This window comes from Azospirillum sp. ST 5-10, assembly GCF_051225715.1.
GTDB lineage: Bacteria > Pseudomonadota > Alphaproteobacteria > Azospirillales > Azospirillaceae > Azospirillum.
On the sequence record NZ_JBPJSP010000027.1, the window covers coordinates 1 to 95,392 of the forward strand.

Annotated in this window: 87 protein-coding genes and 1 rRNA gene; 60 read left to right on the top strand and 28 right to left on the bottom strand. The window is 73.8% G+C overall.

Annotated features, from left to right (window positions below):
* The first annotated feature begins 194 nt into the window (after positions 1-194).
* From ACSBPG_RS23985 to sigJ, 5 genes are all read left to right on the top strand, one after another.
* Positions 195-758 (top strand): hypothetical protein, encoded by a 564-nt coding sequence (locus ACSBPG_RS23985; RefSeq protein WP_435539754.1) that lies wholly within the window; start codon positions 195-197, stop codon positions 756-758.
* Positions 759-997: 239 nt separating this feature from the next.
* Positions 998-2,704, top strand: coding sequence for a catalase (locus tag ACSBPG_RS23990; RefSeq protein WP_435539755.1), 1,707 nt, complete (start codon positions 998-1,000; stop codon positions 2,702-2,704).
* Positions 2,705-2,857: 153 nt separating this feature from the next.
* The gene (locus tag ACSBPG_RS23995; protein WP_435539756.1) at positions 2,858-4,060 is read left to right on the top strand and encodes an alpha/beta hydrolase family protein; all 1,203 of its coding nucleotides are present in this window, start codon (positions 2,858-2,860) and stop codon (positions 4,058-4,060) included.
* A 20-nt stretch (positions 4,061-4,080) separates the two neighbouring features.
* Positions 4,081-4,605: a carboxymuconolactone decarboxylase family protein gene (locus ACSBPG_RS24000; protein WP_435539757.1), complete on the top strand. Its 525-nt coding sequence runs from the start codon at positions 4,081-4,083 to the stop codon at positions 4,603-4,605.
* Positions 4,602-5,486 (top strand): RNA polymerase sigma factor SigJ, encoded by an 885-nt coding sequence (sigJ, locus tag ACSBPG_RS24005; RefSeq protein ID WP_435539758.1) that lies wholly within the window; start codon positions 4,602-4,604, stop codon positions 5,484-5,486. The genes ACSBPG_RS24000 and sigJ overlap by 4 nt, the downstream gene beginning before the upstream one ends.
* A 70-nt stretch (positions 5,487-5,556) precedes the next feature.
* Here the strand turns inward: sigJ and ACSBPG_RS24010 are convergent, their stop codons facing one another.
* The 7 genes from ACSBPG_RS24010 to ACSBPG_RS24040 all read right to left on the bottom strand — a co-directional run bounded on the left by ACSBPG_RS24010 (position 5,557) and on the right by ACSBPG_RS24040 (position 12,137).
* Positions 5,557-7,053: a CoA-acylating methylmalonate-semialdehyde dehydrogenase gene (locus ACSBPG_RS24010; protein ID WP_435539759.1), complete on the bottom strand. Its 1,497-nt coding sequence runs from the start codon at positions 7,051-7,053 to the stop codon at positions 5,557-5,559.
* 164 nt (positions 7,054-7,217) lie between these two features.
* Positions 7,218-7,877 (bottom strand): fumarate hydratase C-terminal domain-containing protein, encoded by a 660-nt coding sequence (locus ACSBPG_RS24015; protein WP_435539760.1) that lies wholly within the window; start codon positions 7,875-7,877, stop codon positions 7,218-7,220.
* Complete coding sequence (locus ACSBPG_RS24020; RefSeq protein ID WP_435539761.1) at positions 7,874-8,812, bottom strand: fumarate hydratase; 939 nt, start codon at positions 8,810-8,812, stop codon at positions 7,874-7,876. Before ACSBPG_RS24020 ends, ACSBPG_RS24015 begins: the two co-directional genes overlap by 4 nt.
* 6 nt (positions 8,813-8,818) lie before the next feature.
* Positions 8,819-10,558 (bottom strand): L-aspartate oxidase, encoded by a 1,740-nt coding sequence (locus tag ACSBPG_RS24025; protein ID WP_435539762.1) that lies wholly within the window; start codon positions 10,556-10,558, stop codon positions 8,819-8,821.
* 7 nt (positions 10,559-10,565) lie between these two features.
* Positions 10,566-10,913, bottom strand: coding sequence for a hypothetical protein (locus tag ACSBPG_RS24030; RefSeq protein ID WP_435539763.1), 348 nt, complete (start codon positions 10,911-10,913; stop codon positions 10,566-10,568).
* Between the two features lie 157 nt (positions 10,914-11,070).
* On the bottom strand, positions 11,071-11,406 hold the full coding sequence (locus ACSBPG_RS24035) for a hypothetical protein (protein WP_435539764.1): 336 nt from the start codon (positions 11,404-11,406) through the stop codon (positions 11,071-11,073).
* Positions 11,403-12,137 carry a succinate dehydrogenase/fumarate reductase iron-sulfur subunit gene (locus ACSBPG_RS24040; RefSeq protein ID WP_435539765.1) on the bottom strand — a complete coding sequence of 245 codons (735 nt, stop codon included), beginning with the start codon at positions 12,135-12,137 and terminating at the stop codon, positions 11,403-11,405. Before ACSBPG_RS24040 ends, ACSBPG_RS24035 begins: the two co-directional genes overlap by 4 nt.
* Positions 12,138-12,282: 145 nt before the next feature.
* Here ACSBPG_RS24040 and ACSBPG_RS24045 point away from each other — a divergent pair, with 145 nt between their 5' ends.
* The 22 genes from ACSBPG_RS24045 (at position 12,283) to ACSBPG_RS24150 (ending at position 37,426) form a co-directional block, all read left to right on the top strand.
* Complete coding sequence (locus ACSBPG_RS24045; protein ID WP_435539766.1) at positions 12,283-13,071, top strand: GntR family transcriptional regulator; 789 nt, start codon at positions 12,283-12,285, stop codon at positions 13,069-13,071.
* A gap of 137 nt (positions 13,072-13,208) precedes the next feature.
* Positions 13,209-14,027 (top strand): GntR family transcriptional regulator, encoded by an 819-nt coding sequence (locus tag ACSBPG_RS24050; RefSeq protein ID WP_435539767.1) that lies wholly within the window; start codon positions 13,209-13,211, stop codon positions 14,025-14,027.
* 75 nt (positions 14,028-14,102) lie between these two features.
* A complete protein-coding gene (locus tag ACSBPG_RS24055) occupies positions 14,103-15,059 on the top strand; it encodes an LLM class flavin-dependent oxidoreductase (RefSeq protein ID WP_435539768.1) in 957 nt (318 codons plus the stop codon).
* Positions 15,060-15,097: 38 nt separating this feature from the next.
* Positions 15,098-16,069, top strand: a complete 972-nt coding sequence (locus ACSBPG_RS24060; protein ID WP_435539769.1) for a tripartite tricarboxylate transporter substrate binding protein — start codon at positions 15,098-15,100, stop codon at positions 16,067-16,069.
* Positions 16,070-16,277: 208 nt separating this feature from the next.
* Positions 16,278-17,357: a mandelate racemase/muconate lactonizing enzyme family protein gene (locus ACSBPG_RS24065; RefSeq protein WP_435539770.1), complete on the top strand. Its 1,080-nt coding sequence runs from the start codon at positions 16,278-16,280 to the stop codon at positions 17,355-17,357.
* A complete protein-coding gene (glmS, locus tag ACSBPG_RS24070) occupies positions 17,354-17,791 on the top strand; it encodes a methylaspartate mutase subunit S (protein WP_435539771.1) in 438 nt (145 codons plus the stop codon). Before ACSBPG_RS24065 ends, glmS begins: the two co-directional genes overlap by 4 nt.
* The gene (gene glmL, locus ACSBPG_RS24075) at positions 17,788-19,209 is read left to right on the top strand and encodes a methylaspartate mutase accessory protein GlmL (RefSeq protein WP_435539772.1); all 1,422 of its coding nucleotides are present in this window, start codon (positions 17,788-17,790) and stop codon (positions 19,207-19,209) included. Before glmS ends, glmL begins: the two co-directional genes overlap by 4 nt.
* Positions 19,184-20,683 carry a methylaspartate mutase subunit E gene (locus tag ACSBPG_RS24080; protein ID WP_435539773.1) on the top strand — a complete coding sequence of 500 codons (1,500 nt, stop codon included), beginning with the start codon at positions 19,184-19,186 and terminating at the stop codon, positions 20,681-20,683. The genes glmL and ACSBPG_RS24080 overlap by 26 nt, the downstream gene beginning before the upstream one ends.
* 10 nt (positions 20,684-20,693) lie before the next feature.
* A complete protein-coding gene (locus ACSBPG_RS24085) occupies positions 20,694-21,686 on the top strand; it encodes a quinone oxidoreductase family protein (protein WP_435539774.1) in 993 nt (330 codons plus the stop codon).
* Positions 21,687-21,848: 162 nt separating this feature from the next.
* Positions 21,849-23,567, top strand: a complete 1,719-nt coding sequence (gene xsc, locus ACSBPG_RS24090; RefSeq protein WP_435539775.1) for a sulfoacetaldehyde acetyltransferase — start codon at positions 21,849-21,851, stop codon at positions 23,565-23,567.
* A gap of 171 nt (positions 23,568-23,738) precedes the next feature.
* Positions 23,739-24,269, top strand: coding sequence for a tripartite tricarboxylate transporter TctB family protein (locus ACSBPG_RS24095; protein WP_435539776.1), 531 nt, complete (start codon positions 23,739-23,741; stop codon positions 24,267-24,269).
* A gap of 12 nt (positions 24,270-24,281) precedes the next feature.
* Complete coding sequence (locus tag ACSBPG_RS24100) at positions 24,282-25,853, top strand: tripartite tricarboxylate transporter permease (protein WP_435539777.1); 1,572 nt, start codon at positions 24,282-24,284, stop codon at positions 25,851-25,853.
* 4 nt (positions 25,854-25,857) lie between these two features.
* On the top strand, positions 25,858-27,276 hold the full coding sequence (gene sauS, locus ACSBPG_RS24105) for an acylating sulfoacetaldehyde dehydrogenase (protein ID WP_435539778.1): 1,419 nt from the start codon (positions 25,858-25,860) through the stop codon (positions 27,274-27,276).
* Positions 27,277-27,290: 14 nt separating this feature from the next.
* Positions 27,291-28,415, top strand: a complete 1,125-nt coding sequence (locus tag ACSBPG_RS24110) for a succinate--CoA ligase subunit beta (protein WP_435539779.1) — start codon at positions 27,291-27,293, stop codon at positions 28,413-28,415.
* The gene (locus ACSBPG_RS24115) at positions 28,412-29,293 is read left to right on the top strand and encodes a succinate--CoA ligase subunit alpha (protein WP_435539780.1); all 882 of its coding nucleotides are present in this window, start codon (positions 28,412-28,414) and stop codon (positions 29,291-29,293) included. Before ACSBPG_RS24110 ends, ACSBPG_RS24115 begins: the two co-directional genes overlap by 4 nt.
* 247 nt (positions 29,294-29,540) lie before the next feature.
* Entirely contained in the window at positions 29,541-32,507 is a 2,967-nt protein-coding gene (locus ACSBPG_RS24120) for a molybdopterin oxidoreductase family protein (RefSeq protein ID WP_435539781.1), read from the top strand.
* Positions 32,504-33,244 carry a 4Fe-4S dicluster domain-containing protein gene (locus ACSBPG_RS24125; protein ID WP_435539782.1) on the top strand — a complete coding sequence of 247 codons (741 nt, stop codon included), beginning with the start codon at positions 32,504-32,506 and terminating at the stop codon, positions 33,242-33,244. Before ACSBPG_RS24120 ends, ACSBPG_RS24125 begins: the two co-directional genes overlap by 4 nt.
* A gap of 14 nt (positions 33,245-33,258) precedes the next feature.
* Positions 33,259-34,215 carry a dimethyl sulfoxide reductase anchor subunit family protein gene (locus ACSBPG_RS24130; RefSeq protein WP_435539783.1) on the top strand — a complete coding sequence of 319 codons (957 nt, stop codon included), beginning with the start codon at positions 33,259-33,261 and terminating at the stop codon, positions 34,213-34,215.
* Positions 34,216-34,231: 16 nt separating this feature from the next.
* Complete coding sequence (locus ACSBPG_RS24135) at positions 34,232-34,915, top strand: CBS domain-containing protein (RefSeq protein ID WP_435539784.1); 684 nt, start codon at positions 34,232-34,234, stop codon at positions 34,913-34,915.
* A gap of 67 nt (positions 34,916-34,982) precedes the next feature.
* Complete coding sequence (locus tag ACSBPG_RS24140; RefSeq protein WP_435539785.1) at positions 34,983-36,137, top strand: thiolase family protein; 1,155 nt, start codon at positions 34,983-34,985, stop codon at positions 36,135-36,137.
* Between the two features lie 96 nt (positions 36,138-36,233).
* Positions 36,234-36,806 (top strand): sigma-70 family RNA polymerase sigma factor, encoded by a 573-nt coding sequence (locus ACSBPG_RS24145; RefSeq protein WP_435539786.1) that lies wholly within the window; start codon positions 36,234-36,236, stop codon positions 36,804-36,806.
* A complete protein-coding gene (locus tag ACSBPG_RS24150; protein WP_435539787.1) occupies positions 36,803-37,426 on the top strand; it encodes a ChrR family anti-sigma-E factor in 624 nt (207 codons plus the stop codon). Before ACSBPG_RS24145 ends, ACSBPG_RS24150 begins: the two co-directional genes overlap by 4 nt.
* Positions 37,427-37,613: 187 nt before the next feature.
* Here the strand turns inward: ACSBPG_RS24150 and ACSBPG_RS24155 are convergent, their stop codons facing one another.
* The 3 genes from ACSBPG_RS24155 to ACSBPG_RS24165 form a co-directional block, all read right to left on the bottom strand.
* Positions 37,614-37,919 carry an RcnB family protein gene (locus tag ACSBPG_RS24155; protein ID WP_435539788.1) on the bottom strand — a complete coding sequence of 102 codons (306 nt, stop codon included), beginning with the start codon at positions 37,917-37,919 and terminating at the stop codon, positions 37,614-37,616.
* Between the two features lie 99 nt (positions 37,920-38,018).
* Positions 38,019-41,093: an efflux RND transporter permease subunit gene (locus tag ACSBPG_RS24160; protein ID WP_435539789.1), complete on the bottom strand. Its 3,075-nt coding sequence runs from the start codon at positions 41,091-41,093 to the stop codon at positions 38,019-38,021.
* Entirely contained in the window at positions 41,090-42,217 is a 1,128-nt protein-coding gene (locus ACSBPG_RS24165) for an efflux RND transporter periplasmic adaptor subunit (protein ID WP_435539790.1), read from the bottom strand. The genes ACSBPG_RS24160 and ACSBPG_RS24165 overlap by 4 nt, the downstream gene beginning before the upstream one ends.
* 157 nt (positions 42,218-42,374) lie before the next feature.
* On the opposite strand from ACSBPG_RS24165, the gene ACSBPG_RS24170 reads away from it, so the two are divergent.
* The 6 genes from ACSBPG_RS24170 (at position 42,375) to ACSBPG_RS24195 (ending at position 47,874) form a co-directional block, all read left to right on the top strand.
* Positions 42,375-43,634 carry an Hsp70 family protein gene (locus tag ACSBPG_RS24170; protein WP_435539791.1) on the top strand — a complete coding sequence of 420 codons (1,260 nt, stop codon included), beginning with the start codon at positions 42,375-42,377 and terminating at the stop codon, positions 43,632-43,634.
* Between the two features lie 61 nt (positions 43,635-43,695).
* Positions 43,696-44,094 carry a DUF1622 domain-containing protein gene (locus ACSBPG_RS24175; protein WP_435539792.1) on the top strand — a complete coding sequence of 133 codons (399 nt, stop codon included), beginning with the start codon at positions 43,696-43,698 and terminating at the stop codon, positions 44,092-44,094.
* Between the two features lie 60 nt (positions 44,095-44,154).
* Positions 44,155-45,231, top strand: a complete 1,077-nt coding sequence (locus tag ACSBPG_RS24180; RefSeq protein WP_435539793.1) for a type III polyketide synthase — start codon at positions 44,155-44,157, stop codon at positions 45,229-45,231.
* Between the two features lie 10 nt (positions 45,232-45,241).
* A complete protein-coding gene (locus ACSBPG_RS24185; RefSeq protein ID WP_435539794.1) occupies positions 45,242-45,955 on the top strand; it encodes a methyltransferase domain-containing protein in 714 nt (237 codons plus the stop codon).
* Complete coding sequence (locus ACSBPG_RS24190; RefSeq protein WP_435539795.1) at positions 45,952-47,034, top strand: FAD-dependent monooxygenase; 1,083 nt, start codon at positions 45,952-45,954, stop codon at positions 47,032-47,034. Before ACSBPG_RS24185 ends, ACSBPG_RS24190 begins: the two co-directional genes overlap by 4 nt.
* A gap of 99 nt (positions 47,035-47,133) precedes the next feature.
* On the top strand, positions 47,134-47,874 hold the full coding sequence (locus ACSBPG_RS24195) for an SDR family oxidoreductase (protein WP_435539796.1): 741 nt from the start codon (positions 47,134-47,136) through the stop codon (positions 47,872-47,874).
* A gap of 42 nt (positions 47,875-47,916) precedes the next feature.
* On the opposite strand, the gene ACSBPG_RS24200 is transcribed toward ACSBPG_RS24195, so the two are convergent.
* Positions 47,917-48,924, bottom strand: a complete 1,008-nt coding sequence (locus ACSBPG_RS24200; protein WP_435539797.1) for an AraC family transcriptional regulator — start codon at positions 48,922-48,924, stop codon at positions 47,917-47,919.
* Between the two features lie 153 nt (positions 48,925-49,077).
* Positions 49,078-50,016 carry a LysR substrate-binding domain-containing protein gene (locus ACSBPG_RS24205; protein WP_435539798.1) on the bottom strand — a complete coding sequence of 313 codons (939 nt, stop codon included), beginning with the start codon at positions 50,014-50,016 and terminating at the stop codon, positions 49,078-49,080.
* Between the two features lie 99 nt (positions 50,017-50,115).
* On the opposite strand from ACSBPG_RS24205, the gene ACSBPG_RS24210 reads away from it, so the two are divergent.
* The 5 genes from ACSBPG_RS24210 to ACSBPG_RS24230 all read left to right on the top strand — a co-directional run bounded on the left by ACSBPG_RS24210 (position 50,116) and on the right by ACSBPG_RS24230 (position 56,485).
* Positions 50,116-51,342 (top strand): MFS transporter, encoded by a 1,227-nt coding sequence (locus ACSBPG_RS24210; protein WP_435539799.1) that lies wholly within the window; start codon positions 50,116-50,118, stop codon positions 51,340-51,342.
* Between the two features lie 64 nt (positions 51,343-51,406).
* Positions 51,407-52,285 (top strand): NAD(P)-dependent oxidoreductase, encoded by an 879-nt coding sequence (locus tag ACSBPG_RS24215; protein WP_435539800.1) that lies wholly within the window; start codon positions 51,407-51,409, stop codon positions 52,283-52,285.
* 101 nt (positions 52,286-52,386) lie between these two features.
* Positions 52,387-52,899 carry an RNA polymerase sigma factor gene (locus ACSBPG_RS24220; RefSeq protein WP_435539801.1) on the top strand — a complete coding sequence of 171 codons (513 nt, stop codon included), beginning with the start codon at positions 52,387-52,389 and terminating at the stop codon, positions 52,897-52,899.
* Between the two features lie 7 nt (positions 52,900-52,906).
* Positions 52,907-53,884: a FecR family protein gene (locus ACSBPG_RS24225; RefSeq protein ID WP_435539802.1), complete on the top strand. Its 978-nt coding sequence runs from the start codon at positions 52,907-52,909 to the stop codon at positions 53,882-53,884.
* A gap of 114 nt (positions 53,885-53,998) precedes the next feature.
* Positions 53,999-56,485, top strand: coding sequence for a TonB-dependent siderophore receptor (locus ACSBPG_RS24230; RefSeq protein ID WP_435539803.1), 2,487 nt, complete (start codon positions 53,999-54,001; stop codon positions 56,483-56,485).
* Between the two features lie 55 nt (positions 56,486-56,540).
* Here the strand turns inward: ACSBPG_RS24230 and ACSBPG_RS24235 are convergent, their stop codons facing one another.
* Together ACSBPG_RS24235 and ACSBPG_RS24240 are read right to left on the bottom strand one after the other, a co-directional pair.
* On the bottom strand, positions 56,541-57,497 hold the full coding sequence (locus ACSBPG_RS24235) for a calcium/sodium antiporter (protein ID WP_435539804.1): 957 nt from the start codon (positions 57,495-57,497) through the stop codon (positions 56,541-56,543).
* A gap of 139 nt (positions 57,498-57,636) precedes the next feature.
* Positions 57,637-58,389 (bottom strand): sulfite exporter TauE/SafE family protein, encoded by a 753-nt coding sequence (locus tag ACSBPG_RS24240; protein WP_435539805.1) that lies wholly within the window; start codon positions 58,387-58,389, stop codon positions 57,637-57,639.
* Between the two features lie 203 nt (positions 58,390-58,592).
* On the opposite strand from ACSBPG_RS24240, the gene ACSBPG_RS24245 reads away from it, so the two are divergent.
* The 10 genes from ACSBPG_RS24245 (at position 58,593) to ACSBPG_RS24290 (ending at position 71,750) form a co-directional block, all read left to right on the top strand.
* Positions 58,593-59,960 carry an aminotransferase class III-fold pyridoxal phosphate-dependent enzyme gene (locus tag ACSBPG_RS24245; protein WP_435539806.1) on the top strand — a complete coding sequence of 456 codons (1,368 nt, stop codon included), beginning with the start codon at positions 58,593-58,595 and terminating at the stop codon, positions 59,958-59,960.
* Between the two features lie 44 nt (positions 59,961-60,004).
* A complete protein-coding gene (gene tauA, locus ACSBPG_RS24250; protein WP_435539807.1) occupies positions 60,005-61,018 on the top strand; it encodes a taurine ABC transporter substrate-binding protein in 1,014 nt (337 codons plus the stop codon).
* A gap of 22 nt (positions 61,019-61,040) precedes the next feature.
* A complete protein-coding gene (locus tag ACSBPG_RS24255) occupies positions 61,041-61,877 on the top strand; it encodes a taurine ABC transporter ATP-binding protein (RefSeq protein ID WP_435539808.1) in 837 nt (278 codons plus the stop codon).
* Complete coding sequence (locus ACSBPG_RS24260) at positions 61,858-62,766, top strand: ABC transporter permease subunit (RefSeq protein WP_435539809.1); 909 nt, start codon at positions 61,858-61,860, stop codon at positions 62,764-62,766. The genes ACSBPG_RS24255 and ACSBPG_RS24260 overlap by 20 nt, the downstream gene beginning before the upstream one ends.
* Positions 62,767-63,209: 443 nt before the next feature.
* Positions 63,210-64,487, top strand: a complete 1,278-nt coding sequence (locus tag ACSBPG_RS24265; RefSeq protein WP_435539810.1) for a DUF6880 family protein — start codon at positions 63,210-63,212, stop codon at positions 64,485-64,487.
* A 402-nt stretch (positions 64,488-64,889) separates the two neighbouring features.
* Positions 64,890-66,473 carry an MFS transporter gene (locus tag ACSBPG_RS24270; protein WP_435539811.1) on the top strand — a complete coding sequence of 528 codons (1,584 nt, stop codon included), beginning with the start codon at positions 64,890-64,892 and terminating at the stop codon, positions 66,471-66,473.
* Positions 66,470-67,702, top strand: coding sequence for an alpha/beta fold hydrolase (locus ACSBPG_RS24275; RefSeq protein WP_435539812.1), 1,233 nt, complete (start codon positions 66,470-66,472; stop codon positions 67,700-67,702). Before ACSBPG_RS24270 ends, ACSBPG_RS24275 begins: the two co-directional genes overlap by 4 nt.
* Before the next feature lie 5 nt (positions 67,703-67,707).
* Entirely contained in the window at positions 67,708-68,337 is a 630-nt protein-coding gene (locus tag ACSBPG_RS24280; protein WP_435539813.1) for a histidine phosphatase family protein, read from the top strand.
* A complete protein-coding gene (locus ACSBPG_RS24285; protein WP_435539814.1) occupies positions 68,334-70,010 on the top strand; it encodes a methyl-accepting chemotaxis protein in 1,677 nt (558 codons plus the stop codon). Before ACSBPG_RS24280 ends, ACSBPG_RS24285 begins: the two co-directional genes overlap by 4 nt.
* Positions 70,011-70,277: 267 nt before the next feature.
* A complete protein-coding gene (locus ACSBPG_RS24290; protein WP_435539815.1) occupies positions 70,278-71,750 on the top strand; it encodes a PLP-dependent aminotransferase family protein in 1,473 nt (490 codons plus the stop codon).
* Between the two features lie 67 nt (positions 71,751-71,817).
* Here the strand turns inward: ACSBPG_RS24290 and ACSBPG_RS24295 are convergent, their stop codons facing one another.
* From ACSBPG_RS24295 to ACSBPG_RS24335, 9 genes are all read right to left on the bottom strand, one after another.
* Positions 71,818-72,645 carry a DUF2189 domain-containing protein gene (locus ACSBPG_RS24295; protein ID WP_435539816.1) on the bottom strand — a complete coding sequence of 276 codons (828 nt, stop codon included), beginning with the start codon at positions 72,643-72,645 and terminating at the stop codon, positions 71,818-71,820.
* 144 nt (positions 72,646-72,789) lie between these two features.
* The gene (locus tag ACSBPG_RS24300) at positions 72,790-72,984 is read right to left on the bottom strand and encodes a DUF2783 domain-containing protein (protein ID WP_435539817.1); all 195 of its coding nucleotides are present in this window, start codon (positions 72,982-72,984) and stop codon (positions 72,790-72,792) included.
* 14 nt (positions 72,985-72,998) lie between these two features.
* Positions 72,999-74,657: an FAD-dependent oxidoreductase gene (locus tag ACSBPG_RS24305; protein ID WP_435539818.1), complete on the bottom strand. Its 1,659-nt coding sequence runs from the start codon at positions 74,655-74,657 to the stop codon at positions 72,999-73,001.
* Between the two features lie 115 nt (positions 74,658-74,772).
* Positions 74,773-75,297 carry a MarR family winged helix-turn-helix transcriptional regulator gene (locus ACSBPG_RS24310; RefSeq protein WP_435539819.1) on the bottom strand — a complete coding sequence of 175 codons (525 nt, stop codon included), beginning with the start codon at positions 75,295-75,297 and terminating at the stop codon, positions 74,773-74,775.
* A 98-nt stretch (positions 75,298-75,395) separates the two neighbouring features.
* The gene (locus ACSBPG_RS24315) at positions 75,396-75,932 is read right to left on the bottom strand and encodes a VOC family protein (protein ID WP_435539820.1); all 537 of its coding nucleotides are present in this window, start codon (positions 75,930-75,932) and stop codon (positions 75,396-75,398) included.
* Positions 75,933-76,037: 105 nt separating this feature from the next.
* On the bottom strand, positions 76,038-76,919 hold the full coding sequence (locus tag ACSBPG_RS24320; protein ID WP_435539821.1) for a phosphotransferase: 882 nt from the start codon (positions 76,917-76,919) through the stop codon (positions 76,038-76,040).
* 7 nt (positions 76,920-76,926) lie between these two features.
* Positions 76,927-77,790 (bottom strand): DUF1194 domain-containing protein, encoded by an 864-nt coding sequence (locus tag ACSBPG_RS24325; RefSeq protein WP_435539822.1) that lies wholly within the window; start codon positions 77,788-77,790, stop codon positions 76,927-76,929.
* 17 nt (positions 77,791-77,807) lie between these two features.
* Positions 77,808-78,050 carry a hypothetical protein gene (locus ACSBPG_RS24330; RefSeq protein ID WP_435539823.1) on the bottom strand — a complete coding sequence of 81 codons (243 nt, stop codon included), beginning with the start codon at positions 78,048-78,050 and terminating at the stop codon, positions 77,808-77,810.
* Positions 78,044-78,814 (bottom strand): MBL fold metallo-hydrolase, encoded by a 771-nt coding sequence (locus tag ACSBPG_RS24335; RefSeq protein WP_435539824.1) that lies wholly within the window; start codon positions 78,812-78,814, stop codon positions 78,044-78,046. Before ACSBPG_RS24335 ends, ACSBPG_RS24330 begins: the two co-directional genes overlap by 7 nt.
* A gap of 117 nt (positions 78,815-78,931) precedes the next feature.
* On the opposite strand from ACSBPG_RS24335, the gene ACSBPG_RS24340 reads away from it, so the two are divergent.
* Together ACSBPG_RS24340 and ACSBPG_RS24345 are read left to right on the top strand one after the other, a co-directional pair.
* A complete protein-coding gene (locus ACSBPG_RS24340) occupies positions 78,932-79,726 on the top strand; it encodes a helix-turn-helix domain-containing protein (protein ID WP_435539825.1) in 795 nt (264 codons plus the stop codon).
* 111 nt (positions 79,727-79,837) lie between these two features.
* Positions 79,838-81,829, top strand: a complete 1,992-nt coding sequence (locus ACSBPG_RS24345) for a hybrid sensor histidine kinase/response regulator (protein WP_435539826.1) — start codon at positions 79,838-79,840, stop codon at positions 81,827-81,829.
* Positions 81,830-81,844: 15 nt separating this feature from the next.
* On the opposite strand, the gene ACSBPG_RS24350 is transcribed toward ACSBPG_RS24345, so the two are convergent.
* The gene (locus ACSBPG_RS24350; protein WP_435539827.1) at positions 81,845-82,051 is read right to left on the bottom strand and encodes a hypothetical protein; all 207 of its coding nucleotides are present in this window, start codon (positions 82,049-82,051) and stop codon (positions 81,845-81,847) included.
* Positions 82,052-82,300: 249 nt separating this feature from the next.
* Here ACSBPG_RS24350 and ACSBPG_RS24355 point away from each other — a divergent pair, with 249 nt between their 5' ends.
* From ACSBPG_RS24355 to ACSBPG_RS24390, 8 genes are all read left to right on the top strand, one after another.
* Positions 82,301-84,388 carry an ATP-binding protein gene (locus tag ACSBPG_RS24355; RefSeq protein ID WP_435539828.1) on the top strand — a complete coding sequence of 696 codons (2,088 nt, stop codon included), beginning with the start codon at positions 82,301-82,303 and terminating at the stop codon, positions 84,386-84,388.
* Between the two features lie 82 nt (positions 84,389-84,470).
* Positions 84,471-84,905: an aspartate 1-decarboxylase gene (panD, locus tag ACSBPG_RS24360; RefSeq protein WP_435539829.1), complete on the top strand. Its 435-nt coding sequence runs from the start codon at positions 84,471-84,473 to the stop codon at positions 84,903-84,905.
* Positions 84,898-85,890, top strand: a complete 993-nt coding sequence (locus ACSBPG_RS24365) for a zinc-binding dehydrogenase (protein ID WP_435539830.1) — start codon at positions 84,898-84,900, stop codon at positions 85,888-85,890. The genes panD and ACSBPG_RS24365 overlap by 8 nt, the downstream gene beginning before the upstream one ends.
* Positions 85,891-85,903: 13 nt before the next feature.
* A complete protein-coding gene (locus ACSBPG_RS24370) occupies positions 85,904-86,578 on the top strand; it encodes an energy-coupling factor ABC transporter ATP-binding protein (RefSeq protein WP_435539831.1) in 675 nt (224 codons plus the stop codon).
* Complete coding sequence (locus ACSBPG_RS24375; RefSeq protein ID WP_435539832.1) at positions 86,575-87,213, top strand: energy-coupling factor transporter transmembrane component T family protein; 639 nt, start codon at positions 86,575-86,577, stop codon at positions 87,211-87,213. Before ACSBPG_RS24370 ends, ACSBPG_RS24375 begins: the two co-directional genes overlap by 4 nt.
* Positions 87,210-87,764, top strand: a complete 555-nt coding sequence (locus tag ACSBPG_RS24380; protein WP_435539833.1) for a biotin transporter BioY — start codon at positions 87,210-87,212, stop codon at positions 87,762-87,764. The genes ACSBPG_RS24375 and ACSBPG_RS24380 overlap by 4 nt, the downstream gene beginning before the upstream one ends.
* Complete coding sequence (locus ACSBPG_RS24385) at positions 87,761-89,194, top strand: class I adenylate-forming enzyme family protein (RefSeq protein ID WP_435539834.1); 1,434 nt, start codon at positions 87,761-87,763, stop codon at positions 89,192-89,194. Before ACSBPG_RS24380 ends, ACSBPG_RS24385 begins: the two co-directional genes overlap by 4 nt.
* Positions 89,195-89,335: 141 nt before the next feature.
* Positions 89,336-89,791, top strand: coding sequence for a cupin domain-containing protein (locus ACSBPG_RS24390; protein ID WP_435539835.1), 456 nt, complete (start codon positions 89,336-89,338; stop codon positions 89,789-89,791).
* Between the two features lie 7 nt (positions 89,792-89,798).
* Here ACSBPG_RS24390 and ACSBPG_RS24395 read toward each other — a convergent pair whose 3' ends face one another.
* Positions 89,799-90,707 carry an IclR family transcriptional regulator gene (locus tag ACSBPG_RS24395; RefSeq protein ID WP_435539836.1) on the bottom strand — a complete coding sequence of 303 codons (909 nt, stop codon included), beginning with the start codon at positions 90,705-90,707 and terminating at the stop codon, positions 89,799-89,801.
* A gap of 198 nt (positions 90,708-90,905) precedes the next feature.
* Between ACSBPG_RS24395 and ACSBPG_RS24400 the strand changes: the two genes are divergently transcribed.
* Positions 90,906-91,451 carry a TetR/AcrR family transcriptional regulator gene (locus ACSBPG_RS24400; protein ID WP_435539837.1) on the top strand — a complete coding sequence of 182 codons (546 nt, stop codon included), beginning with the start codon at positions 90,906-90,908 and terminating at the stop codon, positions 91,449-91,451.
* Between the two features lie 67 nt (positions 91,452-91,518).
* Positions 91,519-93,018 carry an MFS transporter gene (locus ACSBPG_RS24405; protein WP_435539838.1) on the top strand — a complete coding sequence of 500 codons (1,500 nt, stop codon included), beginning with the start codon at positions 91,519-91,521 and terminating at the stop codon, positions 93,016-93,018.
* Between the two features lie 102 nt (positions 93,019-93,120).
* On the opposite strand, the gene nrfD is transcribed toward ACSBPG_RS24405, so the two are convergent.
* The 3 genes from nrfD to ACSBPG_RS24420 form a co-directional block, all read right to left on the bottom strand.
* Entirely contained in the window at positions 93,121-94,482 is a 1,362-nt protein-coding gene (gene nrfD, locus ACSBPG_RS24410) for an NrfD/PsrC family molybdoenzyme membrane anchor subunit (RefSeq protein WP_435539839.1), read from the bottom strand.
* Positions 94,483-94,569: 87 nt separating this feature from the next.
* The gene (locus ACSBPG_RS24415) at positions 94,570-94,950 is read right to left on the bottom strand and encodes a response regulator (RefSeq protein WP_435539840.1); all 381 of its coding nucleotides are present in this window, start codon (positions 94,948-94,950) and stop codon (positions 94,570-94,572) included.
* 352 nt (positions 94,951-95,302) lie between these two features.
* Positions 95,303-95,392: ribosomal RNA gene (locus tag ACSBPG_RS24420) — 23S ribosomal RNA — on the bottom strand; the annotation flags it as partial.

Genomic DNA, 95,392 nt, shown 5'->3' on the forward strand with positions numbered 1-95,392 from the left:
GAACGCGGCGACCCTCTCCCGGCCTTCAGGCCAACCATCCTATCAGGAGGTCGCCCGATGAGTGGAAGTCATACAAGGCGGCGTCCGCCCCGGGGCGCCGGGGCGCCGGGGTGGCGTGCAGGGACCGCATTTGGCGACGGGTGCCTGTCCTGCCATGTTGGAACGGTGCGGTTCCCGGGGATACGAAGGTGGCGATGCCGAACCCTCTTCCGGCGCGCCGTGGACGGGCGGCGTCGCCCGCCGCGCGGCGGCCGGCCGCGGCGCGCCGATGGTGGCGGCTGCTGCGGCCCCTCGCCAGCGTCGTCGCGGTCCTCTACTTCCTCGTCGACGCGGTGGCGCTGGCGGCGCTGCGGCCGGCCCTGGCCTGGCTCGGCCGCCAGCCGGTGGTGGTGCGCGTGCAGCGCCGGGTGGCGGCGCTCGGCCCCTACGCGACGCTCGCGGTGATCCTGGCGCCGCTGGCGATCCTCGAACCGGCGAAGCCGCTCGGCCTGTACCTCGTCGCCGACGGGCATGCCGTCGCCGGCGCGGTCGTCGTGGTCGCCGCGGAGGCGCTCAAGATCGCGACGGTGGAGCGCCTGTTCCGGGCGAACCGCGGCAAGCTGCTGACCATTCCATGGTTCGCGCGGTGCTACGCCGCGGTGACGGGATGGCTGGCGTGGCTGCGCGCCCTGCCGCCCTGGCGCCTCGCCGCCCGCGCCGCCGCCCGCGTCCGCACGCGGGTGCGGCGGGTGCTGGTCCGGCTGCGGCGGATGCGATGACCGCGGGCACGCCGCCCGCCTCGCCCTTCGGCATAGAGCCGCGCGATTCCGGGTAGGGCGGCGGGGCCTTCCTTGACTCCCGGTGATTGGAATTATTCTAGATCCTGATCATGGCCCGTCCGAACGGCCAGCGCCCGGTGACGGCCGCCGCTGCCGCCCGGTGTCCGCAAGGGGGGCGGACCGCGCGCCACGCCCGGCGGCGACGATCACTCCAAAGGACAATCCAAAGGGAGAGAACGATGGAACAGAAGCCGACCCCGTCGGACCGCGTCCTGACCAACCGCCAGGGTCACCCGGTCGCCAACAACCAGTCGCAGCGCACCGTCGGCCCGCGCGGCCCGGCGACCCTGGAGAACTACCAGTTCCTGGAGAAGATCAGCCACTTCGACCGCGAGCGCATCCCCGAGCGCGTGGTGCACGCCCGCGGCTTCGTCTGCTACGGCGAGTTCGAGGCGACGGGCAAGATCGGCGACGAGCCGGCCGCGACGTACACCCGCGCCAAGCTGTTCCAGACCGCGGGCAAGAAGACGCCGCTGGCGATCCGCTTCTCCACCGTCATCGGCGGCCGCGACTCCTCCGAGGTCGCGCGCGACCCCCGCGGCTTCGCCGTGAAGTTCTACACCGAGGACGGCAACTGGGACCTCGTGGGGAACAACCTGGCGATCTTCTTCATCCGCGACGCCATCAAGTTCCCCGACGTCATCCACTCCCTGAAGCCCGACCCGATCACCTTCCGGCAGGAGCCGAACCGCATCTTCGACTTCATGAGCCAGACGCCGGAATCCATGCACATGCTGACGCACCTGTTCAGCCCGCGCGGGATTCCCGCCAGCTACCGGCACATGGAGGGATTCGGCGTCAACACCTACAAGATGGTGAACGCCAAGGGCGACACGGTGCTGGTCAAGTACCACTTCCACCCCCGCTGCGGCGTCGCCAGCCTGACCGCCGAGGAGGCGGCCAAGGTGCAGGGCCAGGACCTCGGCTCGGCGTCCAAGGACCTCTACGAGGCGATCGAGCGGGGCGACCACCCGCAGTGGGACCTCTACGTCCAGATCATGGAGGACCACGACCACCCGGAGCTGGACTGGGACCCGCTGGACGACACCAAGATCTGGCCTGAGAAGGACTTCCCGCTGCGCCACGTCGGCGTCATGACCTTGAACCGCAACGTCGAGGACCACTTCAACGAGAACGAGCAGATCGCCATGGGCACCGGCGTGCTGGTGGAGGGGCTCGACTTCTCCGACGACAAGATGCTGGTCGGACGCACCTTCTCCTACTCCGACACGCAGCGCTACCGGGTCGGCCCCAACTACCTGCAGCTTCCGGTGAACCAGCCGAAGAACGCGCGGGTGGCGACCAACCAGATCGGCGGCCAGATGTCCTATCACCGCGACCTGGCGCCGGGGCAGAACCCGCACGTGAACTACGAGCCCTCGATCCACGACGGCCTGCGCGAGGCGCCCCACGAGGAACCGAACAACCCGCCGGAGGTCCGCGGCCGCCTCGTCCGCGCCGTGCTGGAGCGCCGCAACGACTACGCCCAGGCGCGCGGGCGCTACTGCACCATGATGGACTGGGAGCGCGACGACCTCGTCCTCAACATGGGCACCCTGCTCGGCCAGTGCGAACGCGACGTGCAGGAGCGCATGCTGTGGCACCTCTTCATGGTGCACGACGACTACGGCAAGCGGGTCGGAGAGAGGCTCGGCATGAGCGCCGACGACGTGCGCCACCTGCCGCCGCTGCCCAAGCAGGTGCTCACCGACGCCGAGCAGAAGCGCCTGCAAAATCTCGGCAGCAACGGCGATACGATCGACCCGACCGTGTGGGGCCAGTGGACCAGCTCGGTCCGGAACCACAAGGCGACGGCCGCCGACGTGCTGGGCGGCATGCGCAAGCCGCTGTCGAGCCAGCGCCCGCAGGGGCAGGCCGCGGAGTGACGCGCGTGGGGCCGGGCGGGGGGCCATGCTCCCCGCCCGGCAGCGTCGCCGTGTCCGATCCATGGGCAGCCGCGGCGTGACGGCGGCGGCGCGCTGGGCTAGGATGCGGACCGGTCGACAACCGGGAGGTCCGCCGTGGGAGAAGCGTCGCGCATGTCCCTCCGCCTGGGCGGGCTCGCCGATCCCGAACTGGAGTTCCAGTTCGTCCGCAGCCTGGCCGTCATGGCGACCGGCGGGGCGGCGCTGGGCGAGGTGCTGGCGCTGCGCCCGGCCATCGACGCGGGCGGGGTGCCCGCCTGGGTCGAATCCTTCGCGGCGCTGGGCGAACGGGTGGCGGCGCGCGGCCGCGCGGCGCTGGCCCAGGGACGGCGCGCGACCGCCCGCGGCGACCTGCTGCGCGCCTCCATGTATCTGCGCGCCGCCGAGTACTACGCCAACCCCTTCGCACCGCGGCACCGGGCGCTGGGGCTGGCCTCGCGCGACGCCTTCCGGGCGGCGCTGCCGCTGCTCGACCACCGGGCGGAGGTGGTGGGCATCCCCTGCGGCGGGATCGACCTGCCGGGCTATCTGCTGCGCCCGCGCGACGCGGCGGGACCTGGGCGCACCCTGGTGCTGGTCGGCGGCTTCGATTCCAGCGGCGAGGAGCTCTATTTCCAGGCCGCCGCCGAGGGGCTGGCGCGCGGCTGGACCGTGCTCATCGTCGAGGGGCCGGGCCAGACCGGCTGCCTGCGCGACCATCCCGCCGTCGGCTTCCGCCCCGATTTCGAGGTGCCGATCGGCGCCGCCCTCGATCATGCGCTGACCCGGCCGGAGGTGGACGGGGAGCGGATCGCCCTCTACGGCATCAGCTTCGGCGGCTATTTCGCCGCGCGCGCCGCCGCCCGTGACCGCCGCATCCGGGCGCTCGTCCTCAACTCGCCGATCCCCGACCTCTTCGCCTATTTCGCCGGCTTCCTGCCGCCGGCCCTGGTGGCCGAGCCCGAGGAGATCGGGCCGGAGGATTGCGACGCCATCCCCGACGAGGCGCTGCCGCCCGCCGCCAAGCAGGGCATCCGCACCGTCTGCTTCCGCTTCGCCGTGCCGCACGTGAAGGCGTTCATCGAGCGGCTGCGCGCCTTCCGCCTGGAGCCGGGCGACCTCGGCGCCATCCGCTGCCCCTCGCTGATCCTGGTGGGGGAGGGCGAGGGGCCGGAGCCGCGGCGCCAGTTCGAGGCCTTCCGCGCGGGCGCCGGCGGGCCGGTGACGCCGGTCGTCTTCGACGTGGCGAGCGGGGCCGAGGGGCATTGCCAGATCGGCAACCTGCCGCTGTCGGCCGCGGTGGTCTACGACTGGCTCGACACGGCGCTGGCGGGCTGACCGGCGGCGGGGGAGGGCGCATGGCTGCCATGCGTCACGCCCGGCACGGCGGCGCCGTCCTGGAGGCGTCGTTCACCCCAGGACAAGGGAACCGCACCATGGATCTCCGCATCGACATCGAGGCCGACGCCCCCGAGCTCTACGCCGCCCTGCGCGGCGTCACCCAGACGCTCGGCCGCTCGGCGCTGCCGCCGGCGCTCAAGCACCTGATCGACCTGCGGGTGTCGCAGATCAACGGCTGCTCCTACTGCATCGGCCTGCACACGGACTGGGCGCTCACGGGCGGCGAGCGCCGGGAACGGCTGGAGGCCCTGGCCCATTGGCCGGACTCGCCGCTGTTCGACGACGCCGAGCGCGCCGCCCTGGCCTGGGCCGAGGCGCTGACCCGCGGCGAGAAGGACCGCCTCGACGACCTCCACGCCGCGTTGACGGCGCGCTTCGACAAGGCCGGGGCGGCGGCGGTGACCATGGCGGTGGCGGCGATCAACGCCTGGAACCGGGTCGGCCTCGCCCGCCACCGCGAGACCGTCGCGGCGGCGGCATGAGGCAGGCCGCGGCGGAACCGGCGCCCGCCCGGGCCCTGGACCTCTTCGTCGCCGAGCGCCCGCGGCTGCGGGCGCTCGCCTACCGCATGCTGGGCTCGCTCAGCGACGCCGACGACGTGGTGCAGGACGCCTGGCTGCGCTGGATCGCCGTGGATCCGGCGACGGTCGCCGCGCCGGGCGGCTTCCTCGCCACGGTGACGGCGCGCCTGGCGCTCGACCGCCTGCGGGCGGCCCAGGCGCGCCGCGAGACCTATGTCGGGACGTGGCTGCCGGAGCCGGCGGTGGCGCCCGACGACGCGCCGGACGAGCCGGCCGGCTCGGTGCCGCTGGCGCTGCTCACCCTGCTGGAGCGGCTGACGCCGGAGCAGCGCGCCGTCTACGTCCTGCGCGAGGCGATGGAGCTGGACTACGCGTCCATCGCCGGCGTGGTCGGCCGCTCGGCCGAGGCCTGCCGGCAGACCATGCGGCGCGCCCGCGAGGCGCTGGCCGGCCCGCCGCGCTACGCCGCCGACGCGGGCGCGGCGCGCCGGCTCGCCGACGCCTTCCGCGAGGCCAGCACCGCCGGCGACCACGCGCGGCTCGCCGCCCTGCTGGCCGAGGACGCGGTGCTGCTGTCCGACGGCGGCGGCGTGGTGCGCAGCGCCCGCAACCCGATCCGCGGCGCCGACCGCATCGCCCGCTTCTTCGTCGGCCTGCGCCGCAAGAGCGGCCTCGCCCTGGAGCCGGCCGCGCTGCGGATCAACGGCGCCCCCGGCTTCGCCGTGCGCATCCGCGGGCGGAGTCACGGCGTGCTGGGCTTCGACGAGGAGGACGGGCGGATCGGGCAGCTCTACCTGATGGTGAACCCGCACAAGCTCGGCGGGATGGCGTGGTCCGGCTGACACGCCTCCTTCCCCCTCCTTCCCCCGCCGCGCAGGGGAGGGAGGGGGTGGGGGCAGCCGGGCCGGCGCCCTACCGCATCACCGGCATGACGAAGTCGGCGCCGGCGCGGATGCCGGTGGGCCAGCGCGACGTCACGGTCTTGAGGCGGGTGTAGAAGCGCACCCCCTCCGGCCCGTGGACGTGGTGGTCGCCGAACAGCGACTGCTTCCAGCCGCCGAAGCTGTGGAAGGCGAGCGGCACCGGGATGGCGACGTTGACGCCGACCATGCCGATCTGGACGCGCGACACGAAATCGCGCGCCGTGTCGCCGTCGCGGGTGAAGATCGCCGTGCCGTTGCCGAAGGCGTGGCGGTTGACGAGGTCGACCGCGTCCTCGTAGGTGCCAGCGCGCACCACCGACAGCACCGGGCCGAAGATCTCCTCCTGGTAGATGCGCATCTCCGGCGTCACCCGGTCGAACAGGCAGCCGCCGATGAAGTAGCCGTTCTCGTAGCCCTGGATGCTCAAGGACCGGCCGTCGACCACCAGCTCGGCGCCCTCCGCCACCCCGGCGTCGACGTAGCCGCGCACGCGGGCGAGGTGCTCGGCGGTCACCAGCGCCCCCATCTCCGCCTGCGGGTCGGTGCCGGGAAGCACCTTCAGGTTCTCCACCTTCGGCTTCAGCGCCGCCACCAGCCGGTCGCCGGTGTCGCCGACGGCCACCGCCACCGAGACCGCCATGCAGCGCTCGCCGGCCGAGCCGTAGGCGGCGCCCATCAGGGCGTCGACCGTCTGGTCGAGGTCGGCGTCGGGCATGACGACCAGGTGGTTCTTGGCCCCGCCCAGCGCCTGCACCCGCTTTCCGGTGGCCGTGGCCGTGGTGTAGACGTGGCGGGCGATCGGGGTGGAGCCGACGAAGCTGACGGCCTGCACGGTGGGATGGGCGAGCAGCGCCTCCACCGCCTCGCGGTCGCCGTGGACGACGTTGAAGACGCCGTCGGGCAGGCCGGCCTCGCTCAGCAGCTCGGCGAGGCGCACCGCGGTGGACGGGTCCTTCTCCGAGGGCTTGAGGATGAAGCTGTTGCCGCAGGCCAGCGCCACCGGGAACATCCACATCGGCACCATGGCCGGGAAGTTGAAGGGCGTGATGCCGACGCACACGCCGAGCGGCTGGCGCACGCCGAAGCTGTCGATGCCGGTGCCGACGTTCTCGCTGAACTCCCCCTTGAGGAGCTGCGGGATGCCGCAGGCGAACTCCACCACCTCCAGGCCGCGGGTGACCGAACCCTTGGCGTCGCTCAGCACCTTGCCGTGCTCGGCGGTCACCAGGGCGGCCAGCTCGTCCAGGTGCGCCTCGACCAGCTCGCGGAAGCGGAACATGACCCGCGCCCGGCGCGCCGGCGGGGTGGCGGCCCAGCCCGGGAACGCGGCCGCCGCCGCGGCGACCACCCGGTCGATCTCGCGGGCGTCGGCGAAGGGGACGCGGGCGGTGCGCTCGCCGGTCGCCGGGTTGAAGACGTCGCCGAAGCGCTCGCCGTCGCCCTCGTGGGCGCGGCCCTGGACGTGGTGCGGGATGATGCGGGTCATGACTCCTCCCTGTGCATTGATTCTTCTGAGCGGGTGGTCGCGTCGGCCCCCCCTCCCGGCCTCCCCCACTGCGCGGGGGGAGGTGATGGCCCTCCCCCGCGCAGTGGGGGAGGGTTGGGTGGGGGTGCGACGACGCCACGTCGCACGCATCAGCCTAGCACGCTTCAGATCACGTCGTCCGTCCGCCGCGTCGTCTCGCCGTAGCGGCTCAGCGCCGGCGGCTTCAGGCCGGCGTAGAGGCCGTCGACGCGGGTGTTGATCTCCCGCGTGGCGCGGTCGAACAGGCCGTTGCCCTGGAGGTCGCTCTCCACCAGGAAGGGGCCGAGGCGCTCCACCTCGAACACCCACATGGCCTGGGCGATGCCGAGCTCGTCCAGCCAGAAGACGTCGCGCACCCGCTTGATGCCGCGCCCCAGCAGGGCGCCGGTGCCGTAGCCGACGGTGGTCAGGTAGACCGCACCGTTGGGCACGAAGTGCGTGCGGTAGTCCTCCTCCGTCATGCCGCCCTTGCCGATGATGACCTTGCAGCCCGACTGCGGGAACCAGCGGCCCAGCCACTTGGCGAAGCGGAAGCTGGCGGTGGCGGTGACCGCCCCCACCCGGTACGACCCGTCGTCGCCGACCGCGGCGGCGGGGGAGCAGTGGAAGTTGACGTTCGACACCGACGCCAGCTCGACCGGCGGCGGCACGCCGTCGTCGAGGATGCGTTTGTAGAGCCCCTCGCGGCCGGTGTAGATGACGCCGTCGAGATGGACGACGGTGCCGAGCTCCAGCCCGGCGAGATCCTCGGCGGTGACCGGGACCTTGAGGCGGACCTCCTTCATTCCACGCCCTCCCGGCGGTGGTGGGGGGTGAACCAGCGGGGGTCGGTGCGGAACGCGACCGTCCCGTCGGGATGGAGGCGCGCCACGGCGCGCCGCGACGACAGGCAGAAGGTGTGCACGCTCATGGGCATGCCGCCGGTGTGGGTGTAGGCCGCCTCGATGTGGCAGTCGACGACCATGGAACGGCCGACGAACCCCATGGGCCCCATGCCGATGGCGTTGCCGAGCTCCTTCAGCTCCAGCTCGAGCCGGGCGATCTCGGGATCCGGGTTGCGGTCGCCGACGGTGCGCAGGCAGGCGGCCTGCTTGCCGATGGCCATGCAGGTGTCCTTGCTGCCGCCCAGCCCGATGCCGACGATGGCGGGCTGGCAGGCCAGCCCGCGCCGGCCGAACTGCATCATGGTGTCGAGGAAGAAGCGCTTGATGCCGTCCAGCCCGTCGCCGGGGAACAGCATGCGGTAGTCGGTGCCGAACAGCCCCCCCTTGTGCACGGTGGTGACGTCGATCCAGTCGCCGCCGGGCTCGAAGCTGTACTCGATCTCCGGGGCGAGGATGCCGACGTTGTTGTTGTGGTCGGCGCGGCTCAGCGGATGCACCCGGTTGGGGCGCAACGGGATGGCGCGGGTGGCCTGGGCGGTGGCGCGGCGCAGCGCGCGCTCCAGCGCCACGAAGCCGCCCTCCACCGCCGCCTCGTTGCCGCACTTGACGTAGTAGCGCGGCAGGCCGGTGTCGGCGCACATGGCGCGGCGGTCCTGCTCGGCCACCTCCCAGTTCTCCAGCATGGCCTGCAGCACGAAGCGGCTGAGCTCGTTCTCCTCCGCCTCCAGCATGGTGCGGATGCCGGCGCGGTAGTCGTCGGGGATGTCGATGGCGGCGCGGCGCATCAGCTCCTGCGCCACCTCCTCGATCATCTGTGCAGGGATCGCTCGGGTCATGGCCGGTCACTCCGCGGCGTGGGCTTCGGTCAGCAGCGTCTCGCCGGGGCGGACGCGGGTGAAGGCGACCGGGCGCTGCTCGACCGCCAGCCGGCCGCCCTCCAGCCGCACGCAGACGTTGGCCGAGGTCGCGAGGTCGCCGGTCCCGGGGAAGTCGGCGCGGAAGTGGGCGCCGCGGGAATCCTCCCGCGCCAGCGCGGAGACGGCGACCGCCTTGCTGACCAGGATCTGGCTCGACAGGTTGAGCCAGTCGTGCCAGGTGAGATTGAAGGTGCGGCCGACGTCGGGCACGCCGGTGGCCTGCAGCTCCTCCTCCAGCCCGTCGAGCGCGCCCAGCGCGCGGGTCAGGCCGGTGCGGTCGCGGACGATGCCGACGTCGTCCCACATCAGGTCGAGCAGGCGCTCGCGCAGGGCGTTGAGGTCGCCGGCCGGCCGGCGGAAGGGCAGCAGGCAGCGCGCCACCGCCGCGTCGACCGCGGCGCCGTCGGGCTCGGCGAGGCCGGGCCGCTCGTCGCGCACCCAGGCGCCCATGACGTCGCCGGCGATCCCGCCGAACACGGTGGAGTTGGCGACGCCGTTGCCGCCCAGCCGGTTGGCGCCGTGCACCCCGCCGGTGTCCTCGCCGGCGGCGAACAGGCCGGGCAGGGCGGTGCGGGTGTCCGGCTCGAACACCACGCCGCCCATCATGTAGTGGGCGGTCGGCGTCACCTCGACGAGGCCGGAGACGAGGTCGAAGCCGACGTCGCGGCAGCGGTCGACCATGCCCTTGAACTCGCGCCGCACCATGGCCGGGTCGAGGTGGCGCATGGTGATGTAGAGGCCGCCGTTCGGGCCGGTCCGCCCCTTGCGCATCTCCTCGTACATGCCGCGGCTGACGATGTCGCGGGTGGCGCGCTCGCCGCGCGGGTCGTGCTTGTGCATGAAGCGCTCGCCCGCCCCGTCCAGCAGGTGGCCGCCGGCGCCGCGCAGCCCCTCCTCGATGATGGTGCCGGTGATGCGGGTGTGGGCGCCCGCCACCAGGCCGGTGGGGTGGAACTGCACCAGCTCCATGTCGCGCAGGGTGAGGCCGGCGCGCAGCGCCATCGCCATGCCGTCGCAGGTCTTGTCGCCGGACGGCGTGTGGTAGCGGTACATGGTGGGCCCGCCGCCGGTCGCCAGCAGCACGGCGGCGGCCCGGACCAGCCGGAAGGCGCCGGAGCGCAGGTCGACCAGCAGCACCCCGGCGAGGCGGTCGCCGGCGCGCGCGGGGATGAGGGCGACGGCGCGGTGCTCCTCCAGCCGGGCGATGCCGCGCGCCCACACCTGCTCGGCCAGGCGGTTGATGATCTCGATGCCGGTCAGGCTGCCCTTGTGGACGGTGCGGTCGAAGGTCTGGCCGGCGAACGCCTTCTGGTGCAGGGAGCCGTCGGGGTTGCGGTCGAAGAAGCAGCCGAGCTCGTTCTCCAGCTCGCGGATGCGCTCCACCGCCCCGGTGACCAGCCGCCAGGCGAGCTCCTGGTGGTTCAGCCACTTGCCGCCCTCGATGGTGTCCATGAAGTGGCGCTCCAGCGAGTCCCGCGGGTCGAGCGCCACGTTGTAGCCGCCCTGCACCATGCGGGTGCAGCCGCACTTGCCGAGCAGCCCCTTGACCGCGACGGTGATGCGGGCGTCGGGCGCCGCCTTGTGGGCGTGGAGCGCCGCGAACAGGCCGGCGCCGCCCGAGCCGAGGATGAGGATGTCGGTGTCGAGCCGCTCGATCTCGGTCATGGCCGCCTCACGCCAGCAGGAGGAACAGGAGCCCCGCCGCCACGGCGGCCGCGAAGGCGAGCGCGATGCGCGTCTTCTGGGCGTCGCTCCACGGCAGCAGTTCGAGCGCCAGGATGCGCAGCCCGCCGGCGAGGTGCACCGTCAGCAGGACCACCAGCAGGCTCTCCGCCAGCTTCACCGCGGGCCGCGCGGTCCAGGAGAGAAAGCCGTCGAGCGCCGCGCGCTCGACGGCAAGGCCCAGCACGAGGAGGTGCAGGGGCAGGAAGAGCGCGAGGCCGAGACCGGACAGCCGGTGCGCCAGGAAGGCCCAGTAGGCCGGGTGGTTGCGCGGCGCGGCGATGGTGCGGATGGTCATGGGCAGAACTCCAACGGCAGGCCGGACGCGTGGTCGCGTCGGCCCCCCCTCCTAGCCTCCCCCCACTGCGCGGGGGGAGGAACAGAGCCCTCCCCCGCGCAGTGGGGGAGGGTTGGGTGGGGGACCGCCACGACCACGTCCGTCATCTCCCAGCTCCCTACACCACCGCCGCCACGGCGCGGGCGCCGAGCGCCAGCACCAGCAGGGCGAAGGCCAAGGCGGCGGCGTCGAGGCCGCGGCCCCGCCAGCCCGTCCATTCGCGGACGACGCCGCGCAGGCCGATGGCGCCGTGCACCGCCGCCGCCGCCACGAACAGGCCGTAGAAGCCGCCCCACAGCAGGCTGCCCTCGGTGCGGGCGAGGATCTCGTCGGCGCTCAGGCCGCCCCGCACCGCCACCAGGATGGTGGCGAGGTGGATCAGCACCAGCGGCGCCAGCACCATGGCGCTGAGGCGCTGCCAGGCGTAGAGCCGCAGCTCCCGGCGGGCGTTCACAGCTCCCCCCGGAGATAGGCGGTGAAGACCGAGCGCTTCAGCCCGGCGATGGCCTGGGAGGGGTTGAGGCCGCTCGGGCAGTGGCGCGCGCAATTGCCCTGGCTGTGGCAGGCGTGGCAGCCGGCGTCGGCCGCCGCCGCCGCGAGGTGCCCGCCGCGATCGGCGTCGCGCTCGTCGTTCACCAGGGTCCAGGCGCGGTTGAGCGCCGCCGGGCCGAGATAGGCGGGGTTCCACGCCACCACGTCGCAGGCGGCGTAGCACACCGCGCAGCCGATGCACTCGATCCCGGCCGACGCCGCCCGGCGCGCCGGGCTGTCGGGGTCGACGCGGTGGAAGCCCTCGGCCGGGGCCGGCGGCGGGGCGAAGCGGCCGTAGCCGTCCCGCCACTTGTCGAAGAACGGCGCCATGTCGGTCGCCAGGTCCTTCAGCACCGGCAGATTGCGCAAGGGGCGCAGCTCCAGCCGCCCCTCCCGCTGGACGCGCGCCACGTGGGTGCGGCAGGTCCAGCGCGGCGTCCCGTTGACCGTCATGGCGCAGCTCCCGCACATGCCGACGCGGCAGGCGAAGCGGTAGCTGAGAGTCGGGTCGGCGTGGCGCTGGATCCAGGTGACCACGTCCAGCACCGTCTGGCTGGCGTGGTGGGGCACCCGGTACTCCTGGAGCGCCCCGTCGTCGGCGCCGCGCCACACGGCGACCGTCAGTTCCGGCAGGGTTGGGGATGCGTCCGGCACCGTTCGTCCTCCCCGAAGGTCGTTCGCTCGGACCAGCTTAGTCCTATAGAGGACTTTGTCAACAGATTCGTTGGGCAAACCATCGTTTGCCGGCGCCGCCGCGCGGACTACACTGGAGGACGCGGGGGACGGACGGGAGCGGGGCATGGAACGGCAGAGGACCGACGCGGTGGTTCCCTTCGAGGGGCCGGCGGCACCGCGGCGGCGCCGCACGGGGGAGGGGGGCGGGCCGAAGTACGGGCAGGTCGCCAACCACATCCTCGCCCGCATCGAGGCGGGGGAATGGAAGCCGGGCGACCAGCTTCCCTCGGAGGCGGACCTGGCCCGCGCGCTCGGCGTCAGCCTCGGCACCGTGCAGAAGGCGCTGCAGCTCCTCGTCGAGGACCGGGTGGTGGTGCGCCGGCACGGGCGCGGCACCTTCGTCGGCGCCGGCCGGGCGCCGGAGGAGGCTCTGCGCCACTTCCGCTTCCTATCGGAGGGCGGCGACCGCCTGCTGCCGGTGTTCTCCCGCGTGCTGGCCATCGAGGAGACCGAGGAGCGCGGGCCGTGGAGCGACTTCCTCGCCGGCGAATCGCGGTTCGTCACCCTGAAGCGCCTGCTGGCGATCGGCGGCGAGTTCGAGGTCTACAGCGAGTTCCACCTGCCGGCCGGCCGGGTCGCCGGGCTGGCGGCGGTGCCGCCGGAGGAGCTCGACGGGGTGCTGCTGCGCGACTACCTCGCCGCCCGCTTCAACATGCCGACCCTGCGGGTGGAGCAGCGGCTGCGCTGCACGCTGCTGCCGCCGCGGGTGTGCAACCTGATCCACGTGACCCGCGGCTCGATGGGAATCGAGTGGCGGCTGCTGGGCTTCTCCTACCGCGACGCCCCGGCCATCTTCCAGCGCGCCTGGGTGCCGCCCACCGACCGTCCGCTGCAGATCCTGGAGGCGGTGTGACCCGTCCCGAGCGCCGGCGGCGGATCGGGCCGATCATTCAGCGGAACGAACAGTCTCGTTAACGAACAAAACGTCTTGACGCGGCGCAAGAGCCGGCGTAGAGTCCGATTGTCATGACATATAGAGGAGTGCGGACCATGTCCGCCATCGACCTCGACGGTCTCGACGATCTCGACCCCCACAGCCTGACGCCGCTTCACCGGCAGCTGGCGGAGCGTCTGGCCGGCGCCATCGCGGCGACGGCGGCCACCGCCGCCCTGCGGCTGCCGACCGAGGCGGAGTGCGGGCGGCGCTTCAGGGTGAGCCGGCTGACGGTGCGCCAGGCCATGGCGACCCTGGCGGCCGACGGGCTGGTGGAGCGGGTGCCGGGGCGCGGCACCTTCACCGTGCCGCGCCCGGTCGAACACAACCTGACGGCCGCCTCCTTCGAGGAGGACATGATCGAGAGCCAGCTCGCGGTCGAGCCGCGGCTGCTGAGCTGGCGCTCGGTCGCCGTGCCGGCGCGGGTGCGGGCCGCCCTCGACCTGGCCGACGGGGCCCCGGCGTGGCGGCTGGAACGGCTCCGCCTGCTCGACGGCGCCCCCCTCGGCATCGAGCTGCGCTACCTCGCCGACGCCGTCGGCGCACGGCTGGCGCTGCAGGCCCTGCAGGCGCGGCCGATCTACGCGCTGGTCCAGGAGATCACGGGCAAGCGCCTGCACCGCATCGACTTCTCCGTCGGCTGCCTGGCCGCCGGCGAGCGCGAGGCACGGCTGCTCGAGGTGCCGCGCGGCAGCCCGCTGCTGGAGCGCGAGCACACCTACTACACGGCGGCCGGCGAGCCGCTGGTGCACGGGATCACGGTGTTCCGCGGCGACCGCTACCGGTTCCGCTTCGAGACGGGCATGCCGCCGGCGCGCGGGCGGGTCGCCGAGAATCCGGATGAGGAAACGGCGCCCCTGCGCGGCGCCGTCTGACGGCCGAGACCAACAAGAAAGCGCGGCCGGACCCAACCACGGCCTCAAGGGGGCCTCGAGGGAGGAAGACGCGTCATGGCTGGAAAGCTGACGTTCGGCGTGCGCCTGACGGTGCAGGGCGAGATGGGGGCGGCCTCGTCGGGCTTCGCCTACGCCCTGGAGATGGCGCGGATCGCCGAGGATCTCGGCTACGATTCCGTGTGGATCCCCGACCACGTGGAGAACGCCCATCTCGACCGGTCGCGGCCGATCCTGGAGCACTGGACCACCATCACCGCGATCGGCGCCCTCACCAAGCGGGTGCGCCTGGGTGGCCATTCCCTCAACAACAACCTGCGCCACCCCGGCATGACGGCGAAGATCGCCGCGACCCTCGACCACGTCACCGGCGGCCGGGTCATCCTCGCTCCCGGCTCCGGCTGGTTCGAGGCGGAGGCGCGCGCCTACGGGCTGGAGTGGGGCAGCGCCGCCGACCGCTACGCCCGCATGCGCGAGGCGGTGGAGGTCATGCAGAAGCTCTTCACCGAGGAGGTCACCACCTACCGCGGCCGCTTCTACCGCTTCGAGGAGGCCTACTGCAATCCCAAGCCGGTGCAGTCGCCGTGGCCGCCCTTCTGGATCGCCGGCGATTCCCCGCGCACCCAGGAGATCGTCGAGGCCTTCGCCGACTGCTGGTTCATGTACTCCAAGGCGCCCGACCAGGTGGCCGGGCTGGTGGCGCCGATGCGCACCCGGCGCGGCGCGCAACGGCCGCTCGAGGTGGCGGTGTCGGCCGTCTACCTCTCCGGCGACGGCGAGGACGAGGTGATGCGCTGGGCGCGCATGTACGCCAAGGAGCGGGAGCACCGCTTCCCCGTCCCGCCCACCGTCGAGGACGTGCTCGACGCCAACCTGCTGGGCGACGAGGGACGGGTGCGCGAACGGCTCGACCAATGGATCGCGGCCGGGGTCGACCACGTCGTCATCCAGCCCATGCCGCCGGTCGACGGCATGCGCCGGTTCGGCGAGCGCATCCTGCCCGACTACGCCTGACAAACCGCACGACGAAACCGCACGACTGGGAGAACACCATGAGAACCCGCATCGTCTGTCTCGCCGCCGCCGCCGTGATGGCCGCCGCGCCGGCCCTGGCCCAGGACAAGTATCCCTCGCGTCCCGTCGACATGATCGTGCCGTGGGGGCCCGGCGGCGGCGCCGACGCCATGTCGCGCCAGGCGGCCCGCCTGCTCGAGCCGATCCTCGGCGTCGCCGTGCCGGTCACCAACATCTCCGGGGCGTCCGGCAACGCCGGCCTGACCCGCGTCGCCACCAACCCGGCCGACGGCTACACCGCCGGCGTGCTGATCGCCATCACCGTGTCGTCGTGGGCGACCGGGCTCGGCACCACCCGGCCCAAGGACTTCCAGGTGGTGGGCTTCATGCAGAACTCGCCCTCCATGCTGTTCGTGCCCAAGGACAGCCCGTTCAAGACCGCCAAGGAGCTGCTCGACCACGCCAAGGCCAACCCGGACAAGCTGCGGGTCGCCACTTCGGGCTACGGCTCCCAGGACGACATCACGCTGCGCTACCTCGCCTCGCAGGGCTACCCGATGAAGAACGTGCCCTTCGCCAAGCCGGCGGAGCGCTACGCCTCCACCGTCGGCGCCCACACCGACGCCATCTACGAGGAGCCGGGCGACGTCGCGCAGTTCGTCAAGGCGGGCAGCCTGCGGCCGCTGCTGATGTTCGAGGACGCCCGCCACCCCTCCTTCCCCGACGTCATGACGTCCAAGGAACTGGGCATGAGCATCAGCGACATGCCCAACTTCCGCACCATCGTCGTCAAGGCCGGCACGCCGCCGGAGGTCGTGGAGACGCTGCGCGGCGCCCTCGCCAAGGTGCTGCAGAGCGACGAGTGGAAGGCCTTCTGCGCCGACACCTACACCTGCGTCGACAAGGTGTACACGGCCGAGGAAAGCCAGGCGGCGGTGCAGAAGATGTACGACACCGTCGCCCGCTACCTGCAACAGTTCCCGCAGGTGAAGCAGCAGGCCGCGAACTGACGTCTCCGGTCCCTCCGCCGCCGGAGGCGGAGGAGGGAAGGGACCCGGCCGACGGCCGGGAGGGCGGGGGCAAGGTGCCGTCCGGCACGCGGCGCTCCCGCTCCGCCCGGTGCCGCGCCGTCCCGCCGGACCTTGCCCCCACCCGGCCGCCCGCGCGGCCCCCTCCCCCGGCGGCGCCGGGGGAGGGTCGGATTTCGGGAACGCCACCGTGCCCATCGCGCGCATCACCATCCACCGCCTGCGCCTGCCGCTGCGCCAGCCCTACAAGCTGGCCTTCGGTCCCGTCGCCGCCTACGACACCTTCCTCGCCGAGGTCGAGGACGACGACGGGCGCCGCGGCTGGGGCGAGGCGACGCCGCTCGCCGGCTACACCGAGGAGACGCCGGACCACGCCGCCCGCTTCCTCGCCGAGGCGCCGGCCGCGCTGAGCGGACTGGCGGCCGCCGATGCCCGGGCGCGGCTGGCCGGGCATGCCCACCGCCACCCCTTCAGCGTCACCGCCCTCGTCACCGCCCTGGAGATGCTGGAGGACCACCCGCTGCTGCGCGTCGCCGAAGCGGCCGAGGTGCCGCTGCTGGCGATCCTCAACGGCGCCGACGCGGAGGAGATCGAGGCCCGGCTCGGCGAGGGCTACCGCACCCTGAAGGTCAAGGTCGGCTTCGACGCCGACGCCGACGCCGCCCGGGTCGGCCGCATCCAGGAGACCGTCGCCGGCCGGGCGGCGCTGCGCCTCGACGCCAATCAGGGCTACGACCGGGCCGCCGCCGTCCGTTTCCTCGACGCCCTCGCCCCCCGCGGGATCGAGCTGGTGGAGCAGCTCTGCGCCGCCGGCGACTGGGAGTCGGCCCAGGCCGTCGCCGCCGCCGGCCGGACCCGCGGCATCCCCGTCATGCTGGACGAATCGATCTACGGCGCCGCCGACGTCGAGCGCGCCGCACGCCTCGGCGCGGCCACCCACGTCAAGCTGAAGCTCATGAAGTGCGGCGGCCTGTCGGCCTGCGCCACGCTCCTGGAGCGCATCCGCGCGCTGGGGCTGGTGCCGGTGCTGGGCAACGGCGTCGCCGCCGACGTCGGCTGCTGGATGGAGGCCTGCCTCGCCCGCACCCTGGTCGCCAACGCCGGCGAGATGAACGGCTTCCTGAAGCCGCGGGAGAGCGTGCTGCGCTCGCCGCTGCCGACCGCCGGGCCGGCCGTCCGCCTCGAGCCGGGATGGCGGCCGGAGCCGGATGCCGAGCGCCTGGCGCGCCACCGCGTGCCGCTCACGCAACAGGGAAAGGATGCCGCATGACGGGCAAGACCCTGGTGACCGGAGTGATCGGCTCCGACACCCACATCGTCGGCAACCGCATCCTCGGCATGGCGCTGGAGGACGCCGGCTACACGGTGGTGGCGCTGGGCGCCCTGACGCCGGCGGAGGAGTTCGTGCGCGCCGCCATCGAGACGGCCGCCGACGCCATCCTCGTCTCCTCGCTCTACGGCCAGGGGGAGCTGGACTGCCGCGGCTTCCGCGAGCGCTGCGTCGAGGCCGGCATCGGCGACGTGCTGCTCTACGTCGGCGGCAACCTCGTCGTCGGCAAGCAGCCCTGGGAGGAGGTGGAGCGCCGCTTCGTCGCCATGGGCTTCGACCGCGCCTTCCCGCCGGGCACCCGCACCGACGCGGTGATCGCCACCCTGGCGCGCGACTTCGCGGCCCGCGCCGAGGGCCTGCGGAGGGCGTCATGAGCCACGCCCTGCTGGTCGATTTCGGCAGCACCTACACCAAGCTGCGCGCCGTCGACCTGGCGGCGGGGCGGATCGTCGGCAGCGGCCAGGGCCCCTCCACGGTGACCACCGACATCACCGTGGGGCTGGGCGCCGCCCTCGCCGACCTGGAGCGCCGGCTGGGCGGGCTGCCGCGCTTCGAGCACCGGCTGGCCACCAGCAGCGCCGCCGGCGGGCTGCGCATGGCGACCGTCGGGCTGGTCCGCGAGCTGACCGCCGAGGCGGCCCGCCTGGCGGCGCTGGGGGCGGGGGCCAAGCTGGTGGGCACCTTCGCCTACAGCCTGACGGCCGGCGACGTCGCCGACCTGGAGGCGCTCGCCCCCGACATCCTGCTGCTGGCCGGCGGCACCGACGGCGGCAACCGTGCGGTGATTCTGGAGAACGCCGCGGCGCTCGCGCGCTCGGCCCTCGACTGCCCGATCGTCGTCGCCGGCAACCGGGTCGTCGCCGACGCGGTGCGCGACACCCTGGCCGGCGGCGGCAAGAGCGTGCTGGTCGCCGGCAACGTCATGCCGGAGTTCGGGCGCCTCGACCTGGAGCCGGCCCGCGCCGCCATCCGCCGCGTCTTCATCGAGCGCATCGTCCACGCCAAGGGCATGGACCGGGCGCAGGGCATGCTGGACGCCGTGCTGATGCCGACCCCGGCCGCCGTGCTGGAGGGCGCCCGGCTGCTGGCCGAAGGGCTGCCCGGCCGGCCCGGCCTGGGGCCGCTCCTGGTGGTCGACATCGGCGGCGCCACCACCGACGTCCATTCCGTGTGCAGCGGCGAGCCCTCGCGCTCCGGCGTTCTCGTGCAGGGGCTGCCGGAGCCCCACCTGAAGCGCACCGTCGAGGGCGACCTCGGCATGCGCCACAACGCCGCCTCCATCGCCGACGCGGTGGGGCTGGAGCGGCTGGCCGCCGATGCCGGCCTGGCCCCGGAGCGGGCGCGGAGCCTGCTCGCCCTCGTCACCGCCGACGTCGAGCGCGTGCCCGACGGGCCGGAGGAGGCCGCCTTCGACCGGGCGCTGGCGCGCGCCGCCATCGCCCTCGCCGTCGGCCGCCACGCCGGCACCGTCGAGACGGTCTACGCCGTGACCGGCCCGGTGACGGTGCAGCGCGGCAAGGACCTGACCCAGGTCGGCACGATCATCGGCACCGGCGGCGTCCTGGTGCACGGCGCCGACCCCGCCGGCGTGCTGCGCACGGCGCTCGCCGACCCCGCCAACCCGCTGTCCCTGCGGCCGCTGTCGCCCCGCCTCATGCTCGACCGCCACTACCTGCTGTACGCCTGCGGGCTGCTGCAGGGGGTGGCGCCGGAGGCGGCGCTGGCACTGGGGCTGCGCCATCTCGACCCGCTGGACGAGGACGACCATGCCCGGCACCGTTACGCCTCTTGAGACGCGTCAGGCGCCGCTCGGCGACGCCCGCATCGCCGACGACGACTTCGCCCGCCTGCGCCGGGAGAACCTGGCGCGCTGGCCGACCGGGGCGGCGGTCGACCTCGACGAGGCCGTCGCCTTCCACAAGGCCCTGCCGGCGCACAAGCGCCTGCCCGCGGTGATGCGCCGCGCCGCCGCCGAGCGGCGCTGCCTGACCCAGCCGCGCGGCGGCTTCGCCACGCTCGCCATGCAGCGCGAGCTGATGCGCACGCTCGACCGCGACGGGCTCGCCGACATCGTGCCGACGACGACCGACAGCTACACCCGCAACGAACAGTTCCCGCAGGCCCAGAAGGGGATCGAGGAGTCCGAGCGGCTCGGCCGCTCCATGCTCAACGGCCTGCCGCTGGTCAACTACGGGGTGGCGGCGGCGCGCACCCTGATCGAGGCCATCGACAAGCCGGCCATCGTCCTGTCGGGCACGGCGATGCCGAAACTGACGGGGGAGATCGGCTACGCCGCCGGCTTCACCGGCTATCTCGGCTCCGGCATCGCCTACACCGTCTCCTACACCAAGGAGGTGACGATCGAGGAGGGCATCCGGAACTACCAGTACCTGGACCGCCTCGCCGCCCTCTACCAGGAACGCGGCGTCGAGCTGCACCGCCGCCAGCCCGGCTTCCTCACCGGCACCATCATCCCGCCCTCGATCGCCATCGTCACCTGCGTGCTCGACCTCCTGCTGGCGGCCCGCCAGGGGGTGAAGCACTACGGGCTGGAGCTCGGCCAGTGCCTGCATCTGGTGCAGGACGCCGCGGCCATCCACGCCTGCCGCGAGCTGTGCCAGGAATACCTGGCCCGCCTCGGCTTCGCCGACGTCTTCACGCCGGTGACGTCCCTGCACTGGATGGGGGCGTGGCCGGCCGACGAGGCCCAGGCGGCGGCGCTGATCGCCTACGGCGGCACGCTCGCCGCCATCGGCGGCGCCGACAGCGTCACCACCAAGAGCACCCACGAGGCGCTGGGCATCCCGACGCCGCAGGCCAACGCCGAGGGGCTGCGCACCACGCGCATGGCGATCCACATGGCGCACGGCGTGCGCCTGGACGGGCTGCCCGCCTTCGAGCGGGAGGCCGAGCTGATCCGCCGCGAGGTGCGCGCCGTGGTCGACGCGGTGCTCAACATGGGCGACGGCGACGTCGCGGTCGGCACCGTGCGCGCCTTCGCCGCCGGGGTGCTGGACATCCCGTGGTCGCCCAACCGCCAGGTCAGGAGCCGCATCCTGCCAGCGCGCGACGCCGACGGCTGCATCCGCATCCTCGATCCCGGCGCCATGCCCTTCCCCGCGGACGTGCTGGAGGTCCACCGCGAGGCGCTGCGCCGGCGCGCCGAGCGCGACGGGCTGCCCTTCGACCACACCCTGGCGGTGGCCAGCGTCACCGAGCTCGCCGAACCCCTCGACCGGCTGGTGCCGGCGCGGCTGAGCGCCTGAGGGGACGGCCATGAAGGCGGTCACCATCGACGCCTACGGCGGCCCCGAGCAGCTCCGCCTCGCCGAGGTGCCGGCGCCGCTGCCCGGGCCGGGGGAGGTGCTGGTGCGCCTCGCCGTGGCCGGCATCAACTTCATCGACATCTACATGCGCAAGGGAATCTACCGGAATTCCCACGTCTACGGCGCGCGGCTGCCGATGACCCTGGGCATGGAGGGGGCGGGGACCGTGGTGACGGTCGGCGAGGGGGTCGGCGCCTTCCGCCCCGGCGACCGCGTCTCCTGGTGCATCGTCCGCGGCAGCTACGCCGAGTTCGCCACCGTGCCGGCCGACCGGCTGGTCGCGGTGCCCGACGGCGTGCCCCTGGAGGTGGCGGCGGCGCTGATGCTGCAAGGCTTCACCGCGCACTATCTCAGCCACTCCCTGTTCCCGCTGCAGCCCGGCCAGACGGCGCTCGTCCACGCCGCCTCGGGCGGCGTCGGCCAGCTGCTGGTGCAGCTCGCCCGCCGGCGCGGCGCCCGCGTCGCCGCCACCGTCGGCAGCCCGGAGAAGGCGGAGCGGGCGCTGGCGCTGGGCGCCGAGCGGGCGATCCTCTACCGCGAGGAGGATTTCCTGCCCGCCGTGCGGGAATGGACGGCGGGCGAGGGCGTGCACGTGGTCTACGACAGCGTCGGCCGGGACACCATCGCGCGGTCGCTGGCCGCCCTGCGCCGGCGCGGCACCTGCGTGCTGTTCGGCGCCAGCTCCGGCCCGGTTCCGGCGATCGAGCCGATCCAGCTCGCCGAGGCCGGGTCGGTCTTCTTCACCCGGCCGCATCTCGCCGACTACATCGCCACGCCCGACGAGTTGCGCGGCCGCGCCGGCGACCTGTTCGCCGCCTGGAGCGCCGGCCGGCTGACGGTGGCGGTCGACCGCGAGCTGCCCCTGGACGCGGCGGCCGAGGCGCACCGGCTGATGGAGGAGCGGCGGACCCAGGGCAAGCTGCTGCTGCGGATCGGCGGGTGAGGTGCCGCGGCGGTCCCCCTCCACCGCAAATGATACGTTTCGTCCCGATTGTTGAGACCAAACAACTTTCCGGGTTGCCAACCGACCTTCGCCGTGGCATTCTTGGAACGTTCCGTCTCGGATTATGAGACGACAGCACGAGAAACGGGGAGGAGGAGGACCATGACCGTCATGACGCCCAGCGAGGCCTTCGTGGAGACCCTCGTGGCGCACGGGGTGAAGCACGTGTTCGGCATCGTCGGTTCGGCCTACATGGACGCGCTCGACCTGTTCGAGCCGGCCGGCATCCGGTTCATCTCGGTGGCGCACGAGCAGGGGGCCGGGCACATGGCCGACGGCTACTCCCGCGTCTCCGGCCGGCAGGGGGTGTGCATCGCCCAGAACGGGCCGGGCATCACCAACTTCGTCACGGCGATCGCGGCGGCCTACTGGGCCCACTCGCCGGTGGTCTGCATCACCCCGGAAACCGGCTCGGCGACGCTCGGCCTGGGCGGCTTCCAGGAGACCGAGCAGCTTCCGTTCTTCGAGAAGATCACCAAGTACCAGGCGCACGTGAACCGGCCGGACCGGCTGGCCGAACTGACCGGCCGCGCCTTCGACCTGGCGCTGCTGGAGCGCGGGCCGACCCAGATCAACATCCCGCGCGACTACTTCTACGGCTCGGTCGACGTCACCATCCCGCAGCCCAACCGCGTCGAGCGCGGCGCCGGCGGGCCGGAGAGCCTCGACGCGGCGGCGGCCATGCTGGCCGAGGCGAAGTTCCCGGTGATCGTCGCCGGCGGCGGCGTCATCATGTCGGCCGGGCAGGAGCAGGCACGGGCGCTGGCGGAGTACCTGTCGGCCCCGGTGGTCACCAGCTATCTCCACAACGACGCCTTCCCGTCGCGCCACCCGCTGGCCTGCGGCCCGCTCGGCTACCAGGGCTCGAAGGCGGCGATGAAGCTGATCGCCCAGGCCGACGTGGTGCTGGCGCTGGGCACCCGGCTCGGACCGTTCGGCACCCTGCCGCAGCACGGCATCGACTACTGGCCGAAGAACGCCAGGATCATCCAGGTCGACGCCGACCACCGCATGCTCGGGCTGGTCAAGGCCATCTCGCTGGGCGTGCACGGCGACGCCCGCCAGGCGGCGGCCGCCATCCTGGAGCGTCTGCAGACCGGCAACCGCGCCATCGCCGCCCACGCCAACCGCGACGAGCGCATGGTCGAGGTGCAGCGCCAGAAGGAGGAGTGGGCGAGCGAGCTGAACGAATGGTCGTCGGCCGGCGGTTCCCCCATCGCGCCGCGCCGCGCCCTGCGCGAACTGGAGCTGGCGCTGCCCGACAACGCCATGGTGACCACCGACATCGGCAACATCTGCTCGGTCGCCAACAGCTATCTGCACTTCGAGAAGCCCAACAGCTTCTTCGCCGCCATGAGCTTCGGCAACTGCGGCTACGCCTTCCCGACGGCGATCGGCGCCAAGGTGGCGGCCCCCGACCGGCCGGCGGTGGCCTATGTCGGCGACGGCGCCTGGGGCATGAGCCTGCAGGAGACCCTCACCGCGGTGCGCGAGGACATCCCGGTCGTCGCCGTGGTCTTCAACAACGGCCAGTGGGGCGCCGAGAAGAAGAACCAGATCGACTTCTACGCCGACCGCTTCGTCGGCACCAACCTGAAGAACCCCAGCTTCGCCGAGATCGCCCGCGCCATGGGCGCCGAGGGCATCCGCGTCGACCATCCCGACCAGATCGGCGACGCCCTGCGCCGCGCCATCGCGTCCAACCGGCCGACCATCCTCGAGGTCATGGTGACCCAGGAGCTGGGCGAGCCGTTCCGCCGCGACGCCCTGAAGAAGCCGCAGCGCACGCTCGACAAGTACAAGGCCTTCTCGGTGGCGTGACGGCCGCGCGGCGCGGTCGCGTCGATCGCCCCTCCCGACCTCCCCCACTTCGCGGGGGGAGGGGATAAGCCCTCCCCCGCTTCGGTGGGGGAGGGTTGGGTGGGGGACCGACGGGATCGTCGAGCCGGGGAACGAAGAACAAGGCCCCCCAGGGCCCGGGAGGAGACGAGGATGGACACCTCCGTGCTGCGAAGGGTCGCGGCACCGGTGGGCCTGATCGCGGCCATGCTGGTGCTGCCCCGCTACATCTTCACCGACCCCGCCATGGCCGACGGGCTGCCGGCGGCGGTCGGTCCCGACGGCTGGCCGCGGGCGCTGATCATCGGCGTCCTGCTGTGCTCCGCCGCCTGGATCCTGCGCGAGCTCTGGATGGCCGCCCGGGTGCGGCCGGCGGCCGCGGCGCCGGAGGAGGCGGCCGAGCCCTACGACCACGTCATGGCGTGGACGGGCATGGGCATCGTCGTCGTCTACACCGCCGCCATCCCGGCCCTCGGCTTCCCGGTCGCGACCCTGCTGTTCCTCGGGGCGTGGTGCGTGCTGGGCGGCGTGCGCCGGCCGCTGACGGTGGGGCTGGTCGGCGTGCTCGGCACCGTCGTCCTGCTCTACGTCTTCGTCCGGCTGGCGCACATGCCGCTCGACCGCGGCGCCGGCGTCTTCGACGGCGTCACCATCGCGCTCTACCGCGCGATCGGCATCTACTGACGGAGGGCCGCCATGGAAGCCTTCGACCTGCTCGGCGCCGGCCTGCTCAACGCCCTGGAGCCGCACAATTTCCTGATCCTGGTGGGCGGCATGCTGGTGGGCACCGTCGCCGGGGCGTTGCCGGGGATCTCCTTCGTCAACGCCATGGCGATGTCGCTGCCCTTCACCTACCTGATGGCGCCGGCCACCGCCATGGCGTTCCTCGGCGGCATCTACGTCGGCGGGGTGTTCGGCGGCTCGATCTCGTCGATCCTCATCAACATCCCCGGCACGCCGGCCTCGCTGCCCGCCTGCTGGGAGGGCTACCCGCTGACCAAGCGCGGCCTGTCGCGCCGGGCGCTGCACGTGGCGCTGACCTCCTCGGCGATCGGCGGCATGGCGAGCGCCCTGCTGCTGACCTTCGCCTCGCCGCCCTTCGCCAGCTTCGCCCTGACCTTCGACCAGCCCGAGTTCTTCGCCGCCACCGTGCTCGGCCTCCTGTCGGTGGTCGCCATCGCCAAGGAATCGCCGGTCATCACCCTGCTGTCCCTGTTCCTCGGCATGCTGATCGGCACGGTGGGCGTCGACCCCATGTTCGGCATGCCGCGCTTCTCCTTCGGCCTGGCCGACGTGCAGAGCGGCATCAACTTCGTCGTCGTCATGATCGGCCTGTTCGCGGTGGGCGAGGTGGTCGACCTGATGGCCTCCAAGCAGAGCCTGAAGCCGAGCACGGACGGGCAGGGCGGCCACTTCTCCTGGCGGGAGCTGCCGCTGATCCGCGGCGCGGTGGCGCGCGCCACCTCGCTCGGCTGCATCATCGGCATGATCCCCGGGGCCGGCGCCACGGTGGCCGCGGTCATCGCCTACGGCATCGAGAAGCAGGCGTCGGCCCGCGGCAGCCGCTTCGGCACCGGCATGGAGGAGGGGCTGGCGGCGCCCGAGGCGGCCAAGAACGCCACCACCGGCGCGGCGATGATCCCGCTGCTGACCCTCGGCATCCCCGGCAGCGCCGCCACCGCCATCATGCTGGCCGCCCTGATGCTGCACGGCATCGCCCCGGGCCCGCTGCTGTTCGCCACGGACACCACGCTGGTCTACACCGTGTTCGCCAGCATGCTGCTGGCCAACCTCCTGATGATCGCCGCGGCGATCCTGGTGGCGCGCGGCTTCTCCACCTTGATGAAGACGCCCACCGCCATCCTCGGCGCCTTCATCGTGGTGCTGAGCCTGCTCGGCGCCTACGGCGTGCGCAACAACTTCTTCGACGTCTGGGTCTGCGTCGCCTTCGGCATCATCGGCTACGTCATGAAGCGCACCGGCTTCCCGTCGGCGCCGCTGGTGCTGGGCGTCATCCTGGGCCCGCTCGCCGAGCGCTACTTCCTGACCTCGCTCGCCAACTACGAGGACAACGTCCTCATCTTCATCGAGCGGCCGATCAGCGGGACCATCATGGCGCTGGCCGTCCTGTTCGTCCTGTGGTCGCTGTGGCCGGTGCTGCGGCCGCTGTTCCCCGGCCGCTCCCACGCCGCCCCCCACGCCGCCCCCCACGGCCCCGCCGCCGGCTCCGAAGCCGGACGGCACGCCGAGACGAACCCCGGGAGGTAGAGACATGGACACCCTGACCAAGAGCCCCTCGACCGAGGACACCGTCGTCGCGGCGATCGTCGCCCGCGCCCGCGCCGCCGCCGACGCCTTCGCCGACGCCGACCAGGACACCACCGACATGGCCGTGCGCGCCGTCGCCTGGGCCCTCTACAAGCCGGACAGCGCCAGGGCCCTGGCCGAGCTGGCGGTGGCCGACACCGGCCTCGGCAACGTCGCCGACAAGATCGTCAAGAACCAGCGCAAGACCTTCGGCACGCTGCGCGACCTGCTGCGCGTCCGCTCGGTCGGCGTGATCGAGGAGGACGCCGCCCGCGGCCTCGTCAAGTACGCCAAGCCGGTCGGCGTCGTCGGCGCCATCACCCCCTCGACCAACCCCGCCGCCACGCCGGTGAACAAGGCGATGATGGCGCTGAAGGGCCGCAACGCCATCGTCATGGCGCCTTCGCCGGCGGGCTGGACGACGACGGCGCGGGTGGTGGAGCTGATGCGCGAGGCGCTGGCCGGGGTCGGCCTGCCGGCCGACCTCGTCCAGGTGCTGCCGCAGCCGATCACCAAGGGGCTGACCGACGCCCTCATGCGCGCCGTCGACCTGATCGTCGCCACCGGCTCGCAGGCCAACATCCGCGCCGCCTACTCCAGCGGCACGCCGGCCATCGGCGTCGGCACCGGCAACGTCCCGGTGATCATCGACGAGACCGCCGACCTCGACGACGCCGCCGCCAAGATCACCGCCTCCAAGATCTTCGACAACTCCACGTCCTGCTCGTCGGAGAACTCGGTCACCATCCTCGACGCGGTCTACGAGGACGCCGTCGCCGCGCTGGAGCGCCAGGGCGGCTACCGCGCCACGCCGGAGGAGAAGGAGCGCATCCTCGGCACGCTGTGGGTCGCCGGCAAGCTGAACCGCCACCTCATCGCCCGCGACATGGCGACGCTCGCCGCCGCCTTCGACCTGCCCGAGGCGGCCCGCTCGGCAAAGTTCATCATGGTCGAGGACGACGGCGTCGGACGCGGCCATCCGCTGTCGAGCGAGAAGCTGTCGCTCGTGCTCACCCTCTACCGCGCCGCCGATTTCCGGGCCGCCAAGGAGCGCGTGCGGGCCGTTCTGGACCACCAGGGCCGCGGCCATTCCTGCGGCATCCACACGCGCGACCTCGACCGCGCGCGGGAGCTGGCGGAGGAGCTGGAGGTGGTGCGCGTGCTGGTCAACTTCGCCCACACCTTCGGCAACGGCGGCGGCTTCAACAGCGGCCTCAACTTCACGCTGTCCATGGGCTGCGGCACCTGGGGCAAGAACTCGATCACCGAGAACCTGAACTACCGCCACTTCCTCAACATCACCCACCTCGTGACGCCGATCCCCGAGGACAAGCCGAGCGAGGAGGAGCTGTTCGGGCCCTACTGGGCGCGCTACGGCCGCTGAACGGAGGCATCCCCATGAACTTCGAGGAACACGCGGGCAAGGCGGTGCTGCGCCGCCACGGACTGCCCGTCCCCGACGGGCGCCTCTGCACCGGCGCCAAGGAGGCGGCGGACGCCGCCCGCGCCATCGGCCCGGTGGTGGTCAAGGCGCAGGTGCCGGCGGGCAAGCGCGGCAAGGCGGGCGGCGTCAAGGTCGCCGACACGCCCGAAGCCGCCGCCGCGGCGGCCGACGCCATCCTGGGGATGGACATCGCCGGCCACCGGGTCGAGCGCCTGCTGGTCGAGGCCAAGGGCGCCATCGCGCGGGAGTTCTACGCCGCCGTGCTGTCCGACCCGGCGAGCCTGGGGCCGCTGGTGCTGTTCTCGGCCGTCGGCGGCATGGACATCGAGGAGGTCGCGGCGACGGATCCGGCGGCGCTGCGCCGCGCCACCCCCGACATCCGCGCCGGCTTCACCGCCGCCGACGCGCTGGCGCTGCTCGACGGGCTCGACCTCGGCGGGCCGGCCGAGCCGGTCGCCGAGCTGCTGGCTGGCCTGCACCGGGTGTGGTGCGCGACCGACGCCGAGCTGGTCGAGGTCAACCCGCTGGCCCGCCTCGCCGACGGACGGGTGGTGGCGCTCGACTGCAAGCTGGTGGTCGACGACGCCGCCCTCTACCGCCAGGCGGAGATCGCCCCCCTGGGCGCCGCCGAGCCGCTGACCGCGCTCGAGGCCCGCGGCCGTGCCGCCGGGCTCAAGTACATCGAGCTGGAGGGCAACGTCGGCGTGCTCGCCAACGGCGCCGGCCTCACCATGACCACGATGGACGTCATCCGCCGCCTCGGCGGCCGTCCCGCCAACTTCCTGGAGATCGGCGGCGAGGCCTACACCAAGGCCACCGACGCCCTGGCGCTGGTGCTGGCCAATCCCGGCGTGCGCAGCCTGGTCGTCAACTTCTGCGGCGCCTTCGCCCGCACCGACGTGATGGCCGGCGGCGTCGTCGAGGCCTGGAAGGCCCTGAAGCCCGACGTCCCCGTGTTCTTCTCGATCCACGGCACCGGCGAGGACGAGGCGGTCCGGCTGGTGCGCGAGGAGCTGGGGTTCGAACCCTTCGACCTGATGGAAGACGCCGTCCAAGCCGCGGTGGAGGCCGCCCGATGATCGTCCGCAAGACCGACCGCGTGCTCGTCCAGGGCATCACCGGCAAGCAGGGCACCTTCTGGACCGAGCAGATGCAGGCCTGCGGCACCAACGTCGTCGCCGGCGTCAACCCCAGGAAGGCCGGCACCAGCCATTGCGGCGTGCCGATCTTCGCCACCGCCGGGGACGCCATGCGGGCCGTCGGCTTCGACGTCGCGGTGATGTTCATCCCCCCGGCGATGGCGCTGGAGGCCGGCCGCGACGCGGTGCGCGCCGGCGCCCGGACGCTGGTGGTGCTGACCGAGCACATCCCCGCCCAGGACGTCATGCGCCTGCTGGCCGAGGCGCGGGACGCCGGCACCCGCATCGTCGGCCCCAACACCGCCGGCCTGGTGACGCCCGGCGAGGCCTTCGTCGGCATCATGCCGGCCTTCAACCCGCGGGTCTTCCGGCCCGGCCGGGTCGGCGTGATCTCGCGCTCGGGCAGTCTCGGCACGCTGATCTGCCTCAACCTGGTGCGCGCCGGGTTCGGCCAGTCGGCCTTCATCGGCATCGGCGGCGACCCGATGATCGGCACCACCACGGCCGACGCCGTGCGGGCCCTCGCCGCCGACCCCGGCACCGACGCGATCGTCCTGGTCGGCGAGATCGGCGGCACCATGGAGGAGGAGGCGGCCGAGCTGCTGGCGACGACGGACAAGCCGTGCGTGTCCTTCATCGCCGGCTACGCCGCTCCGGCCGGCAAGAAGATGGGCCACGCCGGCGCCATCGTCACCGGCACCCGCGGCTCCTACGCCTCCAAGCGCAGCGCCCTGGAGGCGGCGGGGGCGACGGTGGTCGACACGCCGGGGGACATCGGCGCGGCGCTGGCCGACGCCCTCTCCCGCGTGCGGGCCTGATCGTGGGCGGGCGCCTCCGCGCGGGAAACCCTCCCCCGGCTCCGCCGGGGGAGGGTGGCGCCAAAGGCGCCGGGTGGGGGCAAGGTTTCACCGGAGCGCCGCCCCCCATGTGCCGGCCACCCGGCTTGCCCGTCTCTCACCGGAACCTTGCCCCCACCCTCCCAGCCTCCGGCTGGGCCCCTCCCTCCCCCGGCAGGGCCGGGGGAGGGAATCCTGGCCGTTTCCGCGCACCAACCCGGAGACCAGCATGAGCCTCTTCGACCGAACGGAGCGACGCGCGATGGCCGGGACGGGGTACGACACGCCGTCCACCGCCGGGAGAAGCACCGCCCGGCGGGCGTACGCCGACCCGGCGGTGGACACCTCGCCGCCGGTCTCGGACGAGGTCAAGTACACGACCTGCTACATGTGCGCCTGCCGCTGCGGCATCAAGGTGCACCTGCAGGACGGGGCGCTGCGCTTCATCGAGGGCAACCGCCGCCACCCGGTCAACCGCGGCGTCATCTGCGCCAAGGGCTCGGCCGGGATCATGACCCAGCATTCCCCGGCCAAGCTGCGCAAGCCGCTGGTCCGGGTCGGCGAGCGCGGCGCCGGCGCCTTCCGCGAGGCGGAGTGGGAGGAGGCGCTGGGCCTCGTCGTCGAGCGCCTCAAGCGCATCCGCGCCAGCGACCCGAAGAAGCTCGCCTTCTTCACCGGCCGCGACCAGAGCCAGTCGCTGACCGGGCTGTGGGCCAGCAGCTTCGGCACGCCCAACTTCGCGGCCCACGGCGGCTTCTGCTCGGTCAACATGGCGGCGGCCGGCATGTACACCATGGGCGGCAGCTTCTGGGAGTTCGGCGAGCCGGACTGGGAGCGCACGCGCTACCTGCTGCTGTTCGGCGTCGCCGAGGACCACGATTCCAACCCGATCAAGATCGGGCTGGCGCACATGAAGAACCACGGCGCCAAGATCGTCTCCATCAACCCGGTGAAGACCGGCTACTCCGCCATCGCCGACGAGTGGGTCGGCATCCGGCCGGGCACCGACGGGCTGTTCGTGCTCGCCCTGGTGCACGAGCTGCTCAGGGCCGACCGGGTCGACCTCGACTACCTCGTGCGCTACACCAACGCGCCGTGGCTGGTGGTGCGCAACCCCGGCGGCGCCGACGACGGGCTGTTCGCCCGCGGCGCCGACGGACGGCCGCTCGCCTGGGACCGCGACGCCGGCGGCCCGGTGGACGCCACCGCGCCGGGCATCCGGCCGGCGCTGGTCGGCCCCTTCGTGCTGCCCGACGGCCGCGAGGTGCTGCCCGTGTTCCACCTGATGGCGGAGCGCTACCTCGACCCGCAGTATGCGCCGGAGGCGGTGGCCGCGCGCTGCGGCGTCCCCGCCGAGACGATCCGCCGCCTCGCCGCCGAGATCGCCCGCGTCGCCTTCCAGGAGACGGTGACGATCGAGCAGCCCTGGACCGACTGGGCCGGACGGCGCCACGAGCGCATGGTCGGGCGCCCCGTGGCGATGCACGCCATGCGCGGCATCTCCGCCCACACCAACGGCTTCCACACCTGCCGGGCGCTGCACCTGCTGCAGATCCTGCTGGGCACCATCGACGTGCCCGGCGGCTGGCGCTACAAGTCGCCCTATCCCAGGCCCTGCCCGCCCGGCCCGAAGCCGGCCGGCAAGCCCGGGGAGGTCCGGCCGGACACGCCGCTGCCCGGCGCCCCGCTCGGCTACCCGATGGGGCCGGAGGACCTGCTGGTGGAGGCCGACGGCACCCCCGTACGCATCGACAAGGCCTATTCCTGGGATGCGCCCCTGTCGGCGCACGGGCTGATGCAGATGGTCATCGCCAACGCCTGGAAGGGCGACCCGTACCCCATCGACACCCTGTTCCTCTACATGGCGAACATGGCCTGGAACTCGTCGATGAACACGGCGGCGACCCAGCGCATGCTGACCGACAAGGATCCGGCGACCGGCGAGTACCGCATCCCCTTCGTCGTCTACGCCGACGCGTACGATTCCGAGACGGTGGCGTACGCCGACGTGGTGCTGCCCGACACCACCTATCTCGAGCGCTGGGACTGCATCTCCCTGCTCGACCGGCCGATCGGCGGCGCCGACGGGCCGGCCGACGCCATCCGCCAGCCGGTGCTGGTCCCCGACCGCGACGTGCGGCCCTTCCAGGAGGTGCTGATCGACCTCGGCGCCCGTCTCGGCCTGCCGGCCTTCGCCCATGCCGACGGCTCGCCCCGCTATCCCGGCGGCTATCCCGACTACATCGTCAACCACGAGCGCAAGCCCGGCATCGGACCGCTGGCCGGCTGGCGCGACGCCGACGGCACCGCCGCCGGCAAGGGCGCGCCGAACCCCGGCCAGCTCGACCGCTACGTCGCCAACCAGTGCTTCTGGAAGCACGAGCTGCCACCGGAGCAGCACTACTTCAAGCACGCCAACCGGGCCTACCTGGAGGGCGCGGTGGCCATGGGCCTGCTCGACGCCGCCGAGCCCATCGTGCTGCAGCTCTACGTCGAGCCGCTGCAGCGCTTCCGCCTCGCCGCCGAGGGGCACGGGCCGGTGCAGCCCCCGGACAGCCGGCGCGAGCGCGTGCGCACCCACTTCGACCCGCTGCCCGTCTGGACGGCCCCCCTGGAGCCGCAGGGGCACACCGGCTTCCCGCTGCACGCCCTGACCCAGCGGCCGATGCCGATGTACCATTCCTGGGGCTCGCAGAACGCCTGGCTGCGGCAGATCTACGCCCGCAACCGCCTCTACGTGCACCGCGGCACGGGCGAGGCGCTCGGCCTCGCCGACGACGACTGGGTGTGGGTGGAGAGCCCGACCGGGCGGATCAAGGTGCAGGTGCGCCTGATGGAGGGGGTCAACCCCGACACGGTGTGGACCTGGAACGCCATCGGCAAGCGGCCCGGCGCCTGGAACCTCGCCGCCGACGCGCCGGAGGGGCGCCAGGGCTTCCTGCTCAACCACCTCATCGCCGAGAGCCTGCCGCCGGGCGCCGACGGCCACACCCAGGCCAACGCCGACCCGGTGACCGGGCAGGCGGCCTGGTACGACCTGATGGTGCGCATCGCCAAGACGGCGCCGGACGAGGAGTGCGGGGTGTGCGAGCCCAAATTCGCGCTGCAGCCCCGCCCGCCCGGCCTGGACGCGCCGCCGGACACGGTGCGCTACGGCGGCGCCTTCCGCCTGCTGCGACGAGGAGACCCGCGATGACCAGCCTGCCCGACCGCGCGCCCGGCCAGACCGCCCTCGGCCTCGTCGTCGACCTCGACACCTGCGTCGGCTGCCACGCCTGCGCGGTGGCCTGCAAGGAATGGAACACCGGCGGCCACATGGCGCCGCTGACCGACCTCGCGGCCTACGCCGCCAACCCCGACGGCGTCTGGTTCAACCGCATCCACAGCTACGAGGCGGGCGAGGGCTGCGACTCCCGCACCACCTACTTCCCCAAGTCCTGCCTGCACTGCGAGACGCCGGCCTGCGTCACCGTCTGCCCCACCGGCGCCTCCTACAAGCGGGCCGAGGACGGCATCGTCCTGGTCGACGAGGACCTGTGCATCGGCTGCAAGCTGTGCTCCTGGGCCTGCCCGTACGGGGCGCGCGAGTTCGACCAGGACGTCGGCGTCATGAAGAAGTGCACCTTGTGCATCGACCGCATCTACAACGACAACCTGCCCGCCGACGAGCGGGTGCCGGCCTGCGTCATGGTGTGCCCGACCAGCTCGCGCCATTTCGGCGACTTCGCGGACCCCGGCTCGACGGTGGCGCGGCTGACGCGCGAGCGCGGCGGCTACGACCTGATGCCCGATCTCGGCTACCGCCCCACCAACAAGTATCTGCCGCCGCGACCGCGGCCGGCGGTGGCGGCGGACGACGCCGTCACCGACGCCGGCGGCCACGGTGCGCTCGCCGGCCTGGTGCGCTGGGTCGACCGTGTGCTGACGCGCTGAAGCGAGGCCGAGCCATGCATCCCGCCTTCTCCATCATCGTCTTCACCACCGCGGCGGGCGCCGGCTACGGCCTGCTGGCGGTGCTCGGCCTGCTCGCCCCGGCCGGGCTGCTGCCCCAGGGGCGCGCCTTCGGCGTCGTCGCCCTGGCGCTGGCGCTCGGCCTGGTCGCCGTCGGCCTGCTCGCCTCGCTGGCCCATCTCGGCCGGCCGGAGCGGGCGTGGCGGGCGCTGTCGCAATGGCGCTCCTCCTGGCTGTCGCGCGAGGGCGTGGCGGCGCTGGCGACCTTCGTGCCGGCCGGCCTGTTCGGCCTCGCCTGGATGGCGGCGGGAGCGCCGGACGGCGGGACGGGCCGGCTCGCCGGCTGGTTGGCCGCGGCGATGGCGGCGGTCACCGTGGCGTGCACGGCGATGATCTACGCCTCCCTGCCCACCGTCCGGCAGTGGCACGACGCCCGCGTGCCGCCGCTCTATCTGGCGCTGTCGGCGATGACCGGGCTGATCCTCGCCGGCGCCCTGGCGGCCCTGTTCGGCGGCGCCACCGACGGGCTGGCGCTGGCGGCGGCGGTCAGCGTCGCCGTCGCCTGGGCGCTCAAGGAGAGCTACTGGCGCGCCGTCGCCGACGGGCGGCCCGGCGTCTCGGCCGAGGAGGCGACCGGGCTCGGCCGGCTCGGCCGCGTCCGCAGCCTGGAGGCGCCGCACACCGAGGCCAACTACCTGCTGAAGGAGATGGGTTTCGCCGTCGGCCGGCGCCACGCCGCGACATTGCGCACGGTCGCCCGGCTGGCCGGCTTCGCGGCACCGCTGGCGCTCACCGTGACGGCCTGGCTGGCCGGCGGCGGGCCGGTGGCGACGGCGGCGCTGCTGCTGGCGGTGCCGGCGGCGGCGCTGGGCGTGGTGGTGGAACGCTGGCTGTTCTTTGCCGAGGCGCGGCACACGGTGATCGTCTACTACCGCGACGCCGCGGCGGCCTGAGCGGGGAGGAGAGGACATGAAGGCGCGCGACGTCATGAGCACCGAGCTCTGCTGCGTGGCTCCGGACACGCCGGTGAGCGAGATCGCCGCCCTCCTGCTGGAGCGGCGGATCAGCGGCGTGCCGGTGGTCGACACCGCCGGCACCCTGGTCGGCGTGGTGTCGGAGGCCGACCTGATGTGGCACCGCGAGACCGACGTGACGCGCCGGCACGGCTGGCTGACCTCGCTGCTGGGCGGGGCGCGGATGATGGCCGCCGACTTCGTCAAGGCGTACGGCACGCGGGCCGGCGACGTGATGAGCAGCCCCGCCGTGTCGGTGGAGGAGGACGCGGCGCTGGCCGACATCCTCGCCCTCATGGACCGCCGCCGCATCAAGCGGGTCCCCGTGGTGCGCCGGGGCCGGGTGGTCGGCATGGTCAGCCGCTCCGACTTCCTGCGCGCGTTGGCGTCGCACCGGGTCGAGCCGCCGGCGGCCGGCGACGCGGCGATCCGCGCGCGCCTCGTCGAGCTGCTGGAGGCCCAGCCGTGGACCAGCCTCGCCACGGTCAACGTCGTCGTGCAGGACGGGGAGGTGCGCTACGCCGGGCTGGTCGGCTCCGACGTCGAGCGCACCGCCCTGCTGGTCGCCGCCCGCAGCATCCCCGGCGTGCGCGACGTCGAGGACGACCTGACGGTGCGCGACGGCACGGCGGTGGATTGAGCCTCCCCCGGAACGGCCGCGGCGGGGTAGGGTGGGGCCGAGCCCCCACCACCGATCGGACCCGCCCATGCCCCGCGCCGTCATCGTCGCCGCCCGCCGCACCCCGGTCGGCCGGATCGGCGGCGCCCTGCGCACGCTGCCGGTGGAGGCGCTGGCGGCGCCGGTGATCCGCGCCGTGGTGGCGGACGCCGGCATCGATCCGGCGGAGGTCGACGACGTCATCCTCGGCAACGCCGTCGGCCCCGGCGGCAACGTGGCGCGGCTGGCGGCGCTGGCGGCCGGCCTGCCGGTCGCCGTGCCGGGCGTCACCGTGGACCGCCAGTGCGGTTCCGGCCTCGAAGCGGTCAACCTGGCGGCCCGCCTGGTCGAGGCGGGGGCCGGCGAGGTCTACGTCGCCGGCGGCGTGGAGAGCACCAGCACCGCGCCCTGGCGGGTCGCCCGGCCGGACAGCCTGTACCGCACGCCGGTCTTCTACGACCGCGCCCGCTTCGCCCCCGACGCCGTCGGCGACCCCGAGATGGGCGTCGCGGCGGAAAACGTCGCCCGGGCGTACGGCATCTCCCGCGAGCGGCAGGACGCGTACGCGCTGGACAGCCACCGCAAGGCCGTGGCGGCGCAGGCGGCCGGCCGCTTCGCCCGGGAGATCGTCCCGCTGGCGCTGGCCGACGGCAGCGTGGTCGGGCGGGACGAGTGCCCCCGCCCGGACACCTCGGCGGCGGCGCTGGCCCGGCTGGCGCCGGTGTTCGCCCGCGACGGCACGGTGACCGCCGGCAACGCCTGCCCGGTCAACGACGGGGCGGCGGCGGTCGCCGTGGTGTCGGAGCGCTGGTTCGCCGCCCACGGCCGCGGGGCCGGGCTGGTGGTCGCCGACAGCGCGGCGGCGGGGGTCGATCCCAACCTGCTGGGCACCGGGCCGATCCCCGCCGTGCGCCGCCTGCTGGCCCGGCGGCCGGGCCTGCGCCTCGCCGACGTCGACCTGGTGGAGTTCAACGAGGCGTTCGCCGCCCAGGTCCTCGCCTGCCTCGACGCCCTGGAGATCCCGCAGGACCGGGTGTGCGTCGCCGGCGGCGCGCTGGCGCTCGGTCACCCGTTCGGCGCCTCGGGCGCCATCCTGGTGACCCGCCTGTTCAGCGAGATGACGGCCGGCCCGGCCCGGCGCGGCCTCGCCACCCTCGGCATCGGCGGCGGGCTCGGGCTGGCGACCCTGCTGGAGCGGACCTGACCGGCAGCGGCGGCGGAACGGGGCGGAGGCGATGTCGCTTGCCCGGGCCGGTCCGGGACCGTACCCTCGGCGGCGTCACAGAGGCGGCGGAGCGTCATGGAACCGACGGACAGCAGCGGCCCGCCGGCGTCGGTGCCGGCGGAATGGCTCCGGGCCGTGGCGCAGGGCCGCGACCGCGCGGCGTTCGTGGCGCTCTACCGGCACTTCGCGCCGCGGGTGAAGAGCTACGGCATGCGCGCGGGCCTCGACCCGGCCGCCGCGGAAGAGCTGGCGCAGGAGGTGATGCTGACGGTGTGGGAGCGGGCGGAGACCTACGATCCCGCCCTGGCCGCCGCCTCCACCTGGATCTTCGCCATCGCCCGCAACCGGCGGATCGACCGGCTGCGGCGCGAGGCCCGGCCGGAGTTCGACCCGCAGGACCCCGCCCTGGCGCCCGAGCCGCCGCCCGCCGCCGACGCCGCGGTCGCCGCGGCGCAGGAGGCGGCCCGTCTCGGCCGCGCCCTGAAAACCCTGCCGCTGCCGCAATCCGACGTCCTGCGCCTCGCGTATTTCGAGGACAAGTCGCACTCCGCCATCGCCGCCGAACGGGACATCCCGCTCGGCACCGTGAAGACGCGCGTGCGGGCGGCTCTGGCCCATCTCCGGCGTACCATAGAGGAGCAGGTGTGACCGGTCCTTCGCACCACCCCACCGACCATCATCTGCTGGCCTACGCATCGGGCGCGCTCGGCGAGGTGAAGGCGCTCCTGGTGGCGACGCACCTGGCCTACTGCCCGGCCTGCCGGCGCCGCGCCGCCGCCTTCGAGGAGACGTGCGGCCGCTGGCTGGACGAGCTGCCGGCGGCGGACCTCGCCGAGGGCGGCCTGGACGCGGTGCTCGCCCGCCTCGACGCGGCCCCCCGCCCGCCGCGCCGCGCCGCGCCGGCACCCCGGCACGACCCCGCCATCCCCGAACCGCTGCGCGGCCGCCTGGGCGGTCCGCTCGCGGGGTTCGCCTGGACGCCGGTGTCGCCCGGCGTCGACCTCTCGCAGTGGTCGGTCGCCCGCGACGGCACCAGCGTCTGCCTCTTGCGCATGGCGGCCGGACGGCCGGTCCCGCCGCACCGCCACAGCGACGAGGAGATGCTGCTGGTGCTGGAGGGCGCCTTCGCCGACGAGTACGGGCGCTTCCGGGTCGGCGACGTGGCGGTGTACGCGGCCGACACCGACCACCACGCCGTCGCCGACCCGGACGGTCCGTGCCTGTGCCTGTTCCTGCTCGACGGACCCATCGAGTTCCTCGAGGGCTAAGCAGCTTTGCCCGGATTCGCCACGGTTGCCCCCACCCTCCCCACGACTTCGCCGCGGGTCCTCTCCCTCCCCCGCTTCGCAAGGGAGGGCGACCAAACTCCCTCCCCTGCGAAGCGGGGGAGGGTCGGGGTGGGGGCAAACGTGGCGTGACCAACACCACTCTGCTTACCGGAGCCGGCGCCGGCGTTCAGCGGAAGGCGCCGTAGACCACCCGGACGATCACCCCGGTCCGGTCGAGCACGAGGACGGCGTCCCGCCCGTGGCGGATCCAGTGATGCCCGCGGGGCGGCGGATGGCGGTGGTGGAAGGCCGCCGGCACGGCGACGTGGCGGGGCGGCGGAGCGTGGTCGTGGCGGCCGCCCGGGCGGGCATCGTGCCGCTCCTGATGCGCGGCGTGCGGCGGGATCCCGTCGGGGCGCGGCGGCTGCGCCAGGGCGGGGGCCGCCGAGGCGATCAGCGCGGCGACGGTGACGGCAAGGATCGACGTACGCATGGTGCATCCTCCTGTGGGCGGCGACGTGCCGCACACAGGAGGATGCCGCCGGTTCTTTGCCGGTGGATGTCCGGGGAAGGCCATTTTTGTAACGGACCGTTACGGTCCGCCGGGCTCCGCCGCCGGCGGTGCCGCCGGAACCGGGCCATGGGAGCGCAGCAGGGGGTAGACCGCCGGCAGCAGCACCAGGGTCAGCAGCGTCGCGACGCCGATGCCGGCGAGGACGACGACGCCGATCACCGCCCGCGCCTCCGCGCCGGCGCCGCTGGACAGCACCAGCGGCACCGCGCCGGCGGCGGTGGACAGCGCCGTCATCAGCACCGGGCGCAGGCGCACGACCGCCGCCTCGATCGCCGCGGCGCGGGGGGCCATCCCCTCGTCCTCGAGCTGGGAGGCGAACTCCAGCATCAGGATGCCGTTCTTGGCGGCGATGCCGACCAGCATGATCAGGCCGATCTGGCTGTAGAGGTTGAGGCTCATCCCCGCCGCCAGCAAGCCGGCGAGCGCGCCGGTCACCGCCAGCGGCACCGTCAGCATGATGCCGGCGGGCAGGCGCAGGCTCTCGAACTGCGCCGTCAGCACCAGGAAGACGATCAGCAGCGCCAGGCCGAAGGTGAGGAACCCCTCGTCGCGCGCCTCCAGGAACTCCCGCGCCTCGCCGCGGGTGTCGAGGCGCGCCGCCCCGTCCGGCAGCTCGGCGCGGGCGGCCTCCTGCAGGAAGGCCAGCGCCTCGCCGAGGCTGTAGCCGGGCGCCAGCCCGGCGGAAATGGTGACCGCCCGCATGCGGTTGTAGCGGTTGAGCGAATCCGCCCCGGCCTCCTCGGTCAGGGTGACCAGGTTGGACAGCGGGATGGTCGCCCCGGTGGTGGCGGAGCGCACATACACGTTGGCGAGGTCGCGCGGCGTCGCCCGGTCCTCGCCGCGCAGCTGGAGCACCACCTCGTACTCCTCGCCGCGGTCGAGGAAGGTGGTGACGTTGCGCGAGCCGAACAGGGTCTGCAGGGTCGCGCCCACCGCCTCCACCGGCACGCCCAGCTCGGCCGCCCGCTCGCGGTCGATGGCCACGGCGATCTGCGGCCGGCGCTCCTCGTAGTCGGCGTCGACGCCGACCAGGCCGGGATTCTCCTCGGCCCGCTCCAGGATGCGGTCGCGCCACACCGCCAGGTCCTCGTAGGTCGGGCCGCCGATGACGAACTGCACCGGCCGGCTGCCGCCCTGGCGGCCCAGCGGCGGCCGGCCGCGGGCGAAGCCGGAGGTGCCGGGCAGCGACCGCACGAAGGCCGACAGCTCGTGCTCCAGCTCCTGCTGGCTCTTGTCCCGGTCCTTCCAGTCCGCCAAGCCGACGATGGCGCGCGGCTCGGCCCGCCAGCCGCCGAGCACGGCGAGGACGTTCTCGACCGTCCCCTCCTCGACGTACGCCAGCAGCCGGTCCTCCAGGACGTCGAGGTAGCCGGCGGAGTACGCGAACCCGGCGCCGAGCCCGGGATCGAGCATGACGTACAGGCCGCCGCGGTCCTCGGGCGGCACCAGCTCCTGGGGCAGGCCGCGGTAGAGGACGGCGGCGAGGGCGGCGGTCAGCGCGAATCCCGCCAGGGCCAGGGCGCGGCGGTCGACCACCGCCGTCACCAGGGCGCGGTAGCGCCGCTCCAGCGCCGCGAAGGCGCGGTCGACGCCGGCCTGGAAGCGGCCGGGCTCGGCGCGCCGGCGCAGCAGCCAGACCGAGAGCGCCGGCACCAGGGTCAGGGCGGCGAGGCTGGACACCGCCACCGTGCCGGCGATGGTCAGCGCGAACTCGACGAACAGGCGCCCGGTCTCGCCCCGCTGCAGGCCGATCGGCGCGAACACCGCCACCAGCACGGCGGTGGTCGCCACCACGGCGAAGAACACCTGCCGGCCGCCGCGCTCGGCCGCCTCGGCCGGCGCCTCGCCGCCCTCGATGCGCCGCCAGATGTTCTCCAGGACGACGATGGCGTCGTCGACCACCAGGCCGGTCGCCAGCACGAAGGCGAGCAGGGTCAGGATGTTGATGGAGAAGCCGAAGAGATGGACCACCGCCAGCCCGCCGACCAGCGACACCGGGATGGTCAGCGCCGGGATCAGGGTGGCGCGGCCGCTGCCCAGGAACAGCAGGATCACCGCCACCACCAGCACGACGGCGATGACGAGCGTGCTCAGCACCTCCTCGAGCGCGCTCTCCACGAACACCGAACTGTCGTAGCTGACGCCGATGCTGAGGCCGCCCGGCAGCTCGTCGACGATGCGGTCGAGCTCGGCGCGCACGGCGCGCGCCACCTCCAGCACGTTGGCGCGGCTCTGCACGACGATGCCGAGGCCGACGGTGGTGCGGCCGTTGGCGCGGTAGAGCACGTTCTGCTCCTCCGGCCCCACCTCCACCTGCGCCACCTCGCCCAGGCGCACGGTGGCGCCGTCCCGCATCGCCACAGGCAGGCGGGCGAACTGCCCGGGGTCGGCGTAGGAGCGCTGCATGCGCATGGTGAGGTTGCGGGTCGCCGATTCCAGGCGGCCGGCGGGCAGCTCCAGGTTCTCGCGCCGCAGGGCCTCCTCGACGTCGCCGGCGGTGACGCCGCGCGCCGCCATGGCGCCGCGGTCGAGCCACACCCTGAGCGCCGGCCGCTTCTCGCCGCCCAGGTTGACGCGGCCGACGCCGTCGATGGCGGTCAGCCGGTCGACCACCAGCCGCTCGACCAGGTCGGTCAGCGCCAGCGGGTCGAGGCTGTCGCTGCGCAGCGACAGCCACATCGCCTCGTCGGCGTTCTCGTCGACCTTGGCGACCTCCGGGGCGTCGATGCCCTCCGGCAGCTCGCGCAGCGCCCGGCTGACGCGGTCGCGCACGTCGTTGGCGGCGGCGTCGATGTCGCGCCCCAGCTCGAACTCCACCCGCACGTTGGAGCGGCCGTCGGAGCTGCTGGAGGAGATGCTCCTGATCGCCTCGATGCCGGCGAGGTGGTCCTCGATGACGCGGGAGACGCGGGCCTCGACCACCTCGGCCGAGGCGCCGGTGTAGGTGGTGCGCACGGTGACCACGGGCGGGTTGATGTCGGGCGCCTCGCGCACCGACAGCCGGTCGAGCGCCACCAGGCCGAACACCACCAGCAGCAGGTTGAGGACCAGCGCCCCGAGCGGCCGGCGGACCGCCAGTTCCGAGAGCGTCATCGCCGCACCGCGCGGCCGGGTTCGGTGCCCTTGTCCGCCCCCAGCAGGGTCGCCACCGGCGACTGCGACAGGGGCCGGGCGTCGAGCCGGTCGCCGTCCGACAGCTTGGCCGCCCCCTCGATCACCACCCGCTCGCCGGGCGCGACGCCGGAGACGATCTCGACGCGGCCCGTCTCGCGCTGCCCGATCTCCACGGCGCGGCGCTGCGCCCGGCCGTCGCCGTCGACGACGAACACGTAGGTGGAGGGGCCGACGGGGACGATGGCGGTGTCGGGCAGCACCACGGCCTCGCGCGTGCCCAGCAGCAGGTCGACCTCGATCAGCATGCCCGGCCGCAGGGCGGCGTCGGCGTTGGCGATGGTGGCGCGCACCACCGCCTGGCGGGTCAGCGGGTCGATCTGCGTGTCGACGTCCTTGACGCGGCCGGTGAAGACGCGCCCCGGGTAGGCGCGGCTGGCCGCCCGCACGGTCTGGCCGGGGGCGAGGCGGCCGAGATGGTCCTCGGGCACGCGGAAGTCGACGTCGACCTCGGACAGGTCGACCAGGGTGGCGATGGCGTCGCCGGGGCTGACGAAGGCGCCGGGGCTGATGCGGCGGAAGCTGAGCACGCCGGAGAAGGGGGCGGCGACCGTGCGGCGCTCCAGCCGCGCCTCGGCCAACGCCACCTGCGCCTGCGCCGAGGCGCGGGCGGCCAGTGCCTCGTCGAGCAGGGCGACCGAGGTGGCGCCGCGGGCCCGCAGCGCCCGCGCCCGCTCGTGGGCGCGCTCGGCCTGCACCAGCTCGGCGCGCGCCGAGGCCAGCTCGGCCTCCTGGATCTCGGCGTCGAGACGGGCCAGCACCTGGCCGCGCTCCACCCGGGCGCCGTCGTCGAAGGCGACCTCGCGCACCTCGCCCTGGGCCTGGGCGGTGATGATCACCGACTCCCGCGCCAACGCCGTGCCGACCGCCTCGATCCGCTCGGTGACCGTGCCGAGCGCCGCCGGTTCGACCGTCACCACCTCCGCGACGTCCCGGCGCGGCGGGGCGCCGGCCGTGTCGGCCGCCGGCCAAAGGTCCCGCCCGTAATGGCCGCCGAGGACGAGGGCGAGGGCGAGGATCAGGGCTGGGATCGTCCATCGCCGCATGGGGGTCCTCCTCCGGGGTGACCCTTATCTAGTACCGCGATCCATCTCTGTCAGTGCCGGCCGGCCGGAAGAACGGTCCGGCGCGGCGCGAGGAAAGATTGATCCCGCCGCCGATCCCCGCTATAGGCTCGCCCCCTTTGCACGCGGGGAGGACAGCATGGCGGCCTGCGGCCTCGACTTCGGCACGTCCAACACGACGCTCGGCGCCGCCGCGGCGGGCGCCGACGCCCGGCTGCTGCCGCTGGAGGGCGGCCACACGACCCTGCCGAGCGCCCTCTTCTTCGATTTCGAGAGCGGCGCCACCGTCTTCGGGCGGGCCGCCGTCGACGCCTACGTGGCGGGGGAGGAGGGGCGGCTCATGCGCTCCATCAAGTCGGCGCTCGGCACCGACCTGATCGACGCGGACACCCCGCTCAACGGCCGCCGCATCGCCTTCCGCACGGTGATCGCCACCTTCCTCGCCGAGGTGCGCCGGCGCGGCGAGGCCGCCGCCGGCGGCCCCCTGGAGACGGTGGTGCACGGCCGCCCGGTGCACTTCGTCGACGGCGACCCGGAGGCCGACGCCGCGGCCGAGGCGGCGCTGGCGGACATCGCCCGCGCCGTCGGCTTCGCCGAGGTCTCCTTCCAGTACGAGCCGATCGCCGCCGCCCTCGACTACGAGCGCCAGGTGGAGCGCGAGGAGCTGGCGCTGATCGCCGACATCGGCGGCGGCACCTCCGACTTCTCCATCGTCCGCCTCGGCCCGGAGCGCCGCGCCCGCACGGAGCGGGCCACCGACATCCTGGCCAACGACGGCATCCGCGTCGGCGGCACCGACTTCGACCGCGACCTGTCGATCGCCACGGTGATGCCGCACCTCGGCTACGGCAGCCCGATGAAGCGGTCCGGGCTGGTGGCGCCGAAGGGGCCGTTCCTCGACCTCGCCACCTGGGCCAAGATCAACTTCCTCTACACCGGCAAGGCGCTGGCCGAGCTGCAGCGCCTGCACCGCGACAGCGCCCGGCCGGACCTGATCGGCCGGCTGATCGACGTGGTGGAGCAGCGCCGCGGCCATGCCCTGGCGATGGACGTGGAGCGCGCCAAGATCGCCCTGTCCGGCGAGGGCCGCGCCGCCCTGCCGCTCGACTTCGCCGACCACGCCGGGACGGCGGAGCTGGCGGCGCGCGACCTGGTGGAAGCGACGCGGAGCCTCGCCGCCCGCATCGGCGAGCGCATCGACGCCTGCCTCGCCATGGCCGGGACGGCGCCCGGGCGCATCGACGCCGTCTTCCTGACCGGCGGCTCCACCCTGCTGCCGCACGTGCGCGCCGCCATCGTCGCGCCGCTGCCGCAGGCCCGCACCGTCGCCGGCGACACCTTCGGCTCGGTCGGGCAGGGGCTGACCCTGGAGGCGGCGCGCCGCTACGGCGCCGGCTGATCCGGGGAACTCCCGCCGCGCGGCGCCCGTTGGCCGATGGGAACGGACGCGGAGGAGCCCCATGGAGGACAGCCTGGCCCCGGCCGCCGAGGCCGCCTCGCCGGAATGGTTCGACGCCGCCCTGCACGCCATCTCCACCGTCATCGAGGGGGCGGGGGTGGCGGTGATCGTGCTGGGCGCCGCCGTCGCCCTGGTGGTCTTCGCGGTGCAGCTCGGCCGCGGGGTGGCGTGGGGCGAGGCCTACCACCTGCTGCGCACCAGCCTGGCGCGCGGCATCCTGCTGGGGCTGGAGTTCCTGGTCGCCGCCGACATCATCGGCACGGTCGCCGTCGAGCCGACCCTGAGCAACCTCGCCGTCCTCGCCCTCATCGTCGTCATCCGCACCTTCCTCAGCTTCTCGCTGGAGGTGGAGATCGAGGGGCGCTGGCCCTGGCGGAAGGCGGCGGCCAAGCGGTCGTGAGGGACCCTCGGCGGCCGCCGCGCGTTGCCTGCGGGTGAGACCCACCAGCCGGAGCCGGGCATGGCCGCCTACCTCAACCGCATCGGGACGGCCGTGCCATCCCACGACATCCACGCCGAATTCGTCGTCACCGCCCAGACCCTGCTGCCCGACCCGCGGGCCCGCCGCCTGTTCGCCCGCATGGCCGAACGCTGCGGCATCGAACGGCGCTGGTCGGTGTTCGAGGCGGCGGGCGACGGCGGCTTCGACCGCGGCGGCTTCTACGTCCGCGGCGCCTTCCCCGACACCGCCGCGCGCATGCGCCGCTACGAGGAGGAGGCGCCGGAGCTGGCGCTGGCGGCGGTGCGGGCGCTCGACCTCGGCGCCGCGGAGCGGGCCGGGATCACCCACCTGATCGTCGCGTCCTGCACCGGCTTCTACGCCCCCGGCCTCGACCTCCAGCTCGCCGAGCGGCTGGGCCTGGACCGCGGGGTGGAACGCACGATCGTCGGCTTCATGGGCTGCTACGCCGCGATGAACGCGCTCAAGCTGGCCCGTCACGTCGTCCGCTCCGAGCCGGCGGCGCGGGTGCTGGTGGTGAACCTGGAGCTGTGCACGCTCCACCTCCAGGAGAGCCCGGACCTGGAGACCGTGCTCAGCTTCCTGATCTTCGGCGACGGCTGCGCCGCCGCCCTGGTGAGCGGAGAGCCCGAGGGGATCGCGCTCGACGGCTTCCGCGCCGTGGTGATGCCCGAGGCGGCGGGGCAGATCACCTGGCGGATCGGCTCCCAGGGGTTCGACATGCACCTCTCCGGGGCGGTGCCCGGCACCCTGGCGGCCGGGCTGCCGGGGGCCTTGCCGGACATCCTGGGCGGGCGCGGGGTCGACGACGTCGAGCTGTGGGCCGTGCACCCCGGCGGCCGCTCGATCCTCGACGCGGTGGAGGAGGCGGCCGGGCTCGACCGCGAGCGGCTGGCCGACTCCCGCGCCGTGCTGCGCGACTTCGGCAACATGTCCTCGGCCACCGTCATGTTCGTGCTGAAGCGGATGCTCGACCGTTTCCGCGCCACCGGCATCGGCGGCAACGGTGCTGGCTGCGCGCTGGCCTTCGGGCCGGGGCTGACCGCCGAGACCATGACCTTCCGCATGGCCGCCTGAGGGCGCCGCCATGGCCTTCCTCGACCTGCCCCGGCGGCGGCTGGTGCCGGAGCTGATGGACACCGAGCCGGTGGCCTACGCCGAGTTCCGCACCTGCCTGCGCCACCTCGAGGCGATCAACCGCGCCACCGGCGCCTACCGGCCGACGCTGCGCTGGCTCGACCGGGTGGTGGCGCGCCACGGCCGGGGGACGCCGCTGCGGGTGCTCGACGCCGGCTCCGGCCACGGCGACATGCTGCGGCGCATCCACCGCTGGGCGGCCCGGCGCGGCGTCGCGGTGGAGCTGACCGGCGTCGACCTGAACCCGTGGTCGGCGCGTGCGGCGCGGGAGGCGGCGCCCGACGGGCCGGCCATCCGCTACCTCACCGCTGACCTCTTCGCCCTGCCGGAGGACGAGCGGCCCGACGTGATCGTCAGCTCGCTCTTCGCCCACCACCTGGACGACGGGCAGCTCGTCGCCTTCCTGCGCTGGATGGAGGGGCGGGCGCGCCTCGGCTGGTTCGTCAACGACCTGCACCGCCACGCCGTGCCGCTGGCGGCGGTGCGCGCGGCGGTGGCGGTGCTGCCGGTCAGCCGCCTCGTGGTGCACGACGCGCCGGTGTCGGTGGCACGCGCCTTCACCCGCGACGACTGGACCCGGCTGCTGGCCGGGGCCGGGCTGGGGGCGGCGGCGCGGGTGGCGTGGTTCGTTCCCTTCCGCCTGTGCGTCGGGCGCATCCGGTGACCGACCCAGTGGTGTCCGACGTGCTGGTGGCCGGCGGCGGCCCGGCGGGTGCGGCGGCGGCGGCCTGGCTGGCCGGCGCCGGCCGGCGCGTGCTGCTGGCCGAGCGCACCGCCGGGCCGCACCAGAAGGTGTGCGGCGAGTTCCTCAGCGGCGAGGCGGCGGCGCTGATGCGCGCGCTCGGCGTCGACCCGCCGGCTCTCGGCGCCCAGCCGGTGGAGCGGGTGCGCCTCGCCCATGGGCGGCGGGACGCCGCCGCGGCGCTGCCGTTCCCCGCCTTCGCGCTCGGCCGCGACGTCCTCGACGAGGCGCTGCTGGCGGCCGCCCGCGGCCACGGCGCCGAGGTCCGCCGCGGTCTCGCCGTGCGGCGCCTGGAGGCGGACGGAGCCGGCGTGCGCGCCCGCCTCGGCGACACGGAGGTCGCGGCGGCGGCGGCGGTCCTGGCGACCGGCAAGCACGACCTGCACGGCCACCGCCGGCCGGCCTCCTCCTGCATCGGCTTCAAGCAGTACTGGACGCTCGCCCCGGCGCAGCGGCGGGCGCTGGACGGCCATGTCGAGGTGCACCTGTTCGCCGGCGGCTACGCCGGGCTGCAGCCGGCCGCCGACGGCGGCGCCAACCTGTGCCTGGTGGTCGACGCCGCGGCTTACGCGCGCCTGGGCCGCGACTGGCGGGCCCTGGTCGGGCACGCGGCGGCCGGCTCGGCCCTGCTGGCGGTGCGCCTGTCCGGCGGGGAACCCCGCTGGCGCCGGCCGCTGGCGGTGGCCGGGCTGCCCTATGGCTGGGTGCACCGCGGCGCCGGGACGGGGCCGCACCGGGTCGGCGACCAGCTCGCGGTGATCCCCAGCTTCTGCGGCGACGGCATGGCGATCGCCCTGGATTCCGCCCGCCGCGCCGCCGCCGCCATCGCCGACGGCCGTGCCGCCGCGGACGGCGCGCCCTACGCCGGGCAGGTGGCGCTGGCGCAGGGCGCGGCGCGGCTGCAGGCGCTGCCCGGCCTGCCGGCGCTGGCGGTGGCCGCCGCCGGCGCGCGGCCCGGGCTGGTGCGCTGGCTCGCCCGGGGGACGCGCGTCGCCGCGTGACCGGCCGGTTGCGGACGATCGCGCGGATCTCGCGGACGCCCGCGCATTCTTCATCCGGGGCCGCCGGCGTACGGTCGGGGAAACCAACGGAGACCGGCCATGAACACCCCATCGGACCCCAAGGTCGTCGCCATCACCGGCGCCAGCAGCGGCATCGGCGAGGCGACGGCGCTCCGGCTCGCCCGGCACGGCGCCAAGGTCGTGCTCGCCGCCCGCCGCGAGGACCGCCTGGCGGCCCTCGCCGACCGCATCGAGCGGGACGGCGGTGCGGCGGCCTACGCGGCCACCGACGTGACGCGGCGCGACGACCTCGCCGCCCTCGTCGACCTCGCCCGCCGGCGCTTCGGCCGCCTCGACGTGCTCGTCAGCAACGCCGGCGTCATGCCGGTGTCCCCGCTGGACGAGCTGCGGGTGGCGGACTGGGAGGCGATGGTCGACGTCAACATCAAGGGCGTCCTCTACGGCATCGCCGCGGCGCTGCCGGTCTTCCGCGAGCAGGGAGCCGGGCATTTCGTCACCGTGGCGTCGACCGCCGGCCACAAGACCGTGCCCAACCAGGCCGTCTATTCCGGCACCAAGTTCGCCGTGCGCGCCATCTGCGAGGGCCTGCGGCAGGAGGCGGGCGAGCGTTTGCGGGTCACCGTCGTCTCGCCCGGCTTCGTCCGCACGAACTTCGCCGACGGCGTGACCAGCCCGACGGTGAAGGCCCAGCTCGAAGCGGCGCGCGACCGGATGGCGATGCCGCCCGATGCGGTCGCCCGCGCCATCGCCTACGCCATCGACCAGCCGCCTGACGTCGACGTCGGCGAGATCGTCGTCCGCCCGACGGCGCAGGCCTGAGCAAGATCGCCTCTGGCCGATCCGGCCAACGGCGATCTTGCTCTAAACATTTGTATCTAGAGCGGGATCGCTCCAGGTGGAAGCACCTGGAGCGATCCCGCTCCGGACGGCCTGCGCCGGACGGCCGGTCCCGGCGGTGCGCGCGCGGTAGTGCCGGGGGGCCACCCCGGCCACCCGCTTGAAGGCGGCGCTGAAGGCGCTCTCGGAGGCGTAGCCGAGCGACAGGGCCAGGGCGGACACCGGCGTCGTGCCGTCGCTGAGCGCGCGCTCGGCCAGTCGCACCCGCCAGTTCAGCAGATAGGCGAGGGGAGCGACCCCGGTCGCCGCCTTGAAGCGCTGGGAGAAGCTCGTCCGCGACATGCCGGCCTCGCGCGCCAGCTCGCCGAGCCGCCAGGGCCGGCCCGGCTCGCGGTGCATCAGGCGCACCGCCCGGGCAATGCGGGGGTCGCGCAGGGCGCCCACCCATCCCCCGCCGGGCGGTCCGCCGGCGGCGAGGTGGGCGCGCAGGACGTGGACGAGCACGAGCTGCGCCAGCCGTTCCGACGCCAGCACGGCGCCCGGCCGGTCGGCGGCGGCCTCCGTCACGAGCTGGTCGAGCAGCCAGCGCATGCTCGCCGCGTCCGGCGCGTCGCCGCGGACCCGGAGCACCGGCGGCAACAGCTCGGCGAGCAGGCCGCCGCGCTCGGCGTCCAGCACGACGTGGCCGCCGACGGCGAGGACGTCGCGTCCGTCGCCGACCGTGCCGACGTGGTCGCGGGCGCCGGCGAAGAGCCGGGCACCGTCGGCCGGCGGCACGGCCAGGTCGCCGGCGAGCGTGAAGGGCTGCCCGGCGGCCAGCATGACGACGTCGCCGGACGCCAGGAACAGGGGCGCGGCTCCTCCCTCGGTGGCGAGCCAGCAGCCGCCCGCGGCGACGGCGATGAACTTGACCGTCTGCGGCGGCGGAAAACGCAGCGCCCAGGCCCCGCCCGCCGCCAAGCGGCCCGGCCGGACGCAGCGGGCGCCCACCAGGGCCAGGATGTCGCTGAGGGGATCGCCGGTCGCGGCCACGATGCCGGATCGGGATCCGCACTCATCCACACGGACGGTCACTGCATCCTCCTGACCGGTTCGGCAACGCTCGGATGGGGGGTTCCCCCGCATCCAGGAAGAGATGGGTGAGAGTGGCGTCCTGCCCAAGCGCCAGCCCGGGATGCCGGCCGGTCAGCCGTGCGGCGTGGCGATGGCGTCCGGCAGCACGGCCCGCATGGATTCGACGAAGCGGCGCAGCCGCGCCGGCTGGAAGCGCGCCGGCGGGTAGACCAGGTGCACCGGCAACGGCGGCGCCCGCCACTGCGGCGCCAGGTGCAGCAGACGGCCGGCCGCCAGATCCTCCCCCAGCGCCCAAGTCGAGACGATGCCGGCGCCGACCCCCTGCACCGCGGCGCTGCGCAGGGCCCACAGCCCGTCGGTGGAGAGCCGCGGCCGGATGGGAAAGCGCACCGTCTCGCCAGTGACGATGTGGGTCAGCGTCACCTCGTCGCGATAGAAGGTCCGCAACGCCAGCCAGGGCAGCCGCGCCAGACCGGCCGGATGGGTCGGCGGCGGAGCACCGCCCAGGACCTCCGGCGCGGCCACGACGATGCGCGCCACCTCGCCCAGGCGGACCGCCACGACGGACGGATCGTGCACCTCGCCGACCCGGACGGCGCAGTCGATGCCGTCGGCGACGAAGTCCGGCATGCGGTCGTGCAGCAGCCACTCCACCGTCATGCGCGGATAGCGCCGCAGGTAGCCCGCCAGCGGACCGATGAGCTGCTGCTGGCCGAAGGCGTGCGGCGCCACCACCCGCAGCACGCCGGCCGGCTCGTCGTCGGCGCCGCGCACGTCGCTCTCCAGCGTCTGCCAGGCGGCGATCAGGTCCTTCGCCCGCTCGTAGCAGCGGGCGCCGTCGTCGCTCAGCTTCATGGCGTGGGTCGAGCGCTGCAGCAGCCGCACGCCCAGCGCCCGCTCCAGCGCCTGCAGCCGGCGGCTGACGGTGGGCTGCGTGCTGCCGAGCTGCGCCGCGGCCGCCGACAGGCTGCCGGCCTCGACGATGCGCACGAAGGTCTGCAGCAGGGCGATGCGGTCGGCGCCGGCGGCGGCGAAGGACTCCAGGCTCATACGTCAAGCGTATAACAATTCTGCGCCCGCGGCGACTACCATTCGCCCGATCCGGCGGCCATACTCCGTGCCGTTCCGGATTCCCAAGGATCTGCCGTCATGGACGCCATTCCCGTTACGCATGGAAGGCCGGCCGCCGCCGCGACGGACCTTTCCCTCCCGCTCGTCCTGCTGCTCGCCGTCGGGGCGGGCTCGGCGGTGGCGGCGATCTACTACAACCAGCCCATGCTGGGGGTGCTGGGGGCCGACCTCCACGCCGGCGACCGCGCCATGGGCTGGGTGCCGACCTTGACCCAGTTCGGCTACGCGCTGGGCCTGCTGCTGCTGGCGCCGCTGGGCGACCGTTACGACCGGCGCCGCATCATCGTGGCCAAGGCCGCGCTGCTGAGCGCCGGTCTGCTGCTGGCCGCCGTCACGTCGTCGCTGGGCCCGCTGCTGGCGGCGAGCCTGCTGGTGGGGCTGGCGGCCACCTTGGCCCAGGACATCGTGCCGGCCGCCGCCACCCTGGCGCCCGCCGAGCACCGCGGCCGGGTGGTCGGCACGGTGATGACCGGGCTGCTGCTGGGCATCCTGCTGTCGCGGGTGGTGAGCGGCGTCGGCGCCGAGGCCTTCGGCTGGCGCGCCGTGTTCGCCGCCGCCGCCGCCGGCACCGCCGTCCTGGCGGTGGCGTTGTGGCGGGGCCTGCCGCGCTTCGCGCCGACCACCGACATGAGCTACGGCGCCCTGCTGGGGTCGCTGGCGCTGCTGTGGACCCGCCACCGCGCCTTGCGCCGCGCGGCGCTCGCGCAGGGGCTGCTGGCCGTCGGCTTCAGCGCGTTCTGGTCGACCCTGGCGGTGATGCTGCACGGCGCCCCCTTCCACCTCGGCCCGGCCGTGGCGGGGGCGTTCGGCCTGGCCGGCGCCGCCGGCGCCCTGGCCGCGCCGGTGGCCGGCCGCCTCGCCGACCGCCGCGGCCCCGAACGGGTGGCCCGCCTGGGCGCCGGCCTGGTGGCGGTGTCGTTCGCGGCGATGGCGCTGGTGCCCTGGCTGCCGGCCGGCGCCCGCCTGTGGCTCATCGTCGCCGCCGTCATCGGCTTCGATCTCGGGTTCCAGGCGTCGCTGATCGCCCACCAGACCATCGTCTACGGCATCGACCCGGCGGCGCGCAGCCGGCTCAACGCCGTGCTGATGGTGGTCATGTTCATCGGCATGGCGGCCGGCGCGGGGATCGGCAGCCAGGCGCTGGCGGCCTCGGGCTGGACGGGCGTCGCCGCCGTCGCCACCGCCGCCGCGCTGGCCGCCCTGGCCGTGCGCCTGTGGCCGGGCGCCGGGCGCCCCGCCCGGTAGGCGCGCGGCGATGGCGCCGCACCCGACAAACCTCACCTTACCTCACCTTCAGGAGAGCGCAGAGATGGACGTCGGCTTTATCGGCATCGGCAGCATGGGCGCGGCGATGGCGCCGCACCTGGTCACGGCCGGCCACCGCCTGGCGGTGTGGAACCGCAGCCGGACGGCGGCGGAGGCGCTGCGGAACGTCACGGTCCTGGACGACCCGGCGAAGGCCTTCGACAACGACGCCGTGGTGACCATGCTGTCCGACGACGCGGCGGTGCGCGGCGTGATCCTCGACTCCGGGGCGCTGGCGCGCGCCCGCCCGGGCTGCGTCCACGTCATGATGGCGACGATCTCGCCGGCCCTCGCCGACGAGCTGCACGAGCGCCACCGCGCCGCCGGCCTCGGCTACGTGGCCGCCCCCGTGTTCGGCGTGCCGGCGGTGGCGGCGAAGGCCGAACTGAACATCGTCGTCGCCGGCGACGACGCCGCCGTTGCCACGGTCCAGCCGCTGCTCGACGCCATGGGCAGGGCGACGTGGCGCCTCGGCACGGACCCCAAGCGCGCCAACATCGCCAAGATCGCCGGCAACCTGATGATCGCGCTGGCCATCGAGGCGATGGGCGAGGCGACCGCGCTGACCGAGAGCTACGGCCTGAAGGCGGCCGACTTCCTCGACATCGTCACCAACACGCTGTTCGCCAGCCCGAGCTACCAGCGCTACGGCGGCTTCATCGCCGCCGGCCGCTACGAGCCGGGCTTCACGCTCACCCTCGGCCTCAAGGACGTCACCCTGGCGCTCGACGCCGCCGACGCCAAGCGCGCCGCGCTGCCCGCCGCCGAGGTCGTCCGCGAGACCATGCGCGCGGCGATCGAGCAGGGGTGGGCGGACAGGGACTGGTCGGTCCTGGCCAGGGCCGCCCACCGCCGCGCCGGACTCGACGACGGCGGCGCCTGACGGCCGCCCGGGCGAACCCCGCCGTCGCTATTGCGAATTATTCGCAAGTCGGCTAAGGCTGGCCGCTGCAGGCGGGGCGAACGGCAGGGGGCGCGACGGTGGTGGCTACGCTCGACGTCAACGGGCTGTTCCGGCGGTACCGCGACGACCTCATGCGCTACCTGTGCCGCCGCGTGCCCTGCCGCGAGGACGCCGCCGACCTGGTCCAGGAGTGCTTCATGCGGCTGATGCGCGGGGCGCCGGCGGCCGTGGAGGTCAAGGACGCCGGCGCCTATCTCTTCACCACGGCGGCCCGCCTGGCGATCGACCACCACCGCCACGGCCGGGTCGCCCGGCCGGCCGCCGACGGCGACGCGGTGCTGGCGGGCCTGCCCGCCCCGGCGCCCTCGCCGGAAACCGCCGCCGCCGACCGCGAGGAGCTGGCCCGCGCCATGGCGGCCATCGCGGCGCTGCCGGAACGCACCCGCCGCGCCTTCGAGATGCACCGCCTGGGCGGCCGCACCCAGACCGAGATCGCCCGCGAGCTGGGGGTGTCGGTGACCGTGGTGTGGCGTATGATCCACGACGGCTACGCCGCGCTGCGCCAGGCGCTGAACGAGGCTCCGGAGGCCTGATCCCCCCGTGTCCCACCATCCCGCGACACCGCCGGCCGGCGACGCGCTCTGGCAGGAGGCGATCGAGGCCGTGATCCGCGCCAAGGCGCTGCCGCACCCCGCCGACACCGAGCGGGAGGCGCGGCGCTGGTGCGCCCGCAGCCCGGCCCACGCCGCCGCCTGGGCCGAGGCGGAGCGGGTGTGGCGCGTCGCCGGAGCCCTGCCGCCCAGCCCCGGCGCCGCGCCGCGCGGCCGCCCGGCCCGGCGGCCGGGGCGGCGGGCGGTGCTCGCCGGGGCCGGCGCGCTGGCCGCCGGGGCCGGCGGCCTGCTGCTGGCGCCGCCGGTGCTGCATGGCCTGCGCGGCGACACGGTGACGGGCACCGCCGAACTCCGCGACCTCACCCTCGGCGACGGCAGCCGGGTGACGCTCGGCCCGGACAGCGTGGTGCGGATCGCCCGGGACGGCGGCGGCGGGCGGCTCGACATGCTGGACGGCATGGCCTACGTCGAGGCGCGCACGGACCCCGACCGGCCGCTCACCGCCGGCGCCGGCCGGCTGCGGGTGCAGACGGCCGACGCCGCCTTCGAGCTGCGGCACCAGGACGGCGCGGCGTCGGTGTCGATGATCCGCGGCCACGCCCTGGCCGAGATCGCCGCCGGCACCGACGCCGCCGCGGCCGCCGCCCCGCCGTCGCTCGGCCCCGGCGACTGGCTGGCGGCGGGCGAGGGCGGGGTGCGGCAGGGCCGCACGGTCCCCGACCAGGTCGCCGCCTGGCGCGACGGCATGCTGATGGTCGACCGCCGGCCGATCGCCGCCGTCGCCGGCGAGCTGGAGCGCTGGTACGCCGGCCGCATCCTCGTCCTCGACGCCGACTTCGGCCGCCGCCCGGTCAGCGGCGTCTTCGACCTGCGGCAGCCGGAGGCGGCCCTGCGCGCCGCCGTGCAGCCCTACGGCGGCCGCGTGCGGCGGCTCGCCGGCTGGCTGCTGCTGGTCGACGCGGGCTGAGCGACTTTTTTTGCCGCCGCTGTTGAAACCTGCCCCCCTCGTCCGTCCTGGACCTTGAGAATGCGTCGCACACGCAAACGCGACGCCGGACGATCGGAAGACCAAGGGGGCGGCATGGGGTTCGGACAGGGTGCGGTCGGCGGGGCATCCGCCGGCCGGGTGGTGGTGGCGGCGTGCCTGGGGGCGGTGCTGGCGGGCGGGCTGCTGCCGGCGGCCCGGGCGCAGGACGGGCCGCAGGACGGCCCCGCCGTCGCGACGGCGCGCCGGGTCGGCTTCGACATTCCGGCGGGGCCGCTGGCCGACGTGCTGGCCGCGCTCGGCCGCCAGGCGCGCCTGCAGATCGCCTACGCGCCCGACACCGTCGCCGGCCGGCAGAGCGCCGGCCTGCGCGCCACCGCCACGCCCGAGGAGGCGCTGCGGACGGTGCTGGCCGACACCGGCATCGCCTGGCGCTTCACCGGCCCGGCGTCGGTGACCCTGCTGCGGCCGACCGACGGGGCGATGACCCTCGACCCGGTGACGGTGGAAGGGCAGGGGGGCCCGCGTGGCGGCCGGGGCGCCGCCGACGACTACGTCGCCGGGGCCAGCGCCACCGGCACCAAGACCGACACGCCGCTGCTGGAGATCCCGCAGTCGGTGTCGGTGGTCACCGCCAAGGAACTGGAGCGGCGCGGCGCCGACGACCTCAACGACGCGCTCGCCTACACGCCGGGCGTGCGGGTGGTCGACTATCCCGGCGGCCCCGGGGCGCCCGACGTCTACATGCGCGGCTTCCGCGACAGCGGGCTGTTCAGCCTCTACCGCGACGGCCTGCGCGCCAGCTTCAACCCGTACGACACGACGGTCGAGCCCTACGGCCTGGACCGCATCGACGTGCTGAAGGGACCGTCGTCGGTCCTCTTCGGCCAGGCGACGCCGGGCGGCCTGGTCAACCTCACCACCAAGCGGCCGACCGAGACGCCGCTGCACGAGATCCAGCTCCAGGGCGGTAGCTTCGACCGCCGCCAGGCGGCGGCCGACCTCGGCGGGCCGCTCGACGGCGAGGGGCGCTGGCTGTACCGGCTGACCGCGCTCGGCCGCGATTCCGGGACCCAGATCGACCACGCGCCCGACGACCGCGTCTACGTCGCCCCGGCGCTCACCGTCCGGCCCACCGACCGCACCCGGCTGACGCTGCTGGCCAGCTATCTCGACCTGACCCTGAGCGGCGCCGAGCAGAGCATCCCGATGGTCGGCAGCCTCTACGACAACCCCAAGGGCCGGATCGGCACCGACGTCTATTTCGGCGAGCCCGGCCTGTCCGAGTGGAACGTCCGCAACGAGTCCATCGGCTACGAGGTCGAGCACGCCTTCTCCGACGACTGGAGCGTGCGTCAGAACGCCCGCTACCTGCACACCGACGCCGACTTCCGCTCCGCCTATCCCAACACCTGGCCGGTGTCGCTGGTGGACGGCCGATACTATCCCATCGGCATCCAGGAGCGCCCCAAGGAGACCCGCAGCATCCTGATCGACACCGCCGTCGAGGGCCGGGTCGCCACCGGGCCGGTCGCCCATGCGCTGCTCGCCGGCGTCGATTACGGCACCTACTGGGGCAAGGAATCGCGGCGGAACTCGCTGAACGAGGCCGTCATCGACATCTTCGATCCGGTCTACGGCGTCACCGACTTCGTGTTCGGCGATCCCTGGGTCGACGCCAAGAGCTCCGTCGACCAGGTCGGCGTCTACCTGCAGGACCAGCTCCGCTTCGGGCGCTGGGTGGTGACCCTGGGCGGCCGCCACGACTGGGTGAGGAACGAGGAGACCGACTATCTCGCCGGCACGAAGCAGTCGTCGAGCGACCACGAGTTCACCGGCCGCGCCGGCGTGGTCCACCTGTTCGACAACGGGCTGGCGCCCTACGCCAGCGTCGCCACCTCGTTCCAGCCCACCAGCGGCACCTACGCCCCCGAGCGCGGCGGCGGCATGTTCAAGCCGACCACCGGCACCCAGTACGAGGTCGGCCTGAAATACCAGCCGGCCGGCTGGACCAGCGTCGTCACGGTGTCCCTGTACCACCTGACGCAGCGCAACGTCGTCACCAACGACCCGCTCTACTCCGGCTTCTCCGTGCAGGAGGGCGAGGTGCGCAGCCGCGGCGTCGAGGTGGAGGGCAAGATGGACGTGACGGAGGAGCTGAGCCTGGTCGCCTCCTACGCCTTCACCGACGCGGAGATCACCGAGGACAACCCGGCCGCCGGCTCCGCCGCCAGCAATGTCGGCCTGACGCCGTCCGCGGTGCCGCGCCACACGGCGGCGCTGTGGGCCGACTACACCTTCGCCTCCGGCCCCCTGCGCGGGCTCGGCCTGGGGGCCGGCGTGCGCTACGTCGGCGGCTCCTACAACGCCTCGAACACGGTCAAGGTGTCCGACTACACCCTGTTCGACGCCGCGCTGCGCTACGACCTCGGTGCGCTGCGGCCGGACCTCGCCGGAGCCAGCATCGCCGTCAACGCCACCAACCTGACCGACACGGTGTACGAGACGCCGGGCTTCTACGAGGACACCGTGTTCTACGGCAACCGCCGCCAGATCCTCGCCACCCTGACCTACCGGTGGTGAGGGGGCCCGGTGGTGAGGGGGCCGGGCCGTCGCGCGGGCCGGAGCGCAGGCGTCGTCAGGCGATGCCGAGCGTCGCCCGGGCGCCGGGTGACACCTGCACCGCGACGTAGGCGAGGTAGGCGGCCAGGAAGGCCGCCCCCTCCCAGCGCGAGATGCGCCAGCCGGTGACGGCGAAGCCGACCAGCAGCAGGGCCGCCGCCAGCATCGCCCAGATGTCGAAGCCGGCGATCTCGGGCGGCACCGGGATCGGGCTCACCGCCGCGGTCACGCCGAGGATGCCGAGGATGTTGAAGATGTTGGAGCCGACGATGTTGCCGAAGGCGACGTCGCTCTGGCGGCGCAGCGCCGCCATGACGGAGGTCGCCAGCTCCGGCAGCGAGGTGCCCACCGCCACCAGGGTCAGGCCGATCACCGTCTCCGACACGCCGGCGGCGCGGGCCAGCACCATGGCGGCGCCCACCAGCAGGTCGGCGCCGAAGACCACCGCGGCGATGCCGGCGAGGGCGATGGCGCCGCCCAGCCAGACCGGCATGCCGGCGGCCGGCGCGTCGCCCGGCACGCCGGCGTCGGGCCGGCGCTCGCTGCGGTAGGTGTGAACGGTGTAGGCGAACAGCAGCACGAGGAAGAGCAGGCCGACCCAGCGGTCGACGACGCCCAGCAGCGCCACCGGCAGCAGCAGCATCGAGGCGCCCATCAGCACCGTGCCGTCGCGCCGGAACGCGTCCTTCGACGTCGCCATCGGCAGCAGCAGCGCCGCCATGCCGAGGATCAGCAGCACGTTGGCGATGTTGGAGCCGACCACGTTGCCGATGGCGATCCCCGGCGCCCCCAGCTGGGCGGCCCGCAGGCTGGTCACCAGCTCCGGCGTCGATGTCCCGAAGCCCACCAGGGTCAGGCCGATCAGCAGCGGCGAGACCCCCAGACGCGTCGCCACGCCGACGCTCCCCTTCACCAGGGCCTCGCCGCCCACCAGAAGCAGCACGAGGCCGGCCACGAGCTCGACGACGGTCACGCATCCCCTCCGCACGCAGTTTTCACGGCGCTATACGTAGGGGCGCCGTGATGCGGCGCAATGGGGCCACCGAGCGAAAGGGGGTGGGCGAAAGGGGGCGGGCGAACGGCGTCGGGCGAACGGCGTCGGGCGAACGGCGTCAGGCGAAGGACCGCCAGGCGAAGGACAGGCCGATGAGGATGAGGACGCCGGCGACCAGCTTGCGGAACCGCTCCTGGTCGATGCGGCGGCGCAGCCAGGTGCCGGCCGCCATGCCGGCGGCGGCCGGCGGCAGCGAGAGGGCCGAGGCGGCCAGCAGCGGCGCGTCGAGCACCCGGCTGGCGGCCAGCGCCACCAGCAGGCCCAGCATGCCGCTGAGGTAGAGCAGCGCCACGGCGGCGACGAACACGTCCTTCGTCAGCTTCAGGCTGAGCAGGTAGATGGCGATCGGCGGCCCGAAGAACGACGACAGGCCGCCCAGCCCGCCGGCGATGCAGCCCACCAGCGGCCCCGCCCAGCGCTCGGCCCGCGCCGGGACGGTCGGCACCACCTCCACCAGGATCGGCAGGGCGGCCAGGATCACCGCCACCCCCAGCACCGGGTTCAGCACGGCGGGATCGAGCGCCACCATGGCCCGTCCGGTCACCAGGATGGTCGCCACCAGCGCCGCCATCAGCGGCCAGAAGCGCCGCACCACCTGGCGCGCGTGCCCGCCCTGGAGCGACTGCCAGACGTTGGTGACGATCACCGGCACGACGATCAGCCCGACCGCCTGGTGCACCGGCATGACCAGCGCCATCACCGGCACCGACACCAGCGGCAGGCCGATGCCGAGCGCCCCCTTGACGAAGCCGCCGAGCGCCACCGCGACGGCGGCCAGCGCCAAGGTCGGCAACAGGGCGGCAGGGTCCATGGGTGAGCTCCGGCGGTTCGCGGGCCCCAGCTTGGCACGGCGCGTCCGCCGCCCGCCATCGGAATCCGGACTCCCGCCGCTCGGATTCCGAGACGCGGACGGCACGGATCCGACTTTGGACCCATGCTTTTCCCCGAACTGGATCTACCCGCCGCCGCCGCCTCCGTCACACTGGCCGGAACATGGAGGGGAGGTTACGACCCATGCCGTCCACCACGACCCTTGCCGGCCCCGCGACCAGGGCCGCCCAGCGCCCCGCCGCCGACGGGGTTTCCCTCGACCAGCACTGGATGCCCTTCACCGCCAACCGCGACTTCAAGCGCGACCCGAAGATGGTCGTGCGGGCCGAAGGGGTCCACTATTACGACCCCGCCGGGCGGCCGGTCCTCGACGGCTGCTCCGGCCTGTTCACCACGCCGGCCGGACACGGCCGCCGCGAGATCGCCGACGCCGTGCACCGCCAGCTCCTCGAGCTGGACTACACCTCCAGCTTCACCCGCGGCCATCCCGGCGCCTTCGCGCTGGCGGAGCGGCTGAGCCGGCTGCTGCCGCGCGGGCTCGACCGCGTGTTCTTCGTCAATTCCGGGTCGGAGGCGGTGGACACCGCCATGAAGATCGCGCTGGCCTACCACCGCGCCAGCGGCCAGGGGCAGCGCACCCTGTTCGTGTCGCGCGAGCGCGCCTACCACGGCGTCAATTTCGGCGGCGTGGCGCTCAGCGGCATGGTGCGCAACCGCCAGACCTTCGGCTTCGGCCTGCCGGCCGCCGTCCACATGCGCCACACCTGGCTGCCCGAGACCCGCTTCGTCAAGGGCATGCCGCCGGTCGGGGCGGAGCTCGCCGAGGACCTGCAGCGCGCCGTGGCGCTCTACGGCGCCGACACCATCGCCGCCTGCGTGGTCGAGCCGATCGCCGGCTCGACCGGCGTGCTGGTGCCGCCGCGCGGCTACCTGGAGCGGCTGCGCGAGATCTGCGACGCCCACGGCATCCTCCTGGTGTTCGACGAGGTGATCTGCGGCTTCGGGCGCACCGGCAAGCCGTTCGCCGCCGACAGCTTCGGCGTGGTGCCGGACGTCATCACCATGGCCAAGGCGATCACCAACGGCGCCCAGCCCATGGGGGCGGTGGCGGTGCGCCGCGCCATCCACGACACCATCGTCGAGGCGGCGGCGGACGACGGCGTGGAGTTCTTCCACGGCTACACCTGGTCGGCCCACCCCGCGGCCTGCGCGGCGTCGCTGGCGGCGCTCGATCTCTACGAGCGGGGCGGCCTGTTCGAGCAGGGCGCGCGCCTGTCGCCGGCGTTCCTGGAGATGCTGTTCGGCCTGGGGGACCTGCCGCTCGTCACCGACATCCGCGGCTACGGCCTGCTGGGCGGCATCGACCTCGCGGTCAAGGACGGCAAGCCTGGCCTGCGCGGCCACCGCGTCCAGAAGGCGCTGTTCGACGCCGGCCTGCACGTCAAGGCGACCGGCGACTGCCTGATCCTCGCCCCGGCCTTCGTCATGACCGAGGCGGAGGTCGAACGGATGGGGACCCTGCTGCGCCGGGTGCTGGGGGAGGCGTCCTGACGCGGCACGGAAGAGCACACGTCACCAACCAGGGAGAACGAGACATGCGGCGGTTCTTCAGCGGTGTTGCGGCGGGCCTGGTCCTCGCCATGGTGTCGGCCACCGGAGCCCGGGCGGCGGACAAGGAGGTCACCATCGCCTACCAGGACATGGTCGTTCCCTGGCGCGTCGCCATGGCCGACAAGCTCCTGGAGAAGGCGACGGGCTGGACCATCAACTGGCGGCAGTTCGGCGGCGGCGGCGACGTCATCAAGGCCATGGCGTCGGGCGACGTGCAGATCGGCGAGGCGGGGTCGAGCCCGGTCGCCGCGGCGCTGAGCCAGGGCCTGCCGCTGGAGCTGTTCTGGATCCTCGACGACATCGGTGCGGCCGAGGCGCTGATCGTGCGCAACGGCGCCGGCATCAAGACGCCGCAGGACCTCAAGGGCAAGAAGGTCGCCACCCCGTTCGTCTCGACCAGCCACTACCACCTGATGTTCGCCCTGGACCAGTTCGGCTTCAAGCCGGGCGACGTCCAGGTGCTCAACCTGCGCCCGGCCGAGATCGCCGCCGCCTGGCAGCGCGGCGACATCGACGGCGCCTTCATCTGGAACCCGGTGCTGGCCCAGGCCAAGCAGGACGGCACGGTGCTGGTCACCTCGGGCGACCTCAGCGACAAGGGCCGGCCGACCTTCGACGGCATCGTCGTGCAGAAGGACTTCGCCAAGGAGAACCCGGAGTTCATGAAGGCCTTCGTCAAGACGATCGCCGCCATCGACGAGCGCTACCGCTCCGAGAAGGACAAGTGGACGCCGGACTCCAAGGAGGTCGCCGCCATCGCCAAGCTGACCGGCATGAAGCCGGAGGACGTGCCCGACACGCTGGCCCTCTACCGCTTCGTCCCGGCCTCGGTCCAGGCCTCCGAGCGCTGGCTGGGCGGCGGCAAGGGCGGCGGGGCGGCCAAGGCGCTGGCCGACACCTCGGCCTTCCTCAAGGAGCAGAAGCGGCTGACCCAGCTCCTGCCGGACTACGGCGCCGGGGTGAACCCCGCCTTCGCCGAAGAGGCGGCCAAGCCGTAGGACCAGCAGAGGAGGGGCGCGCATGCTCCGCGCAAACGGAATCGCCGACGTCGCCGGCCCGCCGCCGGACGCGCGTCCCGCCGCCCCCGTCGGGCTCGACATCCGCGACCTCTCGGTCAGCTTCTCGCTCGGCAAGGGGCAGACGGTGCGGGCTCTCGACCACGTCAACCTGTCCATCGCCGAGGGCGACTTCGTGGTGGCGCTGGGGGCCTCGGGCTGCGGCAAGACGACCCTGCTCAACTGCCTCGCCGGCTTCCTCAGGCCGACCGAGGGGGAGATCCTGCTGCACGGGGAACGGGTCGCCGGGCCCGGCCGCGACCGCGGCGTGGTGTTCCAGAAGCACGCCCTGATGCCCTGGCTGAACGTCCTCGACAACACCGCCTTCGGCCTGCGGATGGCGGGGGTCGACAAGCGCACCCGCCACGCCGTGGCCATGGAGAAGCTGCGGCTGGTCGGGCTCGAGGCGTTCGCCCGGGCGCCGGTCTGGCGCCTGTCGGGGGGCATGCAGCAGCGCGTCGGCCTCGCCCGCGTGCTCGCCAACGACCCCGACATCATGCTGATGGACGAGCCGCTCGGGGCGCTCGACGCCTTCACCCGCGAGGCCATGCAGGAGCAGATCCTGCAGGTGTGGCACGCCACCGGCAAGATGGCCTTCTTCATCACCCACGAGGTGGAGGAGGCGCTGTTCATGGCGACCCGCCTGATCGTCATGTCGCCGCGGCCGGGCCGCATCGTCCACGAGTACGAGCCGCCCTTCAGCCGCCGCTACGTCGACGGCGCCGGCGCGCGCGCCATCAAGTCCTCGCCCGACTTCATCCGCCTGCGGGAGGATATCCTCGATGTCATCCACCGGCAGTGACGCCGCCGTCCCCGCCGCCACGCCCGGCGCGGCGTCCGGCGGGGCGCCCGCTGCGGCGCCCCGCCGCCGCCCGCCGCTGCGCCGCCTGCTCGGGCTGGAGCGGTCGGAGGAGATCGTCGCCGGCGACGGCGGCACGCTGCCGATCAGCCTGGTCTCCACCGTGCTGATCCTCGGCGCCTGGTGGATCGCCTCCCACCTCGCCTGGGTGCCGCCGATCTTCCTGCCGACGCCGGAGGCGGTGGTGCAGCGCTTCCTGGAGACGCTGAACGAGCCCTACGGCGAGACCACGCTGATCGGCCACACCCTGTGGAGCCTGGTCCGGGTGTTCAGCGCCTTCGCGCTGGCCTGCGCCACCGCCATCCCCGTCGGCATCGCCATGGGCATCAGCCGCGTCGTGCGCGGCCTGTTCGACCCGCCCATCGAGTTCTACCGGCCGCTGCCGCCGCTGGCCTATCTGCCGCTGATCGTCATCTGGTTCGGCATCGGCGAGCTGTCGAAGATCATCCTGATCTACCTCGCCATCTTCGCCCCGCTGGCGCTCAGCGCCCGGGCCGGCGTGCGCTCGGTGGCGGCGGAGCAGCTGCACGCGGCGCGCTCCCTGGGGGCGTCGCGCCGCCAGGCCATCCTCTTCGTCGTCCTGCCGGCGGCGCTGCCGGAGATCCTCACCGGCATGCGCATCGGCATGGGCTTCGGCTGGACCACCCTGGTGGCGGCGGAGATGGTGGCCGCCACCCAGGGCCTCGGCCAGATGGTGCTGAACGCGTCGAGCTTCCTGGTGACCGACGTGGTCATCATGGGCATCGTCGTCATCGGCGTCATCGCCCTGCTGATCGACTGCACCATGCGCTGGCTGGAACGCCGCCTGGTGCCCTGGAAGGGGCGGGTGTAGGGGGGAGGCTCGGCGCTCGAGGATTCGTCGACCTCCCCGCTTGGGCTTGCGGGGTCACACGTTCTGGCGCACGCCCCTCGAGCCGCTGAGCCGGCGAGGGAAAAAACCTATTCGAAAGGGGATTGGCGGGCTCACGCATCGCCCTGGGGGCGAGCCGCTTTGCCCCTCCCCCGGCTCCGCCGGGGGAGGGTCGGTGAAGGATCGGTGACGGGGGCCCGCGACGACCGAACCTACGGCACAAGCGTGCGCCTCCCATCCCGACGCCCTCGCCGGAGCGGAGGCCCATGAAGGCGCCGCCGCCCGCTCCGCCGCGTCCACGGTTGTGCAGAGCCGGAGGTTTTGCGAGCGTTGATCTTCGTTGCCGGCTCTGGCAAAACCAGGCATCCGCCCTCGCCGCCCACCGGCGCCCGGCCGCGCGGACCAGGAGTTGCACGGACAGCCCCATGACCGACCAGGACGAAGCCGCCCTCGCCAGCCACGACATCGCCGCGCGCCGCCTGGACGACGCCCTCGCCGCCGTCGCCGCGGACCACCGCCGCCACGACGGTCCGGACGCCGCCGGCCTGGCGCGCGCGCTCGACCGGCTGCGCCGCGCCATCCTCGGCGACCTGATGCCGCAGGCGCCGCGGCTGGCCGCCGAGCGGCTCGACCGGCTGCTGCGGCTCGACCGCGCCGTCTTCGCGCGCTGCGACGACACCGACGGGCTGGTGGCCGACGTCTTCCGCCAAGCGCTCGCCGACTGCGGGCGGACGTGGCTGGCGGTCCCGGGATGCCACCCGCACCGGCTCGCCGAACGCGTCTTCGACCTGTTCGCCGAGAACGACCACGGCGTGCGCGACGACCTCGTGCCGGCCTTCCGCGACGCCCTGGGGCCCGCCGGCCTCGACGCGCTGGAAGGCCTGATCCGCCACCGTCTCGGGGCGGTCCCGGGCGATCCCGCCGGCGCCTGCGAGGCGGAGCTCGTCCGCGCCCTGACCGAGATCGCCGACGCCCGCGGCGATCTCGACGGCTTCATCACCCTGCACGCGCAGGCCGGCACCGAGGACGGCGCCGTCCGGGACATCTGCGAGCGGTTGATGGCCGCCGGCCGGCTCGAGGAGGCGCTGGAGCGGGTCAGCCGCGCCGACGCCCCGGCGTGGCGGCGCGACGAGCTGGACCGGCTGCGGATCGCCGTGCTCGACCGGCTCGGCCGCCGGGACGAGGCGCAGGCGCTGCGCCGCGCCCTGTTCGCCCGCACCCTGTCGCCGACCCTGCTCGACGCCATCCTGGCCCGGCTGCCCGAGCCGGAGCGGGCGGCGGCGGTGGCCGAGGCCGTCGCGGCGGCGCGCCGCCACGCCGACATCCACCGCGCCCTCGAGCTGCTGGCCGGCCTCGACCTCGACGCCGCCGCGTCCCTGCTGCGCCAGCGGGTGCACGACGTCAATCCCCGCCTCTACCGGATGCTGCGGCCGCTGGCCGAGCGGCTGGCGGCGCGCCAGCCGCTGGCCGCCGTGCTGCTCCACCGGCGCCTCGCCGACGGCGTCCTCGACGCCGCCGACGGCGCGGCCTACGGGTTCGCCGTCGCCGACCTCGAAGCGGCCGACCGCCTGTCGGCGCGGGTGACGGACTGGGACGGTCATCCGCCGGCCGATGTCCACCGTCGCGACATCGCCGCCCGCCACCGCCAGAAGCGCGCCTTCTGGGAGCGCATGCGCGCGGCCGGGCTGGACTGGAGCGCCTGAGCGCGGACGACCGCCGCCACCGGGCAGAGCGACGCGCGAGGCCGGCACCACGCCCCGCGCCGGCGGTTGCAGAGTCGCGAGAACTTCATGTTCCAACCATTCACTCATAATTGATTAACGCACGAACAAATCACTTCATACTAGCGTATGTTTTTTGCAGAACGCACCTGTGATAAGCGTTCTGCGACGGTTTACCGAATCTTTGGAATTATAACCTTAGTGTGGCTCTCGTAATGCCTGTGACAGGCGCACGAATGGAGCCGGTTTGTGCCCGCTTTTCCACCATCACGGGCGTGCGTGACCCTTGCGGTCCTGGTGACGATCGGAACCGGTCTGGTCGCCTTTCTTGACTATGCGAAGTTTGTCGCGATTTTTATCCAAACCGGTGGCGATCCGGCCGCGTTGGAGTCCGTCCGCCTGCAACTGACGGTGTCGTTCGCGCTGGTCGCCGGCGGCGCCGCCCTCTTGGCCTGCGCCGCGCCGGCCGTGCTGGACGCGGCCGACCGCACGCCGCTGCGGCGCCTGGGCCTGGCGACCGCCGCCGCCGGAGCGTTCACCGTCGCGGCGCTGGCCGTCTTCGCGGCCGTCCCGGGCGCCACGGTTGGCCGGGAAACGGCCTACGACGCCGTCGTGGTGCTGCTGGTGTCGATGCTTGCCCTGTTCGAGGCGCTGCGCCTGCGCGGGCCCGGAGCGCCGGTCCGGCCGGCGGTGGTGCCGGGCGGCGGGGCGGCGGGCGGCGGGGCGGCGGATGGCGGCCTCGCCGGCGTCCGCGTCACCCTGTTCCTTTTCATGTTGGCGGAGGAGCTGTCGCGCTCCTTCCTGCCGCTCTATGTGCGGGAGCTTTACACGCCCGTCGCCGGCCTTTCGGAGACGCTGGTGATGGGGCTGCCGATCGCGCTGTTCATGCTGCTGGTGGCCGTCTTCACGCCGTTCGCCGGCGCCTGGGCCGACCGCTTCGGCTGCCGGCGCACCCTGCTGCTGGGCGCCCTGCCGGCGGTCGCCGGCTTCCTCGGCACCGCGCTCGCCCAGTCGCTGGCCGAGCTGCTGCTGTGGCGCGGCGCGTGCGCGCTCGGCTACGCCGTCATGTTCATCGGCGCCCAGGGCTTCGTCGCCCGCCACAGCGGGCGTGGCGAGCGGGCGCGCGGCATGGCGCAGTTCGTCGCCGCGGTGATCGTCGCCGGCCTGTGCGGCGCCGCCATGGGCGGCATCCTCGCCGACCACCTCGGCTTCCGCGCCACCTTCGCGGTTTCGGCGCTGCTGGCGCTCGCGGCGGCCGGTGCCGCCGCCCTGTTGCTGCCGCCGGAGGCGCCGGATCGCGGCGAAGCGCCGGCGGGCGGCCTGCGCCACGGTGCCGCGGTGCTGGCCAATCCGCGCTTCCTGGCGCTGCTGCTGTTCTCCTCGGTGCCGACCAAGCTGATGCTGACCGGCTCCCTCTTCTATCTCGTGCCGGTCGCCCTGCACGCGCTCGGCGAGACCCCGGCCGCCATCGGCCGGACCATGATGTGCTACGGGCTGCTCATCGTCGTCCTCGGGCCGGCGGTGTCCCGCGCCGCCGACCGCGGCGGCCGGCACGCCCTGTTCGCCGGGGCCGGCGGGCTGATCGCCGGGGCCGGCGCCCTGGCCGTGCTCGTCGCCCCGGGGGTGCCGGCGGTCCTGCTGGGGGTGGCGGCGCTGGGGGTGGGGCACGCCCTCAACAACGCCACCCAGCTCGCGCTGGTGCCCGAGGTGTGCCGGGCGGAGTGCGCGCGCCTCGGCAGCACCACGGTGTTCGCCGTCTACCGCCTGCTGGAGCGCGGCGGCTCGGTGCTCGGCCCGCTGCTCGCCGCCGCCGTCGCCGACCGCTTCGGACCCCAGGCCGCGCTGGCGGCGCTGGGCGGCGTCGGCCTCGCCGCCGGGGCGGCGTTCTGCGCCGTCTTCGTCCTCACCGTGCCGCCGGCCGCCCCGGCCGTCGTCGGCGCCGGTGCCGGCGGGGAGGGCGCGCCGTGACCGCCGCCGCCCGCCCCCGCGCCGCCATCGCCCCGGCGCGCCGCCGCCGTTCCACCGACGAAACGAGGAAGCCGATGTTCGACCAGAGCCTCGTCGATCCCGTCGCAGCGGAACCGACGCCACTCGCCGCCGTCCGCCTCCACGACGGCGCCGCCGGCGAGCCCCAGCGCTCGCTGCTGGCCATGCTGCAGGCGCTCGGCATCGCCTCGGGCGACGCCATGACGTGGAAGGACTACGACAAGGTCATGCGGGTGATCGAGCCGCTGATCGGCGCCGGCCACGTGCTGCGGCACTTCGAATACACCCATCCCGCCGCCCTGCAGACCGGCACGGTGGAGCGGCTGCGCGCCGACTACACCATCCGCCTCGCCTACACGGAGTGGGGCAATCCGCTGCGTCCCACCCTGCTGTGCCTGGGCGGCATCGCCAACGCGGCGCGGCGCTTCGACTATCTCGCCCGCACCCTGGCGCGCGACCACCACGTCCTGTGCCTGGACTGGGCCGGCCGCGGCCGCAGCGGCTGGCTGGCCGAGCAGTCCGACTACTGCTTCGAGAGCACGGTCGCCCAGGTGATGGCGCTGATCCGCCACAAGCGGCTCGGCCGGGTGACGCTGGTCGGGTCGTCGCTGGGCGGCTGCGTCGCCATGCGCGTCGCCGCGCAGGCGCCCGACGTCGTCGACCGCCTGATCCTCAACGACGTCGGCCCCTTCATCCCGGAGGAGCGGCGGCGGCGGCGGGCGGAGTCGGTGGCCCGCCACTACGTCTTCCGCCGCCCGGCCCAGCTCTTCCACCGCATGGGCGCCGCCCAGAAGAACGACGGGCCGGTGGACGACACGGTGCTGCTGCACAACAGCTTCCACCAGACGCGCTGGTCGGAGGAGAACGGCGGACGCGTCTACCGCCACGACATCCGCGCCCTGCAGAGCTACCGCGACGGTGCCGCCCGCGACCACGACCAATGGGACGACTGGGCGCGCGTCGACTGCCCGGTCCTGGTGGTGCGCGGGATGATGACCGACGCGCTCCTGGAATCGACGGCCGAGCGGATGCTCGCCAAGCCGCGGGTGAGCCTGATCCAGGTGCCGCTGGTGGGCCACACGCCGACCCTCAGCGACCCCCTGCACATCGACGCGCTGCGGCGGTGGCTGCAGGCGCCCGACGCCTTTCCCCGGGACAGCACGGTGGCCTGGACCCCCGGGCCCGACCGCGTCCTGTTCCGCGGGCGGTGACGGCCATGGCGGAGGGCATCGGCGGCGGCTTCCACCTCGTGCGGCACGGCGAGACGCCGGACAACGTGCTGGGCGTGCGCTGCGGCGGCGACCGCGACGTGCCGCTGACCGCGCGCGGCGTCGCCGACGCCCGCGCCGCGGCGGCGCGCTTCGCCGCCTCGGGCCGGCCCTGCGGCGTGGTCATCGCCGGTCCGCTGCAGCGGACGGCGGTGACCGGGGCGCTGTTCGCCGAGGCGCTGGGCGTGCCCCTGCAGGAGGCGGCGTGGCTGCGCGAACGCCGCCTCGGCGCGTGGAACGGCCTGGGCGTCGCCGAGACGCGGCCGTGGCTCGCCGCGGGGCTGGCACCGCCCGGCGGCGAGGACGAGGAGACCTTCGCCGCCCGCGTCCTGGCCGGCATCGCCGGGCTGGAGGACCGGCTGGCGCAATGGCCGCTGCTGGTCGCCAGCAAGGGGATCGGCCGGGTGCTGCTGCACCGGCTGGCCGGAATGCCGGGCGTCGAGCTGGAGAACTGCGCGGTCGTCGGCTTCGCGCGCGCCGCCGCCGCGGACGGCGCGCCGTGGCGCTGCGACCGCAGGAACGGATCATGGGAACCGCACCCCGACGGTGCGCGACAGACGAGGAGCATGGAGCGATGAAGCTCAAGATCGGAATGCGACTGCTGCTGCTGGTGTTCGGCGTTGCGCTGCTGAGCGCCGTCTCGGTCACCGCCATCAACCTGTCGGGGCTGCACGCCAACCTGACGGAGCAGCGCAAGGCCAAGGTCCAGGACATGGTCGAGGCCGCCGCCTCGGTGATCGCCCAGTACGGCGCGCAGGAGCAGAAGGGCACGATGACCCGCGAGGCGGCGCAGACCGCCGCCCGCAACGCCGTGCGCGCCATGCGCTACAGCGGCAGCGAATACTTCTTCGTCTACGACTACAAGGGCGTCAACCTCGTCCACGGCCTGCGCCCGCAGGTGGAGGGCAAGGACCTGCTGAACCTCAAGGATCCCGACGGCGTTCCCTTCAACGTGCAGATGATCGAGGCGGCCAAGGCCGGCGGCGGCTTCGTCGCCTACCGCCACAAGCGCTCCGACGACGCCGAGCCGTCGCCGAAGATCGCCTACGCCACCGGCTACCAGCCCTGGCAGTGGATGATCGGCACCGGCGTCTACACCGACGACATCGACGCCGCCTTCCGCGAGCGGGCGCTCCGCGAGCTGCTGCTCATGTTCGTCCTGCTGGGCGTCAGCGTCGCCGTCGGCCTGTGGGTCGCCCGCGGCCTGTCCCGCCCCCTGGAATCGATCCGCGACGTGCTGGGCCGGATCGCCGGCGGCGAGCTCGCCGTGCAGGTGCCGCACGTCGGCCGCTCCGACGAGATCGGCGACATCGCCCGCACCGTCGCCGGTCTTGTGACCACCCTGTCGTCCGCCCGCGAGACGGCGCAGCGGCTGGACGAGGAGCGCGCCGCGCGCGACCAGCAGCGCGAGCAGCTCTCGGCCCGCGCCGCCCGCTTCGTGCGCGCCATGGACGAGGTGGTGGCGAGCCTGAGCGAAGCGGCCACCTCCCTGCACGAGCGGTCGGCCGTCCTCGCCGCCGACTCCGCCAGCGCCGCCGGCCAGGCCCAGGCCGCCGCCGGCGCCGCCTCGGGCGCCTCGGAGAGCGTGGAATCCGCCGCCCGCGCCAGCGAAGAGCTGCGCAGCTCGATCGCCGCCATCAGCCGCCAGGTCGAGGGGGCGGCGCAGACCGCCAGCCGCGCCGTCACCGAGACCGCCAACACCACCGGCATCGTCTCCGGCCTGGCGTCGGCGGCCGAGCAGATCGGTGCCGTCGTCAACCTGATCAACGACATCGCCTCGCAGACCAACCTGCTGGCGCTGAACGCCACCATCGAGGCGGCGCGCGCCGGCGAGGCCGGCAAGGGCTTCGCCGTCGTCGCCGCGGAGGTCAAGAGCCTGGCCAACCAGACGGCCAAGGCGACCGAGGACATCCAGAACCAGGTGGGCGCCATCCGCGTCGCCACCGGCAACGCCATCGGCGCCATCGAGGGCATCGCCGCCCTGATCAAGGACCTCAGCGGCCTCAACGGCGCCGTCGCGGCGGCGGTGCAGCAGCAGGAGGCGGCGTCGCACGAGATCTTCGCCAACGCCCGCACGGCGGCCGACAACTCCCTGCAGGTGACCAGCAGCGTGGAATCCCTGTCGACCACGGTGACCACCACCGGCGACCGCATGCGCGAGGTGACCAGCGGGGCGGAGAGCGTGTCCAGCCAGTCCGACCGCCTGCGCGAGGAGGTCCGCCGCTTCGTCGCCGAGGTCAACGCCGCCTGAGGCCCGGTCGCCCCGGGGCCCTCACACGCCCTCTCCCGGGGCCGGTGGATCCGCACGTCGATTTCCTCCCCCGGCAGGGCCGGGGGAGGGAAAGGCACGCGGACGAAAGGGGTGTATCCGCGGCACCGCGGAGGCGCGAGGACGTCCGGGAGTCCGGTCCGCCGCCACGTCGCCGTTGACGGCGTCCTTTCGCACACGCACAATGCTCGGTGTGGCGAACAATGTTTCGCACGACCTGAATCCTTCCTCGTGCGCGGTGGGTGGGGCATGGCCGGGCGGCCGGGCAACGCGATGTGGGGGCGCCTGTTCGTTCTCTCGAACGAACGGGGACGGCCGCTCCAGGCGCAGATCCGCGAGACCATCGTCTCGGCCATCGCCGACCGCCACCTCTGCCCGGGCAGCCCGCTCCCCTCCAGCCGCGAGCTGGCGGAGCAGCTCAAGGTGGCCCGCAACACCGTGAGCCTCGCCTACGGCCAGCTCGTCGACGAGGGCTTCCTGGTGGCGCGCGAGCGCAGCGGCTACTACGTCAACGCCGACCTGGTGGCGCCGCCGCTGGCGCCGCTGCCGGCACCGCCCGGGCGTGGCGTCGACTGGGAGCGCCGGCTGGCGGTGCGCGCCTCGGTCCAGCGCAACATCGTCAAGCCGCGGGACTGGCAGGCCTATCCCTATCCCTTCCTCTACGGCCAGTTCGATCCCGCCTGGTTCCCCATCGCCGAGTGGCGGGAATGCTGCCGCCAGGCGCTGGGCGTGGTCGAGGTTCGCGGCTGGGCGCCCGACCTGATCGACGGCGACGACCCGCTGCTGATCGAGCAGCTGCGCACCAAGGTGCTGCCGGGGCGCGGGGTGTGGGCGGCCGAGGACGAGATCATGGTCACCATCGGCGCCCAGCAGGCGCTGTTCCTGCTGGCGGAGCTCCTGGTGTCGGCCCACACCGTGGTCGGCGTCGAGGACCCGGGCTACCCCGACGCCCGCAACATCTTCGCCATCAAGACGCCGCACGTCCGGGCGCTGGCGGTGGACGGGGAGGGGCTGGTGCCGGGCGGCACCATGGCCGGCTGCCACGTCGTCTACGCGACACCCAGCCACCAGTGCCCGACCACCGTCACCATGCCGCTGGCCCGGCGCGAAGCGCTCCTGGCGCTCGCCGGCGACCGCGACCTGGTGGTGATCGAGGACGACTACGAGACCGACAGCGGGGCCGGCGACACCGTGATGCCCGCCCTGAAGAGCCTCGACCGCGACGCCCGCGTCGTCTATGTCGGCAGCCTGTCGAAGACGCTCGCCCCCGGCCTGCGGCTCGGCTACATCGTCGGGCCGGCGCCGCTGGTCCGCGAGGCGCGGGCGCTGCGCCGGCTGATGCTGCGCCACCCCCCGGCCAACAACCAGCGCGCCGCGGCGCTGTTCATCGCCCTCGGCCACCACGAGGCGCTGCAGCGCCGCCGCCGCCACGTCCACCGCGACCGCGCCGAGGCGCTGCGCCGGGCCCTCGACCGCCACCTGCCGGACTGGCAGGCCACCGCCGGCGCCGGCGGCTCCAGCCTCTGGGTGCGCGGGCCCGAGGGGCGCTCGGCCCGCGGCATCGCCGAGCGCGCCCGCGCCCACGGGGTGCTGGTCGAACCGGGCGACGTGTTCTTCATGGACGGCGGCGCGCCGGACCGCCACCTCCGCCTCGGCTTCTCGTCGATCGCGGCCGAACGCATCGACGCCGGCATCGCCGCGCTGGCGGCGGCGGCGCGTTAGGGCAAGATCGCTTCTGGCCGATCCGGCCAGAAGCGATCTTGCTCTAAACATTTGAATTCAGAGCGGCCTACGGCTCGTCCTCGCGCTTCACCAGGGCGCGGTAGGCGTGCCAGCTCGCGTGGCCGATCAGCGGCAGGGCGACGATCAGGCCGAGGAAGGCGGTGACGAGGCCGAGGCCGGTGATCAGCACGATCAGGCCGCCCCACAGCATCATCGGCCGCGGGTTGCGGGCGACGGCGACGGCGGAGGCGAGGGCGGCGGCGAAGATGTCGACCGGGCGGTCGAGCATCATCGGCAGGGCGGTCACGTTGGTGACGAAGGCGAAGGCGGCGAAGGCGAAGCCGAGCGCCGTCACGAAGGCGGCGAACACCAGGCCGTCCAGCGTCCACAGGGCGGCCAGCACGCGGTCGACGTTGATCGCTTCGTGCGGGAAGAACAGGGCGAAGGCGACGACGTTGAGCCGCGTCCAGATCATCACGTAGAGCATCAGCACGAGGCCGGCCGTCAGGATGTGGTAGGGGTTCGCCCGCCACGCCGTGAGCGCCGCCAGCAGGCCGGGCCGGCGGCCCTCCTCGACGTCCTTGGAGATGCGGTAGAGGCCGAGCGCCAGCAGCGGCGCCACCAGCAGGAAGCCGCCGATCAGCGGCGCGATCAGGTAGCCCATGCCGAGCATGGCGAGGCCGCCGGTGAGCGCGAAGCCGATCGCCACGAACAGCGCCCCGTAGGCTAGGCTCAGCGCGCCCGCCGCCCGCATGTCGCGCCAGCCGGCGGCGAGCCAGCCGACCACGTCCGCCGCCGTCACCGTGCGCACCCGGTCGGCGTAGGGAAAGCCCGTCCCGGCGCCGACCACCCGCTCCGCCCGCTCCGCCCGCTCCGCCCGCTCCGCCCGCTCCATGGAACGCCTCCGAACAGTCGCATGACCGAACTGTCCGTGACTATGACATCCGCCGGCGGGGCGGAAAAGCCATACTTCTTCTATAGGTTTTACGGACGGGGAGGGCGGGCGCACCGCGCGCGTCCGCGCTCCGGCCGGCCGACGTCAGACCCCGTCGCGGGCGCGACGCATGGCCTCGCGCAGCACCTCGGCGTCGCCGATGTGGTTGGCGAGCAGCAGGATGAGGCGGGCGTTGACGAGAGCGCTCTGCTCGGGCGTCAGATCGCGGTGGGCATCGATCAGCGCCTCGTAGACGTCGTCGGGATTGGCGATGTTGGTGTCGAGGACGAGCCGGGACATGGGGCACCTCGCGGTCACAGGCCGATGGCGCGGTTGAGGGCGGCGGCGACGCGCGCCGCGTCGAAGGACCGCCAGCGGGCGGCGACGTGCTGGTCGGGGCGGACGAGATAGAGGGTGCCCGGCCGGGCGTCGTAGCGCTCGGCGAAGCGGCCCTTGGTGTCGACCAGGGCGTTGGCGCCGGCGTCGCGGCGACGGTCGGTGACGGCGTGCCAGGCGAACGGCAGCGGCCCCGCCGCCAGCCGGTCGAGGGCCTCGGCCACCGCGGCCGGCACCGCCTCGCCGCCGGCGTGGTAGAGCGCCACGAAGCGGCCGCCCAGCCGCTCCGTCAGCCAGCAGGGCTCGTGGGCGGCGTCCTCCAGCGGCGCGTCGGTGGCCGGCGCACCGGGCACCATGGGGCCGGCGAAGGCGTCGGCGTCGGGCGTGTTGAGCGGGCTGTCGGCGTAGGTGGTCGGCGTCGACAGGCGCCCCGAGTTCACCAGCGGCCGGGCGAAGGGATACTCCGCCGCGAGGCCCAGCACGGCGTCGCGGAAGGTCCGGCTCATCGCGCTCTTGGGCGTGATGAAGTCGGTGGAGCGGGTGGAGTTCAGGATGTTCTCCTTCGCCGCCGCCACCCGCTCGTCGGAATAGGTGTCGAGCAGGCTCTCGGGCGCCAGCCCGTCGAGCACCAGCTTCAGCTTCCACACGAGGTTGTCGGCGTCGGGCACGCCGGAGTTGGCGCCGCGCGCGCCGAAGGGCGAGACCTGGTGGGCGCTGTCGCCGGCGAACAGGACACGGCCGTGGCGGAACCGGTCGAGGCGGCGGCACTGGAAGGTGTAGACGCTGACCCACTCCAGCTCGAACGCGGTGTCCTCGCCGAGCATCGCCTTCAGGCGGGGGATCACGCGCTCCGGCTTCTTCTCCTCCTCGGGATCGGCGTTCCAGCCGAGCTGGAAGTCGATCCGCCAGACGTTGTCGGCCTGCATGTGCAGCAGCGCCGACTGCCGGGGGTGGAAGGGCGGGTCGAACCAGAACCAGCGTTCGGGCGGGAAATCGGCCTTCATCACCACGTCGGCGATGAGGAAGCGGTCCTGGAAGACCTCGCCGACGAACTCCAGCCCCAGCGCCTTGCGGATCGGCGAGCGCGCGCCGTCGCAGGCGATCACCCAGTCCGCCGCCACGGCGTGGACACCGTCCGGCGTCTCCACCTGGAGGAGGACGTGGTCGTCCCGCGGCTCGATCGCCGCGACCCGCGACCGCCAGCGCAGATCGACGCCGGCCTCGCGCGCGGCGTCGACCAGATACTCCTCGAGATAGTACTGCTGGAGGTTGATGAACGCCGGGATCTTGTGGTCGGGCTCCGGCAGCAGGTCGAACTGGTAGATCCGGCGGTCGCCGTGGAAGACCTTGCCGATCTTCCACACCACCCCCTTGTCGATCATCCGCCCGGCGACGCCCAGGCGGTCCCACACCTCCAGCGCCCGCTTGGCGTAGCACACCGCGCGGCTGCCGATGCTGACCGTGTCGTCCTCGTCCAGCAGCACCACCGGCACGCCCTTGCGGGCGAGGTCGAGGGCGGCGGTCAGCCCCACCGGGCCGGCGCCCACCACCACGACGGGGTGGCGGCGGACGGCCGCGCCGTGCCCCTCCTCGGCCGGAACGTAGGGAAACTTGGGATAGGCATAGGTCGACAGCATCGCGGCGCGTCTCCCGGCAGTGGTGCGGCCGTGCGGATGCGGCCGTCGATCGTTGGCCGACAGTATCGTTGCATCCGAGAATGTTTCAAGTGAAATTATCTGCGGGCCCGCGGCCTCACTCCGGGTCGATCAGCGCGGCGATCCGCTCCTTGGGCAGGGCGGCCAGCGCGCCGGCGCGATCCTCCAGCTTGGCGACGAGGCGGTCGAGTTCGGCGCACTCCTCCGCCGCCAGGACGGTCAGCAGCCGGTCCTCGAAGGCGCGGGCCAGCGGCACGATGCGCTGGTAGATGCCGCGGCCCTTGGCCGTCAGGCTGACCTGGGCGGTGCGGCGGTCCTGCCGCCCGGTGGCGCGGACGATGAGGCCGGTGTCGAGCATGCGCGCCATGGCGCGGCTCACCTGCACGCGGTCCATGGCGGTCAGCGTGGCGACGGCGGTGGCGCTCAGGGTCCGGCCCTCGTCCAGGCCGCCGAGCACGGCGATGATCCGCCATTCCGGGATGGTGACGGCGAAGCGGTCGGCGTAGACCTTGGCCACGGTCTGGCTGACGGCGGTGGCCAGCACGTGCAGGCGGTACGGCCAGTACCGTTCGAGCGCGAAGGGAACCGCCGCCTCCCCGGTCTCCGCCGTCCGTCCCGTCATCGCCCTGTCCCGCCTCCGTCACGCCCGCCGGCACAGCACCCCGGGGAGGGCGAGCTTAGCGGAAAGCGCGGCGCGGCGACAGCCGGCCGCCGGCGCCTTCAGACGGCGAACTCCTTCTCGTGCAGCCAGGAGGCGTGGGTGACCACCTTCCGGTCGCGGCTCCACTCCTCCAGCATGACCGGGGCGATGGCCTTCAGCTCCGCCATCTGCTCCGGCGTGCCGGTGAGGCAGGTGAGCTCCAGCCGGTGGCCGTTGGGATCGAAGAAGTAGATCGACTTGATGATGGCGTGGTCGGTCGGGCCGACCACCGGGAGGCCGCGCGCCTCCAGCGCCGCCTTGGCGGCGAGCAGCGCCGCCTCGTCCTCGACCTGGAAGGCGATGTGCTGCACCCAGGCGGGCGTGTTGGGGTCGCGGCCCATCGGCGGCGAGTTCGGGATCTCGAAGAAGGCCAGGATGTTGCCGTTCCCCGCGTCGAGGAAGACGTGCATGTAGGGGTCCGGCTCCTTGGTGGAGGGCACCCGCTCCTCGGAGATGGCGACCAGGAAGTCCATGTTCAGGACGTCCCGGTAGAAGGCCACCGTCTCCTTGGCATCGTTGCAGCGGTAGGCGACGTGATGGATCTGCTGGATCTTCATGGACGCTCGCTCCCGGACCGTGTGTTTGAGGTTGGCCCGATAATAGTTTCACTTGAAACTATCGTCAAGGCGTTCGGGACCGGGTGCTCCGGCCGTCGCTCCGGGCTATTCCGTGGCGGACGCCAGCCAGTCGACGGCGTGACGCACCATGGCCGGGGCGTGATCGGGGTCGTGCGCCAGTTCCGCGAGTTCCGACAGACGGTGCATCCCCGTGAGAAGGGCGATCCGCCGCCGCTCCAGCCGGCGCCCCGTCAGCGCCTCGTACGCCGCCACGACGCGTTCGGTCAGGTCCGGCGAGATGAAGCTCGTGCGGATGAAGTCCTGGTGCAGGGGACCGATCCCGGAATCCGCGAAGTCGTAGACGCCGTTCAGCCGTCCCCGTTCCTGATCGAAGGCCATGTTCCACCCGTGGCCGTCGAAGAATCCGTAGGTCCGCCCGTGCGGGTCGGCGGGCAGCCGCTCGCAGGCCTCGACGATGCCGAGGGCGCGGTCCCGCAGCGTCCGGGGCAGAGCCGGCACGGCCTTGGTCCGGACGACGTCGGGCGGCTGCCACGCCTCGACCGGGCCCGCCCCGGCCGCCGCCATCACCGCCGCGTCCAGCCGGTGGAGCTCCGCATAGAAGCGGCCCAGATCCGCCCCCAGCCGTACCCGCCCGCCTTCCGGGAGCCGTTCGTAGTGCTCGCGCAGGAGGTGCCCGCCCGGCAGCTTGCCGTGGCGGGAGAAGAGCGGCGGCCCGTCGTGGAGGTCCATGTCCGGCACGGCGAGCGACACCGACGGACGGACGATCGCCAACAGCGCCGCCTCCTTGCGCAACGCCATCGCCGCCGCCGCGTGGCGGGGGAACTTGAAGACCAGACGGTCGTCGACGTCGACGGCGACCGAGTGCCAGCCCCCCGTCAGCAACCGGAAGGCCGCGTCCTCCAGCTCCGGAAAGCGGCGGAGGATCGCCGCCCGGAAGGGGGCGAGGTCGTCGTCCGGCGCCGCCATCCTCGCCTCATTCCCATGCCGATCCCCGGCCGACCGTAGCCGCAGCGGCCCGCTCGCCGCAACACGGGCCGGCCGCGGCGACGACCGACGCGGCGCTCGCCGCTCCCCGGCGCGGCTCCGCGTCCCGCGCCATCAGCTCGCGCAGCAGCTTGCGCTTCAGCGCCTCGCCGAACGCACGGTGGTCGCGGGCACTGATCAGGAAGCTGCCGGGGCCGCCGACGACGTCCCGCTGGTAGAAGGCGGTCATCCCGCCCAGCCCCCATGGCGCCCCGGAATAGGTGAGGCGGCCGTCGAAGGTGCCCCTCGGCCGGCCGTCGGCGATGGGCAGGGCGTTGATGGTGATGCCGGCGGCGACGGCGGCGTCGCGCACGGGGGCGGAGCGGCCGCCGTCGCCCTCGTGGTCGCTGACGACGTCGATGATGCGCCGGGCGCCGCCGAACCCGCCCTCCGACAGCATCGCCGCCGCGTGCCGGAGGCCGGCCGCCAAGGCGGTGTTGCCGGCGCTGGAGCGCGGTGCCGTGGCGACGGCCAGGCCGAACGCACCGGCCGACGCCGCGTCGGTGAGCAGGCTCCATCCGGCGACCGTGGCGATCTCGCCGCCGCCGGAGAACTCCACGTAGGCCACGGCCACGCCACCGGGGTTGGCGGCCAGGGCGGCGACCACGTCGGGATCACCGAAGGCGGCGAGGTAGCCCTGCTTGACCATGGCGAACTCGTCGTCGTCCATGCTCGCGGAGACGTCGGTGAGCAGGACGATCGCCAGGTCCGCCGCCGGCGCCGTGCCGGCAGTGGCGATCCCGGCAGTGGCGATCCCGGCAGTGGCGATCATGGTGGCGACGGTGGCGGCGCGCAGCAGCGTCTTGGCGGGCATCGTCCGTTCCCCGGCGGCTACAGGTTGAGCTGGTAGGTGACGGGCACCCAGCGGTACGCCGCGTCCTTGCGCTCCACGTAGCCGAGCGACGGGAACGTCATGTGGTAGGCCGAGACCAGCAGCCGGTCGGCGGCGACCATGTCGTAGATGCGCCGCCGTGTCGCCGCCCCCGCCTCCTTGTCCATGTCGAAGAAGGCATGCCATCCCGGATGCGCCAGCGACGCCACCTCGTGATGGGCGCAGTCCCCCCACATCAGCATCCGGCGGCCCTCGCTCTCGATGTGGTAGGCGAGGTGCCCCGGGGTGTGGCCGTAGCTCGCCACCGCACGGATGCCGGGAACGACCTCGCCGCCCGGCTTGACGACGCTGGTCCGGCCGGCCAGCGGCACCAGGTTGGCCCGGAACAGCACGGCCGAGGGTAGGCGTTGCTGTCCTTGGGCGCCGCCAGCCGCTCCTCCTGCGACCAGAACGCGTGCTCGACGTCGCCGACGACGTAGCGGGCGTTGGGGAACAGCGGCCGTCCACCCTCCATCAGGCCGCCGATGTGGTCGGGATGGGCGTGGGTCAGCACGACCACGTCGATCTGCTCGGGGGCGAACCCCGCCGGGGCGAGCATGGCGGCGAGCCAGCCGCCGTCCGGCCGGGGAACGAAGCCGTCGGCGCCGTTGCCGGTGTCGAACAGGACGACCTCGCGCCCGGTGTTGACGATGGTCGGCGTGAAACCCGGCTGGAACCGGCCGGCGGGAAGCAGGCTGTCGCGCATCAGGCGATCGACCGCGTCGCGGGGCTGATCCTCGCCGACGATCGGCCAGGGCCCGTCGATCACCGCGGCGGCGTCGAGGATGTTGGTGACCTCGAACGCTCCCAGACGGAAGCGGTAGTGCCGCGGCATCGACGGGCCGAGCAGCGGCGCCGCGGCGCCCGCCGGAGCGCAGAGGTTTGCAGAAACGATGGGCGCGGCGGCAAGGGCAATGGCCGATGCCAGAACACGGCGGCGTGTCGAACCCTGGCTGCGAGCAGACATCGGGCGTCCTCCTTCCCATAAAGTCTCATTGCCGACTTGACGCCGGTCATGATGTGATCGCCGGCCGCCGATCGCCGTGGGCGGACGCGATGACGAGCACTCTGGCGGAGGATAGTCATGGCCGACGGTTCGCGCTTGTACGAACGTGCTGCGGCTCCGCCCGGCCCGCTCTGGCACGTCGACGACGGCCGCACCTTCTTCGCCGGAACGCTCGACTACAACGCCAGCCACCAGCACGGTGCCCCGGTCTACCTCGCCGGCCTCCATCGGCCGTTCGGCCTGCGCGTCGCCGGCGGGCCATGGCTCGCCTGCCGGACCGCGGTGATCCCGGCCGGCGTCCTGCACGAGCTGGACGTCGGCGGGGACCCCATCGCCGTCCTCTACGTCGAGCCGCACGCCGGCGGCCTGCACGCCCTCCTCCCGCTGGTGCGCGGCGCGCGCGAGGTGGGCGGCGCGCTGGTCGGCGACGGCGGCGAGGTATCCTTGCTGCGCACGCTCTACGAGGACCGGTCGAGCCCGGGGTGGGCGGGGGAGGCGCTGCGCGACCTCGTCGGATTCGCCGCGCCCCGGGCGGCGCGGTCGATCGACGGGCGGATCGCCCGCGTCGTGGCGGACCTGCACGGCGACGACGGCGCCCCGGCGCCGGTCGCCCGGCTGGCCGCCGGCGTCGGCCTGTCCGCCTCGCGATTCCAGCACCTGTTCACCGGCGAGGTCGGCGTGCCCTTCCGCCGCTACCGCGCCTGGCAGCGCATGCGCTCGGCGATCCGCGAGATCGTCGCCGGGAACTCCTTCACCGCCGCCGCGCATGCCGCCGGGTTCGCCGACCAGCCGCACTTCGCCCACGACTTCCGCCGGACCTTCGGCGCCCCGGCGTCGCGCAGCCTCACCGGGGTGCGACGGCCGGCGGGGTGACCCGCGCCGTCGCGGTGCCGCCAAAAGAGCGAAACGCCGGCCCGGCGGATCATGTTAGGCTATAAATCACGGTAAGCTAATGGAAGCACGCTGAGGCACGGAAAGGGCCGGATGAGTTCGATCGAACCCCCTTGGCCTCTGGACGAACCCGCGCGCATCGCCGCGCTGCGCGTCCGCTCCATCCTCGACACGCCGGCCGAGCCCCTGTTCGATCGCCTGGTGCGCCTGGCCACGCGCCATTTCGGCACGCCCATCGCCCTGGTCAGCCTGGTCGACGAGAACCGCCAATGGTTCAAGGCGCGCGTCGGCCTCGACGTCCCGTCGACCAGCCGACGCCTCTCCTTCTGCGCCTACGCCATCCTGGAGGACACGGTGATGGTGGTGCCCGACGCCACCCGCGATCCCCGCTTCGCCGACAACGACCTGGTCACCGGCGAGCCCGGCATCCGCTTCTACGCCGGGGCGCCGCTGGTCACCGCGGACGGCCTGCGCCTGGGCACGCTGTGCGTCATCGACCGCCGGCCGCGCCACGACTTCGACGCCGAGGCGCGGCGCGACCTCGCCGACTTCGCCCACTGCGCCATGCACGAGCTGGACGCGCGCGCGGTCCACCACGCCAGCGCGGAGCGGTTCCGCGCGCTGGTCGAGAACACGCCGGTGATGATGTGGCTCGCCGACGCCGACGGCACCCTGCAATATTCGAACGCGGCCTGGCGCGCCTACACCGGCCAGGACAAGACGGAAGGCAACCGCTGGGAGTTCTTCCATCCCGACGACCGCGCGCGCATCCAGGACCTCCGCCGGCCGGCCATCGGCGCCGGCGAACCCTACGCCTGCGAGGTGCGGGTGCGGCGCAGCGACGGCGCCTGGCGCTGGCACCTCGGCCGGGTCGTGCCGCTGCGCGAGGACGGGCGCCCCATCGCCTGGATCGGCACCGCCATGGACATCCACGACCTGCACCGGGCGCGCGAGGTGGCCGAGGAGGCGGACCGCTCCAAGACCCGCTTCCTGGCGGCGGCCAGCCACGACCTGCGCCAGCCCATGCAGTCGATCCTGCTGTTCGCCGAAGCCCTGGCCCCGCACCTTGCCGGCGACGAGACGGGCCAGCGCAAGATGCGGCACCTGCAGCACGGCCTGGAGACCCTGAAGGGGCTGCTCGACGGCCTGCTCGACCTGTCGCGCCTCGACGCCGGGATCGTCCGCCCGCAGGTGCAGGAGTTCGCCATCGGCGATCTGCTCGACCACCTCGGCGCCTCCTACGCGCCGGTCGCCGCGGGCAAGGGGCTGGAATGGCGCGTCACGGCGTGCCACCACACGGTGCGCAGCGACCGCATCCTGCTCGGCCGCATGCTGCGCAACCTCATCGAGAACGCCGTGCGCTACACCGAGCGGGGCCGCATCCGCATCGATTGCGGCGATTCCGGCGACCGCCTCCGCATCCGCGTGCGCGACACCGGCATCGGCATCCCCGCCGACCAGACCGGCGCCATCTTCGAGGAGTTCCACCAGGTCGGCAATCCCGGCCGGGACCGCAGCCAGGGCCTCGGCCTCGGCCTCGCCATCGTGCGGCGCCTGTCGGCGCTGCTCGACCACCCCGTCACCGTCCGTTCCCGGCCCGGCCGCGGCACCGTCTTCACGGTGGAGGTGCCGCTGGCGCGCCGCCGGGATCCGGCGGCCCGCACCGCCCGCACCGGCCCGGCCACCGTGGAGACGGCGACGCCGCGCGCCTTCGCCGTCGTCGTCGACGACGACGCGGTGGTGCTGATGGGGCTGCGGACGATCCTGCAGGAATGGGGCTACGACGTGCTGACGGCCATGGCGGCGGCCCCGGCCCTGAAGCGTCTGGAGGAGTCCGGGCGGCGGCCGGACGTCGTGCTGGTGGACTACCGGCTGCGCGACGGGCGCGTCGGCACCGAGGCGGTGGAGGGCATCCGCGCCCGCTTCGGGCCGGAGGTGCCGGGCATCATCCTCACCGGCGAGATCGGCCCGGAGCCGCAGCGCGACGCCGCCGCGCTCCAGCTCGGGCTCCTCTACAAGCCGGTGACCCCGAACCTCCTCAAGGCGGCCCTGGCGCGCCACGCCGCGGGCGGCCGGACCGTCTGACCGGCGCGGCCGGGATCAGGCGGCGCGGGCGTCGCCGTGGGCGTTGCTGTTGGCCGGCCGGGCGGCGCCGGCGGCGACGGTCGGCCGCGCCATGGCGCGGACGTCGGTGACGATCTCGACCAGCGCCTTGGGGTCCTTCACCAGGATCTCCAGCGCCACGGCGGCGAGGCCGGCCAGGGCGGCGGCGGGGACCAGGATCTCGAGGACGGCGGCGATGGACATGGCGGATCTCCTTCGTTCGGGTGCGTCGTCTGTTGTCGTGCTGCCAATCTAGGGGCGGACAGGTCCGCGCTCAACCGTTGAAATACGGTACCTGGTATACCAAATACAATTGGCTTCCAGGCCAACAGCTGGCGGCGCCAACGAATCCGGCGGCGCCGCGAAAAAGGACGCTGGATTGTCGGGGCCGCCCCCGCATACCAATAGCGGAGAACCCGCAGACCGGGCCGCGCAGCCCGGTGGAGGCCCGTCTTGGCACGCAGCGTCGTGACCCATCTCGCCGCCCTCCTGCTGTCGCTGGCGGCCGCACTGGCCATGCTCACCCTCGACCGGCTCGACCGCGCGGGCCGGGAACAGGCCGCCCACAACCAGGTCATGCACCAGCTCGGCGCCGTGCGGTCGCGGCTGGAGGCGCTGCTGTCCGCCTCGCTGCTCACCTCGCGCGGGATCGCCGCGCCGCTGCAGATGCAGGGCACGATGACGCCGGCGATCTTCGACCAGCTGGTCCGCGAACTGACCGGGCCGCAGGACTACGTGCGCAACGTCGCCATCATCGAGGGCACGACGATCACCCGGGCCCACCCCGACGCCTCGGTCGTCGGCACCGACATGCGCCGCCTTCCCGAGCAGTACGCCACGCTGCAGCGGGCGATCCGCGAGCGCAGCGCCGTCGTCTCCGGGCCCACCCGCCTGATCCAGGGGGGCGACGCCGTCATCGGCCGCCTGCCGGTGTTCGCCTCCGGACCGGGCGACGGGCCGGACCGCCTCATCGCCACGATTTCGATCGCCATCGACGTCGACCGGCTGCTGCGCCGCGCCGGCATCGGCGTGGACGGGAGCGGGCAGGGCGACGGCCCGGCCCTCGAGGTGGCGATCCGCGGCAAGGACGGACGGGGTGCGCAGGGCGAGCTGTTCTTCGGCCCGCCGGACCTGTTCGCCGGCCGCTCCGTCACCACCGACGTCGTCTTCCCCGGCGGCTCCTGGCAGCTCGCCGCCCGGCCGCGCGGCGGCTGGGACACCCTGGTCGGCGACCGCACCGTGCCGCGGCTGCTCGGCGGCGCCATCCTCGGGCTGCTGTGCGGCACCCTGTTCGGGCTGGCCCACTACGCCAACTGGCTGCGCAGCAGCCGGCGCGACGCGCGCGAGAGCGAACAGCGCTACCGCACCGTCGTCGAGACGGCGCCGGTGGCGATCTTCATCCAGCAGGCCGGGCGCATCGTCTTCGCCAACGGCGAGGCGCTGCGGCTCGTCGATGCGCCGGAGCCCGCCGACATCCTCGGCCGGCCGGTCCTCGACCTGGTCCACCCGGACTGGCGCGCGGCGGCGCACCGCGCGGTGATCTCGCTGTCGGCCGGGGCCGCCGACCGTGACCGGGTGGTGACGCTGCGCGACCGCCGTGCCGTCGTCGAGCTCGCCGCCGCACCGGTCCGGCTCGCCGGCGGCTCCGCCGTGCTGATCACCGCGCGCGACATCACCCGCCGCCAGGCGGCGGAGGCCAAGATCCAGGACTTGAACCGGGGCCTGGAGCGCAAGGTGGAGGAACGCACCCGCGCCCTCGAGGAAGCCCTGGCGGCGCTGCACCGGGCCAAGGACGCGGCGGAGGCGGCGAACCGCGCCAAGTCGCTGTTCCTCGCCCACATGAGCCACGAGCTGCGCACGCCGCTCAACGCCATCATCGGCTTCTCCGACGCCCTGCGCCTCGGCACCTTCGGCGACAAGACGATCCGCGAGTGCGATTCCTACCTCGCCGACATCGGCCGCTCCGGCCGCCATCTCTGCGCCCTGATCGACGACATCCTCGATCTCGCCAAGGTGGAGGCGGACGAGCTGGTGCTGAACGAGGCGCCCTTCGTCCTCGCCGACCTGGTCGAGGAGGCGCTGCGGCTGGTGGAGCAGCGGGCCGAGGGCGCCGGGGTGCGGCTGGAGGACGCGCTGCCGGCCGACCTGCCGGTGCTGCGGGCCGACGCGCGGCGGGTGCTGCAGGTGCTGCTCAACCTGCTGACCAACGCCGTCAAGTTCACCCCGGAGGGCGGGCGGGTGGCGGTGTCGGGCCGGATCGAGGACGACGGCGCCCTGGTGCTGGAGGTGGCCGACACCGGCATCGGCATCGCCGCCGCCGACCTCGCCCTGGTGATGCAGCCGTTCGGGCAGGTGACCAGCGCGCTGCGGCGCAACCACGACGGCGCCGGCCTCGGCCTGCCGCTGGCCCGGCGCTTCATGGAGGCCCACGGCGGCACATTGACCCTGGACAGCGCGCCGGGAACCGGGACCCGGGCGATCTGCCGCTTTCCCGCCGAGCGGGTCGGCCGGGCCGCCGCCGCGGTCGCAGAAAGCGATTGAGCTTGCCGCGCGAATCTGGCGTATACGGCCGGTCCGACACCGCCGCCCCGCCGGCCGCGGCTCCCCGGGAAAGGAACTGCCCATGATCAAGGTCGTCCGGGCCAAGCTCCACGGCATCCGCGTCACCGACGCCCATCTCGACTACCAGGGCTCGATCACCCTCGACCCCGAGCATTGCGAGGCCGTGGGCATCCTGCCGCTGGAGTTCGTCGAGATCTGGAACAAGAACTCCGGCGCGCGGATCAGCACCTACGTCATCTTCGGCGAGCGCGGCTCCCGCTGCTGCGTGCTGAACGGGGCGGCGGCCCGCACCTGCCAGCCCGGCGACACCGTCATCGTCGCCGCCTCCTGGTACTGCCAGCCCGCGGAGATCGCCGCCGTCAAGCCGCGCTTCGTCACCTTCGACGCCGACAACCGGATCGCCGGACGCTTCCACTACGACGTCACCGCGCTGGGCGACGGCCGCCACGACTTCGCCATCCTGCCCCTGCCGGACGTCGAGCCGGCGGATGCCTGACGCGGCGGCCGCGCGGGCCCTCGTCTGCGAACGGTTCGGCGAGCCGGCCGACGCGCTGCGCCTGGTCCAGGCGCCGGAGCCGGCCTGCCGCCCGGGCGACCTGCTGGTGCGGGTGACCGCGCGCGCGGTCAACCCGTCCGACCTGCTCACCGTGCGCGGCGCCTACGCCGCCGCGACGGCGCTGCCGTTCGTGCCGGGCTTCGAAGGGGTCGGCCGCGTCGTCGCCGTCGGCGCGGCGGCCGACGCGGAATGGCTCGGCCGGCGGGTGCTGGCGCTGCGCGGCGACGGCACGTGGCAGAGCCACGCGCGGGTGCCGGCGGCGTGGACGGTCGCGCTTGCCGACGCGATCCCCGACGACGCCGCGGCCCAGCTCTACGTCAACCCGCTGTCGGTGCGGCGGATGCTCACCGAGGAGCTGCGGCTGCCGGCCGGGGCGGTGGTGGTCGTCAACGCCGCCGGGTCCGCCTGCGGCCGCATCGCCGCGCAGACCTGCCGCGAGCTCGGCCTGCGCATGCTGGCGCTGTGCCGCGGCGACGCCCACGCCGGCGCGCTGATGGCCCTGGGGGCCGCGGCGGTGGTGGACACGACGCGGGAGGACCCCGCCGCGGCGCTGGCGCGCCTCGGCGGCGGCGCGCAGGCGGCGCTCGACGCCGTCGGCGGCGCCGACGGGCTGGCGCTCCTGGACCTGCTGGAGCCCGGCGCGACCCTGCTGGCCTATGGCCTGCTGTCGGGGACGCTGCTGTCGCCGAAGGCGCCGCAGGCGGCGGCCCGCGGCGTCACCGTGCGGCGCTTCTGGCTGAAGCCGTGGGTCGACGGCTGCACGCCCGAGGCGTGGCGGGCGGCCTTCGCCGCCGTGATCGAACGCGTCGCCGACGGCCGCCTGGCGCTCCCGCCGGCGGCGGCCTTCGACCTCGCCGACGCCGCGGCGGCCATGCGCGCCGCCGAGACGCCCGGCCGGATCGGCAAGGTCGTGCTGGTGGGATGAACGGGGACCGGCCATGATCGAGCTGCACGACGTCCATCACGGCTACGACGACCGCCCCGTCCTCGACGGGGTGACGGTGACCCTGCGGGAACGGCGCATCGGCGTGGTCGGCGCCAACGGTTCGGGCAAGAGCACGCTCGCCCGGCTCCTCAACGGCCTGGTGGTGCCGACGCGCGGCCGGGTGCTGGTGGACGGGCTCGACACCCGCACCGAGGGACGGGCGGTGCGCCGCCGCGTCGGCTTCGTCTTCCAGAATCCCGACGTCCAGATCGTCTATCCCACGGTGGAGGAGGACCTCGCCTTCGGCCTCAAGGCGATGAAGCTGGGCCGCGCCGAGATCGCCGCCCGCGTCGACGCCGCACTCGCCCGCTACGGGCTGGAGGGCCACCGCCACCAGGCGGCGCACACCCTGAGCGGCGGCGAGAAGCAGCTCCTCGCCATCGCCGCCGTGCTGGCGATGGAGCCCGCCTGCGTGGTGTTCGACGAGCCGACGACCCTGCTCGACCTGCGCAACCGCCGCCGGGTCGCCGCCGCCATCGACGGGCTGGCGCAGACCGCCGTCGTCGTCACCCACGACCTCGACCTGCTGGCCCGCTTCGACCGGGTGCTGGTGCTGGCCGACGGGCGGGTGGCGGCCGACGACGCGCCGGGACCCGCGCTGCGCGCCTACGTGGAGCGGCTGGCGTGACCCCCGGCCTCTACCTGCACCGCGATTCCCCGGTCCACGCCCTGCCGGCGGGGGTCAAGCTGGGCGGTCTGCTGGTGCTGGCGGGCGGCCTGCTGGCGCTGCCCGGGCCGTGGGCGTTCGCCGTCGGCGCACCGCTCAGCCTGGCGCTGCTGGCGGCGGCGCGCCTGCCGGTGGGAACGGTGCTGCGGCAGCTGCGCCCCGTCTTCGCCATCATGGTGGTGTTCTTCGGCGCCCAGGCCCTGCTGGCCGGGCTCGGCTGGCTGGAGGGCCTGGCCGCGGCCGGCCGCTTCGCGGTGCTGGTCATGCTGGCGACGGCGGTGACCTTGACCACCCGGGTCGGCGACATGGTGGCGCTGTTCGAGCGGGTGTTCGCGGTGCTGCGGCCGCTGGGCGTCGACCCGGAGAAGCTGGCGCTGATGCTGGCGCTGACGATCCGGCTGGTGCCGCTGCTGGTGGAACAGGTGCGCGAGATCCGCATGGCGCAGCGCGCGCGCGGCGTCGAGCGCAGCGTGCTGGCGCTGTTCGTGCCGCTGACGGTCAAGGTGATGGGGTTGGCCGACGCGCTGACCGAGGCGCTGGAGGCGCGCGGCTACGACCCCGCCGCCTCCCGCAGGACGAAGGAGGACGGTTCGTGACGCTCGATACCCGCGACATGGTGCTGTGCGCCCTGTTCGCCGCCGTGGTCGCCGCCCTGGGGCTGGTGCCGCCGATCCCGCTGGGCTTCCTGCCGGTGCCCATCACCGCCCAGACCCTGGGGGTGATGCTGGCCGGCGCGGTGATCGGCCCGCGCCGGGCGGCGATCGCCATGGCGCTGTTCATCCTGCTCCTCGCCGCCGGCCTGCCGCTGCTCGCCGGCGGGCGCGGCGGCGTCGGCGCCGTCTTCGGGCCGACCGGCGGCTTCCTGCTGGCCTGGCCGGCCGGCGCCTTCGTCGTCGGCTGGCTGGCCGAGCGGCTGGGCGCCGGGGCGCGGCCGCTGCCGCTGTTCCTGTGCTGCGCCGTCGGCGGCATCGCCGTGGTCTACGCCGGCGGCATCGCCTGGCTGGCGCTGGTCACCGGCGTCCCCTGGGAGAAGGCGGCGACGGGCACGCTGGCCTTCCTTCCCGGCGACCTGATCAAGGCCGGCGCCGCCACCGCGGTCGCCGCCACCCTGCGCCGGGTGCGGCCGCTGGAGTCGGCCCGCCGATGAGTTTGCTGGCGCCCTTCGCGGCCGCGGCGGCCCGCCACCCCGACCGCCCGGCGCTGCGGTTCGGCGCCGAGGCGGTGACCTACGGCGCCCTGCACGCGGCGGCGCGCCGTTTCGCCGCCGGGGTCGGGCCGGGCGACCGGGTCGCCCTGCGCATGACCAACCGGCCGGAGTTCCTGGAGGTCTTCCTGGGCACCGTGCTGGCCGGCGGCACGGCGGCCCTGCTCGACCCGAAATGGAGCGCCGCGCAGACGGCGGCCGCCCTGGAGACGGTGGCGCCGGCGCTGGTGGTGACCGAGGAGGGGACGGGCAGGGCAGGGGGAGCGCCGCGGGACGGCGCCGCGGCGCCGCCCGAGGCCGCGCCCGACACCCCGTTCCTGATCGGCTTCACCTCCGGCACCACCGGGCGGCCCAAGGCGTTCATCCGCTCCCAGGGCTCCTGGATCGCCTCCCTGGCGGCGAGCCGGGAGGAGTTCGCCATCGGCGAGGCCGACGGCATCCTGGTGCCGGGGCCGCTGGTCCATGGGCTGGGGCTCTACGCCGCGGTCGAAGGGCTGTGCGCCGGCGCCGCCGTCCACGTGCTGGGGCGCTTCGACGCCGCCGCAGCCGTCGACCGGCTGGCCGGGCACGCCCTCACCACCCTGGTGGCGGTGCCGACCATGCTGGTGGCGCTGCTCGACGCGGCCGCCGCCCGGAACCTGCGCCTGCCCGCCCTGCAGCGGGTGATCTCGGCCGGCGCCAAGCTCGCCCCGGTCCTCCACGACCGCCTCGCCGCCGCCTTCCCGGAGGCCGAGGTCTTCGAGTACTACGGCGCTTCGGAGCTGAGCTTCGTCAGCGTGCTGGCGTCGCGCGAGGGGGGCCCCGCCGACAGCGTCGGCCGCGCCTTCCGCGGCGTCGACCTGGCGGTGCGCCGCGACGACGGCACGCCGGCGGCGCCGGGCGAGGTCGGCACGGTGTGGGTGAGGAGCGCCATGCTGAGCGACGGCTATCTCGGCACCGGCGACGGCGCCGGCTTCCGCCGCCGGGGCGACTGGGCGACGGTCGGCGACCTCGGGTCGCTCGACCGGGCCGGCTGGCTGCGCTTGGCCGGACGCGCCGGCGACATGCTGATCACCGGCGGCCTCAACGTCTATCCCGCGGAGGTCGAAGCGGTGCTGCGCAGCTGCCCGGACATCGCCGAGGCGGTGGTGTTCGGCCTGCCGGACCCCTATTGGGGCGACGCGGTGACCGCCGTCGTGTGGTGGCGCGACGGCCGCCGCGGCACGGCCGAGGAGGTCTGCGCCTGGTGCCGCCGCCATCTGGAGGCCCACAAGTGCCCGCGCCGGCTGTTCGCCGCCGGCACCACGCCGCTGACGGGCAGCGGCAAGATCGCCCGGGCCGCCCTGCGGCGCTGGGCCATGGACGGCGGCGGAGCGCTGGAGGCGGTGGCATAGAGCGGGATCACGCCAGGTGGCATCACCTGGCGTGATCCCGCTCCAAATTCAAATACTTAGAGCAAGATCGCTTTGTGGTTTTTCGCCGCCGCCGGTTGGGGTATCAGGGACCGGCGCCATCACCCTCGGGGGGAAACCGTCGTGATCCCGATCCTCGCCTTCTTCTCCGCCATCGCCGCCGCCGCCGCGGCCGGCGCCGCCGAGCCCCGGCCGATGAGCGTGTCGTGCGAGGTGCTGCTGCCGGCCGGGCCGATCCCCGGCGATCCCGGCTATTTCCTGACCGTCGAGCGGCTGACGGTGCCGCCCGGGCACGACGCGCACCGCCATGTCCATGCGGCGCCCGAGTACCTCACGGTGCTGAGCGGCACCGGCACCCTGACCATCGACGGACAGGGCGACGTGGCGCTGCGTCCCGGCGTCGTCGTCGCCGTCCCGCCGGACGTGCGCCACCAGCAGCACAACGCCAGCGCCGCCGAGCCGCTGGTCTACACCGCCACCTTCGTCGGCCGCATCGACGAGCCGCGGCTGACCGCCTACGTCGGCGAGCCGGACAAGACCGCCGGCTGCCCGCACCGCCGCGAGCCGGCCAAGCCCTGAGCGGACCTCAGGCCTTGCGCGCGGCGCGCCGCTTGCGCGCCGGCGGCTCGTCGGCGGGCGGTTCCTCCTCCGCCTCCGGCTCGGGCACCACCAGGGTGTCGGCGAGGCCGGCCGCCGCGCCCCGCAGGGCAGGGACGTGCTGCAGCGCCTGCTTCAGGGTCATCCGCGCCATCGGCGCCGAGACGGCGAGCCCGGCCACCGTGTTGCCGGCGGCGTCGAGGACCGGCACGGCGACGCAGACGACGCCGGCCAGGAACTCCTGGTGGTCGGTGGAGATGCCTTCGGCGCGGATCTGCTCCAGCTCCTTCAGCAGGCGCTGCGGGTCGGTGATGGTGTTCTCGGTGTAGCGTTCCAGCGGCACCTTGCCGATGATCTGCTCCTGGCGGGCGCGCGGCTGGGCGCTGAGGAACAGCTTGCCCATGGCGGTGCAGTGCAGCGGCACCCGCGACCCCGGTTCGAAGCGCAGGCCGAACGGCCAGGCCGCCTCGACGCGGTCGATGTAGACGACCTGGTTGCCGACCATGACGCCGAGGTTGACCGTCTCGCCGAGCTGGCGCGACAGCGCCTCCAGCACCGTGTGGCGCGGCGCCGTCCGCACCGAGGCGGCGACGATGTCGAGGGCGAAGCCGAGCAGGCGCCGCCCCGCCACGAAGCGGCGGCCGCCGGCCTCGCGCTCCAGCAGCCCTTCGCCCTCCAGGAGGCGGGCGATGCGGTAGGCGGTCGGCTTGGGCATGCCCAGGCGCACCGCCAGCTCGGCCATGCTCATGGGCCGTTCCGCCGTCGCCACCGCGCCCAGGACGGAAAAGGCCTTGAGCGTCGGCACCTGGCCTTCGCCGTCGGCGGCGGCGCGCCGCGGCTCCTTGGGGGCGGCGGGGAGCCGGGCAGGGGCGGGGGGTCTGGTCTTCGCGGTCGCCATGGGGCCGTGTCATAGCATGGGCCCGCGGCGGCAGCCAGACGCCACGAGCGCGCAGGGGCGATAATCCGCCGCCGGAATCGCGCGGTTGGGAGAGCCGGGCTGCGCGGGGGCGTCCCCCGGATTCGCGGCGCTTGCAAGGCGGGCCGCCTGCGGATATAAATCCATACGTCCGTATTTTAATTCGCCGAGTGCAGCCCGATGGGACGCCCACCCACCATCGACCGCGACAAGGTCCTCGACATCGCCGAGCGCATCCTGCTGGAAAGCGGGACGAGCGGCCTCACCATCGACGCCGTCGCCAAGGCCGCGGGCATTTCGAAGGGGGGCGTCCAGTCCCGGTTCGGCACCAAGAACGACCTCATCCAGAAGCTGGTGGAGCGTTGGACGCAGGAGTACGAAGCCAAGATCCAGGCGATCGCCGGGACGTCCCCCGACCCCGTCGCCGCCGTCCGGGGGCACATCGATGTCTCGCTCGACACGGACGAGGCCGAGAACGCGCGGGCCGCCGGGCTGATGGCGGCGCTGATCGAGGCGAACGCCTTCATCGACGAGACGCAGGGCTGGTACCGGGAGAAGCTGGCGGGGCTCGATCTTCGAACGGACGAAGGCCGCCGCGCCCGCCTGGCGTTCTTCGCGACGGAAGGCGCCTTCATGCTTCGCGCCTTCCGGCTCTATCAGGCCGACGAGGACGAGTGGCGAAGTCTGATCGCGGATCTCCGCGCGCTCGTCGACGGAGAGCGCTGAGCGCGCCGCCCTCGTCTCTCACGCTCGCCGTCCACGGCCAGCCACCTCCGACCATGGCGATCTTCCGATGACGACATCGACTGCCGGCAACCGCTGGCTGGTGCTGACCATACTGTCGACCGCGCTGGTCATGATCACCGTCGACATGACGGTTCTCTACACCGCACTGCCGCGCCTGACGACGGACCTTGCCGCCACCGCCTCCGAGAAGCTGTGGATCGTCAACGCCTATCCCCTCGTCATGGCCGGTCTCCTGCCGGGGCTCGGCACGCTCGGCGACCGTCTCGGCCACAAACGGCTTTTCCTGTTCGGCCTGTTGGTGTTCGGCACGGCCTCGCTGATCGCCGCCTTCGCGCCGGCTCCGTCGGTCCTGATCGGTGCCCGCGCCCTCCTGGCCGTCGGGGCGGCGGCGATGATGCCGGCGACCTTGTCGATCATCCGTCTCATCTTCCCGGACGAGCGCGAACGCTCGCTCGCCATCGGCGTCTGGGCGGCGACGGCGTCCGGCGGCGCGGCGCTCGGTCCGCTGCTCGGGGGCATCCTTCTCGAGCACTTCTGGTGGGGCTCCGTCTTCCTGATCAACGTTCCCATCGTCGCCGGCGCGCTCGTTCTCGCCGTTCTCATGGTCCCGACGTCGCTCGGCCATGCGGCCCGCCCCTGGGACTTCGTCGGATCGCTGCAGATCCTCGTCGGGCTCGTGGCCTGTGCGTTCGCCATCAAGGAGGTCGCCAAGCACGAGGTCGCCTGGGCGCACGCCGCCCTGGCGCTCCTCGTCGGCTGCGCGGCCTTCCTGGCGTTCAAGCGTCGCCAGGACCGCATGGTCCACAAGCTGGTCGACTTCTCGCTCTTCAAGGATTGGCGCTTCTCGTCGGGGGTCATCGCCGCCGTCGTCGCCATGCTGGCCCTCGTCGGCTTCGAGCTCGCGCTGTCGCAACGCCTGCAACTGGTCCTCGGGCTGACGCCGCTCCAGGCCGGGCTGTTCATTCTCCCGACGGCGCTGGCGGCGTTCTTCGCGGGCCCGCTTGCCGGGGCCCTGTCGCCGCGCGTCGGCCCGCTGAAGGTCCTGTGGAGCGGAATGCTCGCCGCCAGCGTCGGCCTGGCGCTCTCCGCGTCGACCTGCGATCTGCCGCTGCTCTGGCAGATCCCGGGATTCACCGTGCTCGGAGCAGGGCTGGGCTTCACCATGACGGCGGCCTCCACCATCATCATGGCGAACGCGCCGAGCGACCGTGCCGGAATGGCCGCGTCGATCGAGGAGGTCTCCTTCGAATTCGGCGGCGCCATCGGCGTGGCGCTGCTCGGCAGCGTCCTGACGGCGGCCTACGGCATGGCGCTCGCTCCCCCCGTGGGGATCGAGGTCCCGCCGGTGGTGTTCCACGGCCTGGACGAGGCCCTGGCGGCGGCCGACGGACTGCCGACGGCAGCGGCGGCCCGTCTTCGGGACGCCGCCCGGGCGGCGTTCGACCAGGCCGTCGTCGCCGTGATGATCACCGCGACCATCCTGACTCTGGTGACCGCGATCGGCATCTGGCTGCGGGCGAGGGCCGCAGCCGCGGCGCGAGCGTGACTCCGCCCGCGCCACGCAAAAGTCATATAAGGGCAGTTATGGAAAACAAGGCGCCGGCCGGGGCGGGACCGCAGGCTGCCGCCGCGCCCGGCAACGGGCGGTCTACCCGTCCCGTCCCTCGTGCAACGATTCCTTGACGTCGGTGATGGAGAGCAGCGGCAGGACGCGCACGAACAGGAGGAACAGCACGAGGAAGAGACCACCGGTGCCGGCCAGCAGGGTCCAGTCCCACACGGTCGGGCTGTAGGTCTCCCAGCGCGCCGGCAGGAAGCCGCGGGACAGCCCGGTCACCAGCAGCACGTAGCGGTCGACCCACATGCCGGCGACGACGGCGGCCGACACCGCCAGCAGCGCCACCGGCGAACAGCGCACACCCGGCCGGACCAGCAATGCCACGGCGCCGACGTTGACCGCCAGGGCACCCCAGTAGAGCACGGCGTACGGACCGGTGGCCCGCTCCACCAGCGCGTCCAACCCGGCGCCGGCGCCGTAAGCGGCGTGGAACTCCTTGAAGGCGTGGGCGTAGAGCATCAGCGCCCCGAACAGCAGGATGGCGCGGCCGAGATAGTCGAGATGGACGCGGGAAAGATAGTCGTGCAGGTCGAACGCCTCGCGCAGCACGACCGTGATGATCGCCAGCAGGGCGAAGCCGGAGAACAGCGCGCCGAACATGACGTAGGCCGGCAGGATGGTGCTGTGCCAGCCCGGCAGGGGCGACGACGCGAAGAGATAGGCGCCGCCGGTGTGGACGAACACCGCCGGGATGGCGAGCGCCGCAAGGCTGCGGTAGATCGCCCGCCACACCGCCCACTGCCCCGCCGACCCGCGCCAGCCCAGGGCGGCCACGCCGTAGATCAGCGCCCGCAGCCGCGTCCGCGCGCGGCCGCGCAGGATCGCCAGATCGGGGATCATCCCGACGTAGCCGAAGACGAAGACGTAGACGAGATAGAACAGGTAGGAGAAGACGTCCCATTCCAGCGGGCTGCGGAACTGCGGCCACACGCCGGTGGTGCTGGCGTAGGGGAACATCCAGTAGAAATAGCCGGGACGCCCGAGGTGCAGGATGGGAAAGATGGCGGCGCAGAGGGCGGCGTAGAGCGCCATCGCCTCGCCGTAGCGGTTGAGGGAGGTCCGCCACTCCTTGCCGATCAGCAACAGCACCGCCGACAGCAGCGTCGCGGCGTGGGCGATGCCGATCCACCAGATCGTGCTGACGATGGCGATGCCCCAGGCCACCGTGTTGTTGATGCCCCAGATGCCGAGACCGTCGCGCAGCAGGACCGCCGTCGACACGGCGCCCGCCGCGGTCAGCAGCAGGCCGGCGGCGAGCAGCAGCCACCAGCGCCGCCGCGACCGGGCGTCCAGGGGGAAGACCGCGAACTCGTGGGCCAGCGCCCCGGCCGCCTTGGTCGAGCGGTACGCCCGCGCGGTGAAGCCGTGGGGCTGGAGGCCGGACTCGCTCATCGGGGCTCCGACGGTCTGCGGGGAACGGGCGGCGGGTTCGCAAGGGTAAACGCCGCCGCCGCCGTTTGTTCCCCGGCCGGACCGGCGTCAGGCCGGCAGCGCGGCGCGGATGGCCGAAATGATGTCGTTGGGGCTGACGGGCTTGAGCAGGACGCGGATGTCGGACGCCCCACCGCCGCACAGGGCGTTGAAGTCGCCCTCGGGCGGATAGCCGGTCATCACCACCACCGGCAGGTCCGGCCGCGCCGAGCGCAGCCGGCGGATCAGCCCCACCCCGTCCAGGCGCGGCATGCGCAGATCGGTCACCAGGACGTCGACGGCGCTCTCGGCGAAAGCGGCGGCCGCCTGCTCGCCGTCGCCGGCGAGGACGACCCCGAAACCGGCGCGCGACAGCGCCTCCTCCAGAGCCATGGCCGCCAAAACCTCGTCTTCGGCGACGAGGACGCGCGGCGCGTCGGTCGGTGCCATGCCGCTCTCCACCCCCGGCGGGTCCCGCAACAGCGCCACAAGCAACAGCGCTGTGAACCCGCGGATCTTCCACGATCCATACATGATCGGTTCGCCGACCGTCCGCAATCGAATCCATGGACCCTGCCGGCCCCTGGCGCGTGCGCGACCCCGCCCGTGTCCGTTCGGCAACAGGCGTGGCCGCAACGCGACGCGGCGGTCGAGCCATCCCGACGGACAGCCGGGCCAAAAGCCCGCGGCGCGCTCCCCCTTTGGGGGAGCGCGCCGCGGGCGGCGGGAAGGACGGTTCTGTGACGGAGGGATGCGTTTTCGGTGCGGGTTGCGGGCTTGCTGCTGCGCAGGACGCGCGGGCGAGATCAAGCCGCTCGAGCGATTAGTAAGGCTCAGCTTCACGCGTTGCCGCGCGTCCACATGCCTCCTATCGACGTGGTGGTCTACCACG

Excerpts from the sequence above, each read along its gene's own strand:
- ACSBPG_RS24175 (WP_435539792.1), top strand. The coding sequence starts at position 43,696 with ATGGAGGACAGCCTGGCCCCGGCCGCCGAGGCCGCCTCGCCGGAATGG.
- ACSBPG_RS23995 (WP_435539756.1), top strand. The coding sequence starts at position 2,858 with ATGTCCCTCCGCCTGGGCGGGCTCGCCGATCCCGAACTGGAGTTCCAG.
- ACSBPG_RS24210 (WP_435539799.1), top strand. The coding sequence starts at position 50,116 with ATGGACGCCATTCCCGTTACGCATGGAAGGCCGGCCGCCGCCGCGACG.
- ACSBPG_RS24365 (WP_435539830.1), top strand. The coding sequence starts at position 84,898 with ATGCCTGACGCGGCGGCCGCGCGGGCCCTCGTCTGCGAACGGTTCGGC.
- ACSBPG_RS24255 (WP_435539808.1), top strand. The coding sequence starts at position 61,041 with ATGCTCCGCGCAAACGGAATCGCCGACGTCGCCGGCCCGCCGCCGGAC.
- ACSBPG_RS24160 (WP_435539789.1), bottom strand. The coding sequence starts at position 41,093 with ATGACGCTCTCGGAACTGGCGGTCCGCCGGCCGCTCGGGGCGCTGGTC.
- ACSBPG_RS24000 (WP_435539757.1), top strand. The coding sequence starts at position 4,081 with ATGGCTGCCATGCGTCACGCCCGGCACGGCGGCGCCGTCCTGGAGGCG.
- ACSBPG_RS24110 (WP_435539779.1), top strand. The coding sequence starts at position 27,291 with ATGAACTTCGAGGAACACGCGGGCAAGGCGGTGCTGCGCCGCCACGGA.
- ACSBPG_RS24060 (WP_435539769.1), top strand. The coding sequence starts at position 15,098 with ATGAGAACCCGCATCGTCTGTCTCGCCGCCGCCGCCGTGATGGCCGCC.
- ACSBPG_RS24140 (WP_435539785.1), top strand. The coding sequence starts at position 34,983 with ATGCCCCGCGCCGTCATCGTCGCCGCCCGCCGCACCCCGGTCGGCCGG.
- ACSBPG_RS24320 (WP_435539821.1), bottom strand. The coding sequence starts at position 76,919 with ATGGCGGCGCCGGACGACGACCTCGCCCCCTTCCGGGCGGCGATCCTC.
- ACSBPG_RS24345 (WP_435539826.1), top strand. The coding sequence starts at position 79,838 with ATGAGTTCGATCGAACCCCCTTGGCCTCTGGACGAACCCGCGCGCATC.
- ACSBPG_RS24185 (WP_435539794.1), top strand. The coding sequence starts at position 45,242 with ATGGCCTTCCTCGACCTGCCCCGGCGGCGGCTGGTGCCGGAGCTGATG.
- ACSBPG_RS24300 (WP_435539817.1), bottom strand. The coding sequence starts at position 72,984 with ATGTCCCGGCTCGTCCTCGACACCAACATCGCCAATCCCGACGACGTC.
- ACSBPG_RS23985 (WP_435539754.1), top strand. The coding sequence starts at position 195 with ATGCCGAACCCTCTTCCGGCGCGCCGTGGACGGGCGGCGTCGCCCGCC.
- ACSBPG_RS24385 (WP_435539834.1), top strand. The coding sequence starts at position 87,761 with ATGAGTTTGCTGGCGCCCTTCGCGGCCGCGGCGGCCCGCCACCCCGAC.
- ACSBPG_RS24415 (WP_435539840.1), bottom strand. The coding sequence starts at position 94,950 with ATGGCACCGACCGACGCGCCGCGCGTCCTCGTCGCCGAAGACGAGGTT.
- ACSBPG_RS24120 (WP_435539781.1), top strand. The coding sequence starts at position 29,541 with ATGAGCCTCTTCGACCGAACGGAGCGACGCGCGATGGCCGGGACGGGG.
- ACSBPG_RS24080 (WP_435539773.1), top strand. The coding sequence starts at position 19,184 with ATGCCCGGCACCGTTACGCCTCTTGAGACGCGTCAGGCGCCGCTCGGC.
- ACSBPG_RS24350 (WP_435539827.1), bottom strand. The coding sequence starts at position 82,051 with ATGTCCATCGCCGCCGTCCTCGAGATCCTGGTCCCCGCCGCCGCCCTG.
- ACSBPG_RS24310 (WP_435539819.1), bottom strand. The coding sequence starts at position 75,297 with ATGACGGGACGGACGGCGGAGACCGGGGAGGCGGCGGTTCCCTTCGCG.
- tauA (WP_435539807.1), top strand. The coding sequence starts at position 60,005 with ATGCGGCGGTTCTTCAGCGGTGTTGCGGCGGGCCTGGTCCTCGCCATG.
- ACSBPG_RS24050 (WP_435539767.1), top strand. The coding sequence starts at position 13,209 with ATGTCCGCCATCGACCTCGACGGTCTCGACGATCTCGACCCCCACAGC.
- ACSBPG_RS24115 (WP_435539780.1), top strand. The coding sequence starts at position 28,412 with ATGATCGTCCGCAAGACCGACCGCGTGCTCGTCCAGGGCATCACCGGC.
- ACSBPG_RS24130 (WP_435539783.1), top strand. The coding sequence starts at position 33,259 with ATGCATCCCGCCTTCTCCATCATCGTCTTCACCACCGCGGCGGGCGCC.
- ACSBPG_RS24240 (WP_435539805.1), bottom strand. The coding sequence starts at position 58,389 with ATGGACCCTGCCGCCCTGTTGCCGACCTTGGCGCTGGCCGCCGTCGCG.
- nrfD (WP_435539839.1), bottom strand. The coding sequence starts at position 94,482 with ATGAGCGAGTCCGGCCTCCAGCCCCACGGCTTCACCGCGCGGGCGTAC.
- ACSBPG_RS24155 (WP_435539788.1), bottom strand. The coding sequence starts at position 37,919 with ATGCGTACGTCGATCCTTGCCGTCACCGTCGCCGCGCTGATCGCCTCG.
- ACSBPG_RS24135 (WP_435539784.1), top strand. The coding sequence starts at position 34,232 with ATGAAGGCGCGCGACGTCATGAGCACCGAGCTCTGCTGCGTGGCTCCG.
- ACSBPG_RS24290 (WP_435539815.1), top strand. The coding sequence starts at position 70,278 with ATGGCCGGGCGGCCGGGCAACGCGATGTGGGGGCGCCTGTTCGTTCTC.
- glmS (WP_435539771.1), top strand. The coding sequence starts at position 17,354 with ATGACGGGCAAGACCCTGGTGACCGGAGTGATCGGCTCCGACACCCAC.
- ACSBPG_RS24055 (WP_435539768.1), top strand. The coding sequence starts at position 14,103 with ATGGCTGGAAAGCTGACGTTCGGCGTGCGCCTGACGGTGCAGGGCGAG.
- ACSBPG_RS24085 (WP_435539774.1), top strand. The coding sequence starts at position 20,694 with ATGAAGGCGGTCACCATCGACGCCTACGGCGGCCCCGAGCAGCTCCGC.
- ACSBPG_RS24125 (WP_435539782.1), top strand. The coding sequence starts at position 32,504 with ATGACCAGCCTGCCCGACCGCGCGCCCGGCCAGACCGCCCTCGGCCTC.
- ACSBPG_RS24330 (WP_435539823.1), bottom strand. The coding sequence starts at position 78,050 with ATGCTGATGTGGGGGGACTGCGCCCATCACGAGGTGGCGTCGCTGGCG.
- ACSBPG_RS24015 (WP_435539760.1), bottom strand. The coding sequence starts at position 7,877 with ATGAAGGAGGTCCGCCTCAAGGTCCCGGTCACCGCCGAGGATCTCGCC.
- ACSBPG_RS24265 (WP_435539810.1), top strand. The coding sequence starts at position 63,210 with ATGACCGACCAGGACGAAGCCGCCCTCGCCAGCCACGACATCGCCGCG.
- ACSBPG_RS24195 (WP_435539796.1), top strand. The coding sequence starts at position 47,134 with ATGAACACCCCATCGGACCCCAAGGTCGTCGCCATCACCGGCGCCAGC.
- ACSBPG_RS24020 (WP_435539761.1), bottom strand. The coding sequence starts at position 8,812 with ATGACCCGAGCGATCCCTGCACAGATGATCGAGGAGGTGGCGCAGGAG.
- ACSBPG_RS24170 (WP_435539791.1), top strand. The coding sequence starts at position 42,375 with ATGGCGGCCTGCGGCCTCGACTTCGGCACGTCCAACACGACGCTCGGC.
- ACSBPG_RS24095 (WP_435539776.1), top strand. The coding sequence starts at position 23,739 with ATGGACACCTCCGTGCTGCGAAGGGTCGCGGCACCGGTGGGCCTGATC.
- ACSBPG_RS24030 (WP_435539763.1), bottom strand. The coding sequence starts at position 10,913 with ATGACCATCCGCACCATCGCCGCGCCGCGCAACCACCCGGCCTACTGG.
- ACSBPG_RS24205 (WP_435539798.1), bottom strand. The coding sequence starts at position 50,016 with ATGAGCCTGGAGTCCTTCGCCGCCGCCGGCGCCGACCGCATCGCCCTG.
- ACSBPG_RS24180 (WP_435539793.1), top strand. The coding sequence starts at position 44,155 with ATGGCCGCCTACCTCAACCGCATCGGGACGGCCGTGCCATCCCACGAC.
- ACSBPG_RS24285 (WP_435539814.1), top strand. The coding sequence starts at position 68,334 with ATGAAGCTCAAGATCGGAATGCGACTGCTGCTGCTGGTGTTCGGCGTT.
- ACSBPG_RS24405 (WP_435539838.1), top strand. The coding sequence starts at position 91,519 with ATGACGACATCGACTGCCGGCAACCGCTGGCTGGTGCTGACCATACTG.
- ACSBPG_RS24045 (WP_435539766.1), top strand. The coding sequence starts at position 12,283 with ATGGAACGGCAGAGGACCGACGCGGTGGTTCCCTTCGAGGGGCCGGCG.
- ACSBPG_RS24245 (WP_435539806.1), top strand. The coding sequence starts at position 58,593 with ATGCCGTCCACCACGACCCTTGCCGGCCCCGCGACCAGGGCCGCCCAG.
- sigJ (WP_435539758.1), top strand. The coding sequence starts at position 4,602 with ATGAGGCAGGCCGCGGCGGAACCGGCGCCCGCCCGGGCCCTGGACCTC.
- ACSBPG_RS24165 (WP_435539790.1), bottom strand. The coding sequence starts at position 42,217 with ATGCGGCGATGGACGATCCCAGCCCTGATCCTCGCCCTCGCCCTCGTC.
- ACSBPG_RS24145 (WP_435539786.1), top strand. The coding sequence starts at position 36,234 with ATGGAACCGACGGACAGCAGCGGCCCGCCGGCGTCGGTGCCGGCGGAA.
- panD (WP_435539829.1), top strand. The coding sequence starts at position 84,471 with ATGATCAAGGTCGTCCGGGCCAAGCTCCACGGCATCCGCGTCACCGAC.
- sauS (WP_435539778.1), top strand. The coding sequence starts at position 25,858 with ATGGACACCCTGACCAAGAGCCCCTCGACCGAGGACACCGTCGTCGCG.
- ACSBPG_RS24325 (WP_435539822.1), bottom strand. The coding sequence starts at position 77,790 with ATGCCCGCCAAGACGCTGCTGCGCGCCGCCACCGTCGCCACCATGATC.
- glmL (WP_435539772.1), top strand. The coding sequence starts at position 17,788 with ATGAGCCACGCCCTGCTGGTCGATTTCGGCAGCACCTACACCAAGCTG.
- ACSBPG_RS24025 (WP_435539762.1), bottom strand. The coding sequence starts at position 10,558 with ATGACCGAGATCGAGCGGCTCGACACCGACATCCTCATCCTCGGCTCG.
- ACSBPG_RS24260 (WP_435539809.1), top strand. The coding sequence starts at position 61,858 with ATGTCATCCACCGGCAGTGACGCCGCCGTCCCCGCCGCCACGCCCGGC.
- ACSBPG_RS24395 (WP_435539836.1), bottom strand. The coding sequence starts at position 90,707 with ATGGCGACCGCGAAGACCAGACCCCCCGCCCCTGCCCGGCTCCCCGCC.
- ACSBPG_RS24295 (WP_435539816.1), bottom strand. The coding sequence starts at position 72,645 with ATGGAGCGGGCGGAGCGGGCGGAGCGGGCGGAGCGGGCGGAGCGGGTG.
- ACSBPG_RS24400 (WP_435539837.1), top strand. The coding sequence starts at position 90,906 with ATGGGACGCCCACCCACCATCGACCGCGACAAGGTCCTCGACATCGCC.
- ACSBPG_RS24370 (WP_435539831.1), top strand. The coding sequence starts at position 85,904 with ATGATCGAGCTGCACGACGTCCATCACGGCTACGACGACCGCCCCGTC.
- ACSBPG_RS24230 (WP_435539803.1), top strand. The coding sequence starts at position 53,999 with ATGGGGTTCGGACAGGGTGCGGTCGGCGGGGCATCCGCCGGCCGGGTG.
- ACSBPG_RS24280 (WP_435539813.1), top strand. The coding sequence starts at position 67,708 with ATGGCGGAGGGCATCGGCGGCGGCTTCCACCTCGTGCGGCACGGCGAG.
- ACSBPG_RS24215 (WP_435539800.1), top strand. The coding sequence starts at position 51,407 with ATGGACGTCGGCTTTATCGGCATCGGCAGCATGGGCGCGGCGATGGCG.
- ACSBPG_RS24315 (WP_435539820.1), bottom strand. The coding sequence starts at position 75,932 with ATGAAGATCCAGCAGATCCATCACGTCGCCTACCGCTGCAACGATGCC.
- ACSBPG_RS24305 (WP_435539818.1), bottom strand. The coding sequence starts at position 74,657 with ATGCTGTCGACCTATGCCTATCCCAAGTTTCCCTACGTTCCGGCCGAG.
- ACSBPG_RS24335 (WP_435539824.1), bottom strand. The coding sequence starts at position 78,814 with ATGTCTGCTCGCAGCCAGGGTTCGACACGCCGCCGTGTTCTGGCATCG.
- ACSBPG_RS24010 (WP_435539759.1), bottom strand. The coding sequence starts at position 7,053 with ATGACCCGCATCATCCCGCACCACGTCCAGGGCCGCGCCCACGAGGGC.
- ACSBPG_RS24100 (WP_435539777.1), top strand. The coding sequence starts at position 24,282 with ATGGAAGCCTTCGACCTGCTCGGCGCCGGCCTGCTCAACGCCCTGGAG.
- ACSBPG_RS23990 (WP_435539755.1), top strand. The coding sequence starts at position 998 with ATGGAACAGAAGCCGACCCCGTCGGACCGCGTCCTGACCAACCGCCAG.
- ACSBPG_RS24340 (WP_435539825.1), top strand. The coding sequence starts at position 78,932 with ATGGCCGACGGTTCGCGCTTGTACGAACGTGCTGCGGCTCCGCCCGGC.
- xsc (WP_435539775.1), top strand. The coding sequence starts at position 21,849 with ATGACCGTCATGACGCCCAGCGAGGCCTTCGTGGAGACCCTCGTGGCG.